General features: G+C 55.5%; 106 protein-coding genes, 1 tRNA gene, 2 pseudogenes, 2 CRISPR repeat arrays and 1 riboswitch (2 of these 112 only partly in view). Of the genes and pseudogenes, 45 read left to right on the top strand and 64 right to left on the bottom strand.

Annotated features, from left to right (window positions below):
• From xylB (ACPT9Q_RS05700) to ACPT9Q_RS05650, 11 genes are all read right to left on the bottom strand, one after another.
• Positions 1-1,477: the 5' portion of a xylulokinase gene (xylB, locus tag ACPT9Q_RS05700; protein WP_427366683.1), read on the bottom strand. Its footprint begins 74 nt before the window's first position; 1,477 of the gene's 1,551 nt are visible here — the first part of the coding sequence; its start codon is at positions 1,475-1,477; its stop codon lies beyond the left edge, outside the window.
• An 8-nt stretch (positions 1,478-1,485) separates the two neighbouring features.
• Positions 1,486-2,937, bottom strand: coding sequence for an NAD-dependent succinate-semialdehyde dehydrogenase (locus ACPT9Q_RS05695; RefSeq protein WP_427366681.1), 1,452 nt, complete (start codon positions 2,935-2,937; stop codon positions 1,486-1,488).
• Positions 2,938-2,941: 4 nt separating this feature from the next.
• Complete coding sequence (locus tag ACPT9Q_RS05690; protein ID WP_427366679.1) at positions 2,942-3,331, bottom strand: dimethylsulfonioproprionate lyase family protein; 390 nt, start codon at positions 3,329-3,331, stop codon at positions 2,942-2,944.
• Between the two features lie 23 nt (positions 3,332-3,354).
• Entirely contained in the window at positions 3,355-4,449 is a 1,095-nt protein-coding gene (locus tag ACPT9Q_RS05685; RefSeq protein ID WP_427366678.1) for an ABC transporter ATP-binding protein, read from the bottom strand.
• Positions 4,446-5,585, bottom strand: coding sequence for an ABC transporter ATP-binding protein (locus ACPT9Q_RS05680; protein WP_427366677.1), 1,140 nt, complete (start codon positions 5,583-5,585; stop codon positions 4,446-4,448). Before ACPT9Q_RS05680 ends, ACPT9Q_RS05685 begins: the two co-directional genes overlap by 4 nt.
• Before the next feature lie 3 nt (positions 5,586-5,588).
• Positions 5,589-5,813, bottom strand: a complete 225-nt coding sequence (locus ACPT9Q_RS05675; RefSeq protein ID WP_427366675.1) for a hypothetical protein — start codon at positions 5,811-5,813, stop codon at positions 5,589-5,591.
• Positions 5,814-5,819: 6 nt separating this feature from the next.
• Positions 5,820-6,641, bottom strand: a complete 822-nt coding sequence (locus tag ACPT9Q_RS05670; RefSeq protein WP_427366674.1) for a carbohydrate ABC transporter permease — start codon at positions 6,639-6,641, stop codon at positions 5,820-5,822.
• A gap of 18 nt (positions 6,642-6,659) precedes the next feature.
• Complete coding sequence (locus ACPT9Q_RS05665; RefSeq protein WP_017873461.1) at positions 6,660-7,592, bottom strand: ABC transporter permease subunit; 933 nt, start codon at positions 7,590-7,592, stop codon at positions 6,660-6,662.
• A 48-nt stretch (positions 7,593-7,640) separates the two neighbouring features.
• On the bottom strand, positions 7,641-9,092 hold the full coding sequence (locus tag ACPT9Q_RS05660; protein WP_017873462.1) for an extracellular solute-binding protein: 1,452 nt from the start codon (positions 9,090-9,092) through the stop codon (positions 7,641-7,643).
• Between the two features lie 137 nt (positions 9,093-9,229).
• Positions 9,230-10,393: a transaldolase family protein gene (locus ACPT9Q_RS05655; protein ID WP_427366671.1), complete on the bottom strand. Its 1,164-nt coding sequence runs from the start codon at positions 10,391-10,393 to the stop codon at positions 9,230-9,232.
• 296 nt (positions 10,394-10,689) lie between these two features.
• On the bottom strand, positions 10,690-11,568 hold the full coding sequence (locus tag ACPT9Q_RS05650; protein ID WP_427366669.1) for a GGDEF domain-containing protein: 879 nt from the start codon (positions 11,566-11,568) through the stop codon (positions 10,690-10,692).
• A 151-nt stretch (positions 11,569-11,719) separates the two neighbouring features.
• Between ACPT9Q_RS05650 and ACPT9Q_RS05645 the strand changes: the two genes are divergently transcribed.
• Positions 11,720-12,685, top strand: coding sequence for an ATP-binding protein (locus tag ACPT9Q_RS05645; RefSeq protein ID WP_017874271.1), 966 nt, complete (start codon positions 11,720-11,722; stop codon positions 12,683-12,685).
• On the opposite strand, the gene ACPT9Q_RS05640 is transcribed toward ACPT9Q_RS05645, so the two are convergent.
• The gene (locus tag ACPT9Q_RS05640; protein WP_427366725.1) at positions 12,606-13,643 is read right to left on the bottom strand and encodes an ABC transporter permease; all 1,038 of its coding nucleotides are present in this window, start codon (positions 13,641-13,643) and stop codon (positions 12,606-12,608) included. The genes ACPT9Q_RS05645 and ACPT9Q_RS05640 overlap by 80 nt on opposite strands.
• Before the next feature lie 2 nt (positions 13,644-13,645).
• Complete coding sequence (locus ACPT9Q_RS05635) at positions 13,646-14,560, bottom strand: ATP-binding cassette domain-containing protein (RefSeq protein WP_427366667.1); 915 nt, start codon at positions 14,558-14,560, stop codon at positions 13,646-13,648.
• Positions 14,561-14,710: 150 nt separating this feature from the next.
• Between ACPT9Q_RS05635 and ACPT9Q_RS05630 the strand changes: the two genes are divergently transcribed.
• Positions 14,711-15,295 carry an ECF transporter S component gene (locus tag ACPT9Q_RS05630; protein WP_427366666.1) on the top strand — a complete coding sequence of 195 codons (585 nt, stop codon included), beginning with the start codon at positions 14,711-14,713 and terminating at the stop codon, positions 15,293-15,295.
• Here ACPT9Q_RS05630 and ACPT9Q_RS05625 read toward each other — a convergent pair.
• From ACPT9Q_RS05625 to ACPT9Q_RS05610, 4 genes are read right to left on the bottom strand one after another with little or no spacing between them, the layout of a single operon-like run.
• Positions 15,212-16,162, bottom strand: a complete 951-nt coding sequence (locus tag ACPT9Q_RS05625) for an ABC transporter permease subunit (protein ID WP_017874047.1) — start codon at positions 16,160-16,162, stop codon at positions 15,212-15,214. The two genes, ACPT9Q_RS05630 and ACPT9Q_RS05625, sit on opposite strands and share 84 nt — an antisense overlap.
• A complete protein-coding gene (locus ACPT9Q_RS05620; RefSeq protein WP_427366665.1) occupies positions 16,159-17,151 on the bottom strand; it encodes an ABC transporter permease in 993 nt (330 codons plus the stop codon). The genes ACPT9Q_RS05625 and ACPT9Q_RS05620 overlap by 4 nt, the downstream gene beginning before the upstream one ends.
• Before the next feature lie 11 nt (positions 17,152-17,162).
• Positions 17,163-18,659 (bottom strand): sugar ABC transporter ATP-binding protein, encoded by a 1,497-nt coding sequence (locus ACPT9Q_RS05615; protein ID WP_427366664.1) that lies wholly within the window; start codon positions 18,657-18,659, stop codon positions 17,163-17,165.
• 51 nt (positions 18,660-18,710) lie between these two features.
• The gene (locus tag ACPT9Q_RS05610; protein WP_427366663.1) at positions 18,711-19,727 is read right to left on the bottom strand and encodes a substrate-binding domain-containing protein; all 1,017 of its coding nucleotides are present in this window, start codon (positions 19,725-19,727) and stop codon (positions 18,711-18,713) included.
• Between the two features lie 532 nt (positions 19,728-20,259).
• Positions 20,260-21,224: a CRISPR direct-repeat array (repeat unit 30 nt; unit sequence GTTTCAATCCCTCATAGGTAGGCTACAAAC).
• A 377-nt stretch (positions 21,225-21,601) separates the two neighbouring features.
• Here ACPT9Q_RS05610 and ACPT9Q_RS05605 point away from each other — a divergent pair.
• Entirely contained in the window at positions 21,602-22,993 is a 1,392-nt protein-coding gene (locus tag ACPT9Q_RS05605) for an MATE family efflux transporter (RefSeq protein ID WP_427366662.1), read from the top strand.
• Here ACPT9Q_RS05605 and ACPT9Q_RS05600 read toward each other — a convergent pair.
• Genes ACPT9Q_RS05600 through udp form a run of 5 tightly spaced genes read right to left on the bottom strand, consistent with a single transcriptional unit; the run spans position 22,947 to position 29,297 of the window.
• A complete protein-coding gene (locus ACPT9Q_RS05600; protein ID WP_427366661.1) occupies positions 22,947-24,425 on the bottom strand; it encodes a cobyric acid synthase in 1,479 nt (492 codons plus the stop codon). The two genes, ACPT9Q_RS05605 and ACPT9Q_RS05600, sit on opposite strands and share 47 nt — an antisense overlap.
• A gap of 6 nt (positions 24,426-24,431) precedes the next feature.
• A complete protein-coding gene (locus ACPT9Q_RS05595; RefSeq protein WP_427366660.1) occupies positions 24,432-25,670 on the bottom strand; it encodes an MFS transporter in 1,239 nt (412 codons plus the stop codon).
• Positions 25,670-27,628 carry an ATP-dependent helicase gene (locus ACPT9Q_RS05590; RefSeq protein WP_427366659.1) on the bottom strand — a complete coding sequence of 653 codons (1,959 nt, stop codon included), beginning with the start codon at positions 27,626-27,628 and terminating at the stop codon, positions 25,670-25,672. The genes ACPT9Q_RS05595 and ACPT9Q_RS05590 overlap by 1 nt, the downstream gene beginning before the upstream one ends.
• A gap of 12 nt (positions 27,629-27,640) precedes the next feature.
• Complete coding sequence (hslO, locus tag ACPT9Q_RS05585) at positions 27,641-28,513, bottom strand: Hsp33 family molecular chaperone HslO (protein WP_427366658.1); 873 nt, start codon at positions 28,511-28,513, stop codon at positions 27,641-27,643.
• A 13-nt stretch (positions 28,514-28,526) separates the two neighbouring features.
• Positions 28,527-29,297, bottom strand: coding sequence for a uridine phosphorylase (gene udp / locus ACPT9Q_RS05580; protein WP_427366657.1), 771 nt, complete (start codon positions 29,295-29,297; stop codon positions 28,527-28,529).
• A gap of 53 nt (positions 29,298-29,350) precedes the next feature.
• Between udp and ACPT9Q_RS05575 the strand changes: the two genes are divergently transcribed.
• Complete coding sequence (locus ACPT9Q_RS05575) at positions 29,351-30,976, top strand: hypothetical protein (protein ID WP_017873290.1); 1,626 nt, start codon at positions 29,351-29,353, stop codon at positions 30,974-30,976.
• Here the strand turns inward: ACPT9Q_RS05575 and ACPT9Q_RS05570 are convergent.
• The 9 genes from ACPT9Q_RS05570 to xylB (ACPT9Q_RS05530) all read right to left on the bottom strand — a co-directional run bounded on the left by ACPT9Q_RS05570 (position 30,944) and on the right by xylB (ACPT9Q_RS05530) (position 40,030).
• On the bottom strand, positions 30,944-32,500 hold the full coding sequence (locus tag ACPT9Q_RS05570; protein ID WP_427366656.1) for an MBL fold metallo-hydrolase RNA specificity domain-containing protein: 1,557 nt from the start codon (positions 32,498-32,500) through the stop codon (positions 30,944-30,946). The genes ACPT9Q_RS05575 and ACPT9Q_RS05570 overlap by 33 nt on opposite strands.
• Positions 32,500-33,381: a UTP--glucose-1-phosphate uridylyltransferase GalU gene (gene galU / locus ACPT9Q_RS05565; RefSeq protein WP_427366655.1), complete on the bottom strand. Its 882-nt coding sequence runs from the start codon at positions 33,379-33,381 to the stop codon at positions 32,500-32,502. The genes ACPT9Q_RS05570 and galU overlap by 1 nt, the downstream gene beginning before the upstream one ends.
• The gene (locus tag ACPT9Q_RS05560; protein ID WP_427366654.1) at positions 33,365-33,916 is read right to left on the bottom strand and encodes a DUF5317 domain-containing protein; all 552 of its coding nucleotides are present in this window, start codon (positions 33,914-33,916) and stop codon (positions 33,365-33,367) included. Before ACPT9Q_RS05560 ends, galU begins: the two co-directional genes overlap by 17 nt.
• Positions 33,903-35,147: an HD-GYP domain-containing protein gene (locus ACPT9Q_RS05555; protein WP_427366653.1), complete on the bottom strand. Its 1,245-nt coding sequence runs from the start codon at positions 35,145-35,147 to the stop codon at positions 33,903-33,905. Before ACPT9Q_RS05555 ends, ACPT9Q_RS05560 begins: the two co-directional genes overlap by 14 nt.
• Positions 35,148-35,331: 184 nt before the next feature.
• Positions 35,332-36,015, bottom strand: coding sequence for a hypothetical protein (locus tag ACPT9Q_RS05550; RefSeq protein ID WP_427366651.1), 684 nt, complete (start codon positions 36,013-36,015; stop codon positions 35,332-35,334).
• A gap of 3 nt (positions 36,016-36,018) precedes the next feature.
• Positions 36,019-36,555: a ribosome hibernation-promoting factor, HPF/YfiA family gene (gene hpf, locus ACPT9Q_RS05545; protein WP_017873673.1), complete on the bottom strand. Its 537-nt coding sequence runs from the start codon at positions 36,553-36,555 to the stop codon at positions 36,019-36,021.
• An 18-nt stretch (positions 36,556-36,573) separates the two neighbouring features.
• Entirely contained in the window at positions 36,574-37,509 is a 936-nt protein-coding gene (locus tag ACPT9Q_RS05540; protein WP_427366649.1) for a 1-phosphofructokinase family hexose kinase, read from the bottom strand.
• Entirely contained in the window at positions 37,506-38,495 is a 990-nt protein-coding gene (locus ACPT9Q_RS05535) for a carbohydrate kinase family protein (RefSeq protein WP_427366723.1), read from the bottom strand. The genes ACPT9Q_RS05540 and ACPT9Q_RS05535 overlap by 4 nt, the downstream gene beginning before the upstream one ends.
• Positions 38,496-38,509: 14 nt before the next feature.
• Positions 38,510-40,030 carry a xylulokinase gene (gene xylB, locus ACPT9Q_RS05530; RefSeq protein WP_427366648.1) on the bottom strand — a complete coding sequence of 507 codons (1,521 nt, stop codon included), beginning with the start codon at positions 40,028-40,030 and terminating at the stop codon, positions 38,510-38,512.
• A 140-nt stretch (positions 40,031-40,170) separates the two neighbouring features.
• Here xylB (ACPT9Q_RS05530) and ACPT9Q_RS05525 point away from each other — a divergent pair, with 140 nt between their 5' ends.
• Both ACPT9Q_RS05525 and ACPT9Q_RS05520 read left to right on the top strand, forming a co-directional pair.
• Positions 40,171-41,301, top strand: coding sequence for a M28 family metallopeptidase (locus ACPT9Q_RS05525; protein WP_427366647.1), 1,131 nt, complete (start codon positions 40,171-40,173; stop codon positions 41,299-41,301).
• Positions 41,279-42,124 (top strand): phosphatase PAP2 family protein, encoded by an 846-nt coding sequence (locus ACPT9Q_RS05520; protein ID WP_427366646.1) that lies wholly within the window; start codon positions 41,279-41,281, stop codon positions 42,122-42,124. Before ACPT9Q_RS05525 ends, ACPT9Q_RS05520 begins: the two co-directional genes overlap by 23 nt.
• A gap of 674 nt (positions 42,125-42,798) precedes the next feature.
• Here the strand turns inward: ACPT9Q_RS05520 and ACPT9Q_RS05515 are convergent.
• The 4 genes from ACPT9Q_RS05515 to ACPT9Q_RS05500 form a co-directional block, all read right to left on the bottom strand.
• Entirely contained in the window at positions 42,799-43,593 is a 795-nt protein-coding gene (locus tag ACPT9Q_RS05515; protein ID WP_427366644.1) for an ATP-binding cassette domain-containing protein, read from the bottom strand.
• Between the two features lie 12 nt (positions 43,594-43,605).
• The gene (locus ACPT9Q_RS05510) at positions 43,606-44,613 is read right to left on the bottom strand and encodes an ABC transporter permease (protein WP_427366643.1); all 1,008 of its coding nucleotides are present in this window, start codon (positions 44,611-44,613) and stop codon (positions 43,606-43,608) included.
• An 81-nt stretch (positions 44,614-44,694) separates the two neighbouring features.
• On the bottom strand, positions 44,695-45,720 hold the full coding sequence (locus ACPT9Q_RS05505) for a substrate-binding domain-containing protein (RefSeq protein ID WP_038305345.1): 1,026 nt from the start codon (positions 45,718-45,720) through the stop codon (positions 44,695-44,697).
• A 476-nt stretch (positions 45,721-46,196) separates the two neighbouring features.
• Positions 46,197-47,777 carry a calcineurin-like phosphoesterase C-terminal domain-containing protein gene (locus ACPT9Q_RS05500; protein ID WP_427366642.1) on the bottom strand — a complete coding sequence of 527 codons (1,581 nt, stop codon included), beginning with the start codon at positions 47,775-47,777 and terminating at the stop codon, positions 46,197-46,199.
• A 128-nt stretch (positions 47,778-47,905) separates the two neighbouring features.
• On the opposite strand from ACPT9Q_RS05500, the gene ACPT9Q_RS05495 reads away from it, so the two are divergent.
• Together ACPT9Q_RS05495 and ACPT9Q_RS05490 are read left to right on the top strand one after the other, a co-directional pair.
• Positions 47,906-49,036, top strand: coding sequence for an aldo/keto reductase (locus ACPT9Q_RS05495; RefSeq protein ID WP_017873475.1), 1,131 nt, complete (start codon positions 47,906-47,908; stop codon positions 49,034-49,036).
• 15 nt (positions 49,037-49,051) lie between these two features.
• Positions 49,052-49,942, top strand: coding sequence for a hypothetical protein (locus tag ACPT9Q_RS05490; RefSeq protein WP_427366641.1), 891 nt, complete (start codon positions 49,052-49,054; stop codon positions 49,940-49,942).
• Here the strand turns inward: ACPT9Q_RS05490 and ACPT9Q_RS05485 are convergent.
• Positions 49,915-51,069 carry an aldo/keto reductase gene (locus ACPT9Q_RS05485; protein WP_017873473.1) on the bottom strand — a complete coding sequence of 385 codons (1,155 nt, stop codon included), beginning with the start codon at positions 51,067-51,069 and terminating at the stop codon, positions 49,915-49,917. The genes ACPT9Q_RS05490 and ACPT9Q_RS05485 overlap by 28 nt on opposite strands.
• Before the next feature lie 202 nt (positions 51,070-51,271).
• Here ACPT9Q_RS05485 and ACPT9Q_RS05480 point away from each other — a divergent pair, with 202 nt between their 5' ends.
• Positions 51,272-52,681 (top strand): L-fucose/L-arabinose isomerase family protein, encoded by a 1,410-nt coding sequence (locus ACPT9Q_RS05480; protein WP_427366640.1) that lies wholly within the window; start codon positions 51,272-51,274, stop codon positions 52,679-52,681.
• Positions 52,682-52,715: 34 nt separating this feature from the next.
• On the opposite strand, the gene ACPT9Q_RS05475 is transcribed toward ACPT9Q_RS05480, so the two are convergent.
• The 6 genes and pseudogenes from ACPT9Q_RS05475 to ACPT9Q_RS05450 all read right to left on the bottom strand — a co-directional run bounded on the left by ACPT9Q_RS05475 (position 52,716) and on the right by ACPT9Q_RS05450 (position 57,001).
• Positions 52,716-52,886, bottom strand: a complete 171-nt coding sequence (locus ACPT9Q_RS05475) for a hypothetical protein (protein WP_017873470.1) — start codon at positions 52,884-52,886, stop codon at positions 52,716-52,718.
• An 11-nt stretch (positions 52,887-52,897) separates the two neighbouring features.
• The gene (locus ACPT9Q_RS05470) at positions 52,898-53,722 is read right to left on the bottom strand and encodes an ABC transporter permease subunit (RefSeq protein WP_017873469.1); all 825 of its coding nucleotides are present in this window, start codon (positions 53,720-53,722) and stop codon (positions 52,898-52,900) included.
• Between the two features lies 1 nt (position 53,723).
• Positions 53,724-54,592, bottom strand: a pseudogene (locus ACPT9Q_RS05465) (carbohydrate ABC transporter permease).
• Positions 54,593-54,605: 13 nt separating this feature from the next.
• Complete coding sequence (locus tag ACPT9Q_RS05460) at positions 54,606-56,030, bottom strand: extracellular solute-binding protein (RefSeq protein WP_017873467.1); 1,425 nt, start codon at positions 56,028-56,030, stop codon at positions 54,606-54,608.
• Positions 56,031-56,121: 91 nt separating this feature from the next.
• Positions 56,122-56,898 (bottom strand): SDR family NAD(P)-dependent oxidoreductase, encoded by a 777-nt coding sequence (locus ACPT9Q_RS05455; protein ID WP_427366639.1) that lies wholly within the window; start codon positions 56,896-56,898, stop codon positions 56,122-56,124.
• Positions 56,899-56,923: 25 nt separating this feature from the next.
• A tRNA-Pro gene (locus ACPT9Q_RS05450) sits at positions 56,924-57,001 on the bottom strand.
• 605 nt (positions 57,002-57,606) lie between these two features.
• On the opposite strand from ACPT9Q_RS05450, the gene ACPT9Q_RS05445 reads away from it, so the two are divergent.
• Together ACPT9Q_RS05445 and ACPT9Q_RS05440 are read left to right on the top strand one after the other, a co-directional pair.
• Positions 57,607-58,053, top strand: a complete 447-nt coding sequence (locus tag ACPT9Q_RS05445) for a LexA family protein (RefSeq protein ID WP_427366638.1) — start codon at positions 57,607-57,609, stop codon at positions 58,051-58,053.
• Positions 58,054-58,257: 204 nt separating this feature from the next.
• Complete coding sequence (locus ACPT9Q_RS05440) at positions 58,258-59,091, top strand: DUF3800 domain-containing protein (RefSeq protein WP_427366637.1); 834 nt, start codon at positions 58,258-58,260, stop codon at positions 59,089-59,091.
• Between the two features lie 123 nt (positions 59,092-59,214).
• On the opposite strand, the pseudogene ACPT9Q_RS05435 reads toward ACPT9Q_RS05440, so the two are convergent.
• Positions 59,215-59,988 (bottom strand): annotated as a pseudogene (locus ACPT9Q_RS05435) (helix-turn-helix domain-containing protein); the annotation flags it as partial.
• Between the two features lie 312 nt (positions 59,989-60,300).
• Here ACPT9Q_RS05435 and ACPT9Q_RS05430 point away from each other — a divergent pair.
• The 11 genes from ACPT9Q_RS05430 to ACPT9Q_RS05380 all read left to right on the top strand — a co-directional run bounded on the left by ACPT9Q_RS05430 (position 60,301) and on the right by ACPT9Q_RS05380 (position 73,744).
• Positions 60,301-61,335 (top strand): LacI family DNA-binding transcriptional regulator, encoded by a 1,035-nt coding sequence (locus ACPT9Q_RS05430; RefSeq protein ID WP_427366636.1) that lies wholly within the window; start codon positions 60,301-60,303, stop codon positions 61,333-61,335.
• Positions 61,336-61,377: 42 nt separating this feature from the next.
• Positions 61,378-62,466, top strand: coding sequence for a uroporphyrinogen decarboxylase family protein (locus ACPT9Q_RS05425; RefSeq protein WP_427366635.1), 1,089 nt, complete (start codon positions 61,378-61,380; stop codon positions 62,464-62,466).
• The gene (locus ACPT9Q_RS05420; protein ID WP_427366634.1) at positions 62,466-63,749 is read left to right on the top strand and encodes an ABC transporter substrate-binding protein; all 1,284 of its coding nucleotides are present in this window, start codon (positions 62,466-62,468) and stop codon (positions 63,747-63,749) included. The genes ACPT9Q_RS05425 and ACPT9Q_RS05420 overlap by 1 nt, the downstream gene beginning before the upstream one ends.
• A gap of 51 nt (positions 63,750-63,800) precedes the next feature.
• Complete coding sequence (locus ACPT9Q_RS05415; RefSeq protein WP_427366633.1) at positions 63,801-64,709, top strand: carbohydrate ABC transporter permease; 909 nt, start codon at positions 63,801-63,803, stop codon at positions 64,707-64,709.
• Between the two features lie 21 nt (positions 64,710-64,730).
• The gene (locus ACPT9Q_RS05410; RefSeq protein ID WP_427366632.1) at positions 64,731-65,570 is read left to right on the top strand and encodes a carbohydrate ABC transporter permease; all 840 of its coding nucleotides are present in this window, start codon (positions 64,731-64,733) and stop codon (positions 65,568-65,570) included.
• Between the two features lie 21 nt (positions 65,571-65,591).
• Positions 65,592-66,932, top strand: coding sequence for a GH1 family beta-glucosidase (locus tag ACPT9Q_RS05405; protein WP_427366631.1), 1,341 nt, complete (start codon positions 65,592-65,594; stop codon positions 66,930-66,932).
• A 221-nt stretch (positions 66,933-67,153) separates the two neighbouring features.
• Positions 67,154-69,745, top strand: a complete 2,592-nt coding sequence (locus tag ACPT9Q_RS05400) for a HAMP domain-containing methyl-accepting chemotaxis protein (protein ID WP_427366630.1) — start codon at positions 67,154-67,156, stop codon at positions 69,743-69,745.
• Complete coding sequence (locus ACPT9Q_RS05395) at positions 69,726-71,345, top strand: HD-GYP domain-containing protein (protein WP_427366628.1); 1,620 nt, start codon at positions 69,726-69,728, stop codon at positions 71,343-71,345. The genes ACPT9Q_RS05400 and ACPT9Q_RS05395 overlap by 20 nt, the downstream gene beginning before the upstream one ends.
• A 46-nt stretch (positions 71,346-71,391) precedes the next feature.
• Positions 71,392-72,327, top strand: coding sequence for an AEC family transporter (locus ACPT9Q_RS05390; RefSeq protein ID WP_427366626.1), 936 nt, complete (start codon positions 71,392-71,394; stop codon positions 72,325-72,327).
• Between the two features lie 25 nt (positions 72,328-72,352).
• A complete protein-coding gene (locus tag ACPT9Q_RS05385) occupies positions 72,353-72,910 on the top strand; it encodes a manganese efflux pump MntP family protein (protein ID WP_427366625.1) in 558 nt (185 codons plus the stop codon).
• Between the two features lie 15 nt (positions 72,911-72,925).
• Complete coding sequence (locus ACPT9Q_RS05380) at positions 72,926-73,744, top strand: radical SAM protein (RefSeq protein WP_427366624.1); 819 nt, start codon at positions 72,926-72,928, stop codon at positions 73,742-73,744.
• Here the strand turns inward: ACPT9Q_RS05380 and ACPT9Q_RS05375 are convergent.
• A complete protein-coding gene (locus ACPT9Q_RS05375; RefSeq protein WP_427366623.1) occupies positions 73,638-74,543 on the bottom strand; it encodes a homocysteine S-methyltransferase family protein in 906 nt (301 codons plus the stop codon). The genes ACPT9Q_RS05380 and ACPT9Q_RS05375 overlap by 107 nt on opposite strands.
• 98 nt (positions 74,544-74,641) lie before the next feature.
• Here ACPT9Q_RS05375 and ACPT9Q_RS05370 point away from each other — a divergent pair, with 98 nt between their 5' ends.
• Positions 74,642-75,658: a Gfo/Idh/MocA family protein gene (locus ACPT9Q_RS05370; protein ID WP_427366622.1), complete on the top strand. Its 1,017-nt coding sequence runs from the start codon at positions 74,642-74,644 to the stop codon at positions 75,656-75,658.
• On the opposite strand, the gene ACPT9Q_RS05365 is transcribed toward ACPT9Q_RS05370, so the two are convergent.
• Positions 75,655-76,422 carry a tRNA (adenine-N1)-methyltransferase gene (locus ACPT9Q_RS05365; RefSeq protein ID WP_427366621.1) on the bottom strand — a complete coding sequence of 256 codons (768 nt, stop codon included), beginning with the start codon at positions 76,420-76,422 and terminating at the stop codon, positions 75,655-75,657. The two genes, ACPT9Q_RS05370 and ACPT9Q_RS05365, sit on opposite strands and share 4 nt — an antisense overlap.
• 229 nt (positions 76,423-76,651) lie before the next feature.
• Between ACPT9Q_RS05365 and rsmG the strand changes: the two genes are divergently transcribed.
• Together rsmG and ACPT9Q_RS05355 are read left to right on the top strand one after the other, a co-directional pair.
• A complete protein-coding gene (gene rsmG / locus ACPT9Q_RS05360) occupies positions 76,652-77,374 on the top strand; it encodes a 16S rRNA (guanine(527)-N(7))-methyltransferase RsmG (protein WP_427366620.1) in 723 nt (240 codons plus the stop codon).
• 56 nt (positions 77,375-77,430) lie between these two features.
• Positions 77,431-78,243: a hypothetical protein gene (locus tag ACPT9Q_RS05355; RefSeq protein WP_427366619.1), complete on the top strand. Its 813-nt coding sequence runs from the start codon at positions 77,431-77,433 to the stop codon at positions 78,241-78,243.
• An 18-nt stretch (positions 78,244-78,261) separates the two neighbouring features.
• On the opposite strand, the gene ACPT9Q_RS05350 is transcribed toward ACPT9Q_RS05355, so the two are convergent.
• From ACPT9Q_RS05350 to ACPT9Q_RS05290, 13 genes are all read right to left on the bottom strand, one after another.
• Entirely contained in the window at positions 78,262-78,915 is a 654-nt protein-coding gene (locus ACPT9Q_RS05350; RefSeq protein ID WP_427366618.1) for a GTP-binding protein, read from the bottom strand.
• Positions 78,857-79,639: a hypothetical protein gene (locus tag ACPT9Q_RS05345; RefSeq protein ID WP_427366617.1), complete on the bottom strand. Its 783-nt coding sequence runs from the start codon at positions 79,637-79,639 to the stop codon at positions 78,857-78,859. The genes ACPT9Q_RS05350 and ACPT9Q_RS05345 overlap by 59 nt, the downstream gene beginning before the upstream one ends.
• Complete coding sequence (gene jag / locus ACPT9Q_RS05340) at positions 79,629-80,414, bottom strand: RNA-binding cell elongation regulator Jag/EloR (protein WP_427366616.1); 786 nt, start codon at positions 80,412-80,414, stop codon at positions 79,629-79,631. The genes ACPT9Q_RS05345 and jag overlap by 11 nt, the downstream gene beginning before the upstream one ends.
• Entirely contained in the window at positions 80,398-81,132 is a 735-nt protein-coding gene (locus ACPT9Q_RS05335) for a membrane protein insertase YidC (protein WP_017873944.1), read from the bottom strand. The genes jag and ACPT9Q_RS05335 overlap by 17 nt, the downstream gene beginning before the upstream one ends.
• A gap of 18 nt (positions 81,133-81,150) precedes the next feature.
• Positions 81,151-81,378: a membrane protein insertion efficiency factor YidD gene (yidD, locus tag ACPT9Q_RS05330; RefSeq protein WP_017873336.1), complete on the bottom strand. Its 228-nt coding sequence runs from the start codon at positions 81,376-81,378 to the stop codon at positions 81,151-81,153.
• On the bottom strand, positions 81,375-81,704 hold the full coding sequence (gene rnpA / locus ACPT9Q_RS05325; protein WP_017873337.1) for a ribonuclease P protein component: 330 nt from the start codon (positions 81,702-81,704) through the stop codon (positions 81,375-81,377). Before rnpA ends, yidD begins: the two co-directional genes overlap by 4 nt.
• On the bottom strand, positions 81,701-81,835 hold the full coding sequence (gene rpmH / locus ACPT9Q_RS05320) for a 50S ribosomal protein L34 (RefSeq protein ID WP_427366615.1): 135 nt from the start codon (positions 81,833-81,835) through the stop codon (positions 81,701-81,703). Before rpmH ends, rnpA begins: the two co-directional genes overlap by 4 nt.
• 152 nt (positions 81,836-81,987) lie before the next feature.
• Complete coding sequence (locus ACPT9Q_RS05315) at positions 81,988-83,697, bottom strand: hypothetical protein (protein WP_427366614.1); 1,710 nt, start codon at positions 83,695-83,697, stop codon at positions 81,988-81,990.
• Positions 83,679-84,368 (bottom strand): hypothetical protein, encoded by a 690-nt coding sequence (locus tag ACPT9Q_RS05310; RefSeq protein ID WP_427366613.1) that lies wholly within the window; start codon positions 84,366-84,368, stop codon positions 83,679-83,681. The genes ACPT9Q_RS05315 and ACPT9Q_RS05310 overlap by 19 nt, the downstream gene beginning before the upstream one ends.
• 194 nt (positions 84,369-84,562) lie before the next feature.
• A complete protein-coding gene (locus ACPT9Q_RS05305; protein WP_427366612.1) occupies positions 84,563-85,354 on the bottom strand; it encodes a hypothetical protein in 792 nt (263 codons plus the stop codon).
• A complete protein-coding gene (locus tag ACPT9Q_RS05300; RefSeq protein WP_427366611.1) occupies positions 85,329-85,871 on the bottom strand; it encodes a hypothetical protein in 543 nt (180 codons plus the stop codon). Before ACPT9Q_RS05300 ends, ACPT9Q_RS05305 begins: the two co-directional genes overlap by 26 nt.
• Before the next feature lie 114 nt (positions 85,872-85,985).
• Positions 85,986-86,690 (bottom strand): response regulator, encoded by a 705-nt coding sequence (locus ACPT9Q_RS05295; protein WP_427366610.1) that lies wholly within the window; start codon positions 86,688-86,690, stop codon positions 85,986-85,988.
• On the bottom strand, positions 86,662-88,242 hold the full coding sequence (locus tag ACPT9Q_RS05290) for a GAF domain-containing protein (protein ID WP_427366609.1): 1,581 nt from the start codon (positions 88,240-88,242) through the stop codon (positions 86,662-86,664). The genes ACPT9Q_RS05295 and ACPT9Q_RS05290 overlap by 29 nt, the downstream gene beginning before the upstream one ends.
• A gap of 208 nt (positions 88,243-88,450) precedes the next feature.
• On the opposite strand from ACPT9Q_RS05290, the gene ACPT9Q_RS05285 reads away from it, so the two are divergent.
• The 20 genes from ACPT9Q_RS05285 to ACPT9Q_RS05190 all read left to right on the top strand — a co-directional run bounded on the left by ACPT9Q_RS05285 (position 88,451) and on the right by ACPT9Q_RS05190 (position 110,068).
• Positions 88,451-88,858 carry a response regulator gene (locus tag ACPT9Q_RS05285; RefSeq protein ID WP_427366607.1) on the top strand — a complete coding sequence of 136 codons (408 nt, stop codon included), beginning with the start codon at positions 88,451-88,453 and terminating at the stop codon, positions 88,856-88,858.
• Positions 88,855-89,739 carry a hypothetical protein gene (locus ACPT9Q_RS05280; RefSeq protein WP_017873345.1) on the top strand — a complete coding sequence of 295 codons (885 nt, stop codon included), beginning with the start codon at positions 88,855-88,857 and terminating at the stop codon, positions 89,737-89,739. Before ACPT9Q_RS05285 ends, ACPT9Q_RS05280 begins: the two co-directional genes overlap by 4 nt.
• On the top strand, positions 89,736-90,905 hold the full coding sequence (locus tag ACPT9Q_RS05275; RefSeq protein WP_017873346.1) for a hypothetical protein: 1,170 nt from the start codon (positions 89,736-89,738) through the stop codon (positions 90,903-90,905). Before ACPT9Q_RS05280 ends, ACPT9Q_RS05275 begins: the two co-directional genes overlap by 4 nt.
• A 10-nt stretch (positions 90,906-90,915) precedes the next feature.
• On the top strand, positions 90,916-92,592 hold the full coding sequence (locus ACPT9Q_RS05270) for a hypothetical protein (protein WP_427366606.1): 1,677 nt from the start codon (positions 90,916-90,918) through the stop codon (positions 92,590-92,592).
• Positions 92,593-92,604: 12 nt separating this feature from the next.
• Entirely contained in the window at positions 92,605-93,417 is an 813-nt protein-coding gene (locus tag ACPT9Q_RS05265) for a PKD domain-containing protein (protein WP_427366605.1), read from the top strand.
• A gap of 22 nt (positions 93,418-93,439) precedes the next feature.
• Positions 93,440-94,255, top strand: a complete 816-nt coding sequence (gene mutM / locus ACPT9Q_RS05260; protein ID WP_427366604.1) for a bifunctional DNA-formamidopyrimidine glycosylase/DNA-(apurinic or apyrimidinic site) lyase — start codon at positions 93,440-93,442, stop codon at positions 94,253-94,255.
• Positions 94,256-94,303: 48 nt separating this feature from the next.
• Positions 94,304-95,293, top strand: coding sequence for a substrate-binding domain-containing protein (locus ACPT9Q_RS05255; RefSeq protein ID WP_017874100.1), 990 nt, complete (start codon positions 94,304-94,306; stop codon positions 95,291-95,293).
• A 386-nt stretch (positions 95,294-95,679) separates the two neighbouring features.
• Positions 95,680-96,051: a Nif3-like dinuclear metal center hexameric protein gene (locus ACPT9Q_RS05250; RefSeq protein WP_427366603.1), complete on the top strand. Its 372-nt coding sequence runs from the start codon at positions 95,680-95,682 to the stop codon at positions 96,049-96,051.
• 33 nt (positions 96,052-96,084) lie between these two features.
• Positions 96,085-97,713, top strand: coding sequence for a carboxylesterase/lipase family protein (locus ACPT9Q_RS05245; protein ID WP_427366602.1), 1,629 nt, complete (start codon positions 96,085-96,087; stop codon positions 97,711-97,713).
• A gap of 27 nt (positions 97,714-97,740) precedes the next feature.
• The gene (gtfA, locus tag ACPT9Q_RS05240; RefSeq protein WP_427366601.1) at positions 97,741-99,189 is read left to right on the top strand and encodes a sucrose phosphorylase; all 1,449 of its coding nucleotides are present in this window, start codon (positions 97,741-97,743) and stop codon (positions 99,187-99,189) included.
• Between the two features lie 90 nt (positions 99,190-99,279).
• Positions 99,280-100,551 carry an extracellular solute-binding protein gene (locus tag ACPT9Q_RS05235; RefSeq protein ID WP_017873407.1) on the top strand — a complete coding sequence of 424 codons (1,272 nt, stop codon included), beginning with the start codon at positions 99,280-99,282 and terminating at the stop codon, positions 100,549-100,551.
• A 63-nt stretch (positions 100,552-100,614) separates the two neighbouring features.
• Entirely contained in the window at positions 100,615-101,499 is an 885-nt protein-coding gene (locus tag ACPT9Q_RS05230; RefSeq protein WP_427366600.1) for a carbohydrate ABC transporter permease, read from the top strand.
• Positions 101,499-102,338 carry a carbohydrate ABC transporter permease gene (locus tag ACPT9Q_RS05225; RefSeq protein ID WP_427366599.1) on the top strand — a complete coding sequence of 280 codons (840 nt, stop codon included), beginning with the start codon at positions 101,499-101,501 and terminating at the stop codon, positions 102,336-102,338. Before ACPT9Q_RS05230 ends, ACPT9Q_RS05225 begins: the two co-directional genes overlap by 1 nt.
• 219 nt (positions 102,339-102,557) lie before the next feature.
• Positions 102,558-102,959, top strand: a complete 402-nt coding sequence (locus tag ACPT9Q_RS05220; RefSeq protein ID WP_017873404.1) for an Rrf2 family transcriptional regulator — start codon at positions 102,558-102,560, stop codon at positions 102,957-102,959.
• An 11-nt stretch (positions 102,960-102,970) separates the two neighbouring features.
• Complete coding sequence (locus ACPT9Q_RS05215) at positions 102,971-103,951, top strand: hypothetical protein (protein ID WP_427366598.1); 981 nt, start codon at positions 102,971-102,973, stop codon at positions 103,949-103,951.
• A gap of 140 nt (positions 103,952-104,091) precedes the next feature.
• The gene (gene cysK, locus ACPT9Q_RS05210; RefSeq protein ID WP_427366597.1) at positions 104,092-105,003 is read left to right on the top strand and encodes a cysteine synthase A; all 912 of its coding nucleotides are present in this window, start codon (positions 104,092-104,094) and stop codon (positions 105,001-105,003) included.
• Complete coding sequence (gene larE / locus ACPT9Q_RS05205) at positions 104,997-105,797, top strand: ATP-dependent sacrificial sulfur transferase LarE (RefSeq protein ID WP_427366596.1); 801 nt, start codon at positions 104,997-104,999, stop codon at positions 105,795-105,797. The genes cysK and larE overlap by 7 nt, the downstream gene beginning before the upstream one ends.
• Positions 105,794-106,924 (top strand): tRNA 2-thiouridine(34) synthase MnmA, encoded by a 1,131-nt coding sequence (mnmA, locus tag ACPT9Q_RS05200; protein ID WP_427366594.1) that lies wholly within the window; start codon positions 105,794-105,796, stop codon positions 106,922-106,924. Before larE ends, mnmA begins: the two co-directional genes overlap by 4 nt.
• Positions 106,842-107,753, top strand: coding sequence for a quinolinate synthase NadA (gene nadA, locus ACPT9Q_RS05195; protein WP_427366593.1), 912 nt, complete (start codon positions 106,842-106,844; stop codon positions 107,751-107,753). The genes mnmA and nadA overlap by 83 nt, the downstream gene beginning before the upstream one ends.
• Positions 107,754-108,174: 421 nt before the next feature.
• Positions 108,175-108,868: direct repeats of the CRISPR family, unit length 30 nt; unit sequence GTTTGTAGCCTACCTATGAGGGATTGAAAC.
• A gap of 411 nt (positions 108,869-109,279) precedes the next feature.
• Positions 109,280-109,366, top strand: a riboswitch (cyclic di-GMP riboswitch).
• Positions 109,367-109,417: 51 nt separating this feature from the next.
• Entirely contained in the window at positions 109,418-110,068 is a 651-nt protein-coding gene (locus ACPT9Q_RS05190) for a C39 family peptidase (RefSeq protein WP_427366592.1), read from the top strand.
• A gap of 1 nt (position 110,069) precedes the next feature.
• Here ACPT9Q_RS05190 and ACPT9Q_RS05185 read toward each other — a convergent pair whose 3' ends face one another.
• From ACPT9Q_RS05185 to ACPT9Q_RS05160, 6 genes are all read right to left on the bottom strand, one after another.
• On the bottom strand, positions 110,070-110,582 hold the full coding sequence (locus ACPT9Q_RS05185) for a peroxiredoxin family protein (RefSeq protein ID WP_427366591.1): 513 nt from the start codon (positions 110,580-110,582) through the stop codon (positions 110,070-110,072).
• Positions 110,579-110,872: an ArsR/SmtB family transcription factor gene (locus tag ACPT9Q_RS05180; protein ID WP_427366590.1), complete on the bottom strand. Its 294-nt coding sequence runs from the start codon at positions 110,870-110,872 to the stop codon at positions 110,579-110,581. Before ACPT9Q_RS05180 ends, ACPT9Q_RS05185 begins: the two co-directional genes overlap by 4 nt.
• 84 nt (positions 110,873-110,956) lie before the next feature.
• Entirely contained in the window at positions 110,957-111,307 is a 351-nt protein-coding gene (locus ACPT9Q_RS05175) for a hypothetical protein (protein WP_017874123.1), read from the bottom strand.
• 14 nt (positions 111,308-111,321) lie between these two features.
• Complete coding sequence (locus ACPT9Q_RS05170; protein ID WP_427366589.1) at positions 111,322-111,525, bottom strand: 4Fe-4S dicluster domain-containing protein; 204 nt, start codon at positions 111,523-111,525, stop codon at positions 111,322-111,324.
• A gap of 83 nt (positions 111,526-111,608) precedes the next feature.
• Positions 111,609-113,423: a glutamine--fructose-6-phosphate transaminase (isomerizing) gene (gene glmS, locus ACPT9Q_RS05165; RefSeq protein ID WP_017874125.1), complete on the bottom strand. Its 1,815-nt coding sequence runs from the start codon at positions 113,421-113,423 to the stop codon at positions 111,609-111,611.
• Between the two features lie 24 nt (positions 113,424-113,447).
• A protein-coding gene (locus ACPT9Q_RS05160; RefSeq protein ID WP_427366588.1) for a putative CRISPR-associated protein crosses the window boundary here: on the bottom strand, positions 113,448-114,261 show its 3' portion. It continues 218 nt past the right edge of the window; only the last 814 of its 1,032 coding nucleotides appear in the window; the start codon falls outside the window, past its right edge; the stop codon is at positions 113,448-113,450.

Here is a 114,261-nt window from a genome sequence, read left to right as displayed (position 1 = left end):
ACTCCCCGTAGAGCCTGGCCTGTTCCGGGTCGGGGAGGGTTCGTTCCGTAATCTCGAGCTTCCCCACTGCCTCCTCCATCGAAGACCAGAGGCCAATCCCGACTCCCGCAAGGAGGGCCGCACCGTAACTCCCTCCCTCCTCTCCGTAGGCAACGGCAACAACCTCGGAATTGAAGATATCGGCATGGAGCTTTTGGAAGAGCTTACTTTTTGCTCCACCCCCTGAGATTCGTACCTGGGAGACGGAAAGCCCCAGGCCCTCCATAAGGGCGAAGACATCCCGAAGGCTGAAAACAATCCCTTCAAAGACGCTGCGGACAATGTCGTTCCGGGTATGGTGGAGACCAAAGCCGATGAGAACACCCCGGGCAAAGGGGTCCGCATGGGGGCAGCGTTCCCCAATGAGGTAGGGTAAAAAGAGGATGCCCCTGGCCAGAGGAGCACTGAGCTCAGCCTCCCGGCTCAGGAGGTCATAGGAGGATTCACCAATGAGGCGAGCAAGTTCCCGCTCTAACCCTCCAAAGGTGTTTCTGAACCAGCTCAGGGACCCTCCTGCGGCAAGCGTTGTTCCGTAAACAATCCAGCTCCCAGGAATGGCGTTGCAGAAAAACTGCAGAGTATTCCCCGGATTCTCGTAGAACCGATCCAGAGACATGCCCACAATACCTGCTGTCCCCAGGGTGATGCTGATAGTTCCAGGACGAACGGCACCAACTCCCACCGTCTGAACGACGGCATCTCCTCCTCCACCTACAACGGGCACCCCCGGACGCACACCCACTTCCTGAGCCACCGCAGGAAGCACCGAGCCTGTAATCTCCGGGGATTCGAAGACTTCAGGGAAAAGGTCAAAGGCAACCCCAAGTTCCCTGATGAGATCTTTCGCCCAGGCCCTCTCTCGCACAGAGAAGAGTCCAGTTCCAGAGGCATCGCTCACATCTGTAGCGTATTTTCCTGTAAGTCTCAAGCGGATGTAGTCTTTGGGGCAGAGGAATTTCTCCGCCTTTTTAAAGACTTCGGGCTCGTTCTCCTGAACCCAGAGGATTTTCCCTCCCGTGTATCCCGGAAGCATGGGGTTATTCGTGATTTTGATGAACTCCCGTTCCCCACCCACCATTTCGTGGATTTTTGCACAATACGGGGCACTCCTCTGGTCGTTCCACATGATGCAGGGACGGAGGACATTCCCCGCTTCATCAAGGAGCACAAGCCCATGCATCTGCCCGGTAAGGCCGATACCCTCAACGGTGTAGCCCTTTCCTTCAACATCCCGGGAGACTTCCAAAAGCGTCGCTTTTGCCGCTTCCCACCAGTCTGAAGGATCCTGCTCTGACCAGCCCGGGAAGGGGTTGTACACCGGGTACTCCCGAGTGGCCCTCGAGAGCACCCGCCCCTCTTCGTCAACCGCAAGGGTCTTGCAGCTTGACGTCCCGATGTCGATCCCCACCACACAGGGCTTTTTTTCTGCCAAGCTCATTCCTCCCCTCAGTCGGCAAACTCCACCTTGATGTGCTTCATCTCAAGGTACGAAAGGATACCCTCCGGACCAAGATCAGTGCCAAAGCCGCTCTCCTTCCACCCAGTGTACGGGGCGTAAATGGTGGCAACATCGACGTTGTTGAGGCCAATGTTCCCACACTCAAGGCCAAGGCAGATACGGCGTGCTCTCTCAAGGCTTGAGGTGTACACGTATGCGGCAAGGCCATAGCGGGTCGCATTCGACCAGGCAATGGCCTCTTCAAGGCTCTCAAAGGGCATAATGCCCACCGCCGGGCCAAAGGTTTCCTCCCTCATGATGAGCATATCGTGGGTAACATCAACAACCACCGTGGGTTCGAAGAAGTATCCCTTTGCGTACTGCTCTCCTTCCGGTTTCTTCCCGCCGCAGAGGACCTTTGCGCCTTTGCGCACCGCGTCCTCAATGTGCTCCTTAACTTTCTCCAGAGCTTCAAGGCTCACCATCGGACCAAGGTCAACATCAGGATCCGTGAGGCCGTTGCCAATACGGAGCTTCCTGGTTTCGGCAACGAACTTCTCCACGAAGGTCTCATAGATTGGTTTTTCCACGTAAATGCGGTTCACAGAGTTGCAGACCTGCCCCATGTTCCGGAAGGACCGCCGTACCCCGCCTTTCACAGCCTTTTCAAGGTCGGCATCGGCGCAGACGATAAGCGGGGACTGTCCTCCAAGCTCAAGGGACACCCGTTTCACTCCAAAAGCGCAGTACTCCATGACCTTCTTCCCTGCTTCAGTAGACCCGGTAAAGCTCACCTTCCGGACAAGGGGGTGGAGGATGAGGCTTTTGCCAACGACCGACCCTGCTCCGGTGACACCATTCACCGCACCCTCAGGAAGACCGGCATCAAGGAAACAGGCCAGAAACTTGAGCGGTGAGAGCGGGGTTTCTGAGGGGGGTTTAGCCACCACCGTACATCCTGCCGCCAGCGCTGCAGCAACCTTCCAGGCAAGGAGCTGTACCGGGTAATTCCAGGGGGTAATGGCAGCCACAACGCCAATGGGCTGGCGAATGACGATGCTCTGGAGGTTCGCCTTATCAAGAGGAATGATCTCCCCAAAAACCCGCTTCCCTGCTTCGGCAAAGTACCGCAGAACTTCGGCAGAGCCTTTAACCTCGCTGACTGCTTCCTTCAGGGGCTTTCCCTCTTCAGCAGTGAGGATACGACCGATCTCCTCTGCCCGTTCCTCAACAAGCTGAGCAGCTTTGTGGAGGAAACGAGCCCGTTCAAAGGGGCTGAATCGGGACCACCGTTCGAAAGCCTTCCAGGCTGCCTGGACTGCTTCATCGACCTGTTCCTCTGAAGCCGCCGGGACCCGGGCAATGACTTCTTCTGTTGCCGGGTTGATGACGTCAATGTACTTCCCTGTACCGCTTTCGGTCACGAACTTCCCGCCGATAATCATGCCCTGAACTTCCATCGGTTCACGCTCCTTCCTGCTTGACCTTTCCGGTAACCCAGAGAATGACAAGAGGAAGAATCCCGGTATTGTACGTCACGTGGTACTTCCCAGGCTCCACGTAGAAGGCGTCTCCCTCTTGAATGGGGAACCGCTCATCCCCAATGACCATTTCCCCCCGACCGCTGAGGACAAAGTACACCTCCTCCTCATCCGGGTGGGCGTGTCCTGTGGTTTTGCCATCGGGGTACACAATGGTGTACCCGAGCTTCAGGACCTTCGAGGGCGAGGTTTCCGGGTCAATAAGCCAGTAGGTATCCCGAAGCGTTTCGCCCTTCCTGGCTTTCGCAAAGTACCGGAACGACCGTTCACAGGTGTCCGGGGCTACTTCGTTGATGTTGACGATGTAGGCCATGTGGAACGTCACCTCCCAAGTTCTCAGAGAATCAGATGCTCTTCCTCAAAAACCCGAATGACCGCAGGGGCAAAATAGAGCCACACGGTATCCCCCTCAGCGTACCGCTCTCTGGCAGGAACCACTGCCTTAGCATCAGTTTGCATACTGTCCTCAAGGCGAACCGTAAGCACCGTTTTGTCTCCCTGGAACTCAATGACCTTGACCACTCCGGCAATGGCATTCTCCCTTTGCCGTTCGCGGAAGACCTCAACGTGCTGAGGTCGAACTCCAAGCGTCACTTCCACTCCGATGTACTTTGAGTCCAGGCTACCCCCAAGGGTAAAAACCCTCTTTCCTTCGTCGGTCAAGATAGCCACAGCGCGTTCGTTCTCCACCACCGCCGGAATGAAGTTCATGGTGGGCTCCCCGATGAAATAGGCCACGAATTTGTTGGCCGGGCGGTTCCAGACCTCCTCCACCGTGCCAATTTGCTGGAGTTTTCCCTCGTTGATGATGAGCAACCGGTCACACAGGGCAATGGCCTCCGCCTGGTCGTGGGTAACGTAAATCGTTGTCAGACCAAGCTCGTCATGGAGATGGCGGATGCGGGCCCGAAGTTCGTGACGAACTCGCTGGTCCATGTGCGAGAGCGGCTCATCAAGAAGCGTCACATTGGGTTTCCGCACCAGGGCCCTCGCCAGGGACACCCGCTGCTGAACACCGCCGGCCAGAGATCCGGGGTACTTTTTGAGGTACGGGGTGAGCTCGAGGAGTTCGGCGATGAACTTCACCCGCTTATCCACCTCAGGACCTTTCATGCCCCGAGCCCTCAAGGGAAAGGCAATGTTCTCGTAAACGTTGAGGCGATAGTACAGAGCATAGGATTCAAAAGCCAGGGCAACGTTGCGCTCGGCTGGTCCAAGGTGGTTCACTACTTTTCCGTCGAAGAGAATCTCCCCCCTGGTGATATCTTCAAGCCCTGCGAGCATCCTCAAGGTTGAGCTCTTCCCACCACCTGAGGGACCAAGAATGGCCAGGAATTCCTTATCATGGCAGGTAAACGTGAGATCCTGCACTGCGACAACGTTCCCCCGAGGGTATATTTTCCACACATGGTTGACATCAATCCTGCTCATTGCTCCGAGCTCCCTTCCTTTGCAACTTCCACCGTCTTCCCGTAGAAGAACACCCACTGGGGGTCAAAGTCGAGCCAGACCTCTTCTCCTCTCCCGTACTTACAAAAACCAACCGTTCGGACGTACAGGAAGGTATTGTCTTTGAGCCTGAAAGTGACCACGCTGCTCTCGCTTTCGTGAATGACAGCATAAACAGGAAACCGGAGGGCATTATCCGATGGTTTTTCTCCGCTGAGACGAATATGCTCTGGTCGGATTCCCAGACGGACAACTCGTTTCCCATTTTCCTCCCGGGCCACACTCTCTGCCCTCTCTGCCAGGGTCCCTTCAAGACGCAGCATGAAATCTTCTCCCTTGCAGAAGAAGAGAACACCATTGCGGCTGAGAAGTTCTCCATCAACAAGGTTCATGGGAGGGTCTCCGACGAGTCTTCCAACGAAATCCGTCCTGGGGTAGTAGTAAATTTCTTCAGGCGTGCCTTCCTGCTCCACTTTGCCCCGGCGAAGAACGACCATACGGTCAGAAAGCGCCAGGGCCTCCCGGAAATCATGTGTGACGTAGATAATGGTGCTCCCGTACCGCCGGGCAAACTCCTTAAGAAGCGTCTGCGTTGAAAACTTGAGTTTGGCATCAAGATGGGCAATCGGCTCATCAAGGAGGTATACTTCGGCTCTCCGCACGAGGGCCCTCGCCAGAGAAACCCGCTGTTTTTGCCCTCCACTCAGGTTCTGAGGAAGGCGGTCGAGGAGCCTGTCAATTCCAAGGAATGCAGCAATCTCCTCCACCCGCTTTTTTTCCTCCTCGGGAGTGAGTTTCAACCGCCACCTTGGAGCTCTCAGGGGAAAGGCGATATTTTCATAAACCGTCATGTGAGGGTAGAGGTTGTAGGTTTCAAAAGCCATGGAGACGTTGCGCTCTTGCGGGGGAAGGTCGTTGACCACCCGGTCGTTGAAATAAATTTTCCCTGCAGTCACCGGTTCTATTCCGGCAATCATTTTAAGAATGGTAGTCTTTCCCGCACCGGTGGGACCCAGAATCGAGAAAAACTCCCCTTCCCGACAGGTGAAACTCACCCCTCGAACGGCCATTTTCTTTCCGTACATCTTCACAACGTTTTCCAGCCGGACCTCTGCCATGGGTCATTCCTCTCCTTCCTCTTCCTCCTCTTCCCTGGGGCGTGGACCGTACTTGAGGAGGATGAGCGCAAAGATTGTGGCGACAATTGTTCCCACCCAGAGGGGTATAAACCTCTCCACAAATTTGATCCACAGGAGGTTCACAAAAATCCAGGAAAGGATAGACCAGAAAATCCAGTCGCCAGTACTCATTCGGGGAAGCATTGTCGTCAACCAGCCTTTCTCCATTGGTCTTCAACCCTTCACTGCACCAAAGGTCAGGCCACGAATGATGTACCGTTGCATGAACCATGCCGCAACAAGGGTTGGGAGGATCACAATAGCCGCTCCTGCAGCCATGGGACCATATTGCACCTCAATAGAACCCCAGAATGAGGAAATGAGCACCGTAACCGGTCGAGCGGCAACACGGGTGAAAAGGAAACTGAAGAGGAACTCATTCCAGGACCACACAAGGCAAAAGACCGCAGTCACAGCAAGCCCAGGACGCACGAGGGGAAGAACAATCTTCCGGAAAATATCCACCCGGCTGTACCCGTCCACCATGGCTGCTTGTTCCAGCTCCTCGGGGATTTCCTTAAAGAACCCATAGAGGAGGAAGGTTGCGAAAGAGGTATTGAAATAGATATGAAGAAGAGCCAGGCCAAAACGGGTATCCAGAAACCCGAGATTCCGGTACATGACGAAGAAAGGAATGGCCGCCACCACTCCGGGGAACATTCTCGTGGAAATGGTAGTGAAGAGGAGGTGGCCCTTCCCCGTGTTCCAGCGAGCAAAACTGTAAGCCGCCAGAGAAGAAATCACCATCACCACCACAGTACTTGAGACACTGATGATGACTGTGTTCAGGAAATTGTCCCAGAAGGGGAATTCCCGGAAGAGCCGGTTGAAATTCTCCATGGTAGGCTTGAAAAAAATGAGCTTCCTCGCCTCAGTGGTGAAGATGTCGTTTGGCGACTTAAAAGCCGTGAGGTATATCCAGGCAAGGGGTGCCACGATGACAAAGAGGACGAAAGCCGTAACCAGCCAGAACATCACTTTCCCAAGCGTACTCATGTGACACTCCACCTTCCTTCAGCGTGTGCCCCCAAGGGCTTTCATAAGCATCTTGAACATAATGGCGCACACCGCAATGGTGAGAACCAGCGAAAAGATGGCCATTGTTGAACCGTACCCGATGTCGAAGTACACGAAAGCCGTGCGATACACAATCCAATCAAGGAGCTCGGTCTGTACCCCTCCCCGGGTCGTCCCATAGAGAGGGTCGAAAAGCCGAATCAGCCACATGGTCCGCAGAACAACGATAATCATGATCAGAGGACTCAGCATCGGCAGGGTCAGGCGGCGGAAAGTGTACCAGGGTGAAGCTCCATCCACTTTTGCCGCCTCGAAAACATCCTTGGGAAGACTGCGCAACCCGGCTACCAGGACGAAGGTCGAAAAGGGGAACCACTGCCAGATGGTGATAAAACAAATCGTGTATAAGGCCCGCTGCGGAGACCACCAGTACACCTTGCTCAACCCCAGGGCCTGCAGGATGAGATTCACGGCCCCAAAATCGTACTCAAACATAAAGTTCCAGAGAAGCGAAAGAATCAAGGGAGCAACAAGAAGGGGCAGAAGGGCAAGACCACGGACAATATTTTCACCAGGGAATTCTCGGCTCCACAAAAGAGCAAGACCAAGACCGATGAGAAGTTCACACGATACGCAGATCACAAGAACCTTCAGGGTCCTGTACAGAGCCTCGAGAAACGCCTTGTCATTGAGAAGCTGCCGGTAGTTCTGGGCTCCAACATATATCGCCTCTCCCCGCATCCCCCACTGGTGAAACGAGTAGTACGCACAGTAGAGCAGAGGATAGAGCATGAAGATTGCCAGCACTACAAGGAGGGGAATGAGCAAGGTCCACTTGAAGTACTTTTCGCTGGTGAGCACTTCCCAGATGGTGGGTTTTCTCGCCACCGCATATCCTGCCTGGGCTTCAGAAAAGGTCTCTGTCCTCATCCGTCTCCCTCCACAGAGCCCCAGGGCACGTGCCCTGGGGCTTGAATGTCACTCCTCCCGAATAGGCACAGTATCGAACTTCGAGGTAAGCTCAATGGTCTTGGCCACAAGTTCTTCCACACATTCGTCAATGGTCACTTCTTCTGCCATGGGTTTGTGGAGTACGTTCATCTGCATCTCATACACCTTTCCACCGGCTCTTGTGTTGAAGTACCAGTAGTTGTCCACGTAGGGCGCCTGCTGCTTCCAGATATCCACAAGGTAACTGCACACAAGACCAAGCGGGTATTCAGTCTCAGGAGAGTGGAACTCGGGATCAAGCAGGAGGTCCATACGGGCTGAGAACTGGCCGCCTTCCTTCATAAGAACCTTCTGACAGTCGTAGGAGGCAATGTAGCGGACAAGCCAGTACGCTGCTTCGGGGTTCTTGCTCGCTCTTGCCACGCCCAGAGACCAGGCGCCGGTGTAAGGTTGCCCACCAATGGTGGGGTAGATGCCAAGTTTCCCATCGGGAACTTTCTCCTTAAGGAGATCTGCTGTCCAGGTGAAGAGGCTGGCAAACTGGTGCGGCTGAATAATGGCGAAGCCCTCTCCTTGCTGGGCACAAGCAAAGTCGAAGTTGGCCGTGAGGCACCCGGCAGGGGCAAACTTTAGAAGGTCTTTGTACTGGGCCAAAGCCTGCTTCAGGATGTCTTTGTCCTTCTTAGTGATAACGAATTCCTTGATGGTCCCGTCAGGGTTCCTCACGACTGTTGCATAGTCGCCACCCATGCCCCAGATCCAGCAGCTGATTTCGTCGTTGATCTGGTAGGCACCCGCCATCATGGCCACACCGTAGAGGTCGTGGTCCAGGGTTTTTCCTTTGAGCGTGTCACCCTTCTTGCGGGTGAAGAATTCCGCCTGGTCATAAAGCTCCTTGTAGGTTGTCGGAGGTTTCAGGTCGTATCCATACTTGGCCTTGAAAGCTGCCTGTTCTGTGGGGTCATCGTACACATCCTGGCGGAGGAACATCCCCATATGGTAGGTGTAGAAAGGCAGGACCATCTGTTTCCCATAGGCCTGACCGCACCGCAAAAGGACAGGAGAAATGTTCTGAATATCCTCCCGGAACCCCTCAACGCCCCTGGGGTCGTACTTTGCGGCAAGCTCTTCAAGGTCAAAGAGGTAATCCGACCATTCACAGGTCCACGAGGTCTCGACGTAGACCACATCATAGTACCCTGTTCCAGCCATGAGCTCGACGTTCTCCTTCGAGTACACCACCGGAGAGGCCACGCGCTCAATGTTCACCTTGACCCCTGTTACAGTCTCGAACTGCTTGATGTACTCAATCACTTTGTCCCACGCTGCACCGGTCTCAACAATCATGTTAATGGGTTTTTTGTTCTTAATCTCCGGGATGTCCTTGAGTCCAAACTTTTCCTGTGCCAGAAGGGCAAAAGCACATCCCACAACGAGCATCACCACAAGACTCCCGACTACCAACCCACGGTACCTCATGCTACTCCTCCTTTCCTCCCGGCATTTCCTCAAGTGGCGTCACACGATTAGCAGGACGACCGGAAAATCCATGTTTTGCGCTCCATGACGTCCCTTTTGTGTTTTCCACCTCACCTCCTTTTGTGTTTTCCATCCCCTCAGCATCCTGAGAGGATGCCTTCAATTCTCTCCATCGCCTGAGAGAACTCCTTGAGGTTGTGGGTCTGCGCACTTGAGGCGGCAATGTCCTCCATGGTGAAACCATCAACCTCAAGGCTTCTTCGGGCAAAGTCGAGTTTGTGGAGCTTCTCCTCTGTGGTTTTGGGAACTGCAAAGGGCGCTCTGGCCCGCTCTTTCCGGAGGAGGGTCATGCCCCACTCTAAAGCCTCAGGGTTCATGGTGATGACAAGGGGGAGTTTGGCAAGCTCCTCAAGGTGGAGGTAGGTATTGCCTGGACCTTTTCGGGTGGAGCAGACGAGGACTTTGGCCGGAGCCCCAAGGGCCTCGACTGCATCAACGGCTCTTTTGGCCATGAGGATACCGAAGAAGCGGAGGTCTGCCTCTTCAAGGGTAACACCTCTGGCTTTGGCTTCTTCGGTGAGCTCCGTTGAGGCCTCCCAGCGACCGAGCATCATGGTGATGACCGCCCGCCAGCCGCTGTAGTCAATACCCCGGGCCTTCCCCTTCTCGTACCCCCGCTTCATGGCCTGGGCGACCTGGACCACCTGGGGGACGCAGAAGCAGGAGGTGGCGTTCACCGGAACGCCAAAGCTTACGATTTCCTCCATCACCGCAAGGCCAGCCCTTGTGGCGGGAATTTTCACCATGAGGTTGGGGCTTGTCCGGGAAATCTCCAGGGCCTGGAGGACCATCGTCGCTTCATCGGTGCTCTTCCTTGGGTCAACCTGGAGGCAGACAAAGCCGTATCGGCGGCCTCTGCGGTAGAAGTTGGAGAGGAACTTGTCGGCACCGAGCTTCCCCACCATCAGGTAGAGGTCAAACCACCCAGGATGCGTGTCGGAAAAGAAGACCCGGCCAAGCTCCTGCACTCTGGCAACCACCTGAGGCCGGGACTCAAGGAGCCGAAGGACCAGGGGAGGGTTGGTGGTCACTCCATCGAAGAAGAACACTCCTCCCTCGTTGTGGGACATGAAGCGGCGAAGGACTGAGAGCGTGGCGTCATCGACACCCCTTTCCCTGAGGCTGGCAAGGAAAACCTGGTAGTACCCTGGATGGGCATCCCACCACAGTTCCAGGTCGGGGTTACGTTCTTTGAGCCCTTCAAGGAGTTCTGGCCTTGGGGCGAGTGGTTCCTGGCTCATGGGAAAACCTCCTGAAAGTGTTGAAAATAACATGGAATTTATGAACCGATTAAAGTGTAACCAGTACCCTGATTTTTGTCAAGACTCTGTAGGGAGGACTTTCAAAAAGCCCATGTCGTTGCTCCCCGATTTTACCACCCTCCGCATCTCGCGCAGGGAAGTCCTGGAAAGGTTTGAGGGCTTCACAGCAATGCTACTGATAGCAGACAGGGGTTTTTACCCTCGACATAAAATGTCCAAAAAGCAGGCCCTCCGGAACCATCGACGCCAGAGGAAACGAAGCGATAAGCGGAGCTCTACTCCAGCGAGGGTTTCCTCTCGCGCTTGGCTGCATACATTGCGGCATCGGCCTGCGCGAAAAGGGCCGCAAGGTCAAGAGGTTCCTCCCCGGGCGTCCAGGAAATCACCCCGGCGCTGAAACCAAAAGGACAGGGCAGAAATTTCGTCTTTTCGTCGAGAATCTTCTGAATCCGGGCTATGACCTTTTCGGCTTCCTCACAGCTTGCCCCGGGGAGCAAAAGGAGAAACTCGTCACCTCCGTAGCGGATGAGGATGTCGCTTTTTCGGGACCCTTCACGAAGCGATTCCCCAAGAAGACAGAGCGCCAGATCCCCAAAGCCATGGGAATAGCAATCGTTGATTGCTTTCAGCCCGTCGCAATCAAGGAGAGCAAGAGTAAAAGGTGTACCCTCCCGGTACACCCGCTCAAGGAGGCGAGGAACTTCCCGCTCAAAATATGCCCGGTTGTAGAGGCCGGTCAGAGGATCCCGAAACGACTGCTCCCTGGCAAGACGAAAGCTCCGGTGAATCGCCCAGGCAAGAAGCGACCACCCTAAAATGGCGCACGCGGCGGGAAGAACGGCGCCGAAAAGGACCGGTTCCTCCGTAAACTGGTCGAAGGATTCCGTCGCCACTCCTGACACAAGGAGCCACCACCCCAGTTCCCCAGGCCAGTGTTTGAGAAGCGAAACCAGGGGGAAGGAGAAAAAGACGGGGATGAAAAGCCCAAGAGTCACGACAACGTACACAGGATCCCACCGAACAGGAGGCAGTACCGGAAAGGCCAGAAACCAGAGGAGTGCCTCCCCCAGGATGATGAAAAGCGAAAACATTCCCGGATTTCTGTGCCTCAGGGCCAAAAAGGCGGAAATGGCTTTCCGTAGCCTGTTCGCCATTGTGTCGGCCTTCTTCAAGCACTTTTTCAAAGCTCTATTATACCGCAATTGCTTCTTCAGGGAACTGGAGCGGCTCCAGACCGTTGACTTCCCTGGGCAAGGTCCTATAAACTACTATAACGATAGAAATAATTGCTTTAGGGAGGATATCATGCAGTGTGTCCTGTGCGGGAAGACTGCAGCAGTGAACATCACGAAAGCCCTCTGCAGGGAATGTTTTCTCAAAGACTATGAATCCCGGATCCGGCGTCTCATACAAAGGGAAAAGCTCATCACCTCCCAGGACCGGATTCTTGTGGCCGTTTCAGGAGGAAAGGACAGCTTAAGCTGTGCCCAGGTCCTCCACACCCTGGGGTATTCCATTGCCGTGCTCCATGTGGACGTGGGAGTCGCAGCGTGCACGAACCCTCGAACAAGAAACGTTGTGGAACGCTTCTGTGAAGAACGGGACATCCCCTTCTATTTCCTGTCCTTTTCTGAGTACCTGGGTGTGGACATGGACGAGTTCTTCCGCAAGGCCCGCCGTCCCCGATGTGCGACCTGCGGGATGCTCAAGCGATACGTTTTCAATCGCTTTGCCCGGGAAAATGGGTTCACGAAGCTTGCCACCGGCCACTGTGCGGATGACGTTGCCCGGTATTTCCTGAAAGCCTGGGTTTCGGGAAACAGGGAAAGTTTCCTCTGGCTTGAGAAACTCAAGCCCCTCACGCCCTCGCTGCACCCCAGGGTTGTGGCGCGCATCCGCCCGCTCTTTTTCTCTTTAGAACAGGAGAACTACGCCTACACGAAGTTCAGGGAAATCGTCGTTGCCGGCTGCACCATGTGCTCCTTTTTCCTCCGGAAGGACTCCTGGACGGAAATGCTCCACCGGATTGAGGAAGTGCGTAGAGACTTCGCCCTGGCCATTGCCCGAACTCTTGCAAGGCAACCCGAAAAAGGAGAGGCCAACGACACTTTCCAGGAGTGCCGGATCTGCGGAGAACCGACAAGCAGGGAGATCTGTGCGGTGTGCCGGGTAAGGGAACGGTGTTCCCCTCTTACTCCCACCGGAAGAAGCGGACGGCAAGGAGGAACGACCCAAGAAGCCAGGCAAAAAGAACGAGGAAGTCCACCCTGAGGCCAAACTGGGTGGGAACACCAACAGTGACGTACCGCAGGGCATCGCCAAAATAGCTCAGAGGGAAAAGGCGGACCACAAAGCGCAGCGACTGGGGCATCATCTCCGGAGGGAAGAAAATTCCCGAAAGGAACATCATGGGGAACTGCACCATTTGCACAAGGCCTGAGGCGCTCTCCACTGTTCTCGCAAAAGAGGTGAGGAGATACCCCAGGCTCACAAACGTTGCCGAGCCAAAGAGTACCCAGGAAAGCAGGGGCAGGAGTGCCCCCACATAGCGAACCTGGAAAAATGCCCATCCTGCGGCAAGAATCACCACTGTCTGCAGCAGGGCAATTCCCACCCGCATGGTAACCTCGCTCAAAAGGAGTACGCTCCTTTGAACTGGCAAAGCAGCAAGATACCGCGTGACCTTTTTCTCCCGGAGCTCCACAAAGTCTAAAGACCCAAAAAGCCCAAGCTGCATCAGAGCCATGGCCAGAACCCCCGGAAGGAAGTACTCGATCTGGCGAAACCGCGGAAAAGCCAGCGTTCGTACCGTAACATCGGCAGGAGAAAGCAGACCGTGGCGTTTCAGCTCCTCTTCAAGGAGCACACCCCGCAGCACTCCCGAAAGGAACTGGGCTTTCTCGGCATGCTGCGGTGGAGCCAGAAGGACAATATTCCCTTCCTCGAACGCAACAACGACGTCACGCTGTCCCTTTCTCAAAGCCTCGAGTTCCTCCTCCTGGGAACCCCGGGAAAGCTCCACGCCTTTCACATTCCCAAAAACCGAGAGCACAAAGGACAGACGGGTGTCCTCCACCACTCCAAGCCGCACATCCCAGGAACTCCCGGCATTGCCGAAAATGAGGCCAAAAAGAAACACAAAAAGAACCGGGAAACCAAAAAACCAAAAGAGCGTCATCCGGTCACGGAACGTATTCTTGCTGTGTGCCACAAGGAAAAACCAGAACACCTTCAATCCCGAATCCTCCTCCCCGTAAGGCGCAGGAAGACATCCTCAAGGGTTGCCTCCCGAACGACCACGTTCCGCAGGGAAATCCCCCGAGCCTCTGAGAGCCGGCTGAGGGCCAGAAAGGTCTGCGCAAGGTCCTGGGTGTAGAGGGTAACCACGTCTTCATCCTTCTGTATCCGCGTCACCCCGGGGAGATCCTTAAAAAACGTGGCATCATCCAGCCCAGCAAGGGGGATTTCCAGGGCTTTCTCCCGGAAGTGCTCGGCGATGAGGTCTTTTGGTCTTCCAAGGGCGATGATCCGTCCCTCGTCCATAATGGCCACCCGGTCACAGAGGCGCTCCGCCTCATCGAGATAGTGCGTGGTGAGAAAAACGGTCTTCCCCTCCTCTCGCAGCCGCTCGATAACCTCCCAGAGCCCACGCCGGGATTGAGGATCAAGCCCTGACGTCGGTTCATCAAGGAAGAGCGCCTCCCCATCCCCCACGAGGGCCAGGGCAACGCTCAGGCGCTTGAGCTGCCCACCGCTGAGTTTCTCCACCGGGGATCGGGCCTTATCGGTCAACCCCAAAAGTGCAAGGAGCTCTTCAGGAGACCTGCTTTTCGGGTAGAAGGAACCAAAGAGCCTGAGGGTTTCAAAAACCGTCAGGCGGGGGAAAAGGTGAATACTCTGGAGCTGAACACCAATGCGGGATTTGATGGATAAAGGGTCTTTCTCGGGGTCAAGACCAAAGAGTAAAACCTTTCCCCGGTCACGCCGCAAAAGCCCGATAACCGTCTCAACCGTTGTGGTCTTCCCCGCGCCATTGGGACCAAGAAGGCCGAAAACCTCCCCTGCTGCAACGGTGAAACTCACGCCCCGAACCGCCTGAACCGGACCATAGGATTTGTGGAGGTCCTCAACAAGAAGGACGGCCACTGGATACCCCCTTCGAGGTTGTGTCCTATTCTACCACAACCCCGGGTATTTCGGTTATAATGGAAAATGAAAAGAGGCCGGAAGGTTTCCGGACCTTTGGGTTTGTATTCTGTGCTTCGTCTGGTATCCCAAAAGGGAACTGGAACGGAGGTGAAGACATTGAAGACAAAGGACGTCGTTGTTTCCGCCCTTCTTGCTGCCATTGCTATCGTCCTTGGCGCCACGGGGCTGGGTTTTGTTCCTGTCCCCACTCCTGCTGGTCGGGCTACCATCATGCACATCCCCGCTATCCTTGCCGGGGTTCTTGAGGGGCCCCTTGTAGGGGCGTTCGTGGGGGGTATTTTCGGGCTTTACAGCTTTTTCACCACGGCAGTCCCCTTTCTCCGCGACCCCCTCATCGCCATCGTCCCGAGAATACTCATCGGGGTATGCGCCGCTTTTGCCTTCAAAGCGACAAGAAGTAGCGGTATTGCAGCTATTGTCGGAACACTCACCAACACCGGAGGGGTTCTCGGTCTTGCCGTCTTGCGGGGATACCTCCCCCCGAAAGTTGCCCTGGGGATTGCCGTAACGCACGGGCTGCCGGAAGTTGTGGTCGCCTTTCTCCTTGTGGTGCTCATCACGCGGGGGCTTGTGAAACATTTCCCCCAGCTACGTCTCCACACCCCCGATCATCCGGTTGATGGCAATAACCCCAAGGAGAATCAGTCCCCACAGGGCGCTGGCAAGGTGTGAGCTGAGGCCCAGGAGGTTGAAGCCGGTGGCCACAACCTGGAGGACGGCAATGGACACCACAACCCCGGGGATACGGCCAAAGCCTCCTGCAGGGTCCACACCACCGAGAACACAGGCCAAAACGGTGAGGAGGAGATAGTACTCGCCGTAATCGGCCTGGGCGGCGTTGAAGCGGGCAATCATCACAAGCCCTGCCACACCGGCGAGAAAGCTCGAAAGGAGATAGGTAGCAAAAAGAACCAGGCCATTGTTCACCCCGGCAAAGAGCGTGGCCACAGGGTTTGACCCAAGGAGGTACACATAGGTCCCAAAACGGGTTCGAGCCAAAAGCACAAAGAGGAACACCGCGCAGAGGAAAAAGACCACAAAGGGCATGGGAATCCCAAAAAGTGTCCCGTTCCCAAGGAAGAGGAAGCTCCCGGGAAATCCGGCAATGACATAGCCCTTTGTGAGGACCAGAGAAACCCCGCGGATGAAAATCATGAAACCCAGGGTGGCGATGATAGCCGGGACGGAAACCCAGGCAATGAGGAGGCCCTTGAAAACCCCAAAAGAAAGCGCCATGGCTAAACCAAAAACCATAGCTCCCAGAGGGGGAACGTTCCCCCGGGTCATGGCAATTGCCGCCACAACCCCACAGAGGTTTGCCGTGGCGATAATGGAAAGGTCAATACCCCCTGTGAGCATGGGCGTCATCTGCGCAAGGGTGAGGATACCAAGAAGAGGGAGCTGGAAGGCAATGGACTGGAGGCTATCGGGAGCAAGGAGTCTTCCTTTTGTGAGTATCCCAAGAAGGACAAGGAGGAACACCACCACTACGGCGAGAATCAGAGACTGCGTTTCCCGTCTTCCTCGTGGACGTTTCATACGCCTTTTCTCCGCTTCCGCTCAAGATTCTGCTGATAGGCGCTGAGGGTCGCCGCAAGGACGATGATGAACCCCATGATGACCTGGTGCCAGTAAGCCGAAGCCTTCATGAGGATGAGGCCGTTTTTAATGAAGGCGATGAAGAGCACCCCGAGAACCACTCCAAGGGGTGACCCAGCGCCTCCAAAGACGCTGGCACCACCAAGGATTGCCGCTGCCAAAACGTCAAGCTCCCTCCCCACGATGGCATTGGGCTGAATCATCTGGTTGAGCTCGGCATGGACAAAACCGGCAAGCCCAGAGAGAAAGCCGATATAGCAGTACACAAAAAGCTGGATGCGGAAGATGTCAAAACCGGCCCTTCGGGCGGCCTCGCTGTTTCCCCCCAGGGCGTAGACCTTGCGGCCGATGGGGAGGTATCGCAGCACAAGCCAGGTGACAACGGCAATGAGGAACCACACCACCGTGAAAATCGAGAGCCCGTAATCCACGCCCTTTTCCGAAACAAGCGTCAGCACCTTCAAGCGGGCGAAATCCCGGAAAGGTGCAGGAAAACCGTAAATCCATTTCCCTTTACTTATCACCATCAAAAGACCATAGAAAACGTTGAGGTTCGAGATGGTAATGATGACTGGGTGCACCCGTGTCCGGTTCACCAGAAAGGCGTTGAAGGCTCCCAGGGCAATGCCGATGGGAATGGGGATGAGGAAAGCCAGGAACACGCTCTCTATAGCGTACCGGGTGATGAGCACCCCCATGACGTACTGGGCCACCGTGGCAATGGCGGTGAAGGAAACATCAATACCCCCGGAAATCAAAACGACGAGCTCCCCCAGGGCCACAATGCCCAGAAAGGAGTTATTCCGCAGCACGTCGAAGATATTCTCGAGGGTTGCGAACTTCGGGTTGAGGAGAAAGAGTACAACTGAAAGGACAAGAAGAACACCAACAAGGTATACCTCGGTGCTCCGTACAATTCGCCCAAGCAAGGCCATCGCTCCTATCCTACGATTTCCTGCCGGAGGGCTTCCTCCGTAACTTCAGAGGGCCGGTATTCCCGAACAATTCTTCCCTCCCGCATGACGAGAATCCGGTGGCACACCTTGAGAACCTCGTGCTCCTCATCGGAAATGAAAAGGATGCCGATACCCCGGTCCCGGGCAAGGCCAAGGGCCATCTCGTAGATGCTCTCCTTTGCCGCCACATCCACTCCATGAGTAGGTGTATCGAGAATGAGAATCTTAGGAGCCGTGAGAATCCAGCGAGAAAGAACGACTTTCTGCTGGTTTCCCCCTGACAGCGACCGGACCGGCGCGTCTGCTGCCGGGGCTTTAATGCCGAAGTCCCGAATGGCCCGCTCCGCAACGGCAATTTTCCTTGCGGGGTGGAGAAAGCCAGAGCGGCTCACAAGCTCATTGAGAATCGTTACCGCGATGTTATCAGCGACGGGCTGATCGAGCACCAGCCCCTGGAGGAGGCGATTCTCAGGAACATAACCAATACCGTGGCGAATGGCATCCCGGTTAGAGCGGAAAACGACCTCTCTTCCCTCGAGGAAGATTTTCCCGGAATCCGGAGGACGAAGACCAAAAATGGTCAGAGCTACCTCAGTCCGTCCTGATCCCCGGGGGCCAATGAGGCCGAGGATTTCCCCCTGGTGCAGGGTAAAGCTCACGTCAGCGTACTCCCCTCGCCGGGTCAGGCGTTCCACCCGGAGAATTTCCCGGGTTTCGGGGAGATCAGCCACCAGGGATTCCGTGGTGATTTCCTTTCCCGTCATGAGGAAAGAGAGCTTTGCTTTGGTGAGCTCCCCCTTAGGGAAGGTTCCGACTTTTACACCGTCCCGGAGCACCGTCACCACGTCGCTTATTTCAAGAACCTCATCAAGACGATGGCTAATGAAGACGAAGGCAATGCCTTGAGCCTTGAGTTCCCAAATGAAGCCGAAAAGCCGCTGAACTTCCCGAAAGGTCAAAGAGGAAGTGGGCTCATCGAGAATGATGAGCTTGGCGCTGCTGGCAATTGCCCGGCAGATGGCCACAAGCTGCTGGTCGGCAAAGGGAAGGCGACCCACAATCTCCCGGGGATCGAGCTCCACCCCAAGGCGTCCAAGAACCTCCAGAGCCCGCCGCTCTATGTCCTGCCAGGCCACAAAGGGCCGGTTCCGCTCAATGTACTCATGAGCGAAGATATTCTCCGCTACCGAGAGGTTAGGGAAAAGCGAAAGGTCCTGATGTACCACGTGAATCCCGCGCTTGAAGGCAAGGTACGGCGTGAGGCGGGAGATTTTCTGTCCTTCGATGAAAATCTCGCCCTCCTCCGGCTGCACCACCCCTGTGGCAATCTTCACAAGCGTGCTTTTTCCCGAACCGTTTTCCCCCACAAGACCGTGGACCTCTCCGGGGAGAACGGAAAACTCCACATCCCGCAGTGCCACAACGCCACCGTAGCGTTTGGTGATATGGGCAAGTCGGAGTACAGGGGTTTCCCCGGACATATCCTCACCTCAAAAGAAAGCGCCGGGGTTTTGCCCCGGCGCTTTTCCCTCTCAGAATCCCAGGGCCTCTGCAGCTTCAGCGTTCGGCATGAGCTTAATTTGATTCACACTGATGACTTTGCCCTCAACCTTGATGGGGCCAAGACCCGGGATCTCCATGCCTTCCTTGATCTCCACACCGTCAAGGATTTGCTTGGCAATGTAGACCATGGCGTATCCAGCATCTTTCGGGTCCCAGAGTTGCGCCCAGTCCACAGCCCCGGTCTTGAGGTAGGGCGCAACGGTGGAAGGAATGGCGCTCCCCACAACGATAATCTTGTCTTCCATACCCTTCTCTGCCACGGCCTGCGCAGCACCAATCGGCCCAAGGCTTCCCCACCCGATGACGGCCTTCAGCTGGTCGCCGTAGGTGGTGATGAGGTCAAGGACTGCTGCTCGCGAGTCCTCAACAGACTCAGCGGTGGGAAGGCGTGAGGTGAGTTCCTTCAGGAAAGGATATTTCTCCTTGGCGTAGGCAAGGGCTGTGTCTGCCCAGAAGTTGTGGAGCGGAACGGTAAGGCTCCCCACGAGCATCACAAAACCTGCAGGATTCTCAGGGGTGTATTTTTCGAGTTCCCCGGCCTCCTTGAGCTTTTCCACGATGACATCGATGGGGTTCTTCCCGTACTGGACGCTGTCAATGGTCTCCACGTCCCAATCGATGGCCTCGGTCTCAAAAGGCGATTCATGCGTGATCACCACAATACCTTTCTCCCGTGCCTTCTGGAAGACCGGAGCCAGAGCCTTGGCGTCGTTAGGGACAACACAGACGGCGTTCACACCACGGGTTACAAGGTCCTCCACCATCTGGACCTGGGGAGCAGGATCAGCAGTGGCAGGCCCCACAAGGTACGCATTCACCCCAAGTTCCTTGGCCGCCTGTTCCACACCCTCGGCCATGCGGTTGAACCAGGGGATGCCGGCGATTTTGACGACCACCGCAATCTCATAGGGCTTCTGCGCCCAGGCCACCGAAAAGAGCAACACGGAAAGAAGGAACACCACACTGACCAGCACCGCTCGCCTCATAGTGTCTCACCTCCGCCCGTATTGTAGCAAAAGGAGAGAGAAAAGAGAATGGCCACCTCAAGGTTGTTCTATATCCGGAGCAGAAATAGGGAAACGGCAAAGACGGGTAGAATGTTCACAGAAACCTGCAACAGGCAGGGTAAGCACAAAAAGACGCAGGCCCTTCAACCCCGGAAACTTCAAATTAGGATAGGTTTGGAAGACCCCGTGGGCTCCGGAGTTTGTGGAAAGGATTCGGAAACTCTGGAAGGAATTTTCCTCCCTGGAGGAAGAAAGGCTTTCCGTCTTCCTCGATTTCCCTTACGAGCCCGGCAGATTTTACTGTAATGCGGTACCACATGTCTTCTTTAGACGCACACTCTTGCCCTCTTTGTCCACCATACTAAACCCCCGAAGGAAAGAGACCCCATACACTGCGAGAAAAGCAGGAACTCAGAGAGGAATGAGACAAAGAGCCGAGAAGGAAAACGTGTTTACTCATAGGTAGGCTACAAACTACGGAGGGATAAAGAGTGTTGTCTCTATTACTGTCGTTTCAATCCCTCATAGGTAGGCTACAAACAGGATGTCATCGCGGGAGTAGCGCAAGAGAAGCCTCTGTTTCAATCCCTCATAGGTAGGCTACAAACCCACACGGAATGTTTTAAGGGTTTTCCGTGACTTCGTTTCAATCCCTCATAGGTAGGCTACAAACGCAGCAGGTCGCTTTTTACGAGAAGCTCACCGAGAGTTTCAATCCCTCATAGGTAGGCTACAAACCCCTTTTCCCACTGTGTCAACTCATGCATGCGTCACTGTTTCAATCCCTCATAGGTAGGCTACAAACCAACAGCTTCACGGCGAACGTGTACTACGTTTTCCAGTTTCAATCCCTCATAGGTAGGCTACAAACGCCACAGTCAGAGCGCATTTTCCCCGCAGAGATGAGGTTTCAATCCCTCATAGGTAGGCTACAAACTCCCAAACGGCATCTACACCATGAAAGCACCTGACGCGTTTCAATCCCTCATAGGTAGGCTACAAACTTCTTTTTCGTTTATTACTATGTTTTTCATTTTATTAGTTTCAATCCCTCATAGGTAGGCTACAAACGATGATGCAAGAGCTCAGATAATCCCTGGTTTGTGTTGTTTCAATCCCTCATAGGTAGGCTACAAACCCTCTCCGCCACTTTCTCGGTCCACTTTCCTTTATCGGTTTCAATCCCTCATAGGTAGGCTACAAACCTTCCCATCGTCCCTCTTGTGTACAAGGTGTACTGCATAGTTTCAATCCCTCATAGGTAGGCTACAAACAAATCACGTCTGCAATAAGCCCACCGGCTTCAGCAATAGGTTTCAATCCCTCATAGGTAGGCTACAAACACTGCACGAGACCCCTCAAGGGGCACGGACACAACCGTTTCAATCCCTCATAGGTAGGCTACAAACGCATAGCTCGCACAGAATCGAGCTATGCCTGGAATTAGTTTCAATCCCTCATAGGTAGGCTACAAACCCGTTTTATGGGCTTAAAATAAGGATTTCTAAAAAGACCATCTTCACCTGTCAAGGTACGCCTTATGTCAAGGAAACCACAACTCTTCCTCTCTGTCAAGAGGTTCGGGGAAATTTCGTAAAGTGTCGTCGATCTCCAGGGGTTTTTGCACTACCGGAGGTCGACGACACTCTCTCTTCTGCGCCCTGCTCAGAACGAACGCAATCCCTGGTGGAACAAAGGATTGGGAAATGCGAAACAGAGAGTCTGGGGGAGAAAAACGCAGTGTGTTCATGCACCACCGACGGAAGAACGAAAAGGAGCGCAACAGCAGGTTGATTTCGACCGGCCGGTCGACTACAATGGTAGCAACGTACCAGAAAGGAAGAGCACGAACCATGAAAGCCGGACGTGTCACAGATTTCACCCGGGGGAGCATCCCCCGTCACCTCATCGTTTTCTCCATTCCCATGCTCCTTGGGAACCTCCTGCAGACCCTTTACAACACCGTGGACAGCATCTGGGTCGGGAGGTTCCTCGGGCCCGAAGCTCTGGCAGCAGTCTCGGTGAGTTTCCCCATTGTCTTTCTCCTTGTGGCTTTCACCACAGGCTTGAGCATGGCAGCAGGCGTCATGGTTGCCCAGTACTTTGGAGCCGGAAAAGAAGAGGAGGTGCGACGAACCGCTACAGCCTCCACAGTCCTCCTTACCCTTCTTGGCACTGGTGCCATGGTGGCTGGGCTCGTGCTGCACCGGGCATTGCTTTCCCTCATCCGCACACCCTCAGGTATTTTTGAACTTGCTACATCCTACCTCTTCTTTTTCCTCCTCGGCCTTCCTTTCATGTTCCTCTACAACAACATCGGGAGCGTCCTCCGGGGTGTTGGGGATTCGAAAACACCGCTTCTGCTTCTTGTGTACGCCACACTCCTCAATATCGTCCTTGACCCCCTCCTCATCCTTGGGATTCCTCCCTTCCCGCGCCTTGGCGTGGCCGGGGCGGCTATTGCCACCACCGTAAGCCAGGGGTTTTCAGCAATCCTGGGAACAGTCATTCTGAAGCGAGGAGGGTTTTTCGTCTTCAGGCGGTCCCACCTCATCCCCTGTCCTCCGTTTGTGCGGACAATTTTTCGGCTCGGACTCCCTGCGGGTCTCCAGCAAACTATCGTCTCTTTGGGGCATCTTGCCATGATGTCCATTGTGAACGGCTTCGGCAAAACCGTTGTGGCTGCTTTTGGCGCCGCCACCCGGGTGGACCAGTTCTCTTTTCTCCCCGCCCTGAGTTTCAGCCTTGCCATATCGTCGCTTGCTGGGCAGAACGTAGGAGCCCAGAACTTCACAAGGGCACGGGAGGTCGCCCGCTGGGGAGCCATTGTGGCCGCCTCATTCGCCCTTCCCGTTTCCTTCCTCGTCTTTTTCCTCGCCCCTCAGCTCATCCGGATTTTCACCACCGACCCCGAGGTCATCCGCATTGGCATCGAGTATCTCCGCATTGTGAGCTTCTCGTACGTCCCCTTCGCCCTGATGTTTGCCTACAACGGTTTTCTCCGGGGCGCAGGCGATACCTTCCAGACCATGGTAAACACTCTGCTCACGCTCTGGCTTGTGCGCATCCCGGTGGCAAAGCTTCTGTCCCTGACCTCCCTTGCCGAGCGGGGCATCTGGGTAAGCTTTGTTGCTGGGCCTGTGGCGGGATACCTCATCGCCTACCTGTACTACGCAAGCGGCAGGTGGGAGAGTAAGGCTATCGTTCGGAAAGACCGAGAATCCTTTCAAGAAGCGGCATGTTGAGGTGCGCGGCGCAGCAATCCGCAAGGCGATCGAGCTCTGCCTCTATGAAATCTCTCCAGGAAGGGCCCTGTGCCTTCCCAGGCGGAAGGCCCCGGAGTTTCCGAACGTGGTTGAGGAAGGCCCGCCGGAATGCTCCCTCGTCGAAAAGCCCGTGGAGGTAAGTGCCAAAGACCTGGTCCTTTTGCACGACGCCTTCAGGGAACACTGTGCCTTCCCGCTGGAGGAGGAAAAACGGTTCGCGGGAAGAGGTGAGGAAGCTTCGTCCATGGTGAATCTCATACCCTGTGACCTGTACCCCAAAGCGAGGAGCATACCCCAAAGCCCAGCCCAGGACTTTCTCCCGCTCAAGAACGGTCTCAAGGGGGAGAAGCCCAAGGCCCTGGATCTCTCCTTTTTCCTCAATTCCATGAGGATCCCGCACTACTTCACCGAGCATCTGGAATCCCCCGCACACCCCAAGCACCACACCCCCCTGCGCCAAAAACCCCGCAAGCCTTTCCCCGAAAGAAGCTTCCTGAAGCAGGCGGAGATCGTAACAGGTGTTCTTCGTCCCCGGAAGAATGAGAAGGTCGAAAGTTCCAAGGTCTTCGTGGGGAAAGACGAAACGAATGTACACGTCGTCCTCGAGCTCTAAAGGCCTAAAATCCGTGAGATTTGCAGCGTGAGGAAGCTGCACCACGCCAACCCGAAGCATTCCCGGCCGGTACGGCCTGGTTCTAAAGGTGAAATTCAGGCCGTCTTCGTCATCAAGCCTCAGGGAGAGATACGGCAAAACCCCAAGGACCGGGACCCCCGTAAGGCGCTCGAGCTCCCGAATCCCAGGCTCAAGAACCTCCCGGTTCCCCCGGAATTTGTTGATTATAAATCCCTGGAAGTACCCCCGGTCTTCCTGAGTAAGTGCCCAGGTTCCGTACAAAGCAGCGAATACCCCACCCCCCTCAATGTCCCCCACAAGGAGCACAGGGATGTGGAAATGGCGGGCAAGGCTCATGTTGGCAAGATCTCGTTCCCTGAGATTGAGCTCTGCGGGGCTCCCCATACCCTCAACGCAGACGAGGTCATATTCGGCAAGGAGAGAGGAAAGGCTCTCCACGATGGCATCCCAGAACACCTCTTTGGGGAGAGGAGCAAAGGGCGTGGCCTTCCCCCAGACTTTCCCCAGAAGGACGACCTGGATTGACCCCCCTTCCGGTTTGAGGAGCACCGGGTTCATACGGGCATCTGGAGGGATTCTTGCCGCCTGGGCCTGGAGTATCTGCGCACGGGCGATTTCTTCTCCTTTCGGGGTCACTCCGGAATGCAACGACATGTTCTGAGCCTTGAAGGGGGCACACCGCAGGCCCTTCCGGGTGAAATACCGCAAAAGCCCTGTCACAAGAAGGCTTTTGCCCACGCCCGAGGCTGTTCCCTGAACCATGAGAAGGTGAGGCATTCTCTTTCACTCCACAAAATTCTCAAAAGCCCGGGGTTCCCTGACGCCAAAAAGGAGCCAGAAAAACCCAAAAGCATTCAGCACAAGGGAAACCCAGAACACCATTCCGTATCCGAAAAGATCAGCGAGTTTTCCCCCAAGAATTGGAGCAAAGAATGCCGGGAACCCGGAGAAGAAACTCCCCCATCCCAGGTACAGCCACCGCCGGTCTCTGGGGGCAAAGTCGAGGAGAATCGCCATCCCACCCACCGAGATGGCGCTGTAGTTCAGTCCCAGGAATCCAAAGGCGAGGAAGAAGTACCAGGGAGAAGGGGCAAAAAGCGCCCAGAAATTGCTCAAGAGGATCGCGAGGGCCCCGAAAAGGACCACAAGCTTGTGCCCCTTTTTATCCCCCAGGGGTCCCCAGAAGAAGTTCGAGAGGGCCTGGGACACAAGAAGGGTGGCGTTGTACTGGGCGACGAAGGTATCGGGAATGGCAAAGCGCTGCAGAACCGAAACCGTGTAGAATGCTGCCCCCATGACCCCCAGGGCCAGGAAGACTCTGGCGATGAGGAAGTGCAGGAAATTGGGGTCTTCCTGGACGATGCGGGAGAAGGAATGAAGGTACCCCCCGCGCTCATCCACAACCTCCCCATCCTCTTCCCGGGTAAGGGAGAGGAAAATGTACGATACCCCCATGGCGAGAGAAGCCAGGAAGAAGCACAGAGCGAAATTCCAGGCAAAGGGGTACGTGGCGATGAAGTGCTCGGCCAGCCTCGACCCCCAGATACCCATGAGCGCACCAATCCCGTTCCCGCAGGCAAAGTACAGCCCAAAACGGGAGGGATGGATGACCTTCCCGATCATTTCCGTCCAGATGGGGCCGAGAAACCCCATGGCCGAACACGCTATCCCGAGGAGGAAAAGAATCAGAAAGAGCGCCAGACGAGGGAAGGGGACAGCGAGAAATGTTGCCACCAGGGCGATGCCGAAAAAGGGCAAACGCTCAAGAAGCGTCACCCGGAGCAGGAAAGGGAGCTTCCGCCGGAGCCTCCGGGAAACCTTTGCTCCGGGAAGGGCAGGAAGCGACCACCCAAGGTACGCCAGAGCCGGGATGAGCCCGATTTCAATGTTGCTGGCGCCGAGGCGCCTGGCAAAAAGGGGGAGGAACGTCGTCACTGACCCAAAAGCGAGGGCCAGAGAAAAAAAGGCATAGTCCAGAGAATCCACGAAAAAGTTGAAGATGTAGTCTCGCCGCGAAAGCATCAGTATCCCCGCCCCAGAAGCCGGTATCGGTCATAAAGGGAAGGAGAGATTTCCTCGAGGAAACGGGAGGGCTTGCGCAGTATTGCCCTTCCCCGTCCCCGCTCCGCCATGATAGGGTAGCAGAGAAAGAGGTGATCCTTTGCCCTGGTGCAGGCAACGTAGAAGAGCCGCCGCTCTTCCTCAAGGTCCTCCTCCTCATTGAGGGATTGGGGTGAGGGGAAGGCCCCCTCACAGAGCCACACCACAAACACGCAGGCCCACTCGAGTCCCTTGGCCTGGTGAATGGTGGAGAGGATGACCCGCTCATCCTGAGGTGCCCCTGCCACCACTGTTTCGGCCTCCATTTCCCCAAGGAGGGCGAGTTCACTCAGGAACGATTCTAAGGAAGCGTACCTTGAAGCGAAGCGGGCGAGTTCTTCAAGGTCCTCAAGGCGTTCCCGGGCGTCGGGGTATCGGCTTGCAAGGTACTCCCGGTAGCCACCCTCAAGAACGGCTTCAATGGCCAGAGCCGGGTCCTTCTCAAGGTCCTCAAGGCGCACGAGGAGCCGGCGAACACCCTCCACGCTCCCCCGACCCGAAGCAGGCAGAGCAAGGAGCACATCGGGACGCTCCAGGGCAAAGATTGGGTCCTCTGCCTCCCGAACCACCTGCCAGACGATTTCTGCGGTTTTTTGCCCAATGCCAGGGTAAAGCCGCAGCACCCGTTTCCAGGAGATTTCGTCGTAAGGGTTCACGATGATGCGAAGGTGCGCAATGACATCCTTGATGTGGGCACGCTCGAAAAACCGGAGCCCCGACCGAACCTCAAAGGGGATGCCCCGACGGGTGAGCTCCATCTGGATTTCCATGCTCTGGTAGTGGGCCCGGTAGAGCACCGCTATGTCGTTTAGGGCATACCCCCGCTCCCGCAGCTCCAGGATTTTCGTGGCCACAAAGTCCGCCTGTTCCAAAACGTCCCGGAGGGCGACAACTCGGGGCTTTTCTCCTGAGGTCCGCACCGGACGCAGCACTTTGTGGAACTGACGGGTGTTGAAGGTGATGACCTCGTTCGCTAACCGCAGAATCTCCGGGGTACTCCGGTAGTTTGTCTCGAGTTTGTAGATTTTGCAGTCCGGGTACCTCTTCGGAAAGTCGAGGATATTGGCAAAGTGCGCCCCTCGAAAGGCGTAAATACTCTGGGCGTCATCCCCCACCACGAGGAGATTTCGATGAACCTCAGCAAGAAGGTCCACAATTTCTGCCTGGAGGAGATTAGTGTCCTGGTACTCGTCAACGAGAATGTGCCGGAAGAGCTCGCCATACTTCCTCCGGGTTCTTTCATCGTTTCGCAAAAGTTCGAAAAAGTACACGAGGAGATCATCGTAATCCATCACGTTGAGACGCCTTTTCCGCTCCTGGTAGAGGACGAAGAGATGGGTGACATGACTTGCCCATTCCAGAAACTGCGGGTAGTACCTGTCGAGAATATCCTCAAGGGATTTGAAGGTATTCCGGCTTAAGGTGATGATGTTAAGCAAAACCTCGGGTTGAGGGAAACGGCGCCGGGTAAGATCGATACCGAGCTCCTCCACGCAGACCGCAAGGAGGTCCTTCTGGTCCTCCCGGTCGAGGATGGTGTAGTTGGGCTCGTACCCGATTTTCTTCGCTTCCCGGCGCAGGATGAGGTTCCCGATGTGATGGAACGTTCCCCCAAAAAGACGGGACATGTCCACTCCAAGGAGGCACTCCACCCGGTGGAGCATCTCCCGGGCCGCCTTGTTCGTGAAGGTGGCAAGGAGAATGGACTCCGGAGGCACTCCCTGTTCGATGAGATAGGCCACCCGGTAGGTGACGGTGCGGGTCTTGCCGCTTCCTGCCCCGGCAATGACGAGCATGGGGCCCTCCCCGGCAAAGACCACCTGTTTCTGCTCCTCGTTGAGCTCCCGTTCGTAATCCACCCGGAAATTCGAGAGTCGCATAGTACTCTCCTGTTACTGCTTTCTCTGGGTGAAATCTTCAGGGGAAAAGAGATAGGTCCGGTTGCAGAACGCGCAGTGCACCTCTGCTTTCCCCTGGGTCTCGAAAAGTTCCCGCCGCTCTTCCTCACCAAGGAGAAGCAGGACATTCTTCGCCCTCCGGCGGGAACATCGGCAGCGGTACCGGAGGGGATCCTTCCCCACAATCCGGTACGGAAGACCGGAAAAGATGAACGCCGCGATGTCCTCAGGGGTTTTCCCCTGGAAAAGCTCGTGGCTCACCGGCCCGAGACGGGAAATATTCTCTTCCAAAGTAGCGATGACGTCAAGCGGGGTACCCGAAGGCGTGTGGATGATGAACCCTCCCGCCGAGAGTACTCTCCCCCGCCTCCCCACATAGACCCCGGCACTACAGGCCGAGGGCAATTGCTCTGAAGAGGCGAAGTAGTACGCCAGGTCGTAGGCGATGCCACCCCGGGGCATGGTGATGCTCCCCATGTATGGTTCCCCAAACCCCAGGTCCTTCACGACAAGGAGCTTCGACCCTGCTCCCACGGCATCCTCCACATTGAGCTTTCCCTGTTCCTTTGAGGGGAGAATCACCCAGGGCTGCGACACGTACCCCCGGACCTCACCTTTTGCGTTCCCCTGAACGAGTATCCCCTCTAAAGGTCCCTGACATTCAATCTGGAGGGAAATTCGCTGGTTCTCCTTCATGGTGAGGCCGAGAATTCCGACAAGTGTCAGCGCCCGCCCCAGGGCAGCCGTGGCCACAGGGGTGGTCCGGTGGAGCCTCCTCGCCCGCTCCACAAGGCGAGTGGAACTCGCCACGTACCCGAGAACCTGCGTACCCTCCACCACTACCCGAACAACGTAGTCTTCGTGCATGGGTATGCCTCCTTCACGACTTCAGAAAGCGGAGAATCCGTCGCGCCGCCAGTGCCGAAACCCGAGCAAGACGCGCCTCCACATCCGCCACAACCTCCTCCGCCACCCGCTCGTCCTTCGTCCGGTTCACCAGAACCCCACAGATGGCTCCAGCCCTCAGCCCGAACACCCGGGCGAGCACGAAAAGCGTCGCCACTTCCATCTCGTAGTTCAGCACTCTGAGTGCCTGCCACTCCCTGAGGCTTCCCTGGAAACTCCGGAGAACATACCGGGAGAATGTGTCGTACCGTTCCTGTCCCGGGTAAAACGTTGCCGAGGAACAGGTGACGCCCAGATGGTACGGAACCCCCGCTTCCTCACAGGCCTCCTGAAGGAACACCACCGTCCTCCAATCCGAAACCGCAGGGTATTCCACGGGGGCGTAATGGAGGGAAGCCCCGTCAAGGCGCACCGCGCCTTCGCTCACGACAAGATCCCCCACCGCAATATCCGGCTGAATCGCCCCACAGGTTCCCACCCGGATAAACCACTGAATCCCCAGACGGGCCAGCTCCTCAACGGCAATGCTCAGAGAAGGTCCTCCAATACCCGTTGAGACCACAAGGATTTCCCCTTCCTCCCCTATGGCCAGAGCGCTCTTGAACTCCCGGTGAACGGCAAGAATCCTCACCTCCCCGAAGGCGCGGGCCAGGACCTCAACTCGCTCCGGAGCCCCGGGAAGGAGCGCAAGACGCACGCCCTCCACATCCTTCTCGGTAAGTGCCAGATGATACGCCCGGTACACTGCCTTCACCTCCTCTCTATTTTCGGATAAAATACACAAAAGGAGAAGAGGCCATGGAATGCCAGATCGCGCTTGAAGACGGAACGACTATTCTTGCGACGCCTGGGGAAACGCTTGAAGACATCATCAGGCGAGTGTACCCGGAAAAGTACCGTTTTTTCCTTGCAGCGCAGCTTGATGGGGAAATCGTTGACCTCAGTAGCCGGGTGGAAAAGGACCACACGGTGGTCTTCTTCCCCTTCGGGCACCCTGAAGGGCGGCGCACTTACGTCCGGAGTCTGCTTTTCCTTCTAAGTTATGCTGTATCCCAGGTCCTTCCCGGGAAGAGACTTCGTGTCCTCCACTCCATGAGCGATGGACTCTTCTGCGAGGTCGAGGATGCCGAACACAACCTCTCGGACCTCCTCGAGACCATCGAAAAGGTCATGCGGGAGACCATCGCCCAGGACCTCCCTATTGAGCGGGAAGTGGTTAACTGGGAAAAGGCCATCCACATCTACACCCGTAGAGGACGGGAAGACGTGATACGGCTTTTCCGTTACCTGAGAACCCCGGCCGTGCCCCTGTACCGCCTTGGCGATTTCTACGACCATTACTACGGTCCCCTCTGCCCCCGAACGGGATACCTCACCTCCTTCGGTTTCGTCGTTGTCCCTCCGGGGTTCATCGTCCAGTTCCCCAAAGACGACACAGGAAAGCTCCCACCATTTGTCTTTCGCCCCAAGCTCTTCAGCGCCTTCAAAGAAGCGGCGCAGTGGGGGAAGATCATGAACATCGAGAACGTGGGGGAACTGAATGAGGCCATTGCCCGAGGAGAGGGGAAGGAAATCATCGCCATCGCCGAGGCGCTCCATGAAAAAAAGATTGCCCAGATTGCGGACCTCATCACCCAGCGCAAGGGGAGCCTGAAGCTCGTGCTCATCGCCGGCCCTTCATCCTCAGGGAAAACGACCTTCACCCGGAGGCTCTATACGCAGCTTCGGGTCAACGGCTGGAGGCCCATCACCATCTCCCTTGACGACTACTTCCTCTCCCGCCACGAACTCCAGGGCTCTGTCCAGGACTACGAGAGCCCCGAAGCCCTGGACCTTGAACTCTTCAGAGAACAGCTGCTCCTCCTTGTCGCAGGAAAGGAAGTCGAAATCCCCCGCTACAACTTCATCACCGGAACGCGGGAACCCCGGGGGATTCGCAGCCGCCTCGAAAAGGACGGCATCATCCTCGTTGAGGGGCTCCATGCCCTGAACCCCCGGCTCTCCCAGGACATTCCGGAAGAGGAGAAGTTCAAAATCTACGTCAGCGCCCTCACCACCCTCAACATCGACGACCACAACCGCATCCCCACCACTGACTGCCGGCTCATCCGCCGGATCGTGCGAGACAGCCAGTTCCGCGGAAGTAAAGCCGAGGAGGTCTTTGCCACCTGGCCGAAGGTTCGGGCTGGCGAGGAAAAGTACATTTTCCCCTACCAGGAAGAGGCCGACATCATGTTCAACTCTTCGCTCATCTACGAGTTCTGTATCCTCCGCCAGTACGCCGAGGCGCTCCTGCGGGCCATCACCCCTGAGAGTCCGAGTTACCTCGAGGCCTACCGCCTGTACTCCTTCCTCAACCACTTCATGCTCCTCAACCCGTCCTTTGTCCCCTCAAACTCCATCCTTCGGGAGTTCATCGGCTGAGGTACTCCGCCGTCCGGCCTCCTCAAGAAGGATCAGAGCCGACTGCAGGAGGACTTCGCTTTCCTGGGTGAGGGTTCTCCCACGGAGTTTCTGAATCTCCCTCTCAAGCCTCTCAACGATGTCTTCCTTTTCGGGCATTCGGGGAACGGCCACAACGGTCCTGCGAGGGAGGTCCAGGGTGTCCCCAAAGGCGGGGACTATAGCCTCAAAACCCTTCTCGCGCAGAGCCTGGGCAAAGGCCTCCGCAATCTCCTCTTCTCCATGGGTGACGAGGAAAACGGGACGGCTCCTGAAATACCCCACCCAACGGAGGAGGTCCTCCTGGTCCCCATGGGCGGAAAAGCCGTTGATGGTGGCGATGCGGGCTCGAACGGCGATGTCCTCATCGAAGATGTGGACGAGCTTTGCCCCATCAACCAGTGCCCGTCCCAGCGTCCCCCGGGACTGGAAGCCCACAAAGACCACGATGGTCGTTGCTTTAAAGAGGTTGTGCTTCAGGTGGTGGAGAATGCGCCCACCCGTGCACATACCGCTTCCCGCGAGGATAATGGCGTGGTCAAGGTCATTGAGAGCTTTTGACTCCTCAGGGGTGGTGACGTAGGTCAAACCCGGAAACCCGAAGGGATCGTCGTCCTGAAGATGGAGTCTCTCCAGCTCCCCTGAGAGGAGGTGCCGGTACTTGAGGTAGATGTCGGTCGTCTGCTTCCCCAGGGGGCTATCAAAGTACACCGGGCAATGCAATCCCACAGAGTCCCGGAGCAGGCGAATCTCGTAAAGGACCCGCTGGGCCCGGTCCACCACAAAGGTAGGGATGAGGACCTTGCCGCAGGTCCCCATGGCGTCCTGCATGACCTGGGCGAACTCTCTCCGGGTCTCCTCAAGAGTTTTGTGGCGGCGATTCCCATAGGTTGACTCTATAACCACAAAGTCGGCCTCCTCGATCACCGGGGGAGATCCCTCCATGACGTTCCCGAACTGCCCAATGTCCCCCGAAAAGACAACCTTCGTCCCCTCACCCCAGACCTCAAGCACCGCGGCCCCAAGGATATGGGCGGCATCCCGGAAGACAAACTCCACGCCTTTTTCCTCGGCAATTTCGTCGTACCCCACTGGCTCAAAAAGCTCCAGGGCTTTTTCCACTTCCTCTTCCCCGAAAAGCGGAGCAATCTCCGGCTTTCCCGAGCGTCTCCGGCGACGGTTCTCCCGCTCCACTTCTTCTCTCATGAGCTTTACAGTGTCGTAGAAGAGAATTCGGCAGAGCTCTATGGTGGGGAGGGTGGCGTAGATTTTCCCCTGGAAACCTTCCCGGACAAGGAGAGGAATTCTCCCCGAGTGGTCCAGGTGGGCATGGGTGAGGAGGACAAAGTCGATGTCCCGGGGAGCAAAGGGGAAGGGTGGTGCATTCCGGTTTCTTTCCCCTCCCTGGAACATGCCACAGTCAACGAGGAAGGTGACGTCTTTCCCCCGAACAAGGTAACAGGAGCCAGTCACTTCACGGGTGGCACCAAAGAAGGTGATTTCCACTACACAAGCCCCCTCTCCACAAGGCCTCGAAGGAAAGCCCGAAACTCCGGTGCCAGGTCTTCTCGGCGCAGGGCAAAGGCCACGTTGGCCTTGAGGTAGCCGATTTTACTCCCCACTCCGAAGTACTCCCCCGCAAAGCGATACCCGTATACCGGTTCTTTCTCAAGAAGCCTCCGGATGGCATCGGTGAGCTGAATCTCTCCGCCTTTCCCAGGAGGGGTCTGTGCCAGAGCATCGAAAATCGAGGGGGACAGGATGTACCGCCCCACTACCGCAAGGGTTGAGGGCGCTTCTTCGGGTTCTGGCTTTTCCACAAGATCCTCAATAACGTACAGCCGGGGAGCAATCTCTCTCCCCTTCACAATCCCCCACTGGGTAACCTCCTCTCTTGGGACCTCGATGAGAGCCACGTAGATTCCAGGACGGTCCGTGAAAAGACGAAGCATCTGGGCAAGACAGGGGGTGTCACTCACGATGATGTCATCAGGGAGAAGGACGGCAAAGGGTTCCTCTCCTACGAAGGCTTTCGCCTGCCACACGGCATCGCCAAGGCCCCGGGGGGATTTCTGCCGGACGTAGAAGATGTGGGCGGAGTTCCCCACCCCTCGGATTTCCTCAAGGAGGTGTTCCTTCCCCCGGTTTCTGAGCTCCTGTTCAAGTTCCACCGCAAAGTCAAAGTAGTCCTCAATCGCCCGTTTCCCCCGCCCGGTCACAAAGAGCAGGTTCTCGATACCCGATGCTACAGCCTCCTCCACCACGTACTGAACCGCCGGCCGATCCACGATGGGGAGCATTTCCTTGGGCTGGGTTTTGGTCGCCGGCAAAAGCCGTACTCCAAGCCCCGCCACCGGAAGCACCGCTTTGCTAATCTTTCGTTCCATCCTCTCCCCCCTTTCGGAGGTAATGGAAGAGCACCAGGAAAATCCCGACTCCCAGGAGGTAATCTCCGATACTCGCTACGAAGGCCCGGCGAAAAACGAAAGAGAAATACGGGATGATGTCCCCGAGGAAGTTCAAGCGGGTCGAGGGGCCCATGAGGACGTACTCCGGGTAACGACCTGCCCTGAGGTGCCCGGCAATGGTTGCAAGACCAAGACGCTCGGCAACTTCAGCCGAGGCAGGCATCCGTCCCCCGTTGGCGAGGACCACAAGGAAGTTCAAAAAAGCTCCCAGGCTCACAAGGGGCATTCCGAAAAGCCGAATCCCAAGGAGCGTTCCCACAAAAACGAGAGCCATGCCGAAAGTCTGCAAAAGAGGAACGAAGTTTGCCCGAAGACCAAAAGCGGCAAAGCGAACACCAAATCCTGCCACCACCACCCAGAAAAACGGTAGTGGCACCCGGGAAAGCCGTGTGAGCTTTCCCCCAAAAAGCAATCCCAGGAGGAGTCCGGCAAGGAAAAAATCAAGGAGAATCACGGCGCCACGCTCCCGAGGAAACGAGGTCTTTGAGAACTGCAAGGATTTTAGGGTCGAAGTGCCCCTCTTCCTCGTTCTCCATGATTTCCAGTGCCTCGTCCACCGTGTACGCCCTCCGGTAGGGCCGCTCTGAGGTTAAGGCATCGAAGACATCGGCAACAGCCACAATCCGGGCTTCAAGGGGAATCTCCTCCATCTTTCGGCCTTCCGGGTACCCATGACCGTTGCAGCGCTCATGGTGCGTGAGGATGATTTCCGCTACCCGCCGCAGAAAATCCACGTCCTTCACAATCCGGTACCCGATGAGGGGGTGTTCCTGGATAACCCGGTACTCTTCAGGGCTCAGTCTCCCGGGTTTACTCAAAATGGTGTCGGTGATGCCGATTTTCCCCACATCATGGAGAATGGCGGCGTACTCGATGACCTCCTTCTCCTTCCCCGAAAGGTTCAGGCAGTCGGCAATGCGAAGGGCAAGCTGAGCCACCCGGGCAGAGTGTCCCCGGGTGTAGGGGTCTTTGGCGTCCACCGCCGCGGTGAGGGCCCGCAGAAGTTCAAGGTGCATTCTTTTCGTATCCACGAAGAGCTTGAAGGAGTACCGGGCCACAAGAAGGGGCAGGAAGAAGAGGGCAATACCCACATAGCCCACGTAGTTATAGACAAAGTACAGGAGAAGGGAGAAAGGGAAGAGGGCGAAGTACTGGAGAAGGATACCGTTGATGCTCTGCCGCCAGATTGCTGTCAGGGGGACGTTACTGCTCAGAGAAACCACGGTCAGGACGAGCAATACGTTACACAGAAAAAAGATCCCAATGGAGGCGCCAACCGCAAGGTAAAAGAGGGGTTCATTCCAGTGGAAACCGTACCCCCCCAGGCGCTCAAAGACAAGACCCGAAAGAAAAGCCGAAATGGCATACTGGGCGCCGTTGAAAAGGCTCTTGTACCATCGGGACTTCAAAGTTCCGGAAAATGCCGCTACAAAGGCGATGAGAGTAGCCAAAAAGGGTGAGGAAAGAAGGATTGCGGCGTAAAGAGGAGCAAAGCTCACCGAAATGGCCGCCTCAGGCCGCAGATACACCGGGAGGAGTTCCGCCACAAGGGTCAGGGTGGTGAAGGTCGCAAAGAGCGAGAGAAGGTGAGGCGACCAGGAAAGACGAAGGAGAGAAAGCCCCAGAATTCCAAGACCCGTCCCAATGACACAGCCCAGATAGAGGAAAAATACCAAACGCTTCATTAACGCCACCCTTCAGGGCGGGCCAACAGGGAAGGTCAAAGGTCTACCTCCAGGTGAAACCAGCCCCGCTGGCGAGGATGATGGCCAGCAGGCCAAGGAGCACGCTCAGGACCTTCGCCATTGTGGACCCTCCTTCGTGTGTTTCTCATCCCCTTCCGCTTCCTGGGGATGGCAACCGCTCCGCTCATGGTGAAGACGCTGTTGGCCCACCCTCTTCCTCCTCGAAACGCTCTATATGGAATACCAGTTTCCGATTGACGGCATCAAGAGTTGCCCGGGCAACAGCCTCGTAGATATCCTCCCGCACCAGGGCCGTCCCCACAAGAAGGTCTTCTTCTCTCCTTGCCCCGGGCTGGGCGTAGTCCACAAAGGTCAGGACAACCTCGATGTCCCCGAGGTGGTGCGTGGAGACATTGTGGAGCACAAAAAGGGTATCCCCCACAATCTGATTGAGGCAGTTGAGTGTGGCTCTGGCAACCAGAAAAGCATGGCTTCGAACCCGGGAGGCGCTCTCTGTGGCCACCCCCTTGTAGGTTCGCTCCCCAAGCTTCACCTCAACCTCAACCTGGACGGTGTCGGGGGTCTTCTTCCACCCCAGGCCCCAGAGAACCAGGCGGGGAACAAACCACCGGGTTTCTCCCTCAAGATCGAAGGTGACGACGCTAACTTTCTTGTGGTCCACATCAAGGCCAAAGCGGGCTTTCAGCAGGGTCTCGATATCCCGGACAAGGAGCTTGGGAGACTTCGTCGGCCGGGCCAGGACGTGGATTTCCTCGATAGCCGTCTCCCCCACAACCCTGGCATTGAGGACACCCTCAAGGCACTCAATGGCCTTTTCTAAAGCCCGGGTATCGATGCCCTTTGCCATGGCTCAGTAGACAAGGTCGATGAGACCATAATTCCCGTCTTTCCTCTTATATACCACCTGGACCTTCTCCTTATCAAGGTCCTTAAAAACAAAAAAGGTATGCCCCAGGAGTTCCATCTGGAGAATCGCGTCCTCAAGGCTCATGGGTCGAAGGACGAACTCCTTGACTTTAACCACCCGGTCAGAAACCTTTATCTCCTCGGTTTCGCCGGGAACCTCCTCAAGCGCCACGAGCTCCTCTTTCCTCAAAAGGCCTTTGCGTTCGAGTTTTTCCTTGTGGCGCTTGACCTGACGCTCGAGTTTCTCCAGGACTTCATCAAAGGCCGTTCTCCAGTCGGGTCCCTCGCCTTCCCCTCGGAGTACCACTCCGCTTGCGGTCATGGTGACCTCAACTTTTATCCGTCCACGTTCCGAGTAAAAATGCACCGTCGCGTCCAGGATACGCTTAAAGAAGCGCTCAAGCTTTGCGAGTTTCTTCGTCACGTGATCCCGGATAAAATCGGTGATTTCGACGTTTTTCCCTCGCACCACAATTTCCACCGCTTCAACCTCCCCGTTTCATGGAATTGGCTCCACCACAACGGCTTCCAGGCACCGTGGAACCACAGCAGGGTCAAAAACCCCGGCACCCCTTGAGAAGGTGTTGGCAAGACCACAGGCTGTAGCAAAGCGAAGGGCCTCTGCAAAGGGTACCCCCTGGGAAAGACGAAGAACGAGCACCCCAACAAGGGTATCCCCTGAACCGATGAAATACTCCCCGTGGACGGCCTCCTTGAGCCTCACAGACCACCGTTCCCCTTTCCAGGAAGCCACAATTCCCCGGGGACCATCGGAGAGCACCACGCATGCCACTCCCTTTTCCTCAAAGAGGGCCACAGCCCTGAGCTTATCCTCGAAAGAACGGATGGGAAAACCAAGGACCTCTTCAGCTTCTTTCACATTCGGTTTTACCATAAATAGCGGATTTTGCAAAGCCCTCCTCAGCGGTTCCCCCGAGGTATCCACAACCACCCGCACGCCTTTTCCTGAAACTCTTCTTGCGCATTCTGCGTAGAAATCGACCCGTAGTCCCCGGGGGAGCGATCCCGAAAGGATGAGATAATCCCCTTCTCCGAGGTACTCTTCAAGGAAGCGGAGGCATTGCACCGCCTGAGCAAGAGGCACTAAAGGTCCGGGCTCGTTAATGACCGTGTGCCGCCTGGTTTTCTCTTCATGAAGGACGGTGGTGATCCGCGTTTCCTCCCAAAGCGGCCAGAAGAGAAAATCAAGGTTCTCTCTGCGCAGGCTTTCAACCATTATCTCCCCCACTCTTCCTCCAAGGAAAAGGAGGAGTTTTGCCTTTCCACCGGCCCGGTGGATTGCCCGAGCCACGTTCACTCCCTTTCCCCCAGGAGTCACGGTGACATCCCTTGCCCGGTGAACCTCATCAAGGACAACCTCATCAAGGACAAGGAGACGATCCAGAGCCGGGTTAGCGCAGAGAACGAAAATCACAGGGAGTGCTCCTCCAGGAAAATCTCCACTTCTTCCTGGGTCGGCAGGGCCGGGATGGCACCCTTTCTGGTCGTGGTGAGCGCACCAACGGCGTTAGCCCGCCGCGCTGCGTGGTACAGTGCGTCTTCAGGAATGTTTTTCCCATCCCGGAGGTCCCTCCAGAACATGTACAGGGAACTCAGGAGCCCAGCGACGAATCCATCCCCTGCTCCTGTAGTGTCCACCGTGGCCACGGAAAACCCGGGAACCTCAAGCCGCTTTTTCCCGCTGACCACAAGGCACCCCTTCTTCCCCAGCGTCACCGCAATGAGGGCAAGGCGGTACCGCTCTTGCAAAAACTCCAGGGCCTCCTCAAGGTTTTCGCTTGCAGCGATGAATCTGGCCTCTTCCTCGTTCACTTTGAGGACATGAGCTTTCTCAAGCCCCTGGCGCATGCGGAACCGGGCCTCTTCAGGATCCTTCCAGAGCTGCAACCTGAGGTTGGGGTCAAAGGATATGAGGTACCCGTACTTTTCAGCAAGCCCCAGGGCTTTTAAGGTTGCACTGCAGGCAGGTTCATGGGTCATGGTGATGGAACCAAAGTGGAAGACCCCGCTCCCCTGAAAGCACTCCTCGGTGACGTCACTCTGGTCAAGAAGGGTATCCGCTCCCGGATCCCGGTAGAAGACGAAGTCCCGTTCACCCTCTTTCGTGAGGGAGACAAAGGCCAGAGTGGTTTTGGCCTTTTCTGTCATAGTGAGAAAGCGGGTATTGACGCCGTTTCGGGCCAGGGTCTCCCGCAGAAATTCCCCAAAGGCGTCCTTTCCCACCTTCCCGATAAAGTAGGTCTCGATCCCGAGTCTGGCCAGCCCCACCGCGACGTTGGCCGGGGCTCCTCCAGGAGCCTTCTCAAACCCCGGGGCGTCCTTCAGCGTCACACCGCTTGCGGTGGAAACGAAATCGATGAGGAGTTCCCCAAGGCACAGTGCCTTCTTGTCGAGAGACACCAAAGTCTATCACCTCACTCTGCAATTCTCCGGTAGAACGGAGCCAGTACCGGATAGAGGTCCCGCCAGATACGGTAGAGGTGCTCGTACCTTGCCATAAGGTGCTCATCGGGGAGGACCTTTTCAGTCACTGCCACAGCCCGGGCACAGGCTTCCTCGACGTTCCGGAAGACTCCTCGCCCCACAGCAGCAAGGAGTGCAGCGCCAAACGCTGGACCCTCGTCCACCTTCACGCCAAAGAGGGGCACCTGGTACACCGCAGCCTGGATTTTCCGCCAGAGCGGGCTCTTTGCTCCACCACCGATAGCCCGGACTTCCTCAATGGGGATGCCCATCTCCCGGATGATTTCGAAGGAGTCCCGCATACCGAAGGTCACCCCTTCCATCACTGCCCGGACGAGGTCGTTCTTGCGGTGCTTCAGGGTGAGACCGAAGAAGACACCCCGGGCAAAGGGGTCCGCATGAGGCGTTCGTTCCCCGGTGAGGTAAGGAAGAAAGAGCAGCCCTTCGGCTCCAGGAGCCGATTTTTCTGCCTCTTCACTCAGGAGTTCATATGCATCCTTTTCAAGGAGCATAGCCATGTTCTTCTCTTCAAGCCCTAAAACATCCCGGAACCACCGGAGAGAACCCCCCGCCGAAAGCATCACGCCCATGACATGCCATTTCCCGGGGACCGCATGGCAGAAGGTGTGCACCCGACCTTTTGGATCCACCCGAACCTCGTCGCTAAAAGCAAACACCACTCCCGAGGTACCGATGCTTGCCGAGACCAGCCCGGGCCTCACGATACCTGTACCGATGGCCCCTGCCGCATTATCCCCGCCACCGGCAACCACAAGGACGTCCTCCCGCATCCCCAGAAGCTCTGCGACCTCCCGTTTTATGCGTCCCGTCACTTCAGGCGACTCAAAGGAGGGCGGAAACCAGGAGGGGGAGAAATCCAAAGCCCTGATGAGTTCCTCCGACCACTGTCTTTTGGGAACATCAAAGAGGGAGGTTCCTGAAGCATCGGAGACATCGGTGGCAAATTCTCCTGAAAGCCGGAAACGAACGTAGTCCTTGGGGAGGAGCACCTTAGAAATTCTCCGGTAGACCTCCGGTTCGTTGTTCTTCACCCAGAGGATTTTCGGGGCGGTGAAGCCGGGAAGAACGGGGTTACAGTTAATGCTCATGATGCGCTCAAGACCAACTCTTTCTGTGATTTCCTGGCATTCCCGGGCCGTCCGCTGGTCGCACCAGAGAATCGCCGGGCGAAGAACCTCACCCCGGTCGTTCAGAAAGACCGAACCATGCATCTGGCCTGTGAGGCCGATACCGGAGACATCCCTGGGGTCAATCCCTGAAATCTCTAAAACCTTTTTGAGCGCCTGTACCGTCCCCTGCCACCAGTCTTCAGGATTCTGCTCGGCCCAGTTCGGGCGAGGGGTGTACAGAGGGTACTCGGCCACGCCCTTCCCCCGGAGTTCCCCTTTCTCGTCGATAAGGACAACCTTGCACCCTGTCGTTCCCACATCAATCCCCAGAAAGTACTCCATACCCTCCCTCACCTCCGAAGGTCCTTGAAGGAAAGCTCTCTTTTGAGGAATTGTACCATATTCTCCGTCGCATCTTTTCCCGAGAACTCAAGCCTTTACACTCTCTTGTTCGCAAGATACAATGGAGAAGGGCGAAGAACATGAGCCAGGAAAGTCTTTTGGACCATGTGCTGACGAGGCTCCAGAGCTTTGGACCCCGTCCCTCGGCTTCTCACAAGGAACGAGAATTCCTCCTTTTCGTCCAGGAAACCCTTGACCATCTTGGCCTTCAGACAGAACAGGAGGGCTTCCGGGCACCAGCCACCTACACCTGGGCGTACCTGGTGTTCTGGCTTGGGCTTGCCCAGGCAGGTCTTGTCCTCCCCCGCATTCCGCTTCTTTCGGCCATCTCAAGCCTGGTGCTCCTTGTTCTTGAGTACTTTGAACTCTCAACCTTTCCTCTTGTGAGCTGGCTCTTTCGCTTCCACACTTCAGGCAACGTCCTGGGGAAAAATGGCGAAGACCCGGAGGTTGTCCTCCTGGCCCACGCCGATTCCGCCACCACCTCGATCTTCTTCCATCCCCGCTTTGTCACCAGTCCCCGGGTATCCCTGCTTCTTTTCATCATTGCATCGCTTGCCATTACGGGAGTGAGCGTGCTCGCCGTATTCTTCCCCCTGAAACTCTGGTTCTGGATCGCCCTGCCCTTTGCGCTTTACCTCCTCTTTCTCGCCTTCGGGCACCTCCACCGGGAAGTGGCCATGCCACCCTCCCCCGGGGCAAACGACAACGGAAGCGGCGTGGCCGTGGCGTTAGAGCTTTCGCGAATCCTCAAAGACCAGGGAATCCCTTTCTGGGTTGTGGTTACGGGAGCCGAAGAATCAGGGAACTGGGGAGCTCTGCATTTCATTGCAAAGCATGGGCCGAAACTGCGGGGAAAGCCCATTATAAACCTTGATAACATAGGGAGCGGGAGGCTCACCCTGGCTACTCAGGAGGGTATGTGGAGGATTTACGAAGCTTCACCGGACCTCGTTGCGGAGTTCCGGAAGCTCTCCCTGCCCTTTCTGGCCTTTCGGCCTTACCTTGGGCTTTCTACCGATGCCACCCCCCTCCTTGCCCGGGGATTCACTGCCGCAACCATCATCGCTCTGGGAGAACAGGGATTGCCGGTGAACTGGCACTGGCACACCGACACCGTGGAGAACCTTGCAAGAGACAATCTGGAAAAGGCTGTACAGCTTGTGCTTTCGTGGATAGCGCGCCGCCATGAATCTCCTGCAAAGCGTTGAGCTGCTCCTTGCCATTCAGCGAGTTTCTTCGCCTTTCCTCGACCTCCTCATGCGGGGAATTTCCCTTCTGGGGAGTGAGTTTTTCTACTTCGGTGTCCTCGTCCTCCTTTACTGGAGGACACAGAGAGCCTTTGCCATACGCCTGGCCTTTGTGGTCCTCGTTTCGCTTTATGCGAACTTCCTCCTGAAAGCCCTCTTCGCCCTTCCCCGTCCTGCAGGAGCGGGCTTGCGCATCCTTGAAACCCCTGAGGATTTCTCCTTCCCAAGTGGCCATGCCCAGTCGGTTGCCTCCTTCTGGCTTTTCCTGGCGTTTTCCCTCCGGGAACCCCTCTACTTCTGGCTTTCAGGAATCTTGACGTTTTGTGTCGCTCTCTCTCGAATGTACCTTGGGGTCCATTATCTTGGGGATGTAGTCTTCGGTGCCTTTCTGGGCATGTTCTTCGCCTGGTTCCTCGCCCGGTTTTTCACCAGGGTCTCCCTTCCCACTCTGCGTCCCTGGGCAGCGGGAGCACTGCTTGTTCTGGGAAGCCTGATGCTCTTCCTCTTTGCCCCGACCCCTCCTGCTGTGAAAGTCGCGGGGTCTCTGAGCGGGGCACTCTCCGGGTACTTCCTCACGACACTTCTTGGGCTAAGGGAGAGGCCGCTTGAGCTGAGAGCATACCTCTGGGGAGCGGGAATGGTCCTTGCAGTGTACCTGGGAGGAAAAATGGTCCCGTGGAACGGTGCGCTCTGGCTTTTCGGACGGTACTTCCTAGTGAACTGCTGCGCCACTTTCTTCGTTCCGCTCCTTGTGGAAAGCATGAGGAAACGGAGGGATTGGTAGAGGCCCCGAAACCCTGGATGTTGATTTTTCCAAAAATTTCCTCTCCCGCGGAATAGAAAAAGGGGTGTCGACGGCAAGTACTGCTTTTGCGTTCTGGTGCTGGCGCGATCAACCCGGACGGTGGAGTGGTCTCCTGAAAAGGCGAGGGAAAAAGCTCCAGAAAGAACACAATAATGAGGTTATCCTTGGGAACGCTCAGGGAGAAATTGTCCCGTGGATGATGAGGTGTTGCGCTTCTTCGGATCGAACAGGAGGGTCAGGAGGTGCTCCAAACACTCTGTGAGGTACTTTTCAGGAAATGCGTGGGTCAAGTGTTCTGGAGGTCGTGGTTTCTCAAGGCGCTGAGGAAGAGTGGCTCAGCAGAATCGACCTCAACCTCAAACCCTGGAATTTGTCCGGAAGCATCGGAATGAAGATGAGGGGCTTTTGCAAATCGAACACGATGTCTCAGAAGGAAGCACCACAGGAACTGGAGCAAGAATCCCTGCTCTCCTGGTGACTCATGGAGGAGAACCTGCCTGGCAATGGAGGAAGACCCTTCAGGACGAAAACCCGCGCTAACCAATACCACGGAGGATTATTCTTCTCGTGAACAAGAGTCCCCCACCAGCGCTACCTCCACCTGCTCAACATGGATTGACCCGAGTGCACCTTTGTAAGAGCGTACTATTTGCTCAGGAAGCGCCCTCTGGCGAGAGCATCTCTGCTCCCACAATGAGCTTGACGATCTCATCTGGGGTTGTTTCGGTCTTTTTCTTATCGCCTACCTTGCGCCCTCCACGCAGGACGACAATGCGGTCAGCAACACTGAACACATGGCGCATATTGTGGCTGACGACGATGATCGAACACCCCTTTTCCTTAAGCCGGAGAATGAGATCCAGAACCCGGCGGGATTCTTTCACCCCAAGGGCTGCGGTCGGCTCGTCCATGATGATGATTTTTCCTCCCCAGGGCATTACGCGGCCTATAGCCAGGGCCTGTCTTTGCCCCCCTGAGAGGTACCGCACCGGAGTTCTAAGAGAGGGAATGTCGATACCAAGCTCTCTGAGAGTTCGAACGGTATCGTCCACCATCTTTTTCCGGTCGACGAAGATACCCAGCCGGTCTTTCGTGGGTTCCCGGCCAAGGAAGAAATTCGCCGGAACATCACGAGTTTCAACCAGTGCCAGCTCCTGATAGACCGTTTCGATACCCAGCATCTGTGCATCCCGTGGGCTTCGGATCTGTACCGGGCGGTTGAAAAAGAAAATTTCTCCCCGAGTAGGTTGGTGTACCCCAGCAATGATTTTGATCAGGGTAGATTTCCCAGCACCGTTGTCACCTACTAAGGCCACAACCTCCTGAGGGTAAACGTCGAAATCCACGTCTTCCAGGGCATGCACACCGCCGAAGTACTTGCAGATACCCCGGAGAGAGAGGATGGGCTGGGACACCAAAACGTTGCTGTCCTGACCCTCTGTGCCCATGGAATTCACCCCTCACGCTTTCTTTTTCCTGTACATGTCGATCATAACCGCACCGATGATGACCGCTCCGATTGCCGCTGGTTGCCAGTACGCAGGAAATCCTAAAAGCACCAGGGCATTGCGCAGGATTTGCATGATGGCGGCTCCAATGAGGGCTCCCCAGACATTACCCTCCCCTCCACTCAGGCTAATACCTCCAATAACTGCTGCGGCGATGATGTCGAGCTCATACCCTTGAGCAGCAGTCGGAGCAGCTACACCCAGTCGAGCGGTCATGAGGATGCCCCCGATGCCAGCAAACAATCCCGAGAGTGTGAAGGCAATGATTTTGACCCGATCGACGTTAATTCCAGAAAGTTCCGCAGCATATTCGTTACCGCCCACGGCATAGATATGGTAGCCCAGTTTCGTTCGACCAAGGAGGATTGAACAGAGTATTGCGAAAAGCACCATGAGGATGGCCGGAAGGGGAATTTGCCATATGAGGACACTCACATCGGTTTGCCCCAGGGCAAGAAAGGGCCGGGGGAGATTTCGTATTGGCCACCCTTCGGTCATTCCGTAACAGAATCCCCGGACAATGCTCATCGTCCCCAGGGTTGCGATAAAAGGAGGGAGTTTTGTCTTGCTCACCATGGCTCCGTTTGCAAGGCCAACAAGAAGGGTAATCAGAAGGCCAAGGGTGACCGATAACGCCACGCCGTACTCCCGGACTAAGAACATGCCGGCCACGATGCCAGAAAGCGCCATATTCGAACCGGCAGAAAGGTCAATGCCCCCACCTATGATGACGATGGATTGCCCGAAGGAGGCAATGGCAATCCAGGAAAAGGCCCGCAGAACATTGAAAATATTGGTAGCAGTAAGAAAAGTGCGGGTCAGCAGACTCAAGGTCACCATCATACCGAGGAGGATGATTGAGAGAGCAGCCAGTTGGTTCCGGATAAAGCGGCGTCCAAGACTCAATTCAACGTACCGGGAGACCTCTCCATCAGTGGGCAACAGGCTTGTCTTCTTCATACGAACATCCCCTGGGCAAACACGCAGGATTGCTTAAAAACACCCCTCCCGGGGATCCCCGGGAGGGGTGTTCGTTGCTGGTCACTCCCCCTCAGGGAATGGTGGTGGCAGAGGTTTTGTGAAATCACCCGTCTTCCAGGCCTCGATCATGGCATCAACGTTATGGATAGTGACAATGTCCATGCCGGAGTCGGTCCAGGACTCGAAGCGTTTTCCGTTCACTATGTAGTCGAAGAGCATCTGAATGGTGTCGTATCCCCAGCCCCAGTATTTCTGACCTACAAGGCCCACGAGAAGTCCTTCTTTCAGGTACTCAAGCTCCACCGGCAAGGTATCAAAGGCAACGGTCTTCACTCGGCCAGACTTTGCGGCTTCCTCCCAGAGTGGCATAGAACCCCGCTCTGCAAAGAGTGGCCAAAGGCCCACGAAGAACCATCCGGTCAAGTCAGGGTAAGCCTGCATGACTTCTTCCACAACTTCGACCCCTTTGGAAATGTCATCATAGCACGCTACGGTGGTCACTATTTCGATTTCGGGATAGTTCTTGATCACGTCCTTGAATCCCCGAATGCGTTCCTCAAGGTTCAAAGCTCCCGGAACCCCGGTGAGAAGCGCTACCTTACCCTTTGTACCCATGTAGCGGATAAGGAGTTCTGCAGCGGCCTTGCCACCCTCATAGTTGCTCACACCGAGATAGGTAAAACGCTTGCTCTTGGGTGCATCGGCGTCCCAGGTCATCACCGGGATACCGGCGTCTACAGCCTTGTTAATAACGTCCACAAGAGCATCCGGGTCATTGCAGGAGATACCAATGCCGTCCACACCTTTTGTGATGACATCCTCAACAACCCTGACCTGTTCAGTGGCGTCTGAAGCTACCGACCCCACATAGAGTACTTCTACCTCGTAGTCCGTGGTAGCAGAGAGTTCCTTTGCCTTGGCAAAGGCTCCATCTCGACCCAATTCAAACACGGGATTGTTCAGAGCTTTAGGGATCCAGGCAAAGACGAGTTTCTTCTTCTCCTGGGCAGAAGCAGAGGCAAAAACAACCCCAACCACCAAAAGACACATTAAACACACAAGAACCACAAATTTTGCTTTTCTCATGACTCTCCCTCCTTCTTCAACATCTCGCCCAAACACTTTACCCTACTGTCTGTTCCTTCCTCTCAGCCTCCCTCCTTCAGATTTTTAACCTCTACAGGAAGCTACCACCTTGGACACCAAAAGTCAAGTTGTCAACGGGGCTGGGATATTTACTGCAGGGGTACTTTCCCAATATCTTCGGCCCCTGCTCTTCCGTTATGGGCGCACTCCTACCAGCAGAGGGATGCGACCGTTTCTTCGCGAAGAAACCCCAGACACACCCTCGATCCAGGAACTTAACCTTCACCCTCTGCAGCGGGAATTTCCGGAAGAACTCCTGCCCACTGCAAAGAGTGAGCAGAGAACCTGTTTTTAAAGATACTTTGTTTGTCGGGATTCCCGGGAAATCAAATAGTAGTACTTCCTTGTGAAGCTGGACACGGCAAAAAGCAAAAGTGCGGGTGAAGAAGAAAGTATTCTTCCCCACCCGCGATCACCTATAGCACTTCGAAGAACCTGGTCTCCTCGAACACCCGACCGTACGCGTCCTCAAAGATCACGGTGACCCTGTGGAGGCCTCGTTCCAGATTCTCCGGAAGAGGAGCGATGTACGTGTGGGTGGACCCCTTCATCTGCATCCAGTCAGGAAGCCCTGCGTGCAACCTTGCGGCAAAGGGGTCAACAAGGGACCGGTACTCCATGGGCTGCGGTGGAAGGTCATCAATGGCGCAGAGGACTTTCGAGCGGCTATCGGCGTTGAAGACGTTGGCAAGGACGAAAATCCCGCCAAGCTCTTCTCTGACGAAGACTCCGTCGGGAAATCCGGCAAGGCCCTTCCGGGGGGAGAAAAAGGAGACGTTCATCTGACGGGAAATCCCAAAGGGGTAGAACGTGTCCTTCCAGGTATTCCCGCTGAATTCAAAGACAAAGTACCCTTTGGGAACACCATCGCGGGTATAGGAAAGGGGGATACCCAGATCATCTTTGGGGCCACTCCACCACGAACCACAGGCTGCTCCGGCGATGATCTGGGGGAAGGGGAGATTGGGGCTCCAGTCACTGAAAGCATCGCCGGGGAAGAACCGCTCAATGGTGTGGGTGTGACCGGCAAGGAAGATTGCCTTTCGTCCCTCAAGAAGGGCGAAGAGCTTCTCCCGGTTCTTCACCTGGTGCTTTTCAGCCGCCCGGTCGATGTAGGAAACAAGGGGGATGTGCATGGCAAAGACGATAAGGGCATCTTGAGGAACAAGGGCAAGATCCTTCTCAAGCCAGAGGAGCTCGTCTTCCGAAATCTCACCGTGGTACTCCTTCCCATCCCACATGACGGAGTCGAGGACCACAAAGTGGACCTCCCCGATGTTGAAGGAGTAATAGGTGGGCCCGAGGTAGCGGGAGAATGTTTCGTGCTTTGTAGCATTGTCAGGGGCATCGAAGTTCATATCGTGGTTGCCAAAAACGTACCAGGCTGGAATCCCCATTCCTGCCATGACCTGGAGGTACCGAGGGTAGAGATTCAGGGGGTCGTTAATGTTGTCCCCGAGGACGATAGCGCACCGTGCGCTGGATTGTCGTTTGGCAATGTCGGCAACGATGCTATCCCTGAGGTACTGGATTTCCTGGTGATTCGTCACCTGGGTGTCCCCAAGAACGACGACTGAGAAGTCCTTGCTTTCCTCAACGCGATAGAGAGGGAAGTTCACCTCCTGGGGCAGGGATCCCGTGGGGGCAATGCCGGGGTACTCTCGAATCGCCTCAGGAGACCCACTGGGACGATGGAGGTAGAAGAAAAGCGGGGTATTGTACTCGCTGAGGGGAAAGGTATACCCAGAGGGCTTGGTAACGAAAACAATCATGTTCTCCCGAACAGGGAGCTCATACCGTCCTGCAGCGTCGGTGACGACAACCTCAAGGCCATTTGAGACGGGAACACCGGGAATACCCTGCTCTCCGGGATCCAGAGCACGGTTGCCGTTTGCGTCCTCAAAGACCACACCGCGCACCACGCTCTCCTGGGCCAAAACCACACTCCCAAGGAGTACCACCAGAAGCACAAGGACCACACCTACATACCGCCTCATCGCTTCAACCTCCTTTCGTAAGTTCTACCAGGAGCATAGAACGGCGATGTTCAGGGAGTATAAAGGGGGAGTAAAAAGAGTGAAAGTTCGGTGAAAAAGGTATAATAGGAGCAGAGAGGAGGGTGAAAATGGAGCGGCGAAGACTTGGAAAAACGGACCTCCTGCTTTCGCTTTTTGGCCTTGGGGGGTTCCACCTTGTGGAACTCTTTAAAGACGATGCGGTTCGGCTTGTGCACCTTTACCTCGATCTTGGGGGGAACTACATTGAAACCGCCGAAAGCTACGGCCACGGAGACTCGGAGGCGAAAATTGGTGAGGTCCTCAAAACCCGTCGCCATGAATGCTTTGTGGCCACGAAATCCCAGAAAAGAACGAAAACCGAAGTCCTCCAGTCCCTTGAGGGAAGCCTGAGAAGGCTCAACACCGACTACGTGGACCTCTTCTTCATCCACGAACTCAACCGTTTCGAGACCCTCGAAGCCATCACCGCCCCAGGTGGAGCCTTAGAAGGCCTTGAGAGAGCAAAGCAAGAAGGGAAAGTACGCTACGTGGCATTTTCGAGTCACGTGACTCCTGAGGTCGCGGTGAAAGCCCTTGAGGTCTATCCTTTCGATGCCTTCATGATTCCTCTCAATTACTTTGATCGTTTCAACTTCCCAGGCTGGGAAGTAGAGGTCCTCCCCCTTGCCAGAGCGAAGAATGTGGGGGTTTTGGCCATGAAGGTCTTCGCCGATGGATTCCTCTGGCGTCATCCTGAGGAGGCCCTGCGGTACGTTCTGTCCCTGCCAGTGTCCTGTCTTGTCCTTGGAGCCAACACCGAAGAGTACCTCCGGAAGGATTTCGCCCTCCTTGAGCGCCTCACCCCGATGAGCGAAAGCGAAAAGGAGGAGTGGTTTGCGAAAGCACCGGAACTCGGCCGATACGTCTGTCGCCAGTGCGGAAAGTGCCTTCCCTGTCCCGAGGGCATCGATATCCCCCGGATTTTCCTCCTTGAGGGTCAGTACGACCGGCAGATGAAAGACGACCTCATCCGGGACCCCGCCGAATACGCTCTCCGGGACCGGCTGCGTTTCTGGTTTGGGAACCAGGACTACGCCCAGAGAGAGTACGCGCAACTCTCCCCAGACGCCTCAGCCTGCACGCGCTGCGGGATATGTGAAGAGCGCTGCCCCTATGGCCTTCCAGTGGTGAAGAAACTGGCCATTGCCCACGGCAAACTCACCGACCAGCGCCCACCGGGGTACACCAGAATCTTCTGAGAAGGAGCGAGAGCGATGAAATGGCTCGGTGTGGGTCTTATGATCCTTGGGATGCTTTTCGGAGTGGCCTCGAGCGGAGAAACCGGAAATCCCGGGCAATACGCCCGTACCCCAGAGGAAACGGGAATTCTTGTGCTCCGAGGACTCCGGATTGAAGGAGGAACCGTCCACCTTACTGTTGCGACGAGAGGCTGTACCACCAAAGAGGATGTGGTCGTTCAGGTGGTGGAGAAGGAACTGGAGAGCGACTGCACGCCCTATTACGAGCTCACGTTTTTGCGGGAAACCCCTGATACCTGTGAGGGGGAGCTGCGGGAAGAGTCCCTTGTGTACGACCTTGAGGATGACCTGCACCTTGAGCTTCCCTGCATGCTTTCGGTGACCAATCCCGTGGTGTGCTCTCCTGCGAAAGATGAGTTCCCCGAAGAAACACCCCGGGAGGAAGACCTGACACTACGTGAGGATTTGCGGGATGCTGCCATCTGGGCCGTGAAGGCGGAAATCCAGCGATACCAGGAGAGCGAACACCCCGACAAAGATGCGAAAATCTCTGCTTTAAGGGAAACGCTTGCGCGCCTGCAGAATATGCCTCCTGAGGACTACCCCTTGCCCTCCGAAGAACAACCCCCAGAAAAACCCCCGACAAACTTTGGAGTGCTCCTCCCACCGGAAATCCGCGAGGTCGACGTGGTGTCCCCACCCCAGAGGCCTGGGGACCTCCTTGAGGTGGTGGGGATGACCCGCTCGGGTCCTTTCTACCACGTGGCCGGCATCCGGGGAAGAGACTTCTCGGTCTTTGCGCCGTCCTCGCAGTACCGGCTGAAGCTCTATCTCGTGTACCGGCGGGAGTACTTCCTGGGTATTCCCAACTACTACGTTTACATCGCCTCCTGGGAGGAGCGCTGAAAGAAGTCCTGGACCTTCTTGAGTTCTTCCCGAATGGGGATTTTCTGGGGGCAGCGTTCTTCACACACACCGCATTCAACGCAGTTTTCCGGACGCTCCTCAGGTCTCAGAAAGTGGAAGTACGTTCTCCTTGCCCCCTCAAGATCCCGGAACTGGAAGACCCGGTTGTAGAGGCCAAATACGAAGGGGATGTTCACTCCCTGGGGACAGGGGAGGCAGTAATGGCAGGTGGTGCAGGGGATGGGAGCAATACCCCGGAGGATTCGCCGCGCCTCCTCAAGGGCCACAAGGTCTTCAGGGCGCAGGATACCTTCGTGCGCAAAGGAAGCCGTCTCGATGTTCTCCTCGAGTTCTCTCATGGTGCTTGCACCGCTGAGCACCGTCGTCACTTCTTTCTGGTTCCAGAGCCACAGAAGCCCCCAGGCTGCAGGAGTCCAGTTTCGCCCAGTTGCGGCAAGACGCCTCCGGACCTCTTCCGGAAGCCGGACGAGCTGTCCCCCTTTGAGGGGTTCCATGACAACAACGGCAAGGCCCTTTGAAGCGGCGTAGCGAAGGCCTTCCTGTCCTGCCTGGAAGTCTACATCGAGGTAGTTGTACTGAATCTGGCAGAAAGTAAAGGGGTAGGTGTCGATGATGCGTTTGAACGTCGCCAGGTCGTCGTGGAAGGAAAAACCCAGGTATCCGATGTCCCCACGAGCTTTGGCTTGCTCTGCCCACTCAAGCACCCGGCACTTCAGCACCGTCTCCCACCGGTTCCGGTCAAGGGCGTGGAGGAGGTAGAAGTCCACGTGGTCTCGTCTGAGGCGCTTCAGCTGTTCCCGGAGGTACTTCTCCGGATGTTCGCAGGCCTCTAAAAGCCAGGTGGGGAGTTTCGTGGCGACTTTTGCCCGTTCACGATACGTCCCCTGGAGGGCCTTCCCAACCACAACCTCACTCATCCCCTTGTGGTAGGGATAGGCGGTATCGATGTAGTTCACCCCGTGGTCGATGGCGTAGTGGATCATCGCCGTGGCCTGGGCTTCGTCGATGCTGCCTTCGTCGTGAGGGTCCTGAAGGGGAAGGCGCATGGCGCCAAGACCGAGAATCGACACCTGAAAATCCAGGGGGCCAAACTTCCGGTACTGCATCGCTACACACCTCCCGGGAACGAGAAAGGTCGATGCCCATTATACTCTTTTGAGGTGGAGAAGGGAATCACTGCCAGAACCCCCACTGTGGTGAGAGTGTTTCCGAAAAGGTGGTAGAGGAAGACTCCCTGTGGTAATATAGTCTTACACGGAAAAGCAGAAGGAAACATTGATTCACTCATACCGAAGGGAGGAAAAAACCATGGCCCAGACTCTGGGAGTCATCGTCGGCAATCGGGGGTTCTTCCCGGATGAGCTTGCCAGAGAAGGTCGGGAAAAGGTGCTCGCTGTCCTCGAAGACATGGGGTTTGACGTCGTCACTCTAAGCCCTGGGGACACAAAATTCGGAACGGTGGAGACTTTCGAAGATGCAGAAAAATGTGCCCGTCTCTTTGACCAGTACCGAAAAGACATAAGCGGTATTATCGTGACCCTCCCGAACTTTGGCGACGAAAAGGGTGTGGCCTATGCCATTCGTCTTTCGGGGCTCAACGTTCCGGTGCTCGTCCACGCTTTTCCGGACAGAACCGACTTGCTTGATGTGAAACACCGACGAGACAGTTTCTGCGGTAAACTCTCGGTGTGTAACAACCTGAAGCAGTTCGGTATCCCCTTTTCCCTGACGACGTACCATACGGAGGACCCGGACTCTGAGGTCTTCCGTAAGGACATCGAGTGGTTTGCCGGAGTCTGCCGGGTGGTTCAGGGCTTTAAGAACCTCAAAGCTGGAGCAATTGGTGCCCGTCCGAATGCTTTCAACACTGTGCGGTTCTCGGAGAAAATCCTCGAGCGCCATGGAATCTCCGTTGAGGTTGCCGACCTTTCGGAAATCATCGGTGCCTGCGAACGCCTCCAGGACGGTGACCAGAAGGTTCAGGAGAAACTCGCCGAAATCAAGGGGTACCTGGATACCTCCGGAGTCCCAGAACAGGCTCTGGTGAAAATCGCCAAACTCGCCGTGGTCCTTGACGAGTGGATTGCCCGGACAGGAGTTCGTCTTGTGGCCATCCAGTGCTGGACGTCCATCGAAGAGAACTTCGGGATTATGCCCTGTACAGCGATGAGCATGCTGAGTGAGCGGCTCATCCCTGCAGCGTGCGAGGTGGACCTCACTGGAGCCTTAGGCATGTATGCACTGCAGCTTGCTTCCGGGAAACCCTCCGCCCTTGTGGACTGGAACAACAACTTCAACGATGACCCGGATAAGGCCATCCTCTTCCACTGCAGCAACTTCCCGAAGTCGCTCCTTCGAGGTATCCGCATGGGGTACGGTGACATCATCTCTTCCACCCTCCCCAAAGAACAGACCTACGGGACCTGCTATGGCACCATTCCTGAGGGACCCGTGACGCTCTCGCGCCTTGCCACCGACGATACCACAGGAAGCATTGTCGCCTACGTCGCCGAGGGAGAGATCACTCAGGATGAGGTGAAAACCTTCGGTGGCATTGGTGTCGTGAAGGTTGAAGGGCTGCAGGAGCTTCTCGCCTTCCTCTGCGAGAACGGTTTCGAGCACCACGTGGCCATCAACCTCGCCCACGTGGGAGAAATCCTCGTTGAGGCCTTCGACAAGTACCTCGGATTCGACACCTACTGGCACAACGAAGCATAAAAAAACACCCCGGGCGAAAGCCCGGGGTGTTTTTTTATCCGGTGATGATGAGGAGAACGAGGAAAAAGAGGGTCCCCACCGTTGCCACCGTAAGGGGGAGGAATTTCTCCACAAAGCGCACCCAGAGAAGGTGCACCGCAAACATGATGACCACACCGATGAAAATCCGGTCCCAGAGATTGCTCCGAAACGGGAGTATCCGCACTGGAATCCCTCCTAATCCTTCACCGCACCAAAGGTCAGTCCGGCGATGATGTGCCGCTGGGCAATGCCGATGAAGACCACCGCTGGAATGAGGCACACCACCGATACGGCGGCCATCTCTCCCCAGTTGGTGCCGATGACCGTCACAAACTCAGCAAGACCGGTGGTGATGGTCCGGGCATTGACGCTCGTGAGAATGGCGGCAAAAAGGTACTCATTCCAGGCAAAAATCCAGGTGAGAATGGCAGTGGTCATGATGCCGGGTTTGGCAAGGGGCAGGATAACGTTCCAGAGCACCCCCAAGAGGGAACACCCATCGATGTAGGCAGCTTCATCGAGTTCTTTCGGAATCGAATCAATCATTCCTTTGAGAAGCCATATGGCAAAGGGCAGGTTGAAGATGCAGTAGAGGAGAATCATCCCGATTCGGGTGTCCCGAAGACCTAAACGGGTGAAGATGAGGAAGAACGGCACGATGAACACCGCCGGAGGGGCCATACGGTTTGTGATGGTCCAGAAAAAGAGGTTACTTGAGCCCGGAACTCTGAAGCGAGAGAAGGCATAGGTGGCAAGGATAGCTAAGGATACCACAAGGAGGGTGTTCCCGGAAGCAATGATGAGGGAGTTCACAAGATACCGTCCGTAGATATCCCGGAAGAACGGACGGTAGTAGTTGAAGGCGTAGAAGCTCGTTTGAATTAGCTTTGGTCCAGAGAACACTTCAAGTTTCGTCCGGGCCGAGACCACGAACATCCAGTAGATGGGAAAGAGTGTGAATGCAGCGATAAGGATGCACACAAGGTACACCAGGACAAGTCGCAGGGTCTTCCGCTGCATCCTACGTCGCCTCCTGGGAAGAAGAAATAAAGGTCATCAAAAGCCAGCACATGACGATGGTAAGGTAGAGCAGAAAGAGGGACATGGCAGAACTGTAACCGTACTCCATGGACTGCAGGACAAGCCGCACCAGGTGGATGCTCACGTAACGTGTCGCCGTTCCAGGACCACCGCTTGTCAGCATCCAGACCTCGTCAAACACCCGGAAGGTGTCCATGATACGGATGAAAAGCGTGGTGAGGATAACAGGCTTTAAGAGGGGTATCGTAATGTACCGGAAGACCTGCCAGCGGTTTGCTCCATCGACAAGGGCTGCTTCGTAGGGTTGCTTGGGCAGAGCCGAGAGACCGGCCATAAAGGTCAGCACCACAAAGGGCGTCCAGTGCCAGATATCCACAAGGACGGTGGTGAAAAAGGCCTGGGTGGGATTCACCCGATGTTGTACTCGATACCGAGTTTACGAAGGTAAAAGGGAATGGGGCCAATGTCGGGGTTCATGAGAAGCACCCACATGCTCCCGATGGTAATGGGAGCCATGGCCAAAGGCAAGGTCATGATGGTCCGGAAAAGCCCCTTCCCCCGGAACTCGAGCGTAAGAAGATTGGCAATAAGAAGCCCAAGGGGTAATTCAATCCCACAGCAGAGGACGACAAAGGTCAACCCCAGGCGAAGGGACTTCAGGAAATCCGCATCAAAAACGAGTTTCCGGAAATTGTTGAACCCGGTATACACCATCCCCACACGGGAGAACACGTTGTACTTGAAGGCACTCAAGTACAGGATGTAGATGACCGGAACGACACCTATGGCGAACATCAAAAAGAGTGTGGGGGCCAAAAGCCCCCACACCTGTGCTTTTCTCTCCCTCACCGCTTAACCTCCATCAATACCCGAGTTCCTGCATGAGTTCGTCGACTTCCTTGGCCAGGTTGTCGAGCGCCTCTTCAGGCGAAACTTCTCCAGCAACAGCCTTCGAGATCCACTTGAGGTAGAGCTCGTTCAGCGGACGGTGCATGGGCAGAGCGGGAGCACCGGCAAAGAGGTAGCCATAATCCTTGAGGAGAGTGAAGTAGCCACCCATCTTGGCATCGAGTTCCTTGATGAGCGGGTCTTCAAAGGTGGACTTGCGGACGACTCTTGTGGCAAGGCGGGCAAATTCAGGCTGCCACTCTTTCCGGGCACACCACTGGATGAAGAGCCAGGCTGCCTCTTTGTTCTTGGAGCTGTGCGGAATACCCAGGGCACCACCGTCGTAGTAGCCGATGTACCCTTTCCCGGCCTTTGCCTCGTCCATCACCCCAGGAGCTGTCGGCGGCAGGGCGACACCGATCTTCCCGATGACGGCCGAGCGGGTTTCGTCCTGGGCCAGCCACCCGAGATTCTCAAGGTAGATGAGACCCTGGGCAACCTTTCCGGCACCAAACACTGCTGCGGTTTCATCCCAGGTGTAGGTGCGAACTCCCGGAGGTGCATACTGGAGCATGTCCACGTACCAGCGGAGAGCCTTCTTCGCCTGGTCGCTGTTGAGGGTACCACCGTTCTCAACGCTTGCTCTCATCTTCTCAAGGTTAATACCCCAGTTGTAGATACCCCAGGCCGGCCAGATGCTCTCGCACATCTCATAGGCCACACAGGGATGGGTCTTGGCCTGAGCGATGTGGCCATAGAGCTCAATGCCCTTTTCCTTTCCGTACTCGGTGAAGAACTTGGCGATATCCGTGTACTGCTCCCAGGTGGTGGGCACGGCAAGGTCGTATCCGTACTTTGCTTTGAAGGCTGCCTGGATTTCGGGATCCTCAAAGAGGTCCTTCCGGTAGATGTACGACTTCAGGAAGGCTTCAAAGGGAATGGCGTAGATGTTACCCTTTTCGTCCTTGAAGTAGTTGATGAAGCTTGTGAAATCATCGACATCGAAGTTCGGCTCGGTAATGGCGGAATTCTGGATGAAAGGCGTGAGATCGGTCAACCAGTTCTGGGCAAGGTAGGCGTAGATAATGTCCTGCTCGACGTAGATGAAATCGTAGATACCTGCACCGGTCTGGAGGTCCTGGATGGACTTGTTGTACATCTCGTCCCAGGAGGTTACCTCAAACTGCACCTTGATGCCGGTGAGCTTCTCAAACTCCGGAGCTGCCACCTCGACCATGGCCTTTGAAGGCGGTGTGCTCTCGGAAATTCCCTTGATGACCACACCCTTGTAGGGCTCAGCAGCCTTCTGCCACCACTCAGGATTCGCCACTTCCGCAAACACCGCTGCACTCCCAAGAACAAGGAGCGCCACAACCAAAAGACCAACGAGCTTCTTCATACGAACACATCCCCCCATGCTCTGATTTCAACTGTCAGAAAATCGATGGGAATCGGCAAAGACAGGAACTTTTGCTCTCCTCTCACCCCCCTCACCATATCGTGTATCCACCGTCCATAACGAGCACGCTTCCTGTAAGGTACGAGGAAGCGGGAGAAGCCAGAAAAACACAGGGACCTTTGATTTCCTCGGGACGGCCCAGACGCCCCATGGGCGTGAGCTTTTTCCAGAGCTCCCCATACTCAGGACGCTCTTTTAAGAGGTCAGCCACAAGCTGGGTCTCCATGTACCCGGGGGCAATGGTGTTCACCCGGACGTTGTACGGGGCCCACTCTGCAGCAAGGGATTTCGTGAGCATGATGACTGCAGCCTTTGAGGCGTTGTAATGCGCCTGAGCCTGGGGGGTGTTCACGATGATTCCCGACATGGAGGAGATGGTGATGATACTCCCTTTGCGGCGTTTGATCATTTCCCTTCCTGCCGCCTGGCAGGCAAAGAACACCCCATTGAGGTTGATGTCGAGAACCCTCTTCCAGTCCTCTTCGGGCATGTCCTCGGCCTTCATCCACTGCCCGACTCCGGCGCAGGCCACAAGGACATCCACCTTTCCGAAATGCTCCACAGTCTTTTGCACCATCGCTTCCACTTCGGCCTTTTTCGTCACATCCACCTTCACGGCTAAAGCGGAAACGCCAAGGGTACGAAGGTGCTCGACGACTTTCTGGGCTTTCTCCAAGTTGAGGTCAGCTACCACCACAGAGGCTCCGGCTTCGGCAAGGCCGATGCACATCTGCTCCCCAAGACCCTGTGCTCCACCGGTGACGACGGCAACTTCTCCATCGAGGCGAAAGAGGTCGAGGACAGACACCACATCTCCCCCTTAAACCGCAAAATGGTCGGGGCGAGCCGATTTGAACGGCCGACCACTCGCACCCCAAACGAGTGCGCTTGCCAGGCTGCGCCACGCCCCGACGCATTTTTATTGTAGCACAAACATCTCCACTGTCAACGGAACCAGAAGAGCCTCTGTAAGTTTATTCTCAGAGCCTGGCAGGCTTAACCTGAAAAGAGCGCCTTGGAGAAAGACGATGGCGGTTATCTCTTCCCTGCCCTCTCCTAACTCGCCCGGGGTCCGTCACCAGGACCTATCACACTGCCGCCTCGAGGCAACCGACCTCCCCTCCCCAGAGGGATGTTGACGAAAAACGTTGAGGCCTATTCATCCCTGAGGAACGGCTCAACCTTACCTGGACTCCCCCAATACATCCCGCCCGAGAATACGCCGTAACTTCCTGGACCCCCTCAAGAAAGGTGGTCTCTCAGGAATAGCCTTGCCGGCACCAGGTTATATACCGGAAAAATACCGGGAGGACTGAACAGTGTACGGGGTGAAGGCCAGAATCTGGCTCCTTACAGGACTCATTCTTTGTACTTTCGCAATCCCGGTCGAGTCTCTGGAAGTGGGGAGTAGAGCCCCCCTTTCACGGTTACCCCGATGGAGAGCCCTTCAGCCAGGAACAGCTTTTGGGGAGGCTGAGCATGATTTTTCAAGTATGCACTTGCAGACCTCCACAGCGTGCATCACTTGCTCCTTGAGGACCTCCAGGTTTTCCAGATCATTGACGCTTCAGGCGCCAACCTCTTTACCCGGAGCATCTGGAAAAGGAAGCTCTGGGAGAACGCTCGAAGGTATGGTGTTACGCTTTACGCTGACTGGAGCGGAAAAATGCGCCGTGACTTCGGTCCTCATCCTAAGCTGAGTAACATCCTCGTTGTTGATGCTGAAATACCCCCGACCAGATTTCCAAGGCATTCATATTTCCTCAGAGCAGAAGGAAACTCGATGGTGGAGGCGGGGATCACCCTGGGGAGCTTCGTGCTCTTTTCTCCGAACCTTGAGGTGCAGTCGGGGGACATCGCCGTGGTGGAGGTGGGAGAGGTATTCCAGGAAGCCGATAACAATTTGCGTCAAGGTAGGTTCCGGGTTTTTCGTGACATGAGAGACTGCAAGCCGGATGAGTAAAGGAAATGAGTATTAGGAAATGGGAAAATGGAGAAGATTTTCAAAATATCCCGGTGATAAGTTGACACTATCATTCCTCTTTTTGCCGTTCTGCACTTGTGCTACACTAACCGGCGAGCGGAAGCTTCGGGCAGCACTTTGGGGAGAATGCTGTAACTCGCTGGGGAAACCGCGAGGGAACTAGCAGGGAAGAAGTGACCCAGAATGGAAGAAGACCTTGCAAGATACGTAACCCCTGAAAAAGAAGGCAGGTTACAATACTTACTCTTTATCGACGAGAGTGGTACGGAGTGCTGGAACCCAAGGATGTCCCACGACATCAATGAGCGCCTTTTGTGCTTAATAGGCGTGATCGTACGGAGCGATTACTATCACAACGTTTTCGAAGGAGAACTGCTGAACCTGAAAAAAGACGTTTTTGGCAATCCGAATATCATTCTCCACACAAACGAGATCGTGAGGAGAAAAGGACCGTTTTCGACTCTCAAGGATGATAAGACAGATGACAAGTTTCAAGATCAACTTAAACGTTTGCTCTCAAATAGCGACTTTACAGTGATTGCCATCGGCATTGATAAAGATAACCATCACGTCCGGTACCAAGAAAGAGCATTAAACGCTTATTACTACTGTTTCCTAATGCTACTTGAAAGGTTTGTGTTCTTCCTGGAAAAGAGAAACGCTGTGGGCAGGGTATTCGCAGAGGCTCGCAACAAAGAAGCAGACAAGAGACTGAACAACCGCTACAGGCAACTATTCGTCGAGGGTACCTATTATGTCACAGCATCCCAATTTCGAGGGAGAATTCAGAACAAGGATAAAATTCTCTTTAGAACCAAGACTCACAAGGTGGCCGGTTTAGAAGTGGCGGATATATTGAGTCGATTCGCTAAGAAAGACGTTTTTAGAGGGTATTACTCCATCAACACTAAATGGGGCACTCGCCTTGAAGAGGACATAATCCAAATTATCCAGAAAAAATACGACAAATCTCCGAATGGAGCAATAGACGGATATGGAAGGAAACTGATTCTCTAAAAAAGAAGCGGCACGCCAAAGCGTGCCCTTCACCAGCCTTTGGCCGGTAACCCTCCGGATACCCGGATTGCTCTTACAATACCATGAAAGCGATAGGATGTCAATACCCTGTACGGGTTCATATCATGTGGGACACTCAACAAATCCAGTATCCCTCAGGTACTCCCAGGGCTCCTCTCCCCAAGCTCCAGTGTGGTCTTTTCCTATTCTCCACCTCTTCCGTCCGCTTTTCGCGGTGGAACCTCGTGTTCCAAGGTCCACCTCATCCTCATAGTGCGGGGAGAACCCTCCCGGAAGGTTCGGTTGCACCGTTCCACCACTCCACGGATATGGGAGACCTTGGAGGAAGGACGAAGAGTTTAATGCCGTATTCCTTACAGGCCTTCTCAAACTCCCCATAGAATTCACTCCCTCCAGTACCTCCTGGCCCGCACTGGAAAGGGGTACCTTTCGGAGTTCCTCGAGGAATACCCTGGAAAGATTCTCGTGGCTTGAGCATGGAGGGAGGAATAGGCCCACCGCAAGACGAGGTCTCCGGCAGGAATTCCCTATACACCTTTCCAGGAAGGGGACGGATGTCCAGAGTGTCGATGGCGGCAAGATCCCGGGGGATACCACCTCGGAGTCTTGGGGCTTTCTCTGAGCATGGGGTCTTTGATTCCCCCGTGGGCTTTTTGTGGCAGAAACCCTCCTCGGTTTTTCTCCCTCTTTGAGGAGACCCCGGGTCTTGAGATACCTGAGGATCCTCCCCACGGTGGAGGAAGAAGCGGTGAAACCCTCTCTCCTGAGGAGGACGGTGAGCTTCCCTTTCCCCAGGAAGGGGAATTCCTCCCGGAGTCTTTGAATCCTCTCCACAAGCTCCGGTGTCCACTGGGGCTTCCGGATCTTTTTGGGTCTTCTGGACCTGCTTTCCGGGCTTTTGAGGTTTCTGGGGTTGAACTTTTTCTTCCACCGGTATCACCCTCCAAAATCCCAAAAGCGGATGATTCCTTTCCTGTGAACCTGACCACATCCCGATGGCAAGGCAACCATATCCCCGGACGGGCGAGGTCAGGGAGAAAAACTTCATGATCGGGGAGCCCGGGGATGGAGAATTGAAAAATACCCCGTGGGAGGCTGACACCATCGAACGAGAGGACAGGGATTGACGAAAGAGGAGGAATAGAGTATTCTTGGTATGTAAACGTTTACTTCACAGGAGCAAGAACGATGGACAAAAAACGGACAGGAAAGGTCACTATAAAAGAAGTGGCGCAGCGCGCTGGCGTCTCCACGGCGACGGTCTCCCGGGTTGTGAACCGAAGTGGTTTTGTCAGTGAGGAACTCACCCGGCGCGTTTTCGAAGCTATGCGGGAACTCAATTACTTCCCAAACCGCTTGGCCCGGAGCCTGAAGAAACAGCGAAGTTTCGCTGTAGCGTATCTTGTTCCAGACATTGACAACCCCATCTTTGCCAAGGTTGTCCGGGGCATACAGGACGTGATGGAAGGGTTTTCCTATGACGTTTTCATTTACAATACCCGCTTTTCCGACAGCGCACTCCTCAAGCAGCTTGGCAACCTCCTTGAAAACCATCCCCAGGGAATCATCCTGAGCGCCTGGCACAGCGAAAAGGTCAGGGAGGCTGTGGCCCTCATCCAGAGAGTTGGCCTTCCCCTTGTGATTGTCCATTCCCCCCGGGATATTTCCGGAGTCGATGCTATTCTCCCTGATGATGTCCAGGGAGGGTATGAAGGAACGAAATACCTCCTCTCTCTGGGGCACAGGCACATCCTCTCCCTGGGAGTTCAGGGAAGTGTCACAAGCACCCTGCGGGGTGAGGGATACAGAAAGGCTATGGTTGAGGTTCTGGGTGCCTGCGACGAATGTCTCGTGGTTGTCGCTCAGAGCTTCTCTCCCCAAGATGGCTACCAGGCGGTATCGAAAGCCCTGAACAGAGGACTTCAGCCCACAGCTATCTTTGCCCACAGCGATTCCCTGGCTCTTGGCGCCTTTGAGGCAGTGTACGAGAGAGGATTGAGAGTCCCCGAAAACATCTCGATTATGGGTTTTGACGGGGCTTACGCTTTCTGTACTGTTCCCAAATTGACCACTATGGTCATCCCAAACTACGAAATGGGGAGGAGAGCAGCAGAAAAGCTTTTGCAGAGAATCCAGGGGATAAACCATCCTCCTTCCCAGGAACTCCTCGCACCTACGCTCTCTCCTCAGGGATCCACAAAAGCGAGAGAAGGAGAGCCGTGAGTAAGGAATAAGTGTGTCAGCATGGAAAAGGAGAGATGAACGATGAACAACAATGGCATGACTCCAAAGGAACGATTCTTCGCCTGCCTTAAGAAGGATAAGTATGACCGGATACCTGTCCTCGCCTATCACTTCCTGCTTCCTCGAGGGGAACTCGAACGCAAATTCCGCGAGGCAGGCTGTGGCCTACTTACGGGGGTACCTATATACGATCTGGTGTTCCCCTCTAACATCGTTGTAGAGGAGAAACGCTTCTGGGAGGGTAACGAGCGAGTTATCGTAAGAACGTATACTACCCCTGTTGGATCACTCCGCGAGTTAGCTACAATAGGGCCTTACGAAAGCGAATGGAAGCGAGAACATTTCATCAAGAAGCCCGAAGATTACAAAGTTGTAGCATATCTTCTTGAAAAAGTTACTTTCAAAGAAAAAATAGAGGATTTTCTCCGTGCTGATTATGAAATGGGTGGAGATGGAGTAGTTGTGCCCATGTTGCCACTTTTCGAACGCTCTCCATTCCAAAAGATATTGATCGATCTTGCCGGTCCAGAGAGAACACTCATTGACCTCTACGATCAGCCGCAGGAATTGGAAACACTAATGGAGTGCTTTCTCTGGAAACTCGAGGAAGCCATAGACATCTATCAACAGTTACCAGAAAAGCACATTTTCTGGTGGGTAGACAACGTAACCGCAGATCTTACCACTCCCCAGTTATTTAAGAACTTTTGCCTGCCCGTGTATCAACGGTACTTAGCTCCTCTCCGAAAAGAAGGGATCTTTTGCATGATCCATCTTGACGGAAAACTGAGGGCTCTTAAAGAACTCATTAAAGAAGCCCCGATAGATGTTGTGGAATCCTTTACTTTCCCTGAACAAGGAGGTGATCTAACGGCAGAAGAAGCACACGCGATGTGGTGTGATAAAGTAATCGCGGCCAATATCCCGGCAAACTTAGCGTACGCAAACACAGAAGGAATTAAGGAATTCTTTAGGAGTATTTTTGAAAGGAGGTGGTCCCAAGAGAGGTTCATTTTAGAGCTCAGTGAAGATCTGCCAAGAGAACACCTGGGCAAGGTCATATCAGCGCTTTTCAGAGTTCTTCAAAACTCGAAGAAGGAGGGATATTGATGCGGAAGGCCATCCTTTTTGTCACCGTTCTTACCCTTTTAGCAGGGATCTCAAGTAGTGTCGTAGGTGCAGGTGCAAAAGAAGAGATCACTATCTCCATGTGGACACATGACAATCTCTACGTGGAGTTTTTCACAAGACGAGGCGAGGAATGGGCCGCTATACACCCAGAGTACAAGGTTAATTTTGATTTTGTCCAGATTCCCTATGACCAGCTCTGGCCCAAAATTTTGACCGCCCTTGCAGCAGGAAAAGGCGTTCCGGATCTAATTGGAATAGAAATCAACGCCTTCTCACGCTTTATGAAAGGAGATATCGCCGAAAAAACCTTGGTTGATCTTACCCCTCTCATTGGCGCAGAAAGAGAGAAATTCCTGCGCTGGGAACCATACATGTACAAAGGAAAAATCTACGGTATTGAAAGTGCTCTCTGTCCAGTGGTCTTCTACTACCGGAAAACAGTTTTTGACGAAGCAGGTATCACCACTCCCCTCGAGACCTGGGAGGAGTTTGTCCAAGCGGGTCGCAAGCTAAAGGAAAAAGGTTATTACATTGCAGCTGTCGAGAGTAGTGGAGATGCTCCACATCATTTTCTCGCTCTCTACTATCAGCAGGATGGAGCGATTTTCGATAGCGAGGGCAATCTAATGGCCGAGGATGACCCCCGGGCAATACAAGCACTTCGCTTGCTGCAGGAAGGGGTTCAGGAAGGCATCTTATGGCCCACCTCGTCATACTATGGTGCTCCCCATTTTGCTGCTCTCAAGGAGGGCAAGGTCGTAGGAAACTACATGCCTGATTGGTGGTCAGTGTACTACCAGAAACCCCAGGTTCCTGAACAAGCAGGGGAGTGGAGAATTCAGCTTTTGCCAGCCTGGCGAACAGGAGGACGTCGCAGCAGCACCGCAGGAGGGACAGGATTTGCAATTACGAAATACTCAAAGAACCCGGAGTTAGTCTTTGACTTCCTGCATTACACCTACATGACCAAAGAGAACCAAATTAAGCGTTTCCTAGAACTCCAGTATTTCCCAACAATGATCGAAGCCATAACCGACCCACGAGTAACAGAATTTTCTGATCCCTACTATGGTGGACAGAACGTAGGAAAAGTTTTCTCAGAAGCTGCACTCCAGGTCCCAACCCAGTGGCAAAGCCCATACTGGTCCGAAGCCATGCAAACCCTCTACAAGGAGGCGGTAACTCCGGCTCTGGCCGGCAAAAAAATGCCGGAACAAGCCATAAAGGACGCGGTCTCCAAGATCCGAGAGCTTATGAAATAAATCAAAATCAAAAAGCCCCCTCTGGAAGCTTCCAGAGGGGGACAGGATGGGGTGAAAGACTTGCGGAACCCAGGTCGCTGGTGGAGCAGAAATCAGCAGAGAGTCATTCCCTATCTTTTTATACTACCTTTCTATATACTGTTTGCCATCTTTATGGTTTATCCAATCTGTTTTGGTCTTTACCTCAGTCTCCACGAATGGTCAGGTATTGGTGATATGCTCTTCGTGGGCTCAGGGAACTACTTAAATCTGTTCAGAGACCAGGATTTTCGCCTGGCACTCCTTAATACCTTCTGGTATATGGGAGCCAGTCTTGTCATTAACCTCGTGTTTTCGCTGTTACTGGCAACAATGCTCAATTCTACCCTGGTGAGAGGAAGGAAAATCCTTCGTACAATTTACTTTATTCCGATAGTCACTTCCATAGTGGCGGCTGCAATCGTTTTTACACTTTTCTATGACCGCGATTACGGACTTTTTAATCTGCCTCTCATTCTTTCCGGCAGAGCTCCTCTTGATTGGTTGGGAGATGTCTCTCTTTCCAAGCTCGCAGTTATCGGGCTCATTGCTTGGAGATGGACTGGCTTCAACATGGTTTACTTCCTAGCAGGATTGCAATCTATCCCCCCGTTGCTTTACGAAGCTGCTCTGATTGACGGAGCCAATGCGCTACAGCGCTTCTTTAGAATCACCCTTCCTCTACTAAAGCCGATTATCCTGTTTGTGACGGTCATTACCCTCACCGGATCCATTCAGGTTTTCGAAGAACCTTATGTACTAACCGGAGGAGGTCCGGCCGATTCGAGTATGAGCGTCGTCATGTACCTCTTTCGAACCGGCATGGAATATCTCAGATTGGGCTACGCAGCAGCCATAGGATTTTTCCTCTTCGGAACGGTGTTCATCTTTTCCTGGATACAAATGAACCTTATGGGTATCTTTGGAGAAAGGGAGCTATAAAGCTCTGGGAGGAACGAAAAAGTGAAAAGAGAAAAGGGCACATTAATCTTACGTATTGTAATACACCTCTTCTTGATTGTGGGGGCGGGATTCATGCTACTTCCCCTTATCTGGTGCTTATCTTCTTCCTTCAAAACCTCGGGAGAAATTTTTACCTATCCTCCAACACTCCTTCCCAAGGACCCTACTCTCAGCAATTACACAGAGCTCTTTTCAAGATTTCCCTACGGAAAATGGTACCTGAACAGCATCGTGTACACCGTATTGCTCACCACGCTTTCGGTTTTCTTCTGTTCCTTAGCCGGCTTTGCTTTCGCGAAATACCGCTTTGCACTGCAAAAACCTCTTTTTGCCATTGTTCTTGCCGCACTCATCGTCCCCTTCCAAGTGGTACTTATACCACTTTACGTCACTATTACGAAATTGGGGTGGATGAACACCTACTATGCCCTAGTAGTTCCCTTTATGGCTTCACCCTTTGGCATATTCCTCATGCGCCAGTTTATGGTAACGAGTATCCCAACCGAAATAATAGAAAGCGCCCGCATTGATGGATGCAGTGAGCTTGGAATCTTCCTAAAGATCGTTCTGCCCCTTAGCCAACCAGCCCTCGGTGCATTCGCCATTTACCAGTTTGTATTCTCCTGGAATAGCTTCCTTTGGCCACTAATTGTTCTCAACGAAACATCAAAATACACACTTCCAATAGGTCTGCAAAGCCTTTTTGGGATATTTTACCTCAAAGAGTTTGGGATACTCATGGCGGGATCGGCTTTAATGATTGTTCCTGTAGTGACCGTGTTTGTGTTCATGCAACGCTATTTCGTGTCCGGACTTACTGTAGGTGCCGTAAAAGAATAAAAGCTCAAGGGGGTTGAGGAAATGCGTGCATTCCCGGAAGACTTCCTTTTCGGTGTGGCTACGGCTTCGTACCAGATTGAGGGGGCCTGGAATGAGGACGGAAAGGGGGAGAGCATCTGGGACCGCTTCGCCCACACCCCGGGGAACATCCTCGACGGCACCACAGGAGATGTGGCCTGTGACCACTACCACTGCTTTGCAGAGGATGTGGCCCTCATGCAGGAACTCGGCGTTAGTGCCTACCGTTTCTCCATCTCCTGGCCCAGGGTTTTGCCCTCAGGGAAAGGAGCGGTGAACGAGAAGGGTCTTGCCTTCTACCGCAGGCTCATCGAGAAGCTCAAGGAGGCGGGGATCAAACCCGTTGTCACCCTCTACCACTGGGACCTCCCCCAGGCCCTCCAGGACCGGGGAGGATGGGAGAGCGAGGAGACCGTCGAGGCCTTTGCAGAGTACGCCCGGTTGCTTTTTGCGACCTTCGGGGACGATGTACACCTCTGGATCACCCACAACGAACCCTGGGTGGTGGCCTTTCCCGGGCACTACGAAGGGAGAGTTGCCCCGGGGAAACGCGATTTCCAGGCGGCTCTTCGTGTGGCCCGGAATCTCCTCCTTGCCCACGGGCACGCGGTCCGGGTCTTCCGGGAGGTGAACCCGAAAGGGGCCATCGGTATTGCTCTGAATCTTTCTCCTGCACATCCGGCTACAGAAAAAGAAGAAGACCAGGAAGCCGCCTGGCGCTTCGATGGCTACCTCAACCGCTTCTTCTTAGACCCCCTCTTTCGGGGACAGTTCCCCGAAGACATGCTCACCTTCTACCGGAAAAAGGGCTTTATCCTCGAGCCCTTCACAAAGGAAGAGCGTGCCCTTGTGGCCCAGCCCCTGGATTTTCTGGGCATCAACTACTACTCCCGCCACGTCGTGAGAAAGGGAGAGGAACCCGTTCTTGAGACCGAGGCCGTTCGCCTTCCTGGGAAAAAGTACAGTGACATGGGCTGGGAAGTGTACCCTGAAGGCCTGTATGAACTCATCCACCGGGTGACCGAAGATTACGCCCCAAGGGCCATCCACATCACCGAAAATGGGTACTGCTCTCCAGACGTTCCTTCCTGCGACGGCTCCATCGACGACGAGGAGAGGATTGCCTATCTTGAGGCTCACCTTGAAGCTCTCCACAGGGCTATAAGCGAGGGATGCCCAGTTCGAGGGTATTTCGTGTGGAGCATCATGGACAATTTCGAGTGGACCTTTGGGTTCTCCAAGCGCTTCGGCCTTGTGTACGTTGATTACGCCACTCAGCAACGCATCCCGAAAAAGAGCTTCTTCTTCTACCAGAGAGTCATCCGCGAGAGGGCCCTTGCGTAGGGAGCACTGGTCTCGGCAGAGTCACGCTGCCTTCTGTGTGAAAGTGACATCAGACCCCGTCGCGGGCAGCGTTCACCTTCCTTCCTCTGCAACGTTCCGGACCATCCGGAGAAGAGGGTGTCTTTGCCACCGAATCCTCAGGAAAAATTTTCCCTCCCCCGTAAAGTCCTGAAGCTCTCTGCCGATATTCTTGAGAGAGGAAAAGAAAGGAGGTTTTGGTCTTGCGGATTCGCACGAAGATTTCCCTGGGGTTCCTCGTCCTTGCGGTTCTGGCCGGTGTCACCGGAGTCGTGGCGCTTTATGCTTTCCGGCAGGTGAATGTGTCTTTCCAGGAAGTGGAGGAGGCCTTTCCTCTCCTTTTAGCCACTTCAAGACTCAAGGATATCCTTGCAAGTTCCAACGCCCTGGTCTCCTCATACCTCGCTGAAGAGGACCTTGAGAAACTCAAGGCCTACGATGCCTCTTTCGATACCCTCAATGCTCGTTTTACCATGTACCTTGAAGCCCTGAGGCTGGGAAGTACCTCCGAGGATTTCACCTCCCGTTACGGGGAGCTCTGGCAGGCTGAAAATTTCCCCTACACCCTCACCCCTCTCCCCGAAGGAAGTACCCTCAGCGCGAAACTCCAGGAACTCCGCACCCTCCAGGCCACCTATGCCATGAAGGTTTCAGCCCTCCGGAAGTCCTGGCAGGAACGGATAACGGCCATCAATACCCGGAACGAGAAAGCCGTGGCCATGGATGAGCCGGCGAACACCATCGTGAACTTCGTTCGCATTGTCGGCGACATCGTCGCCAAACAGGGGGATCCACTCAACGAGATTTACTTCTGGCTTTTCCGCTCTTTCTACGGGGGAGAGGAGGAGAACCGTGCCCGGGCAAACATCGGTTCGTACTTCGATAGCTTCCGCAAGGACCTGGAGCAGGCCGAGTTCTCAGAAGAAACTAAGAAAACCCTCCTTGAGCGCCTGGAAACCCTCAGGGGAAAAACCGAGGTTCTCCTGAACTCCATGTACAGTCCCCAGGCAACCCGAACCGATGAGGAGTTCATGGAATTCTACCGGGCTTACCGGTCTCTGCAAAGCAGCCTGAACGCCCTGCGCTTAGACAAATGGGTGGACCGTCTCTACACCCTCAACCAGGACCGGAAAAACTACTTGCTCCTTTCAGGAGAAGCCAAGGAAAAAGCCCGGGAAGCGGTGGACAAGAACTTCGAGATTCTCGCCAAGTTCTTCGAGGGTGATTTCCTCAATATCTATGCCGCTGTTGCTGCCCAGACCATCGTGAACGAGCGCTTCAAACCCTTCCGCGCCCTCTGGCAGGAAGTGGTGCAGCTTGATAAGAACCTCACTCTTCTTGAGGGACAAATCAGTCGTGCCATTGAGGAAATGCGTGGGATTGAAGAAAACCTCAAAAGCGCCATGGAGGCCATCAACGAGGAGGTCCGTAACCACCTCGCCCATGGGCTTGAGCTTGTGAACCGTACCCAGAAGACCCTCACCAGGCTCCTCTACCTCATCGTGGTTTTGGTGGTCGTGGTGGCACTTGTCCTGAGCCTCACCCTCTCCCGGAGCATCACAAGCCCCATTCGCCAGAGCGTGGCCTTTGCGAAAGTCTTAGAGTGCGGTGACCTCACCCAGCGGATGGACACGAACCGCCGCGACGAAATCGGAGAACTCCTCGCCTCCCTCACCCAGGCTTCAACTTCACTGTGCCATTTCCTGAGTGAGGTAGCTTCCTCCTCCCGGGAAATCCTCAAAGCCATGGAGAACCTGAAACACACCTCCCGAGAGATTGCCGAAACCGGTGACCAGATTGCCCAGACCATCGCCCAGGTGGCCAGGGGCTCAGAGGAACAGAGCCAGAACCTCATCACGGTCTCCCAGAAGATGGAGGGGCTCTTAGCGGAGATGCGGACCATAGGGGAGAACCTCATCCTCCAGGTGGAGAAGGCGGCCAAGACCTTAGAAGAGGTGGAGCGCATTGAGGCCCAGATTCAAGAGGTGGGGGAGAACCTCAGGGAGGTAGAGCAAGCAGCCGCCCAGGCCTTCTCGGCCACCGAGAACGGGGAGAGGACCCTCGCTGAGGTGGTGCAGGCCATCGGGCACATCGAGGCCTCGGTGCTCTCGGTGGGGAACGTGGTGGAGAAGCTTGGGGAGAGCTCCCGGGAAATCGGGAGCATCACCGACCTCATCACCGGGATTGCTGAGGAAACGAACCTCCTCGCTTTGAATGCGGCGATTGAAGCGGCTCGAGCTGGAGAGGCAGGAAGGGGCTTTGCCGTGGTGGCAGAGGAAGTCCGAAAACTCGCCGAAGAATCGGCTCAGGCTGCCCAGAAGATTGCCACCCTCATCCAGGAGGTGCAGAGAGAGGCCGAGCAGGCCGTGCGCTCCATGGGAGAGAGCAGAGAGCAGGTAAAGGAAGGCAACAAGGCCGTGGAGAGAGCCCGGATGGCCTTTGCAGCAATCCACAGAGCCAACGAGGTGGTGACGGAGGAGGCAAAGCGCATCACCAGTTCCTTCCAGAAGGTGGAAGAGGCTACCCGGAGCATCGCCCAGCTCTCTGAGGAGGTCACGGTCATCTCCCGGGAGAACGAGGAGCGGACAAGAAACGTCATCCGCATGGCCGAAGAGGTCCATGAGAGCCTGAGCCACGTGGCCTCCATTTCTGAGGAGAATGCCGCTAGTGCAGAGGAGGTTGCCGCTTCCTCCGAGGAGCAGAATGCGGCGCTCCAGGAAATGGACTCCACCATCACCGAAACGGCAAAGCTTGCCCAAAAGCTCGAGGAAGACCTTGCCCAGTTCAAAATCTGAACCCCGGTCGTTTCAGGCCTACGCCCGGTGGGCGGAAAGGAGGGGTGCACTTGCAGCGGCCCTGGTGCTTTCCATGGCCCTGGGTGCCTCCCTCCTTTTCCTCTTTCTCTTCTCCTTCTCCACTACAGAAGCAGTGACCAGCATCGTCACCGAGAACGCCAGAAACGTTCGGGAAACGGTCGAGAGAATCTTCCACAAGTACGCCCCGGCCTTCCAGGAGTTCATGCTCTCCCTGAGGAGCAACCCCACAAACCTCGAGGGGAAAATCGCGGCACTCTCCGTGCTTCCCGAAATTGCAGCCGTACACTACTACCTGGTGAGTTCCGAAGGCATCATCTACCGTACGAACTATCCCGATGACCTGGGCCTCAACCTCGGGGCTTTCCCGAAATTCTGGAACGCCCTCAACGAGGAACTTGCGAAAAAGGGCGTCGCCCTTCACCCCTTTGCCTTAGAGACCCGCACAGGACGCATCCGGATGTACCTCTACACCCGTCTCCCGGAAGGGGATATTCTGGAACTTGGCTTCACGCTTCGCCCCGAAATCCTCGAACCCTTCGTTACAGGCCTTCTGGCCTTTCAACGGTTACCTTTTGTGGAATCCGTGGGGCTGTACTCTCCCCATTTCCACCCCGTGGCTTCCGCCTTTCCCGCCCTCCCCGAGTACCTCAAAAACCGCATCGCCACCGCATCGCAAAGGCAGGCTTTTGGTCTTTTCAGAAGAACCACAGTTCGTCGCCTTGCTGTGCCGCTTCTGAGCGGGGCCAGCACAACACTCCTTGTCACCGTTACCTTCAACTTCCTCCCCTTAGCTCTTTTCCTTGGTCCTCTTTCCCTCGGAGGTGTAAGCTTTCTCATCTACCTCAAAAAACAGCACCACCGGTGCTTTGCTGCACTCGCAAAAGACCTGGAGACCACAATGCTCTACCTCGAGGAGGAAAGGGGAGAAAGTTTACCCGCTCTGCGGTTTTCCGAAACCCAGGCTATCGCCTCAGCCCTCAGGACGTTCCGGAAGGAAACAGAAGAAGCCTTCGCCACCTTTGCCAGAAAACTCGCCTTGATCGCCGAAGGGCATGACCCCCAGACCGCGCGACACATGCAGCGGGTGGCAGAGGTTGTGAGAATCCTCGTCGAGGAACTCGGCCTCCGCAATCCTGACATCGTCCGATACGCCGGGCTCCATGATATTGGCAAACTCTTCATCCCCCGGGAGATTCTCGAAAAAGAGGGACCACTCACCGACACAGAGTGGGAAGTGGTGAAACTCCATACCCTCCTTGCCAGGGAACTCTTCGACCATCCCCGTCTTGTCGTGGCCCGGAACATTGCCCTGTACCACCACGAGAATTTCGACGGTACTGGATACCCCGAAGGCCTCAGGGGAGAAGAGATTCCCCTTGAAGCGCAAATCCTCAAAATTGCCGACGTCTACGATGCCCTGCGGGATGAGCGTCCATACCGGAGGGCTTTCTCCCACGAGGAGGCGCTGCGCATTATCACGAAAGGGGATGGACGGGTGAAGCCGGAACACTTCCACCCTCGGGTACTCTCGGCCTTCCTCAGGCGGGCGGAGGACATTCGCAGGCTCTACGAAGAGTAGTCCCCGAAAAGTATAATAGGAGGAAAACGAAAAGGGAGAAGAGACGATGCAGGAGTTCCTCCAGGCCGCACGGGGCATTCTCACCATTCTTATCCTTCTCGGTGTAGGGTACGCTCTAGCCCGTTTCCAGTGGGTCAGAAAAGAGGAATCGGAATTCCTGGCCCGTTTCGTGGTTTACATTACCCTTCCACCGTACATGGTCGTGAACATTACCACAAGCTTCACCAGGACAAGCCTCCTGCACCTTGGGAAAGGTCTTCCCGTACCGTTCTTCTCCATGCTTTCCTCGTACCTCTGTGCCGTCCTTTTAGGATACCTCCTTCGCCTTCCCGCGAAACGTCGGGGAATTTTCGTTGTGGCCTTCTCCCTCTCAAACACCATCTTCGTCGGGCTCCCGGTGTGCCAGGCCCTCTTTGGCGAGCGCGCCACACCCTTTGTCCTCCTCTACTACATGGTGAACACCACGCTCTTCTGGACCTTAGGAGCCTTTGGCATCGCGTCCTCGGAAAACCCGAGGCAGGGGTTTTCTTTCGCCGAAACCCTCCGGAGAATTCTGAACCCGCCCTTTCTGGCCTTCTTCCTCGGGGTAGCACTGGTGCTTCTTGGACTCTCCCTTCCCCCGCTTCTTGCCGAAACGGCAAGGCTTTTAGGAAATCTCACCACGCCTCTTTCGTTGCTTTGCGTGGGAACCACCATCGACACGAAACACCTGCGGCTCACGAGGGACCTTGTGCTTGTACTCCTTGGTCGATTCCTCATCTCTCCCCTCCTTGTCCTTGCTGTTGCCACCCTTTTTCCTCTCCCCGAGCTTATGAAAGAGGTCTTCGTCGTTATGTCAGCCATGCCGGTGATGATGCAGTCCTCGCTCCTTGCCCGGGTGTACAGCGCCGACTACGAATACGCCACGGGAATGATTGCCGCAACCACCGCACTGAGCATTCTGGTGATTCCCCTCCTCAAAGTGGGTATCCAGTACCTGTAGAACCTGTGGTATAATCGCAGGGACTATGAAAAGCATTGAACTTCTGCTCCTTGCCTTCGGACTGGGGCTTGATGCGTTCTCCGTTGCCGTGGCCTTCGGGATGTGCCAGAAAACATGCCCTGTGGGGGCGAGGCTGAGGCTTTCGCTCTCTTTTGGCGCCTTCCAGTTCCTTATGCCTCTCCTGGGATTCATGGCAGGAGCAAAGGTAGCGAACATCGTGGCTTCTTTCGACCACTTCGTGGTCCTTGGAATCCTCTCCTTTGTGGGAGCGAAGATGGTGGCGGAAGGTCTCAGGAGGGACGAGACCAGACCCTTCCCCGACCTGAGCCGGGGCTGGCCGCTTCTCTTCGCTTCTTTAGCCACAAGCATCGATGCCTTGGCTGTGGGATTTTCCTTTGCCCTGCTCCAGAAAGGGGTGCTCCTTGAGGCCCTGGTCATCGGCATTTTTGCCTTCTCTATGACGTACCTTGGGGTGTCCTTCGGACACAGAGTGCAGGAAAAGGCTATATTCTCTCGGCCCGAGGCTTTTGGGGGAATAGTGCTCATCCTCATCGGGTTGAAGATTTTCCTTGAACACCTGTAGAGAGAAGGGGGAACCTTGCGGAAACAGTGCGTTTTTGGGCCGATTCTCTCCCGGAGGCTTGGGAGTTCTCTTGGGGTGAACCTTGTCCCCTACAAAACCTGCAACCTCGATTGCGTGTACTGCGAGTGCGGAGCTACGCTCAATCTCTCTATAGAACGAAGAGAGTACCTCCCCACCACGGCAGTGATTGATGCGCTTCAGGAAGCAGCTTTACGGCTTCGAGGGTATCCTCCGTTCTGCGTGACCTTCGCCGGGTGGGGAGAACCAACACTCCACGCTCAGTTTGGCCGTATCGCTGAAGCGGCACGGCGGATTTTCCCAAAAGAACGCCTGGTTCTCATTACTAACGGGGCGCTTTTTGCCCGCTTTCGGGAACTCCTTGAGGAAATCCAGGTATTCGACCTCATCATCCCATCCCTTGATGCCGGAACCGAAGCGGTTTTCCAGCGCATCAACCGCCCCCATCCCTCCCTGAGCTTTGCCGAGCACCTGGAAAGCCTGGCGCTTCTGCGGCAACGTTTTGCGAAAGACATCTGGCTTGAGGTGTTCATCGTTGAGGGCCTCAATGACGCCCCCGAAGAGCTTTTGGCCCTCAGGACACACCTTGCCCACCTTCGCCCAAACCGGATTCACCTCAATACCCTCGACCGGCGACCGACATGTACCTGGGTTCAGGCCCCGTCACGGGAACGTCTTGAAGCCATCGCTCACTTTCTCGGGGGAGAAGTCATTCCCTCTTTCCATGTGGCGAGGATTTCTCCGCAAGCCACAGGTCACGGGCTCTCCGGAGAGCAGCAATGTGCCCCTCGTGAGTGCCACAGCACCCCCCGATGAGCCGCACGTTGAGCTCGAAGAACCGGGGGGCAAGGGTGAAAAAATCCTCGGGGGTTTCGTTGTACACAACAGTTCCCTGGTCCACCCGGGGAACACCGGCGTTGGGCTTGGCAGAAAAAGGACCGGGATGCTCTCTGGCGTATGCCTCAAAAATCCTCAGCACTTCCCGAATACCGGTGCCGCAGTTTGCCCCCAGGATGACGTGAGGTTTTTCCCGGAAAGCCTGTGCCACTCTGGCAGGAGTTTCCCCCATAAGAGTTACCATGCCTTCTCCCCGGGGCTCGAAGGTAAAGCTCACGATGGCCTCGCCACCCACCTCTTCCACTGCTTCAAGGGCGAGCAGCGCCTCGCGAAGAGAGCTGAAAGTCTCCAGATGGAAAAGGCGTACCCCAATCCCAGCAAAAACCCGCACCACCTCCCGGAAGGCCTCGAGGGCGTCTTCTTCCTTGAGGTCACCGAAGGGCTCGAGGAATTCTCCCAGAGGACCAATGGAGGCAGCAAGAAGGGTTCCAGAGTGACACGCCTGCCAGGCAATGGCTACCGCGCTCTCGAGAATTTCCCCAAGGCGTTCTGCAAGGCCATGACGCCCAAGGCGGAAACGATTCCCCCCGAAGGTGTTGGTCTGAATGACGTCAGACCCACTGTCCACGTAGCTTCTGTGCACCAGAAGAACCTCCTCAGGGTGTGACAGATTCCATTCCTCAGGGGGGTGCCCCGGAGGAAGCCCAAGTTGCTGGAGTCTTGTGCCCATGGCACCGTCAAACACGAGAACCCGCTCCTTAAGAAGGTCGCAGAGCATTGCCTCTCCTCCTTTCTGGGGGATTATATCAGAAATGTTCCACGTGGAACATTGTTTCCTGTGGTATTATCCTGAGGAAGGAGAAAGGAGGAAAGCTTATGGAACGTCTTGGGTTCATTCAGGCCGGATTTGGGCTTTTCGGGGAAGGATGGGCGGATCTGCTCCTCCGAAGCGAAGGTGTGGAGCTTCGAGCTGTCGTTGACCCCTCAGAGGAGGCCCGAGAACGCTTTGCAAAACGCTTCGGAGACCGGGGGATTCCCTGTTTCCCCACCCTTTCGGAAGCCCTGAAAAACATCCAGGCCCAGGCAGTGCTCATCGTAGCACCTAACAGAGCACATCGGGAGATTGCCGAGGAAGCCTTAGAAGCAGGACTGCATGTCCTTTCGGAAAAGCCCCTGGCCGATACCTGGAAAAACGCCCTGGGAATTTACAACGCCTGGAAACGGTCGAAGAAGCTGGTATACGCAGTGAGCCAGAACTACCGTTTCCGCCCCGAGATTCAGGCACTCAAGAAAGCCGTTGCCGAGGGTGCGTGTGGGAACATCGAATACGGGACGTATGAATTCCACGAAGAATGGCGGCTTGGAGGATGGAGGACTTCCATGGATTATCCCCTTCTTGAGGATATGAGTATTCACCACTTTGACATCCTCCGCTTCGTTCTGGGGAAAGAGGCCCTTGCCGTTCGCATGACGAGCTCTAACCCTTCCTGGAGTCCCTTTAAAAGCGGCGCGGTGGCTTCAGGAGAACTGCACTTTGCCCAGGAGGTACTCGTGCAGTACTTCGGAAGCTGGGTGAGCCGGGGCCACAGAACGAGCTGGAACGGCACCATTCGCCTTTTTGGAGAACATGGAACCCTCTCTCTCGAGGATGACCGGCTCTTTGTGACCGGAAAGGACGGCAAACGTGAGGAAATTATCTTCCCCCGCTACGAGACCGACGGGCGGGTTTTTGTGCTCCGGGAGTTCGTGAAAGCCGTTCTCGAGGGTGAGGAACCTTCCACCTCCTTGAGCGACAACATCAAAACCTTTGCCCTGACCTGTGCCGCGGTGGAATCGGCACAGAGGAGAGAAGAGGTTGCCCTTCGGTACTACCTTGGAGAACTTGAGCCTTAAGGGAACACCTTTCGGGCGAAAATCATGTAGGTGGTGTGAGCCACCATCCGGTCAAGGGGTCGAAAGGTCAGGGGGTTCGTCTTGTACTCCCGGAAGAGGCTCTCCCACACGCTGATGCCGACAAAGGGAAGCGAGCGCAACCCCCGTAGCACCTCCATCACCTGCGAGGCCGTGGGAGAAACAATGGCAATTCTCCCCCCGCCTCGCAGAGCTTCCCAGCATTGTCTGAGGTACTTCCAGGGTTCAGGAACATCAAGGAAAAGGGCATCCACCTCGTGCTCTTCAAAGCCCTCCTCGATATCCTGGAGGCGAATCACCACACGGTCCAGAAGCCCCCACTCCTCGAGGTTTCGCTTAGCCACCACGATGAACTCTTCCCGCCGCTCATAAGCATAGACCTTCCCCTCCTCTCCCACAAGCCGGGCCAGCGCCCCACACATGGCGCCACTGCCAAGCCCCACATCAATCACCCGATCCTTTTCTTTTACGTCGAGCATGAGGAGAATATACCCGAGGTCTTTGGGGTACACAATCTGGGTCTTCCGGCGCATGTGGAAAATGTTCTCCACCACTCCGGGCTGGAGGAGAAAGGCCCTTTTTCCACCTGTTGTGAGGATGTACTCCCCAAACTCTCGCCCAGGGAGCTCTCCAAGGTCGATATTTCCAAGGTGGGTTCCCAGGGACTTCCCTTGCTCCACCCGCACGAGGTAATCCCGACCATCCTCAAGGAGGATATAGACACGATCGCCTTCGCGAATGGGCATATTTTGCCTCCTTTTTGTGACATCTATTATAAACCATGCACCGTGTGTTCTTTCTGTGGATAACTTGTGGATTTCTCCGCTCTTTGGAGTATACTCTTTTCTGAAAAATGCCCGATCACCACTTTATCCACAAGGAAAAGCAATGGAAATGTGCGTTTCCCAAGCGTATACAGCAAAAATGTTTGAGCGATGTTTTAGAAAAATGAGCGGATGGAGTTGTGGATAACCTGTGGACAAGTTGAAAAATGTCCTCCGTGAGGGGAGAGCACTCCTCGGTGTTTCGCTTTCTGAAGAACAGGAAGAACGGATGCTTCTTTTCGTCCATCTCCTCAACGAAGCCAATCACTTCCTCAACCTCACCGGTTTCAGAACCGAGGAGGATATCCTCGTTGAGGGGGTTCTCGATAGCCTCACAGCTTTTACTTTAGAGGACCTGGTTTTTGTGGGGAAGAGTCTCCTTGATGTAGGGACAGGAGGTGGCATTCCGGGGATTCCCCTGAAAATCGCCTGTCCTTCGCTCAAACTCACCCTGGTTGAGGCCACGGCGAAGAAGTGCCACTTTCTTGAAACCACTCTCCGTGCGCTTGGCCTTGAAGACGTGGACGTTCTCTGTGAGCGAGCCGAAACCCTGGCGCATCACCCATCCCTCCGCGAACGGTTCGACCTTGTCACTGCCCGGGCCCTGGGTGGTCTTCGGGAAATCCTGGAGCTCACCGTTCCTTTCCTCCGCTGCGGGGGCTTGGCCTTCTACTACAAGGGCAGAGAGGCCAAAAAAGAGGTCGAAGAAGCCCAAAGAGCCCTGGAGGTACTCCGCTGTAGCATCAGAACACTACGGGAGGTGGCCATCCCCTTCCGGCCCCGCAAGACTACCCTCGTCCTTATCGAAAAGAAAGCCCCCACACCCCTGCCTTACCCTCGTCGGCCAGGAATACCCAAGAAACGCCCTCTGTGAGAGGAGAGTGGACCCCTGGAGTAAAATCCGGTACAATACCTGCTGAGGTGATACCTGTGGCCGTACTGAAAGAGCGAGTCGACAGACTCGAGGAAGCCCTCATGCGCCTTGTGTACGTTCAGCAGAAGACAGAAATCGAAATCCAGAGCCTTAAAGAGGAGATGAAAGCGTTCAAAGAAGAAATGAGGATGTTCAAGGACGAGATGCTGGCCTTCAAGGATGAGATGAAAGCATTCAAGGATGAGATGTTGGCCTTCAAGGATGAGATGAGGGCGTTCAAAGACGAAATGAGGGTTTTCAAAGATGAGATGCTGGCGTTCAAAGATGAAATGAGGGTCTTTAAAGACGAGATGAAGGCCTTTAAAGACGAGATGCTGGATTTCAAGGAATGGTCGAAGAGGAACATCGAAAACCTCAACCGGCAGTGGGGGAACCTGGCGAACAAGCTCGGTACCCTCGTAGAGGACATTTTTGCTCCCTCCATCGATATGGCCTTAGAGAAGTACTTCGGACGCCGTCCCTCTATTGTGGATGTGAAAAAGCTTGTGCGCAAAGATGGGAAAAGCCTGGAGCTCGACATCCTTGCCCTCTGCCCCGAGGAACGAAGGGCCTTCGTCGTTGAGGTGAAAGCCGATCCTGACAGGACCGATTACATCGACCTTTTCCTGAAGAAGCTCGAGGAAATTCCTGTCTTTCTCCCTGAACTTGCGGCATACACCATGGTGGGTATCTACGCCGCGCTCAATATTCGCGAGGAAACCGTGCGCCTTCTGACCAGAAAGGGACTGTACGCCATGGTGGTCAGGGGAGACATTGTAGAAATCATCAACTTCAATCAGGTAGCAGAAAGGAAGAACTTTGGGAAGTGAATGTTCCACGTGGAACATTCACTTCCCAATGCAGAACTGAGAAAAAAGCGTCCGGAGCACCTCTTCGTCCACTGCTTCTCCGATGAGACGTTTCATCCCCAAGAGCGCCTCGTCCACAAGAACCCCCACCACATCGAGGGATACTTCACCCTCGAGAGCCTTCAGTGCCTCCTCAAGAGACCCAAGAATTCCCGTCAGCTCTTCTTTCTGACGAGCGGTAAGGAGAGCAAGGTCTTCCTCGGGCCCCACGGAATGCTGCACATACTCCACAAGTGCCTGAAGCAGTGCTTCTTTTCCTTCTCCGGTCAGTGCCGAAACTTCAAGAATGGTTTCCCCCGGATAGAGCCTTTCAAGCTCTTCCCGGGAGAGCTTTGGGGGGAGGTCACTTTTGTTGAGGACCACAAGATGGGGTCGACCCCGGATAGAGCGGGCAAGCTCCCAATCCTCAGCTTCCAGGGGCTGGCTCCGGTCGAAAACGGCAATGACGACATCTGCCTGCTTTAGGCACGCCCGTGCCCGCTCCACCCCAATCCTCTCTACAGGGTCATCACTTTCCCGGATCCCTGCAGTGTCCACAAAACGGAAGGGAAACCCTTCAAGGAACACCAGTTCCTCAATAGCATCCCGTGTCGTTCCAGGGAAAGGTGTGACAATGGCCCGGTCCCTCCCCACAAGGAGATTCAGAAGGCTCGATTTCCCAACGTTCGGCTTCCCCCACGATGACCACGAGCGTCCCCTCTTCCAGGGGCCTTAAGCGGCTGCTCTGGACGAGTTCTCTGCGGATTTCCTCAGAAAGCCACCGGAGGTTCTGGCGAACAAACCCCACCACGTCATCAATGGGGACATCGGGGAAGTCGCAGGACGCCACAAGGTACGCTCCCACAAGGACCAGACACTCTTTCCACCTGCGGACCTTTTCGCCAAAGGCTCCGGAAAGATGCCGCAGCGATAACTCGAGAACTTTTTCAGAACGGGCTCGAACCAGGGTGGCCACCGCCTCTGCCTGGAGAAGGTCGATGCGCCCGTTCAGGAAAGCCCGCTCAGTGAATTCTCCAGGGCGAGCCAGGCGAGCCCCTTCCTCAAGGCACAGGTCGAGCACCTTTCGTACCACCAGTGGTCCCCCGTGGAGGTGGAACTCCACAACGTCCTCCCGGGTGTAGCTCTTCGGTGCCCGCATCACCACACAGAGGGCTTCATCAAGGGATTTCCCAGTTTCTGGATCGTAAACCTCACCAAGGTACATCCGGAAACTCCGGAACTCTTCAACTCGCTTCCCGGAGCGGGCACGAAAAAGCCGGGACGCAATGCGTACTGCGTCCCGGCCACTCAAGCGGACAATGCCGATGGCTCCCACCCCAAGGGGGGTGGCAATGGCCACAATGGTATCATCCCTCATGACCTTCTTCAGGAAGAGACGAGCCCCCCTCGTTCCCCCGGGAACGAGCGTGCTTCTTCGCTGGTTTCTGCTTCCCCCCACTCTTTTTCTGGGTCTTGAGGTCAATGACCACTCTCCGGTGGGGCTCTTCACCAACGCTATAGGTAACAACCTGCGGGTGGTCTTTGAGGGCGGTGTGAATGATGCGTCGCTCCCGAGCGTTCATCGGAGCCAGGCGAACTTTCTTCTTCTCCCGCACGACCTTGCGAGCCATCCGCTCGGCAAGTTTTCGGAGGGTCTCTTCTCGACGTTTCCGGTACTCGGAGACATCCACTTCAAGGGGGAGTTCCCCATGACCCCGGCGAGCAAGGAAAGTCCGCACGAGGACTTCGAGGGCCTCGAGGGTTTCCCCCTTTCGCCCGATGAGCACTCCCGCATCCTTCCCATCAAGGGCACAACGCAGGACTCCGTTTTTCTGGGTCACGCTCACCGTGACCTCAAGGCCCATTCTTTCCACAAGCTCTCTCAGGAAACGGTCAAGGGACTCCTGAATCCCCGAAAAATCCCGGGCTGGGGTTTTCTGATCTTCGGGCGATTCAGCCTCCGGAGCAACCTCTTCCTCATCCTTCACCCACACCCGGACCTTCACCATCCGGGGGACGAAAACGCTCAGAAACCCTTTGGTCTCCGAGAGCACCTCGTATCCCAGCTGTTCCGGGGGAACGTCAAAATACCGCGCGGCCCGCTCAAGGACTTCCTCGAGGCTCTTTCCTGAAACCTCAACGCTTCTTTTCACGGCGCTTTCCCCCCTTTCCACCCTGCGAATTCACCACCTGTCCTCCCGGTGAGGACGAAACAGGTAGGACCGAAGAGGACCTTGTTCTCCGCAGCTGTATTTCCAGCATGTACTGCTGGAAGATGTAAAAGAGGTTGGAGACAAACCAGTACAGCAGTACCCCTGAAGGCAACCCCCAACTGATGAACACGAGAAACACCGGCATGACCACCATGAGGAGGAGATTCTGCTGCGCTACCTCACCACCTGAAGGAGGAGTGCTGATTTTCTGTTGCCAGAACGTTGTTGCCCCCATAGCCAGGGGGAGGATGTAGTAAGGGTCAGGTTGGGAGAGACTGGGGAGCCATAGAAACCCCGCCTGGCCGTAATCGTACGTCACAAGCACCCGGTAAAGGACAAAGAGGAAGGGAAGCTGAACGAGAAGAGGCAAACACCCTCCCAGGGGGCTCACTCCCTTTTCCCGGTAGAGCTTCATGATTTCCTGGTTGAGCCTCTGCGGGTCTTTCCCGTACTTTTCCTGGAGCTTCTTGATTTCCGGCTGTAGCTCCTGCATGGCCCTGGCTGAAAGGTTCTGCTTGTGGATAACAGGGTACAGTGCCAGCCGAATCACCACCGTGAGGAGGATAATGGAAATTCCGTAGTTCCCTGTGAGCTGGTAGAAGAATCGGAGAACGAACTCCATGAGTTTGGCCAGACCATCCCAGATCTGTGCGAACACGTTCCATCACCTTTCCCGTCATTTCACTGGATCGTACCCACCGCGAGAATACGGATGGCAGCGGAGCACTCTCCAGAGACTCAAAAGAAGGCCTTTCCAGAGCCCATGCTTTCGCAACGCCTCCCGCGCGTACTCAGAACAGGTGGGCTCGAATCGACAACTGGCAGGAAGAAGAGGGGAGAGGTATTTCTGGTACCACTCAAGCATCCGGTCAAGGCCCTGCACGAGGGCTCGTTCAGGTCTCACCCGTCTTGTTCCACCCTTCCCAGGAGTTCTCCCATCCACCGGACAAGAAGGGGAAACTCCACCAAAGCAATGCCTTCATCTCCTACAAAGACAAAATCAAAGGGCCGGTCCTTCCAGACGGGGTAGTAATAGACACGAAAGGCCTCTCTCAATCTTCTCCGGATACGGTTCCGGCGCACCGCCTTCTTGCTCCGCCCCACAAAACACACCCGAACAGGTCCTGTTTCCCGCCGGTAGAAAAAAAGACGCAAAGGACCACTACCAATCCTTTTTCCTTCCTCAAAGATCCGGGCAAAGTCCTTTTTTCTCGTGAGCGTTTCCATCATACAGTGAGGCGCTTCCGGCCCTTTCTCCGTCTTCGGCGGAGGACTTCCCGCCCTCCTTTGGTCTTCATACGAGCGCGGAATCCGTGTTTTCTCTTGGCACGCAGGCGATGTGGCTGATACGTCCTCTTCATGGATTCTGCTTCCCCTTTCCTGCATGTACTGTGGTATCATTATATTGCAAGGCGAAGCCCCGGTCAATGGAGAAGGAGTTCAAGTAGCGAAAAGCCCCAGATTGCTCTGGGGCTTTTGGGGGAAAGAAGATCGGGGGAGGAACCTGAATCTTTTACCCTCCTGGATGGAGCTTGAGGGTTTCTTCTCTGCGGAGGATTTCTTTCCCCTGGTGAGCTATGACAAGCGTAAGGGTGTACTTCCCGGGCTCCAGGGTATTCTGCGACTCAAGGACGAGCATCCCTTCCTCACCGGGAAGAACGAGATCCGGACTCCTTCTCAAGACCAGAGTGAGGCTTGAGCCCGGTTTCACCGCGATAGCTCCTTCCTCAGGCGTCTCCTCCTGAACCCGTACGAGGGTGATGGTACAGGAGGGCTGGAGGTGGGTGTTCCCCGTATTCCGGAAGCGTACCACGGCACGAGGGCGGAATACGGCCTTCTGGGGAGGTCCTTCAAGGACGAACTCAATCCCCGCAAGGTCTGCTTCAAGAATTCTCGTCCCCTTCACATTTTCAAGTACAAGGAGAGTGGATGCCCCAAAGGCTCTCTGGAGTTCCTCAGGAACAGGTTTTCCGTCGACACTTTCGGGGAGAAAATCAACCCGGACGTATTTGTCGCCTTCGGAGACACTGTCAGGACTCTTCACGGTAATCCGCACAGCCTTCGTTTTATAAGGGGCAATCTCCACCTCCTCCGGGGCAACCTCGACGAAGGAACTGAAGCGGCCGCTTTCGGTTTCCACCGGGTCCACGGCAACACCCCGGGCGACGACAGTATGAGAGGAGTCGTTGTAGAGTGCTACCGTAAAGGAGCGGTTCGCTCCCGGAGAAATCTTCCCCTCGAGGATTTCCTTGCTGACACTGAGAAACACCGGATTCACCGCAGCAATGCCCACGTCCTGGACTTCTCTTTTTCTTTCTGCCACCTCTTTCCCCTCAATGTGGAAAATCGTTTTTGCTTCTGCTCTGTGGACCCCTCCGTAGTCGATGACCGCCAAAGCCGCATAGTCCCCAGGTGGGAGGTTCCCCGTATAAAGGGTGACGAAATCGAGAGAAAACCCGGGGAGGACCCGGCCCCGTCCACTCCCCAGGGGAGACTCAATCACCCTTTTTCCCAGAGCATTGGTCACGATGAGCTTCCCCTTCCCCTCGATGATATCCCTGCCGCGGTTTGCGAGGGTGGCGGAAAACCGCAGTCCCTCTTCGGTCCCTTTCACCTCAAAGGCCTCGATAACCCCGAATTTCCCGCTCCAGCGTTGAGTAACGCCTCGCCGCCGCACCCGAACAAAGAGGACGTTGCCCAAAAGGACGTCGACTTTGGTCTTCAGTACCGCTGCCTGCCCCTGGAGGGCGGTTTTCTCCTCTTCGGCTGTAGCCTGAAAGACGATCATGGCGGTGTACAGACCAGGCTTAGCGCTGGGGGGAACGGTAAGGGTGGCCCGGATTTCCTTCCCTCCAAAGGGAGGTAACACCAGGGTTGCCTCTTCCAGGCGAACCCAGGCAACACAGGAATGCTGAGGATCCAGGGTATCCTCAGGGCCTGCGGGACGGTACGTACCGTCCCGTTCCTCCACAGTCCCGGCCACGAAGGCCCGAAGGTGGATTTCCTGAGCGCTTTCGTTGAAAAGCGTGCAGACGAGCTCTTCTTTGCTTCCGGGAAGAAGCTCAAGGTCAAACGAGAGGGGACTCATGGTGAGCCCCACACCCCAGGAACAGGAAGGCAAAAGGAGAAAGCCAAAAAGCAAAAGGCAAAACCCGAAAAGCAGGACCTCTCTGGTGCCCTTGGGGGCACCAGAGAGGGAGAAACTCAGCTTGACTTCACCCATGTTTTTTGCTCTTTCAGCGTAACGCAGATTGTCGCACCATTGGGGTCCTCATACTCACAGGCAGGAGTGAGGTGAGAAACCTCGATCTTGTTGTAAATCCTGAAGACATAGCCGAAAATCGGTTCTGTGATGGACCTGGTTCCGTTGAAGTTAGACGCCCGAACCCACTGAGGCCATGGGCCACCCCACTGCCAGTGCCAGTACTTGTAATAGGTGGGAATGGTCTTATCTTCGTCCGTCTTCTTCAGATCCTCAAACCCGGAAAACACAAGATCCACATCGCCGTTACTTGTGAGGCACCCAAAGAGCCATTTGGTGTCGTAGCAACCGGGCTTCAGCACATACCATTTGATCTCCGTGGCAGAAAGGCTCAGGGTGACCCACTGGGCGACGGAAGCTTTAACCTGCACCTCTGCGCAGGGATCCAGGTTGCAGGAGAAGAAATAGGGCTTTGTGATGACCGCCCAGGCCCCTTTCGGGTAAATGCACTGAGCCCCGGGGATGTCGACGTTGACAGTATTGGTGGAGTCATCCGGACCCATGCCGAGGATTCGGGCAAGCTCTGCCTGTTCCTCGGGGGTGAGTTCATTCGGGATCTCCTCCTCTGCCCAGGCCACTGCGCCCACAAAAAGTAAACACACCACAACACCCAGAATCACAAACCATTTCACGCGCTTTTCCTCCTTTCAGTAGAATTCTGGTCACTGCTTCCAGGCCTTCTCGTTTGCTCCCTCCCTGCCTCTCACCTCCTTCTGAGGGTATTATCGGGGGAAAAGAAGGGGGAGAAATCGACCGAAGGTCCCGAAAAAGCACCGGATAGTCTCAAAAAAGAAAAACACTCGTAAGACGAAAGTCCCAGGAAATACTACGGTAGGGCCAGGAAAACCCTTAAAGCGCCAAGGGGACGAAGTCGCCGGCGGTCCTCACCAAAGACCCGAACTTCAACCTCGTACTCCCCCGGAGGAAAAGGCCACTTCTCCCACTCCACCGTAATCTCTCGCACTCCTCCAGGAAGGATGAGGAGGTTTTTCTCGTTTTGGGGAAACACGGCGCGGTGGAGGAGTTTCCCCTCCCTGGTTCTCACGAGCACCTCACCCCGCACGCGTACGTGGACATTCCCGGCGTTCTCAAGGGAGAGCCGTAGGCTTCCCTCGTCGTCTCTCTTCACCGTCACAGAAATCCTCTCGGTCTTTCGGATGCGGGGAAGGAGAAAAAGGAGTGCCCCCGTGCGGATGCTCACAGCGACCTCCCCACTTCCCTCCGGGACCGTTTCGAAGACTACCGCCCCGTACCGCCCCTCACGAACGTCCGGGGGAATCTTCAGCCGGAGAAAGACTTTTCTCCTTTCCCCCGGTTCCAGCGTGAACACCCGCGCATCCTGCAGGACGACACAGGGAGAAAGAGAAAGGGGGCTACTTCCCTCGGGAAGCAGGAGAACCTCCCCCTGGGGAGAGAGGGTGAGGTCGGCAAGAAAACACCGAACGGTAACCGCTACCCCAGCAGCGTTGGTGACTTCTATGGCAACACGGCGGTTGACCCCACTGCCCATCTGTACCTCAAGGAAAGGCGGCGAAACCCCGAGGGCGATGCTTCCCAGAGCATACCCTGGCAAAAGCAGAAAAAACGTAACCTCAAGGACGATAAAACACTTCCACAACGATGGTCCCGGCATATTCCCCGGCCCTGTCTTCATGGGTGATCTCAAGCTGCAGGTCACACCTTGCGGTGTATGCTATTCCTCCCGCTGAGGTCTCAAAAAGGAGGAGCTTCTTCCCGTTGAGGAACCGTACGAAGTTCCCGGCTTCCTTCCCCTGTTCGGTGATGGCAATGGCAAGGCGCTCAGGGGGAATTACCGTGGCTTTTTCTTTCCCCTGGAGGGGTCTGGCCTCGGCAAAAACCTGCAGGGGAGTATTCGTCACTACCGAAAGCACAAGGGGGTTCTTTGCCCGATATGTACCCGGACCACGGTCACAGTCAAAGACGACCACCGGTTCACGGCCGGGAAGGGCCTGTCCTTTCTCATCGGCAAGGTTCACCGTAACGTTCACATAGGGATGAATGGTGGCTTCAACCCGGATGGTCGGTCCCTGAAGAACTTCCCAGGTTGTCTCTCCAAAGACCGGGAAAGGAAAAAGGAGAAGAACAGGAACGAGGAGAATCCCAAAACGCCGCACACGATCACCGCCCTTTCCAGGAGTTCTGGAGAAAGAGTAGAAAAATAAGCAGTACCTTCGCATCGGGCAGAAGGCCTATTCACGGGACAAAAAGTCCCAAAAGCCTCCAGGACCCTATTCCTCGAGGAATCCCTCTTTGAGGGCGAAGACGATGAGCTTCACCCGATTTTCGATGTTGAGCTTGGTGAGGATGTTGGTGAGGTGGTTCTTTACAGTTTTTTCGGCGATGCAGAGTTCCTCAGCAATCGCGGCGTTGTTCTTCCCCTCCACGATGGCGCGAAGGATTTCCCGCTCCCTGGGGGTCAGAACCTGAAACAGAAGAGAAGGCCTCCTCCCCTGGCGGACGTAAATTTTTTTGAGTTCACCGATGACCAGGGGTGCGACCTCTGAAGCGATGACGATGTCACCCTGAAGAGCAGCCCAGATACCCTGGAGAATCCTTGGGAAAGGAGCGCTTTTCACGAGATACCCCATGGCACCGGCCGTAATGGCCCGAAGCGCCGTCTCTAAGGTGTCATCCACGGCGAGCATAACCGCCTTAAGCTGTGGTACCTTTCCCTGGAGCCTGCGCACAAGTTCCACCCCATCCATATCCGGAAGGTGAACATCGACAAGGGCAAGATCCGGCCGTTCAAGAGGAATCTTCTGCAGGGCCTCGTAACCATTCCGGTACACCAGGCATCGTTTGACGTTCCCCCGGGCCTCCAGAAGCCCCTTCAGGCCCTCAGCAAAAAGCAGGTGATCATCCACAATAGCCAGAACCGGAAAGCTCGCAAATTCAAGGAGACGGTCACCAGCAGACAGGGAAAACCACCCCAATTCTTGTTCCCCGAAAGGACCGGGAACGAATGCGCACCATACCTCCGAGGGCGGCCACCCGTTCCCGAATCCCCCGAAGACCAAACACATGTTCCTTGAAAAAGGCCTGCTCCGGACAGAACCCCTTCCCGTTATCCCACACCACAAGGTACACGGCATTCTTGAAGCGGCCGATGGTCACCCGAAGCACCGTTGCCCCGGCGTGTTTCCAGACGTTCATGAGGCACTCCTCGAGGATGGCGAAAACCTCCTTCCGTACCGGGAAGGGCAGGTACCCCTCGGGAATTCTCATCCGAAGATCGTAGCGTACCCCCTGGAGGCCAAAGAGGTAGTCAAGCCTCTCAAGGAGTGCTTCCCGGAGGGCAAAGCTTCCGTCATCCTGGCCCCTTCCCCGCAGTTCCCGCAACACCTCCCGTATCCCCTGAGAAGAAGAGGACAGGAAACGCTCTAAGTGAAGCAGCACGGAAGCTTCCTCACCCTGGAGCATCTCCCTGAGGGCTCTGCAGTACATCTCAGCCCCCGCAAGACTCTGGGCGATCCCATCGTGCAGGTTCCGGGCAATACGGAGCCTCTCCTGTTCTACAATGCATGCTCGAGCTTTTTCATAAAACGCAAAGCTCTGGAGCATCCCCGCAGCAACATTGCTCAAGCAGGCAAGGAACGTCTCGAGGAGTCTCGAAAAAGGGGCATCCACGAGGGCCACAAAGGCCCCCATGAAACACCCCCGCCAGTACAGCGGGGAAACCAGGAGTTTCGAGGGGGTTTGCCCTGAGAGGGGGAGAAGCCTCAGGACGCTCCGGGCACTGCAAATCACGGGATGCCTTTTCCGGAAAAGGGGGAGGAAGATTTGACCGAGCTTCTCCCGGGTCTCGGGAGAAAGGACTCTCGCAAGTTCCCGGGGCATCACGACGGTGTACTCCCCCGTGGGGAGGAGAGCAAAGAGCGCCGCGTACTGTGCTCGCACCATCACCTGAAAGGCCTGCAGAACAGTGTGGGCCAATCCCTGAAACCCTGTGGTCCAGTCACAACCACTGAGCACTCGTGAAGCCTTCTGCACCATCCACACAAGATGTTCTTCCTCAAGGGTCTCCCTCAGCTCCCTTAAGAACTCCGAATGTCTTTGCACGAGGTCCTCAAGGAAGGGCAGGATGTCCGAAGAAAAACATCCTTCGCGCCTGTTGAGGGAGAGGACACCCAGAGCCGTCTCACCGTTCCCTCCCCAGAGAGGAACGCACACCGAGGAGGTATCCCTGCATCTCCTGTACGGCAGAGACAGGGGAGGGTCGTGCAAGGCATCGATGATGACCCCCTGCCCCTTTTGGAGTACGTGCGCCGCCACTCCCCAGGAAGGAAGATACGGAGAACGTCGCAGGCGCTGGGGGTAAAGACCGAAGGCAGCAACAACCCGAAGTTTCCTCTGAAAAGAGTCAAAGACGGCAAGGGTACCCGAAGAAGCACAGAATTTCCGAAGGATTTCCCGAAGTAAAAAAAGCGCCGTTCGACTCCATGGGAAATCGGCACACCAGGCCTCTTCCTCCAAGAGGCATGCCACTCTTCCCCCCTCCTTCCCCCTTTAGAGTGAAGTTGTGTTTTTGTTCACTTTTTAGAGTCTAAAAACACCCCACTCCTTAGTATACTATACTGCAAATTTCCTCCCCGAAAGGGACTTTCGACCTATGAAAAAGATAAAAGGTTAGGACCTTTGGTCAGACAAAAGGGGACCACAAGAGGATGCCGGAGCGCGGCCCCTCTGGTTAGCTATGGAAGGAAGGGGGGTATGCATCGTCATCCGGGTTTTTCTCCTTGACAACAACCGCCTCTTCCTCGAGGGGCTTGTGTTCCTTTTAGAGAAACGGGAAGACATCAAAGTCGTGGGTGTGGCCACAAAGGCGCGAAACGTCCTGCGTTCTATCGAGAGGACCTCCCCGGATGTGGTCATCATGGATTTCGTCCTCCCTGACGCAAACGGCGCACACCTTGTTCAGGAAATTCGCAGGCGATGGAAACACATCCGGGTTGTCATCCTCTCTCTCTACGACAACCAGGACTTCCAGGAAGAGGCGAAAAAAAGTGGAGCCTTCGCCTACCTCGTCAAGGGAGGCCCCATCGAGGAACTCCTCTCCACGCTCTACGCCGCCTATGAAAACGGAAGGAGGGACAGACTTTGATTGCGGGATGGAGGATGGCAAAAGCCCTGGCCATCCTGGTGATCCTGGGCGTTTTCTTCGGGGATACCCGGGGAACCCGGATGGGGGCTCAGGAAATCTCTGCCTTTGTTCCTTCCCCCCAGAAACTCGTATTCTTTGAAGTGAAACCGGGAGAAGAAAAGACCGCAGAGTTCTCCCTTGCCCTCCAAACCGGCGACACATCCTGGGCGCTTTTCGTCGCCCTCAAGAGTCAGGAAACCATCCCCCAGGGGGTGCTCCTCCTCAGGGCACCAGGAGAGAAGAACACCCTTCTCCTCTCTCGGACGCCTATCCTCATCCTCCAGGGAACCCATCCAGCGCCCCATGGGGTCACCGTGGGTGGCTTCACGCTTACCTTTGCACCCTCCTGGGCAATGGAGGCCGGGGATTACACGGCGAATCTTGTCTTTTTCTACCAGAGAGAAGGAGGACAACCCGTACCTTTGCCACAATCCCTTACCCTTGTCCTTGCCGTTCCACCGGCCTTCCAGGTTGAAGTGCAGGAAGCCCAAAGGGGCATCACCTTCGAGGTCTCCGGCCCCCCTGGACTCTATCCTCTCACCCCGGCCCTGTCACTGTCTGTCCGGGCCAACGTCACTCCATGGACGCTTCTTCTTTCCACCCGGGGTCTTGTGGGAGAACGGGGAGGACACATTCCTCCCGAGCGGGTGTTCGTCAAACTCGGGAAATCCCTAGTCTCTCTCCAGAATCCGGTGGCCGTCCATACTGCCCAGGCGGGGGAAACGGTGACTCTTACGAACCTCCTGCTCTTTGTGGAGACCAGGGTGGAGGATCTCCCTGGCCGGTACAGGGGAGAAATCGTTATGGCCTGTTCCTTCAGGCCGAAAGGAGGGGTTCGATGAAGTCGCCTTTTCTGCGGATGTCTTTCACGCTGTGCTGTCTGCTCCTTGCGTGCGTCACCTTTGTCCACGGCGAAGAAGCGGAGGAACCGCTTATCACCAATGTCTTCGTGGACACCGATATTCGGGAAGCCCTGCAGGATGTGGCGAGCCAGGCAGGGATCCCCATCCTCGCCGACGAGACCGTCTCAGGATACGTGACTCTGGAGCTTTCCGAGGTCCCCCTAAGCAGAGCCCTAGAAATGATGCTCATGCCCTTTGGTTTTGTGGCTGTCAAAATGGATGGGTACTACCTCGTAAGTTCCGGGTCCCCTGAGAGCCCTGCATTCCGGAATATTGCCAGAAGTGAACGCATCAACCTCAGAGACCTCAATGCCGAGGAAGCCCTGGCATTGCTTCCGGACTTCTACGCCCAGTACGCCAAAGCCGTTCCCGGAAAGCGTTTCATCACCGTGACCGCTCCTCAACCCATCATCGACGAAATTCGGCGGATTCTTGCGCTTGCAGATGTCCCAAGACAGCAGGTTGTCATCGATGCCGTGGTGACAGAGGTTTCGGGAGAAGCGGCCAAGAACCTGGGGATTGAGTGGGGCGGTGCAACCACGGGACCCTACGGACTCCAGTTTGGGGAACTTGCGAGCATCGGGGGGCTCTTCCAGCGCCTCGAGCGGGTGGTCGCCACCATCCATCTTCTTGAAAAGGAAGGAAAGGCCCGCATCCGTTCCAATCCCCGCCTGGTGGTCCTTGACGGGGAAGAAGGAGAAATCCGGGTCACCCGGGAGGAGTACTATGCCATCGTCACCGGAACCCCTGCTTTCCCCACAACGAGCCTTGAAACCATAAGCGCTGGGGTCATCCTGAAGGTCCGGCCCTATGTGGTGGATGGAGAGGAAATCGTTCTCACGCTGAGCCCTGAGGTGAGCAACGTCGTGGGCGCAGGGCTCCAGGACCTTCCGGTGGTGAGCCGTCGCATTGTGTCGACAACGGTCCGGGTGAAAACGGGAGAGACCCTGGTTCTTGGGGGGTTGCGCCAGCTCATCGAGGTCACCACCGAAGGAAAGGTCCCTCTTCTTGGAGACATCCCCATTATCGGGGCCCTTTTCCGCCATAAAAAGACAACGAGCGAGGACAAAGATGTGGTCATCCTCATCACCCCGAGCATCCTATGAGAAATGCCTTTTGCTTTTTGCGCTTTCTGTCCTCAGCGTGCTCTGCATTGCCTCAAAAAGCGAGGCAAAGACCGTCACGCTGTTTTGCCCCGACATTCCTCGAAAAGAGGCCATCCTCACCGTGGCCTTCCAGGCAGGGGTGGAAGTGGTCTTCTTTGAGGACATCCCTGGAAAGGTGAACGTGCGGCGGGAATCCATAGCCTTTGAGGACGCGCTGGACCTCATCCTCCAGGGAACCGGAATCGTGTGGCACGAGAAGAACGGGGTGTACTACATTGGCACACCAGAGGAGGGAACGCCCGAGTACCTCAAAATAAGCGACATCGAAACCTGTACCACCCGCTTCAGGACCTCCCGGGAAATCCTTGCGCTCCATCCGGAATTCGCAGGAAATCTCCTCCCCACCTCACCGTTTCGCTTTCTCGTCGTCGGTCCAAAGAGAGTGCGGGAGGCGATACAAAACGCCGTTGCCGCTCTTGACCGTCCCCGGGAACACATCCTTCTCAGGGTTGTCGTTTTTGAGGGTGAGGAAAAACTCCTCGAGGATTCGGGATTTTCCTTTCCCGACACTCAGAAGCTTTTCACCTTCCCCAGCTCCAAGCATAGAGAAAGGCTCCAGGGGCAGCTGACCCTCAGGGGGAAAGGAGAAGAGGCAATCCGGCGCCTGGAGCAGGAACTCCTCGTCCTTGAAGGAGAGTGGGGAGAAAGCCGGGTAGGGGAGAGAGTGTACTACAGGGTGGAGGAGGGGGGCCTGGGGGCTTTAGAGGTCGTGGAACTCGGCACGGGTCTCCGGGCGCAACCTTTGTATCGCGAGGATGGGCGCATCGCGACGAACCTGGAAGTCGAGGTGACGGACACCGCGAGAGAAGACTCTCTCATCGTGGTGCGAAGGACTTTCAAAACCTCGGCAATCCTTGAGGAAGGCGTGGTCACCCCTCTGGTCCTTGAGGCATACGAGGAAACCCAAAGTAAAGCCTGGAAGCTCTTTGAGAGCCGGTCTGCGAAAGGGCGTCCGGAGAGGGAAACAAGAAGCGAGAAGCTCATGCTCCTTGTGGAGGCGAAAAGGCAAAACCCCGGGGACGTTTCCTCCCTTGCCCGTCTTGAAGGACCACCCCTGAAATTCCAGGTCACCTCGCCAGAAAGAGACCTTTGGGATACCCAGGTCTTTTTGGAGTACCGATCTCCCGGACCTTTCCTGAGTGTGGGGTTTGAAACCAGGTGGGAGGAGACGGTGGAAATTCGTGGGAACCTTCTGGCTGGCCTTTCAGGAAAGCCACTCTGGGGAAGCCTTGAGCTTGCGTACCGTGTCGCGGGAGAATGCCTTGGCATTCGCTGGGAAGGAACCCCGGAAAAGCAGGGGTGGTCGGTGTTTTTCGAGAGCCGGAAGCAGGACTGGAACGACACCACGTACTTTTTCCGCCTCGGGACAGGATGGGTGGGAGAGGACGCGGTGGGTTTCGTGACCCTGGGTGGAGCGCACAGACGAGGGGATTTTTCCTTCGAGGGAAGACTCACCTACCAGATGGCCTCCGTCACGAACCTCCGGCTTGACCTTGAGGGCAGGTGGCGGGTGAGCAAAAACACTTCGCTGATTGCCGGCTACAGCGGTCTTCTGACCGGAGAGAAGACACCCCTTGACGACCTGCGTTTTGAGGGAGTTTTTGTAGGGTTGCGGATAACTTTCTGAGGAGGGGAAAGCATGCGAGGGTACCTGATACTGTTTTGCTGCCTCCTGGTGGTGCTGGTTCTTTCGGGGTGTAACTGGTTCGGTAAGGGGCTTTTGAACGTCATCAACCCCGAGGCCGAGGTACGGATGTACTACGTCTTCAACACACCCCCAGACATCGGAGGACCGGAAAAGTTTGAGCTCCTCCAGGGACTGACCTTCGACCTTGTCGTGTACCCCCTCAATGGAGTGGGGTTCACCATTGAGCGCCTGACCTACACCTACACCACGGAAAAGGGCGAGGTCGCCGAGCTCGCCAAGGACCTGGTGCTCTCCTACTACGTTCCCCCCAACGTCTCTCCTGAGCCCACCATTCCTCAACCTGGGGAGGCCAGCCCCTATGTCCTCTCGAACCTCCCGCTCTTTTTCCAGGACACCATCGATTACCTCTGGAAGAACTATGGAATGAAGAACCTCTTTCTTACCCTCAAAGCCTTCCTACGGGATGATGCCGGTCACACCATGACGAAGACCATCGTGGCGAATTTCCCGGTGCTCCAGCTTGGGGAGGACTTCTGGCCCCCCACCGAGGTTACGATTGAGCCGAATAACCCAAGCGTCTCTCCTGGAACCACACTCACCTTCCTTGCCCGGGCAAAGGACGAGTCCACGATCGTCTCCTATCAGTGGTTCGTGAACGGCCGACCCCAGGGATGCGCAGGGGGCACCCCCACCTTCACCTACACCTTTACGGAGGCGGGAACCTACACCGTTATGGTAAAGGTGTGTGACAGGGCGGGGAATTGTTCCTTTGGTCTTACCACCGTTACGGTCACCGCAGCATAGGGAGTTCTGGTAGAATAGGAGTATGCCGGAACTCCCTGAGGTTGAGGTCTTACGGAGAGAGCTTGAGCCGTTCCTTCGGGGAAAGCGCATCGTTCGGGTGGAGATTCGGGATCCTCGCTTCGGCTTCCCGAAAGAAGCAGCGGAAGGAAAGACCATCATTGGGGTCAGGCGCCTGGGGAAGTACCTCCTTTTTGGCCTTGCCGAAGGAGGATGCCTGGCGCTACACCTTGGGATGACCGGGAAGCTGCTTCTCGCAAAAGAGAACACTCCGCAAAAGCACGAGCGAATGGATATCCTTTTGTCCTCCGGAGAGCACCTCCTCTTCTGTGACACCCGGCGGCTTGGGAAGATTGCCTTTCTCCGGGAGGAAAAGGAACTCTCCGAAAAACTCGGCCTTGACCCCCTGTCCCCAGCGTATACCCTGGAGAACGTCCGGGCCCTCCTTGAGGGAGGGAGGCGTCTTAAGGACTTTCTCTTAGACCAAAGAGGCATCTGCGGCATCGGCAACATCTACGCAAGCGAAATTCTCTTCCGGGCCCGGCTGCATCCTGAACGCCCCCTTTCATCGCTTTCTGAAGCAGAAAAAGCCAGACTCTTCGTCGCCGTCCGGGAGGTTCTTGAGGAGGCGATCGAAGAGCGGGGAACCACCATCCGGGACTTCCGGCGTACCCTGGGGGAAGAGGGGAATTTCCAGCATCTCCTTGCAGTCTATGGAAAGAGCCACTGTCCCAGCTGCGGGACCCCAATCGTGCGGAAGGTCATTGCCTCCCGGAGTACGTACTTCTGCCCCCGCTGCCAGCCTCTGGAAGGCGAGGGAAACCCCCTGGTGCAGGAATGACGTTTTTCCTGTAAACTATACCTCCAGAGAAACAGAGCGAGAGGATGGATGGAAATGGCAGCGGTGACGATTAAGGACGTGGCGAAGAGAGCAGGGGTAACCGTCACCACCGTTTCCCGGGTGCTGAACAACAGAGGATACATCAGTGAAGCCACCCGGGAAAAGGTATACCGGGCGATGAAGGAGCTCAATTACCAGCCGAACGAAATTGCCCGGTCTCTCCTGCGGAGGCGAACTAACATCCTGGGCATCATCCTTCCCACGGTCGCCCATCCCTTCTTCAGCGAACTGGCCTTCTTCATCGAGTACTACGCGTACGAGTACGGCTACAAGGTCATGCTCTGCAATTCACAGCTTGACCAGAAAAAGGAAAAAGAATACGTTGAGATGCTTCGCGCAAACCAGGTCGATGGCATCATCATGGCTAGCCACACCTTAGAAGTGGACGAATACCTGAGCCTCAAACTCCCCCTGGTCACCTTTGACCGGCAGATTGCACCGGACATCCCCTTCGTGTCCTCCGACAACTACCTGGGGGGAACTTTAGCCACCAACCTCCTCATCGACAGGGGGTGCAGGAAAATCGCCCACATCTGCGGTAACCTCCGCCTGAATATGCTGGCAAACCAGAGGAACAGGGCGTTTGTTGCCACCGCACAGGCCAGAAAGGTGGAATACGTGACCGTGGAAACGGACCTTAACGTCTTTGACATGCGCCAGTACGATACACTGGTTCTCAGGCTTTTTGAGGAACATCCCGACGTGGAGGGCATCTTCGCCGGAAGCGACGTCATCGCCGCCAGTGTCATTAAAATCTGCCACCAGCGGAAAAAGAGAATACCTGAAGACATCAAGGTCGTCGGATACGACGACGTGAGCATTGCTTCCTTCCTCACGCCTCAACTCACGACCATCCGGCAACCCATTGAGGACATGGGGAGGCTGGCGGTGGAGCTCATCCACAAACAGATCAATAAAGAAGCGGTGACGGTTGAAAACGTCCTCCCGGTGACACTGGTGGAGCGAGAGACGACGTAACTTTTGTGTCAAACGGTTAGTATAACCACCGGAGATGTTCTGCCTCTTTTTTCCTGGTTGGACCTACAGAGATCCCCGTTTTGTGTCAAACGCTTGACATAAAGACCTCCCTTATGCTATGTTTGGACCAAAGTACGCTCAAGGGGGGCGAGACCGTGAAAAAAAAGCGGTACCTCTGGTACTTCTGGGTTGTCTTGTCCTCGGCATGGTGTTCCCAGGAATTGTAGGGGCCGAAGCCAGGCACCGAATGACCGTACAGGATGTTGTCAATGCTATTATCCGGTACTCTGTCGGCGATAGGGAACTTGCAGTGAGCGACAGGCTCATCACAGGAAGCTACGACGCTGAGGCAACGGGAATCGTCGTCACCTTCATGGCTACCGTCGATGTCATCCGTACCAAGGGGGAATGCCACGGACTGGCTCAAGAACACTCCGGTGTACCTCGAGAAGAAAAAGCTCATAGAATCCCACGGGATAGCCATCTGGAGGTATCACGATTCCATGCCCATGGTACAACCCGATGGTATCTATACAGGACTCTGGAAAGAAATCGACTGGGAAAGGTACCTGGTGAGCAAGGACAACCCCTGGATTTATGAAATTCCGGAGACCACCCTGGCCGACCTGGCGAGATTCTTCAAGGAGAAACTCTCCGTAGGGGTTGTGCGCATCGTGGGGAATCCCGACATGAAAGTCTCAAGAGTCGGTATTCTCGTCGGTGGAGGCAGTCTCGGTCTTGGGAGGGAAGAAATATAAGGGTATCCTGAAAGGAGGGCAGAATGCACATTGATGCCACACTGGAGTCCTCAGGGGGCTTCTGTCCCCGGGCGCGCACGGGGGAATTCGGTCATCGCTTCGCTTTCGAAAGCGGTGGTGGAAGTCTCGGAAGGGAAACTTTTAGGGTTCATCGACCGGGGTATCTACACCTTCCGTGGGATACCATATGCCCAGGCCAGGCGCTTCATGATGCCCAAGAAAGTCAATCCCTGGAGCGGCATCCGTGACGCCACAAGGTATGGTGAGATATGCTACCAGAGCCCGGTGCGGGATAGAGTCGCACGAGACGAGTTCTTCAATCCCCACGTATACCTTGAGCAGAACGAGCACTGCCAGTTCCTGAACATCTGGACACCGGGGCTTGCGGATGGGAAAAAGCGCCCCGTCATGGTCTACCTCCACGGTGGCGCTTTCAGTGCTGGATCGTCCCTTTCCCCCCTCACCGATGGCCGAAACCTCAGCGAAAAAGGGGATGTTGTGGTCGTCTCCCTCAACCACCGCCTGAACGTCCTGGGCTTTCTTGACCTTTCTCTTTGCGGTGAGGCATACAGGTATTCGGCAAACGTGGGCATTGCTGACATCGTGGCCGCCCTGGAGTGGATACGGGAGAACATCGAGCAGTTCGGGGGCAATCCCGAGAACGTCACGCTCTTTGGGAACTCCGGTGGTGGGGCAAAAATCCTCGCCCTGGCGGCAACCCCCGCAGCACGGGGGTTGTTCCACAAGGCCGTTATTCAAAGTGGCATCGCCTTTGGTTTTGGGATGACCCTCAACGAGAAAGAGGCTGCCGAGCGGGTAGCAGCCTTGACCCTCAAAAACCTCAACCTCTCCCCAAAAGAGGTCGATAAGCTCCAGGAAGTGCCGTACCATGTACTCCTTGAGGCAGCTAACAGCGCCAAAAGGCAAGCTTCACAGGAATTGAACATACGCTATATGTGGGGGCCGGTTCTCGATGGAACGTACATCCCCGTGCACCCGGTCGCCGAGGAATTCGCCCCTCAAGCCCGGGACATCCCCATGATCATGGGGACGGTCCTCAACGAATTCACCACCATCATCACCAGCGAGGCTGTTGACCTTCTCTGCGACAACAAAGACACCTGGAGCATGGAAAAGGTTCTGGCGAAACTCGCCGAAAAATACGGCCCCAGGGCTCAGGACGCCCTTCATGCGTTCATGAAGGCCTACCCAAATAAGAAACCTGCCGATGCCTATTTCGTGGACACCGCATTTCGTCCTGCAACCTTAGAGGCGGCACGGAAAAAGGCCGCACAAAAAGGTGCCCCCGTGTACACCTACGTCTTTGCTTACGAAGCTCCGGTTATGGACGGTGTGGGTATGGCCTGGCACTGTGCAGAACTCCCCTATGTCTTCGACAACACCGACCTCGTTCCCACCGCAACCGGTGGAGGGATAGCGGCAAAAATCTTAGCACACATGGTGAGTCTGGCGTGGATTCACTTTGCGTACACCGGGGACCCCACTCATGAGTGGATCCCAAAGTGGCCGCCCTTCACCCTCAACGAGGGCGCCACGATGGTCATCGACACTCTCTGGGAGGTACGATACCACCACGACAAAGACCTTATGGACCTTGCGGTAGAACTCGGGCTCACGGAACTCCCGGATTTCGATTTCTGAGTAGAAAGGCGAGGGTGAGTGTTAGCCATGCCGGTTCCCAATAAAATCATGCTCATCACGTACGCAGACAGCATGGGCAGGAATCTCAAAGAGCTGAAATACCTTCTAAAAAAGCACTTCCGCGATGCCATCGGGGGGCTCCACATCCTGCCGTTTTTTCCCTCTTCGGCAGACCGGGGCTTTGCCCCGATCACCTATGAGAAGGTCGATGAAGCCTTCGGTACGTGGGACGATATTGAAGCGTTGAGGGAAGATTTCTACCTGATGTTCGACTTCATGATCAACCATATCTCCCGTCAGTCCATCTTCTTCCAGGATTTCCTGGCCCGGAAGGACGAATCCCCTTACGCCACGATGTTCATTCGGTACAGAGACATCTGGCCCTGTGGGGAACCCACGGTGCAGGAACTCGACATGATTTACAAGAGGAAGCCCCGACCGCCTTACGTCACCGTGGAGTTTGCCGACGGTACCACGGAGAAAATCTGGTGCACCTTCAGCGATGAACAGATTGACCTCAACGTCACCTCCGAGGTTACCCGAGCTTTTATCAAAAAGACCCTTGAATACCTTGCAAAGAAAGGCGCCTCCCTCATAAGGCTTGACGCCGTCGCCTACACCATCAAAAAGCGCGGAACAAACTGTTTCTTTGTCGAACCGGAGATATGGGAACTCCTTGAGTTCTGCCGGGAGGTGCTCGCGCCCTACGGCGTGGAAATCCTCCCGGAGGTCCACGAACATTACTCGTTCCAGCTCAAGCTCGCGGAACGGGGATACTGGGTGTACGACTTCGCTCTGCCAATGCTCGTCCTCCACACCCTTTACAGCGGCTCAACGACGCGCCTCGTCGACTGGCTGCGGATATGCCCCAGGAAACAATTCACCACCCTCGATACCCACGACGGGATTGGAGTAGTTGATGTGAAGGACCTTTTAACCGATGAGGAGATCGAGAAGACCAAAGAGTACCTGTACTCCCGGGGGGCAAACGTCAAGAGAATCTACAGCACGACGGCGTACAACAACCTGGACATTTACCAGATCAACTGCACCTACTACTCAGCCCTCGGCAACAACGACGACGCATACCTTCTGGCACGCGCCATACAGTTCTTCGCCCCTGGCATCCCTCAGGTGTACTACGTGGGGTTACTTGCGGGAGAAAACGACATTGAGCTCGTGGAGAGGACAAAGCAGGGAAGGGACATCAACCGCCACTACTACACCGTGGAAGAGGTCGAGGAAAATCTGCGCCGGCCCGCGGTCCAGAAGCTCCTTCAACTCATGCGATTCCGCAACACCTATCCGGCGTTTTCGGGGGACTTCGCTATCCAGGAAACAAACAGCGAGCACCTTTTGGTCCTTCGGTGGAAGAAGGACGAGTACGAAGCCACGCTGGAGGCGAATGCGCAAACGTTTAACTTCACGGTCACCTATAGCGACCCCTCAAGGGGGACAAAAGAGAAGTTATTTTAAAAGGTTCCTGTATGTCAAACGGTTGACATACGGGGAAGAGAAAACTATAATACCACCAGAAAAACCCTTCTATAAAGGAGGAGGAGAAAGGTGAGGAAACTTGCGTTCTTTCTGATTGCCGCACTGGTGTTCTCCGCAGCCATATCAGTTACCGCCAGCGCCAAGGTGAACATCACATTCCTGAACTCCAAAGGAGAGATCCAGGCACAGCTTGAGGAAATCGCTGCCCTCTACAGCGAAATCGCCAAAGACGTGACGGTCGAAGTGATTCCCTGCCCGGTTGGCCAGTCGCCCTTTGAGAAGGTCGTCTCCATGTACGCTTCAGGAAACGCGCCGACCATCGCCATGGTGGATGCCGGTGATGTCAAGAAATTCCAGGACAAGGCCCTGAACCTCACCGGTGAACGATGGGTGCAGGACGCCATTCCTGGAAGCCTGGACATGGCAACCCTTGAAGATGGAACCGTCGTCGGCTTCCCCTTTGCCGTCGAGGGATACGGGCTCATCTACAACAAAAAGGTCCTGGACAAAGCGTTGGGAAAGAGCTTCGATCCTTCTTCAATACGCACAAGGAAAGACCTCCAAGCACTCTTTGAAGAGCTCAAGAACGCCGGTGTCGCACCGCTTGTCATATCCCCCCTTGACTGGTCCCTGGGAGCGCATTTCTTCGCGATAGCCTATGCCGCCCAGTCGCCGGATCCCAAACAGGTCGATGCATTCCTCAAGGACTTGCGGGCCGGAAAGGTGGATCTCCAGCAGAACAGCATCGTGAATGGTCTCCTTGATACCTTCGACGTTATGAGAGCGTACAACATCGACAAAGACGACCCGCTCTCCGGAACGTATGACCGAGGCTCGTATCTTCTGGGCACTGGAGAGGTTGCCATGTGGTTCATGGGCAACTGGGCCTGGCCACAGCTTAGCGAACTCGACCCTGAAGGCGAGTACGGCTTCCTGCCCGTTCCTATCAGCGACAATCCCGATGATTACGGGAACTCCCAGATCCCCGTGGGTGCCACCAAATTCCTGATTCTTGACAGAGAACAGAGCTCTGAAGCAGAACAACAGGCGGCCAAAGACTTCCTGAACTGGCTGGTGTACGACGCAAAGGGCCAGGACATGCTGGTCAACAAACTCAGCATCATCCCGGCTTTCAAGAACATTACCCTCGAGCCAAGGGACCCTCTGGCTAAGTCAATCCTCCAGTACGTCAGGGCAGGGAAAACGCTTCAGTTCGTCCTTGACCTCCCGGCGGACCACTGGCGTATGGTGGGTGCTTTCATGCAAAAGTACCTGGGCAATGCCATAAGCCGGGACGAACTCCTTGACGAGATTGAAAACTACTGGAAAAATGTGAAATAGCACCCTGGGAGAGCACCCGGAAGGAAAGCTTTCCTTCCGGGTGCCTCGGAGTGTGCCAAGAAAATGGTTTCAGAGAAAACCCCTTTCGGAAAGGTTGGAACGTATCTTCTGTTTGCTGGACCCACCACCTTTGCGTTCTTCACCGTGGTCATTCTCCCATTTCTCTTTGGCGTCTACCTCACCCTGACGAACTGGGATGGTCTGTCAGCAACGTACCTCTTTGTGGGCCTCAAGAACTACCGGATGGTCTTCGAGGACAGGGCGTTCTGGACATCTTTTGGCCTCACCCTCAGGTACGTGGCGTACACTGTCGTCCTCACGAACGTCATCGCCTTCACCCTTGCGTACCTTCTGACCAGCGGGATTCGAGGACAGAACTTCCTGCGGGCCGGCTTTTTCGTCCCGAATCTCATAGGAGGCATTGTTCTGGGCCTCATATGGCGTTTTGTCTTCTCCAACGTCCTGGTCTACGTTGGGAAACGATTCGGATGGGAGCTCTTCCTTCGCTCCTGGCTTGCCCATCCAGACAAGGCATTCTGGGCACTTGTCATCGTCAGCGTGTGGCAATCCTCCGGGTACATGATGGTCATCTATATCGCCGGGCTCATGGGCATCCCGAAAGACCTCGTTGAGGCAGCCACCATTGAGGGAGCCACAGGTCTCCAGAGACTGCGGTACGTCATCCTCCCCCTTTTAACCCCCTTCACCACCGTCTGCGTCTTCCTCTCCCTCCAGCGAGGCTTCATCGTTTATGACCTGAACAAGGCCCTGACCGAGGGAGGCCCTTACAAGAGCACAGAACTCGTGGCCATGCACGTCTATGAAAAGGCGTTCTTGGCGCAGCAGTATGAAATCGGCCAGTCTGAGGCGTTTTTCCTCTTTGCGATGATCGTCGGTGTCACCCTTGCCCAGGTGTACCTTGGGAAGCGATTAGAGGTCGAACAGTGATGGCGCAACGGCAAAGGTACCGGGAAGGGATTCTTGAGGCGCTCAGGCTCTCTTTCCTGTACTTTCTCCTTGTACTCTACCTCATTCCTTTCTTCCTCGTTTTCGTCAACGCCTTCAAAGACCGCAGCCAGATTATCGCCAACCCATTCCGCCTCCCTTCAGCTTTCCACCTGGCCAACTTCATCGAAGCCTTCAAGAAGATGAACTACCCCTATGCCTTCTGGAACTCTCTGGTCATCACCGTCCTGAGTACCGCCCTCATTGTCTTTTTCTCTTCCATGACTGCCTATCTCTTCGCGAGGCTTCCCTGGAAATTCAACAGGTTCATGTTCTTCCTCATGGTTGCCTCCATGCTCATCCCCTTCCAGGCCATCATGATTCCCCTGGTGAAGATATACGGGTCTTTTGGACTCCTCAACAACCGCTGGACCCTTATGTACATGTACCTTGGCTTTGGGTGCTCCTTTGCGGTCTTTCTGTACCACGGCGCCATCAAGAGCATTCCCCTCGAGTTAGAGGAGGCAGCCATGATCGACGGATGCTCGAGGTTCCAGGCATTTTTTAAAATCGTCTTCCCCCTTCTGAAACCTACAACCACAACAGTGGCCATCCTCGACGTTTTGTGGATCTGGAACGACTTTCTCCTGCCGTCTCTCGTCCTCATTTCCCCCAGAAACAGAACCCTCCCCCTCTCCACGTACTACTTCTACGGGACCTACACCTCAGAATACGGACTCCTCCTTGCATCGCTTATCCTGAGCATCACCCCGGTCATCATCTTCTACCTTTTCATGCAAAGGCACATCATCAGGGGAATACTCCAGGGCTCCATAAAGTAGCTTCCTGACCCTGCGCAGAGAAGGTTGGATGCCCGCTTGCTGGGGACGCCTTTCCCCGGCCAGGTCCTGGACCCATCCCACAACGTTCAATCCAGAGCCTGATGGCCCTTGACACCGGGAGAGCTTTCCCCTATAATGCTACTAAAGCGATAATATTTATAGATTTTGGGGGGATAGACGATTCGACTCTCAACCCGTTCCCGATATGGACTCCGGCTCATGATAGAGCTTGCCCTCTCTTACGACGAGGGGGGATTTGTGTTCCTTCGGGATATTGCGAAGAGAGAAGAAATCTCCGAAAAATACCTGGGGCAACTCATCATTCCTCTGCGCTCTGCAGGTCTCATCTCTTCCAAGCGAGGGGCAGAGGGAGGGTACCAGCTTGCCCGACCTCCAGAGGCCATCACAGTCCTCGAGATCGTGGAGGCCCTGGAGGGGAAGGTCGTCATTGTGGATTGCCTGCGAGACGAGGCCATCTGCCATCGGGCTTCGTCCTGCGCCGCCCGGGAGGTTTGGAAGAAGCTCCAGGAGACCATTGTCAGGACTCTTGGAGGGGTAACCCTTGCCGAAGTCGTGCGCATTGCCCGGGAGAAGTCGCAACTCCCTGACTACTCCATATGACAGGAGGCACTATGAAGGCCGTTGGTCTTGTTTCTGGAGGACTCGATAGCTCCATCGCGGTGGCCCTCATCCGATCCCAGGGGATTGAGGTCGTGGCGCTCCACTTCACAAGTCCTTTCTTCGGCAGAAAGGCTTTCCTCGAAGGGGTCATGAAGCGGCTGGGGGCAGAGCTCCGGGAAGTCCAGGTAGGTGAGGAATACCTTGAGATTGTCCGAAATCCTCGCTTTGGCTACGGGAAAAACCTTAACCCCTGCATTGACTGTAAAATCTTCATGCTCCGAAAGGCAAAGGCCATCATGGAGGAAGAAGGAGCGAAGTTCGTCTTCACCGGCGAGGTCGTCGGGCAACGTCCCAAATCCCAGATGCGAGATACCCTCAGGCTCATCGAGAAAGAAAGCGGGCTTTCGGGGCTTTTGCTCCGGCCGCTTTCAGCAAAGCTCCTCCCTCCGACCATCCCGGAACTCGAGGGGTGGGTCAGGCGAGAAGATCTCCTCGGCATTGCCGGAAGGGGGCGAAAGGCGCAGTTTGAGCTGGCAGAGCGCTTCGGAATTGAGGAGTACACGAGTCCTGCCGGAGGGTGCCTGCTCACCGACCCTATCTTCTCGAAGCGCCTGAAAGACCTCCTGGACCACGATGCGTTCACCCTCGAAAACGTCGAGCTTCTGAAGCTCGGGAGGCATTTCCGGTTCACCCCCTGGTACAAACTCGTCGTGGGGAGGAACGAAGGTGAGAACCGGGCGCTGCTTCGCCTTGCCCGGGAGGGAGACTTCCTTTTCTTCCCCCAGGGCGGGAAAGGACCCCTGGGCCTTGGAAGAGGAATGGCAGGACCCGAAGATATCGAACGCTCCGCCCAGGTCATTGCCTTCTACACGAAAAACGGTGCGGAGAAAACGGCAGTTATCGTCCGGGACTTCTCTGGAACCTCCAGGGTCCTCGAGGTCCCGAAGTGTCAGGAAAACGTCCTCGAGTCACTACGCATCCCAAAGGGGTGAGAACATGGTGGGAATGGGAACCTCGTGCGGTGTCCACAGTGTGGAGCAATCTCCTGGGACGGAGAGGACCTTCTTCTGCTCTGTCCTTTTTGTGGTGAAGTGTTCGTTGCCTCTTTGAACGACGAGAGGGGGGAGGACCCGTGCGCATTGCCCAGAACATCACCGAACTCATCGGCAACACTCCCCTTGTGTACCTGAGTAAACTCGCCCAGGGACTTCCGGGAAAGGTTGCGGCAAAGCTCGAATTCTTCAACCCCTGCGGGAGCGTCAAAGACCGGATTGCCGTCTCGATGATCGAGGAGGCTGAGCGGCAGGGGCTTCTTGGCCCAGACTCCACCATCATCGAGCCCACAAGCGGCAACACCGGTATTGGCCTTGCTTTCGTCTGCGCCCAGCGGGGGTACCGTCTCATCCTCACCATGCCCGAAAGCGTCTCCGTGGAACGGCGGAAGATTCTCACCCGGTTCGGCGCCGAAGTGGTTCTCACCCCCCAGGAAGAGGGCATGAGGGGTGCGGTGCGGAAGGCGGAAGAACTCCTTGCCCAGATCCCGAACTCCTTCATGCCCCAGCAGTTCAAAAATCCTGCAAACCCAAAAATCCACCGGGAAACCACAGCAGAGGAAATCTGGCGGGATACTGATGGGACCATCGATATCTTCGTCGCCGGAGTGGGGACCGGGGGAACCATCACCGGGGTAGCAGAGGTGCTCAAACCTCGCAAACCATCCCTCCGGGTGGTGGCCGTTGAACCGGCCCGCTCGCCAGTGCTTTCTGGGGGTCAGCCCGGACAGCACAAAATCCAGGGGATTGGAGCAGGATTCGTCCCCGATGTTCTGCGCCTTGAGCTTGTGGACGAAATCATCCGGGTTGAGGACGACGCTGCCTTTGCCACCGCCGAACGCCTGGCAAAAGAGGAGGGTATTCTCGCCGGGATTTCCTCAGGAGCCGCTGCCTGGGCGGCGCTTGAGGTAGCGAAAAGACCGGAGAACAGAGACAAACTCATCGTTGTGGTTCTCCCGGACACTGGAGAACGGTATCTCTCAATATGGTGAAGACGGCCGCCTTCACAAAGTTCGAGAGGCTGAAGGACATTCTGGCCCCCCTGCAGGAGGTCGTCGTGGCCTACTCAGGGGGTGTGGACTCGACGTTCCTCTTGTGGGCGAGCTTTCAGGTTCTTGGTCCGAAAGCACGGGGAGTCCTCATCGACACGCCCCTCGTCCCTCCCTACAAAAAAGAGGAGGCGCTGGAAACCTCCCGTACCCTGGGACTCCCCGTGGAGGTGCTCTCCGTAGATATCTGGCAGGAAGAGGGTATCCTCGCCAACGGTCAAAGACGCTGTTACTTCTGCAAGAAATTCCTCTTCTCAAAACTCAAAGCCGCTGCCGGGAAGATCCCGGTGTGCGATGGGACCAATGCTGACGAAACGCGGGAATTCCGCCCGGGCCTTCTGGCCAAAGAGGAACTCGGCGTTCGTTCACCCCTTTATGAGGCCGGGCTCACGAAAAGGGAAATCCGCGAGCTCTCTGCGGCCTTCAACCTCCCCACGGCCTGGAAACCCTCGTACTCGTGCCTGGCCACACGCATTCCCTCTGGAACGCGTCTTGTGCCGGAGCTCCTTGAGCGTGTCGGGGAACTCGAGAGGTCTCTTGAGGAGCTCGGGTTTTCGGGACTCCGGGCCCGCCACCACGGGGACATCGTCCGTCTGGAATTCGAGGAGCAGGATTTCCCCAGGGTCCTTGACCCCGGAATACGGAAGGCAATTCTTGCGCTCTGTAAAAAGGCGGGATACCGCTTTGCGACCCTTGACCTTGCCGGATACCAGAAAGGGAGTATGGATGGAGGATGAAGCAGCGTGTGCTTGTGGCGATGAGCGGAGGAGTGGACTCTTCCGTGGCCTGCTTGCTTTTGAAAGAGGCGGGCTTTGAGGTCATCGGGGTCACGATGTGCCTTGGGGAAGAGGGAGGAGAAGCTCGATGCTGTGGCGCCCGGGCTGTAGAGGACGCAAGGGCCGTGTGCCACCTGCTCGGTGTGCCCCACTTTGTCCTGGATTTTTCTCAGGATATGGAGGACATCATTATCGCAAACTTTATCGCCGAGTACCGCCGGGGCCGTACCCCCAATCCCTGTGTTCTCTGCAACCGCCACCTGAAGTTCGGTAGGCTTCTTGAGTATGCCAGAGCTCTGGGGTGCGATTTCCTCGCTACCGGCCACTACGCCCTTCTTGAGAAGAAGGACGGGAGGTACGTTATCCGCCGGCCCAAAGACCGCAAAAAGGACCAGACGTACTTTCTCTCCGCCATCCCCAAAGAGGCACTCCCTTTCCTCCTTTTCCCCCTCGGACACTACACCAAGGAAGAAGTCCGGGAAATTGCCCGGAAAGCGGCCCTCCCCGTCGCAGAGAAACCCCAGAGCCAGGACCTCTGTTTCATTCCTGGGGGGAACTACCGGGAGTTCCTTTTGCGCCACCTGGGGGAAGAACGGCCAGGGAATATCGTTACAAGAGACGGAAAGGTCCTCGGCCAGCACCGGGGAATCTTCCATTACACCATTGGGCAGCGAAGGGGCCTTGGGATTCGTGCCCCCTATCCCCTCTACGTCATCGCCATCAACCCGGAGCGGAATGAAATCGTCGTGGGTCGCCGGGAAGAGCTCTTGAGCTTCGGGCTTGTGGTAAAATCTTTCAACTGGCTGGTTGACGAACCCCCCAGAAAGGCCCTGGTCCAGGTCCGCTACCAGCAAAAGCCCCAGCCGTGTTTTGTAGAAACTGGTGAACACGGTGCCGTGACCATCGTCTTCGAGCAACCCCTGGAGATGGTGACGCCCGGACAGGTTGCTGTCCTCTACGAGGGAGATGTCCTCCTTGGGGGAGGTCCTATTGAGGAGGTCTGGCATGAAAAGCGTTCAGGAACGCATCAGGGAACTGAAAGAGAAGAAGAATGCCGTTATTCTCGCCCACAACTACCAGCTTCCTGAAGTGCAGGAAGTGGCAGACTTTGTGGGCGACTCTCTGGGTTTGAGCATTGCGGCTCAGAAAACCTCTGCCGACATCATCGTTTTCTGCGGGGTCTACTTCATGGCAGAAACAGCCAAAATCCTTTCGCCCCACAAAAAGGTGCTCATCCCCGACCCTGAGGCGGGATGCCCCATGGCCGATATGCTGCCCCTTGAGGAACTCCGGAAACTCAGGGCCAGGTACCCTCAGGCCAGGGTCCTCTGCTACGTCAACACCCACGCTGTGGTGAAGTCTGAATGCGACCTTGTGTGCACCTCGGCAAACGCCCCACAGGTGGTGGAGCGGGGGTTTGCCCCCGGCGAGGACATCATTTTTGTTCCTGACCAGTACCTGGCACAGTACGTGGCTGCAAAACTCCAGAGAACGTTCATTCTCTTTCCCGGCTACTGCCCGGTGCACGTGGCCATCACCGAAAACCACATCCTTGAGGCCAAAGCGCAGCACCCCGAGGCCCTGGTCCTTGCCCATCCTGAGTGCCGTCCGGAAGTCCTGCGCCACGCCGACCAGGTCCTCTCCACAGAAGGCATGTGCCGGTACGTCAAAACCTCACCCCATCGGGAGTTCATTGTCGCTACAGAAGTCGGCATCATCCCCCGCATGGAAAAAGAAAACCCTGGAAAACGATTCTTCCCCGCCTTTTCAGGTGCCATCTGCGAGAACATGAAAAGAACCACACTCGAGAAGGTTCTCGTCTCGCTTGAAGAGGAGATTCACGAGGTTACCCTCCCTCAAGAGGTCATCGAAAAGGCACGAAGAGCCATTGAGCGGATGCTTGAGCTCTCGCGATGAACCGCTCTCGTTTTCGGCATCCCTGCCTTTGGCACCACAGTGGCCGGCTTCTGGGGACGCCGTTTCCAGAACCTTCTGACTGCCAGGTTTCAAGGAAGCACAAGGGTCTGGCAGCAATAGACCAAAGAAGGGGCGCGTTCGGGTCCCCAGAGGATTAGATCGAGAGGAACCCGCGATGGTGCAGGGCAACGAGGTCGAACGAGCGATTGGGAAACGACGAGCACAAAGCAAAACGCCGGCGTTCCAGGAAAGTGTCGTCGACCTCCGGTAGTGCAAAAACCCCTGGAGGTCGACGACACTTTACGAAATCTCCCTGAACCTCTTGACAGAGAGGAAGAGTTGTGATTTCATTGACATAAGGCGTACCTTGACAGGTGAAGATGGTCTTTTCAGAAATCCTTATTTTAAGCCCACAAAACGGGTTTGTAGCCTACCTATGAGGGATTGAAACGATATTGAGCGCACACACAAAACGTTTGTCGCAAGGTTTGTAGCCTACCTATGAGGGATTGAAACCGGCAAAAGAGCGAGCCAAGTGGCAAGGACTGAAAGGTTTGTAGCCTACCTATGAGGGATTGAAACCAAAACTTGAGGGAGGTGGGAGAATGGAACTGAAGTTGTTTGTAGCCTACCTATGAGGGATTGAAACAGTACTACCAGACACCGGACGAGTTCTTCCACAATCGGTTTGTAGCCTACCTATGAGGGATTGAAACCTGGTACTCCTGGAGGACTCTGGCCAAGGCATCAGGGTTTGTAGCCTACCTATGAGGGATTGAAACGATTTTGACGGATAGACGATAAGTGTTCGCATCTTTTGTTTGTAGCCTACCTATGAGGGATTGAAACATCCCTCCCTTCTCGAAAAGCTTCCAGAGCTTGTCCGTTTGTAGCCTACCTATGAGGGATTGAAACCTGTAGTGTTCAATGAGGTAGCACTGGCCGAGCTTGTGTTTGTAGCCTACCTATGAGGGATTGAAACATTCTTCTAAAAGCTTCTTCTCTTCCTCGGTTTTCTCGTTTGTAGCCTACCTATGAGGGATTGAAACCATATCTTTCGGGATTCCTTCGATTGCCCTAACAACGTTTGTAGCCTACCTATGAGGGATTGAAACTCATCCAACATCCCTGTGGTAGTCAAGAGAAAACCCCGGGACGAATCCCGGGGTTTTCTCTCAAACAGGCCTGCAAAAGGTGAACTCACCCTGTTTTCCCCTCGCCAGGTCCAGCGGGCTTTCCCATCCCGCAGCGCTAAAACGCGACGTTCCCGGTGGATGTTTAGAACGACATCGGTAGGTGTTTCTATGCAGAAAGCCGTGAAATCTCAGTTGCCTGGAAGTTCGAACACAATGCATGTATTTCTGCCCGAAACGTTTCCAGGGATGTAGGAGCATTCTGAAAAGCGAGAAAAAAAGAGGGTAATAAAGCCCATTCCTTCTAAGGACATGGCACTCTCAAAGAAAAAGACCAAAAATTTCCACCACCCCCTAAAGTTTTCCTGACCCTTACCGATATAAAAGGACGAGGGAATGAAAGGGCAAACTCTCCGAAAGGGGAGGGCGCAAAGCCACAGGCCTACAGCGCGAAAGCGCTATGGCGGCTGGGCTGCCAAGTCCCTGGCGCGTCTTCCTCCCTCGGAGAGGAGTACAAGGGGGTGTGAGGACGTGCGGAAGAACACAGCGTTGCTCCTGCTTTCTGGAGTCCTTCTCCTTGCGCTTTTTATTGCGGGGTGTTCTACTGTCTCCTTTGAGGGGAAACTCCCCTCGTCGTTCTCCGCACAGACTGGGGGAAAATTCATTGAATACTCGTCAGAGCGAATCCTCCTTGACGTTCCTTTCCTACCTCAGGTTCCCCCTGGCAACTGGTCAAGCACCCGAAACTGCGGCGTGGCTTCAGCAGTGATGATTGCCGCCTATTACCTTGGCACCACACCCTCTCCCGAGGACATCAAGGAAGCAGACGACTGGCTCAATGCTCGCTTTGGTCTTCCCATCAACGGATATAACGGTGACTACACCAACGTCTTCCAGATTCGGGCATACCTCGAAAGCCGGGGAGTGCCGACCCGAATTGGCATGGGGAATCTGGAGGTGCTTCGAGGGCTTCTCCAGGCGGGAAAACCGGTGCTTGTTGCTGTCTTCGCCGACATGAACCCGCAGAGCTCAAGACATGCCATGGTGGCTGTAGGAATGGATAGCTTCTCCATCTACGTCCACGACCCCGGAAAACCGAGTGGGGCTTACAACAGTTACCCCATTGGGCAATTCCTCTCTGCCTGGGAGAAGCAGGGGAACTGGTACGTGACCATAGAGTAGCTCAGAGGATTTCCCGGAGGTATTCCTCGAGTTCCTCCGGGGAGAGCTCGCGCCGCTCTTCCCGGACGATGTTCCCCTGGCGATTGAAGAAGACGTTATGGGGAACCCAGGAGACGTTGTAGCGCTGTACTATCTTCGTCTCCGGAGTATCGATGGCCACAGGGTAGGTGAGGTTATGCTCTGCTACAAAGCTCCGGAGCGCTTCTTCGGTACTTCCTCCGATGTAACCCACCCCAAGGACCACAAGCCCCCGGTTTCTGTATTTCTCGTACGCCGCCTCAAGGCGGGGAGCCTCGCTGTGGCAGTGGCCGCAGGAGGGCGTGAAAAAGACAAGGAGCACTGGTTGCCCGAGGTACGATGAAAGCCGCACCGTTCCCCCGGAAAGGAGCGGCAGAGTGAAATCTTTCACCTGCATATCCACAGGTGTTCCCGAAAGGAGGTATCCGGCAAAGAGGGCGAAAACCACACATCCTGCACCAACCACAAGGATGAGCAAGAGCACAGGTTTCTTCATGGCGTTTCCTCCCTGGATACTGTAACGGTATCCCCCGCAATGGCCTCGGCAAGGGCGAGGAGCTCGAGAACCCGGGGGTCCTTGAGGGAGATGCGCTTTGCCGGACCCTGAATTTCCTCCTCAATAATCCCCGCCATTCGGAGCAACTTCACATGGCGCGAGAGGTTCGTCTTGTCAATAGGCAACATGCGCTCTATCTCACACTGGCAGAGCGGCTGTTCCGCAACCATCTTGACGATGGCTATACGCCATCGACAGGAGAGAACCTTGAAAAGCTCTTCGACCCGCATAACGCTCTAACCTTCTATACGAGGAGAAAGGAACGGGGTTTCACCTACAAATCGCCTATCCGGGGTTTTGCACCCCGGACAGGCTTACAGGACCGACTTTATGGCTTCCACCGCCTGCTCTGTGGTCATATTCCTGATGTCAACACCGACGTGCTTCTCTTTCGCAAAACCGGTTTTTTCAAAGGCGTCCCGGAACATCTTCCTCTGCATGTCCGCGTGACACCCGGCAACAACGAGCTTCTCGACATCGTCTGCTCCCTTCAGGAAGACTTCCCAGAAAACATCCCCGTCAGAGGCACACAGCTGCGGATGGATGCCGACGAAATCGACAAGCTTTTCCCGCCGCAGGGCGTTGAGCACCTCGAAGACATTCATCTGATGGAACGACGGGCAGGTTCCCTGACAGACACAGAGAATAACACCCTTCCTGGCCATGGTGCACACCTCCTCTACCTGGTATCTCCAAAGTACCTTATGGCCTCAGCCGGACAGAGCTTCTGGCATCCCCGGCAGAACTCCACACACTCCAGAGGGTTGACCACCTCGGGTTTCCCTCCGTTCTCCCTGTACACCCCATGGGGGCAGAAGTTCACGCAGGTCATACAGCCTGTGCATTTCTCATAGTCGATGATAGGGTACCACGTCTTTGCCATCACCCTCACCTCTTGTCGTCCTTGTTTACTTGTTGTACAAGTGTACAACAAATCAACAAAAAAACAAGAGGGGGGATCCCCCCTCACTCCACCGTCACGCTCTTTGCGAGGTTCCTCGGCTGGTCCACGTCACACCCCTTTTCGAGCGCCACGTAGTAGGCGAAAAGCTGGAGGGGGACGATGGCCAGAAGCGGCGAGAAAACCTCTAAGGTTTTTGGGATTTCCACAACGTAATCTGCCTTTCCCCGGACCTCTCCGTCACCCTCGTCGCACAGGGCGATGACCTTCCCCCGTCGGGCTTTGATTTCCTCGATGTTCCCGAGGACCTTGAGCCTCCGCTCTCCCTGGCCCACCAGGACAAAGCTCGCCACATCGGGCTCAATGAGGGCGATGGGACCGTGTTTCATTTCTCCTGCCGCCAGTCCCTCAGCGTGGATATAGGAAATCTCCTTGAGTTTCAGGGCTCCCTCCAGGGCGAGGGGATAGTACAGCCCCCGACCGAGGTAGAGGAAATCCTTGAAGAGGTAGAATTCCCTTGCCAGAACGTGGATGTCCTCTTCCCGGGAAAGAAGTGTGCGCATTTTCCGGGGGAGCGTGGGCATCTCCTCAAGAAGCGATTCCATCGTCCCAGGAGGAAGCGTTCCCTTCCTCTTCCCCCAGAAAAGGCCAAAGAGCAAAAGCACCGTCATCTGGGCAAGAAAGGCTTTCGTCGAGGCCACACCAATCTCGATTCCCGCCCGGGTGTACACGGTCCAGTCGGCAAGGCGAGTCAGAGAACTCCCCAGGACGTTGCACACCGCAAGGATTCTAGCGCCTTTTTGCTTTGCGAGTTCCACCGCCCGCAGGGTATCCGCCGTCTCTCCCGACTGGGAAATGGCCAGAACCAGAGTCTTCTCATCAAGCAGGGGGTCCCGGTAGCGGAACTCCGAGGCATACTCCACATCGACCGGTACATGCACGAAGTCTTCCAGATAGAGCTTCCCGAGCATCCCTGCGTGACAGGCCGTTCCGCAGGCAACGGCCACCACCCGAGAGAAATCGAGAGGGAAATCCTCGAGTTCCTCAAACTCTACCTCTCCCCGCGCCAGGTTCACCCTCCCGGCGATGGTGTCCTCGAACACCCGGGGCTGCTCGTGAATCTCTTTAAGCATGAAATGCTTGAAGCCCCCGCGCTCGGCGCTCACCGGGTCCCAGGGAACGGTAAAGACCGTCTTCGAGCATTTCTCCCCTGTCCTGTGAAAGACCTCCCATCCGTCTTTGCTCACCCGGACAATCTCCCCATCTTCAAGGAACACCGCTTTGCGGGTGTACTCCAAAAACGCCGGAACGTCAGAAGCCAGAAAGTACTCACCATCCCCAATCCCCAGAATCAGAGGGCTGAACTGCCGAACGCCATAGAGCACCCCGGGTTCCTCGGCAAAGAGGATGCACAGGGCATAGGACCCCTCAAGGAGGGGAAGAGTCCGGAGAATCCGCTCCAGGGGCGAACCGTCTCCTTCGAGGAGATGGGCCACCACTTCGCTATCCGTTTCTGAGAGAAAGCGATGCCCCTCGGCAAGAAGCCTTTCCCGGAGCGCCCGGTAATTCTCGATGATGCCGTTGTGGACAAGGGCAAGGGTTTTTCGGCAGTCGGTGTGAGGATGGGCATTGTGGTCGGCAGGGACCCCGTGGGTTGCCCAGCGAGTGTGGCCGATACCACACCGGGAGGTGAAGGTTTTCCCCGCAAGCTCCTGCTCCAGTACCCCGATTTTCCCCACCTTTCGCACCACCACAATCCGCCCTTTTTCCTGAAGGGCTACTCCTGCCGAGTCATAGCCCCGGTACTCAAGCCGCCTCAACCCTCCAAGGAGAACACAAAGGGCTTCCCTTTCCCCAACGTATCCGATGATGCCACACATTTCCCTCACGCTCCCTCAAACCATCTAAAAGTCCTCTTCAAAAGGCACCAGCTTGCCTCTTTTCTCGCAGGACAGACCCTCGTCAAAGAGCCGGTCGTAGCTCCTGTCGCTGTGCTGGGCCAGGGCGCAGACGATGAGGCCTTCGTCCTTCTCGCAGAAGAGCACCCGTTCGTTCTGGTGGCCCTGGGGGTAGACGAAACATCGGGAGTTCTTCAGCTTCTTCGCCCCACTTCGCCGGACCTCCGGAAGGCAGAGCCGGCGGAGAATTCTCCGGATGCGTTCCTGGGTCGTCGCATTGGCCTTCTGGTACCACTCTAAGGCCCGCTTCCCAAAGTACACCGGAATTTTCGGAGTGCGCCGCACCTTCTCAAGGTATGCCTCGAAAACCGCCACTCCGGCAGGGGAGAGGAAAATCCGGTTCTCCCGCTCTTCAAGAAGCGAGGAAATTTCTTTCGGCAGCGTGGACCGGACAAGCTCAAACCTTGAGCGACCCTCTCCAGAGAGCGAATGGAGCAGGTCCTCGTGTTCGGCGATGACCGAGTAATCCCAGTCTATAGGGAGAGGAGGCATCTGCACGACCCTCTGAAAGGCCTCATAGATGTAGTACACGGGGACGTTGAAGAGCAACCCCACCAAAGTTGCGTAGGCTCCTTCTGCCTTGAATCCTCCCGTGGCATTGATGAGCACCTCCCGGCCCCGGGCCTGCTCTTCCTTGATACAGGCCACCAGAGTCCCCACAAGCGCACGCAGGCCCAGGCGGAAGTCCGCCTCCCGGTATGAGAGGTCCCTGACGCACACCATCCTCGTCTCGTGTCCCCGGTTTTTGAAAAATTCGGCA

The sequence above is a fragment of the Candidatus Caldatribacterium saccharofermentans genome (genome assembly GCF_050267035.1).
In the GTDB taxonomy this organism is placed as follows: Bacteria; Atribacterota; Atribacteria; order Atribacterales; family Caldatribacteriaceae; genus Caldatribacterium; species Caldatribacterium saccharofermentans.
Note: the sequence above shows the minus strand (reverse complement) of the source record. Positions and strands in the feature narration are given on the sequence as shown.

Excerpts from the sequence above, each read along its gene's own strand:
- ACPT9Q_RS05515 (WP_427366644.1), bottom strand. The coding sequence starts at position 43,593 with ATGGGCACAGAGGGTCAGGACAGCAACGTTTTGGTGTCCCAGCCCATC.
- ACPT9Q_RS05610 (WP_427366663.1), bottom strand. The coding sequence starts at position 19,727 with ATGAGGCGAGCGGTGCTGGTCAGTGTGGTGTTCCTTCTTTCCGTGTTG.
- ACPT9Q_RS05225 (WP_427366599.1), top strand. The coding sequence starts at position 101,499 with ATGGCGCAACGGCAAAGGTACCGGGAAGGGATTCTTGAGGCGCTCAGG.
- xylB (WP_427366648.1), bottom strand. The coding sequence starts at position 40,030 with ATGGAGTACTTTCTGGGGATTGATGTGGGAACGACAGGGTGCAAGGTT.
- ACPT9Q_RS05385 (WP_427366625.1), top strand. The coding sequence starts at position 72,353 with ATGAAAAGCATTGAACTTCTGCTCCTTGCCTTCGGACTGGGGCTTGAT.
- ACPT9Q_RS05485 (WP_017873473.1), bottom strand. The coding sequence starts at position 51,069 with ATGCAGTACCGGAAGTTTGGCCCCCTGGATTTTCAGGTGTCGATTCTC.
- ACPT9Q_RS05170 (WP_427366589.1), bottom strand. The coding sequence starts at position 111,525 with ATGGCAAAGACGTGGTACCCTATCATCGACTATGAGAAATGCACAGGC.
- gtfA (WP_427366601.1), top strand. The coding sequence starts at position 97,741 with ATGCCGGTTCCCAATAAAATCATGCTCATCACGTACGCAGACAGCATG.
- ACPT9Q_RS05650 (WP_427366669.1), bottom strand. The coding sequence starts at position 11,568 with ATGGCGAACAGGCTACGGAAAGCCATTTCCGCCTTTTTGGCCCTGAGG.
- rnpA (WP_017873337.1), bottom strand. The coding sequence starts at position 81,704 with ATGATGGAAACGCTCACGAGAAAAAAGGACTTTGCCCGGATCTTTGAG.
- ACPT9Q_RS05595 (WP_427366660.1), bottom strand. The coding sequence starts at position 25,670 with ATGCTTTCGCGGCGAGACTACATCTTCAACTTTTTCGTGGATTCTCTG.
- ACPT9Q_RS05265 (WP_427366605.1), top strand. The coding sequence starts at position 92,605 with ATGCGAGGGTACCTGATACTGTTTTGCTGCCTCCTGGTGGTGCTGGTT.
- ACPT9Q_RS05285 (WP_427366607.1), top strand. The coding sequence starts at position 88,451 with ATGGAAGGAAGGGGGGTATGCATCGTCATCCGGGTTTTTCTCCTTGAC.
- ACPT9Q_RS05425 (WP_427366635.1), top strand. The coding sequence starts at position 61,378 with ATGAACAACAATGGCATGACTCCAAAGGAACGATTCTTCGCCTGCCTT.
- ACPT9Q_RS05375 (WP_427366623.1), bottom strand. The coding sequence starts at position 74,543 with ATGCTCTGCGACCTTCTTAAGGAGCGGGTTCTCGTGTTTGACGGTGCC.
- ACPT9Q_RS05365 (WP_427366621.1), bottom strand. The coding sequence starts at position 76,422 with ATGCCCATTCGCGAAGGCGATCGTGTCTATATCCTCCTTGAGGATGGT.
- ACPT9Q_RS05175 (WP_017874123.1), bottom strand. The coding sequence starts at position 111,307 with ATGGCCAGGAAGGGTGTTATTCTCTGTGTCTGTCAGGGAACCTGCCCG.
- ACPT9Q_RS05430 (WP_427366636.1), top strand. The coding sequence starts at position 60,301 with ATGGACAAAAAACGGACAGGAAAGGTCACTATAAAAGAAGTGGCGCAG.
- ACPT9Q_RS05655 (WP_427366671.1), bottom strand. The coding sequence starts at position 10,393 with ATGAGCCAGGAACCACTCGCCCCAAGGCCAGAACTCCTTGAAGGGCTC.
- ACPT9Q_RS05345 (WP_427366617.1), bottom strand. The coding sequence starts at position 79,639 with ATGAGGGATGATACCATTGTGGCCATTGCCACCCCCCTTGGGGTGGGA.
- ACPT9Q_RS05510 (WP_427366643.1), bottom strand. The coding sequence starts at position 44,613 with ATGAAGAAGACAAGCCTGTTGCCCACTGATGGAGAGGTCTCCCGGTAC.
- ACPT9Q_RS05405 (WP_427366631.1), top strand. The coding sequence starts at position 65,592 with ATGCGTGCATTCCCGGAAGACTTCCTTTTCGGTGTGGCTACGGCTTCG.
- ACPT9Q_RS05370 (WP_427366622.1), top strand. The coding sequence starts at position 74,642 with ATGGAACGTCTTGGGTTCATTCAGGCCGGATTTGGGCTTTTCGGGGAA.
- ACPT9Q_RS05470 (WP_017873469.1), bottom strand. The coding sequence starts at position 53,722 with ATGCAGCGGAAGACCCTGCGACTTGTCCTGGTGTACCTTGTGTGCATC.
- ACPT9Q_RS05625 (WP_017874047.1), bottom strand. The coding sequence starts at position 16,162 with ATGAAACGTCCACGAGGAAGACGGGAAACGCAGTCTCTGATTCTCGCC.
- ACPT9Q_RS05520 (WP_427366646.1), top strand. The coding sequence starts at position 41,279 with ATGAATCTCCTGCAAAGCGTTGAGCTGCTCCTTGCCATTCAGCGAGTT.
- ACPT9Q_RS05460 (WP_017873467.1), bottom strand. The coding sequence starts at position 56,030 with ATGAAGAAGCTCGTTGGTCTTTTGGTTGTGGCGCTCCTTGTTCTTGGG.
- ACPT9Q_RS05215 (WP_427366598.1), top strand. The coding sequence starts at position 102,971 with ATGAAGGCCGTTGGTCTTGTTTCTGGAGGACTCGATAGCTCCATCGCG.
- ACPT9Q_RS05420 (WP_427366634.1), top strand. The coding sequence starts at position 62,466 with ATGCGGAAGGCCATCCTTTTTGTCACCGTTCTTACCCTTTTAGCAGGG.
- ACPT9Q_RS05525 (WP_427366647.1), top strand. The coding sequence starts at position 40,171 with ATGAGCCAGGAAAGTCTTTTGGACCATGTGCTGACGAGGCTCCAGAGC.
- mnmA (WP_427366594.1), top strand. The coding sequence starts at position 105,794 with ATGAAGCAGCGTGTGCTTGTGGCGATGAGCGGAGGAGTGGACTCTTCC.
- ACPT9Q_RS05250 (WP_427366603.1), top strand. The coding sequence starts at position 95,680 with ATGTCATCCGTACCAAGGGGGAATGCCACGGACTGGCTCAAGAACACT.
- ACPT9Q_RS05245 (WP_427366602.1), top strand. The coding sequence starts at position 96,085 with ATGCCACACTGGAGTCCTCAGGGGGCTTCTGTCCCCGGGCGCGCACGG.
- galU (WP_427366655.1), bottom strand. The coding sequence starts at position 33,381 with ATGGAACGAAAGATTAGCAAAGCGGTGCTTCCGGTGGCGGGGCTTGGA.
- ACPT9Q_RS05695 (WP_427366681.1), bottom strand. The coding sequence starts at position 2,937 with ATGGAAGTTCAGGGCATGATTATCGGCGGGAAGTTCGTGACCGAAAGC.
- ACPT9Q_RS05645 (WP_017874271.1), top strand. The coding sequence starts at position 11,720 with ATGCAGTGTGTCCTGTGCGGGAAGACTGCAGCAGTGAACATCACGAAA.
- ACPT9Q_RS05180 (WP_427366590.1), bottom strand. The coding sequence starts at position 110,872 with ATGCGGGTCGAAGAGCTTTTCAAGGTTCTCTCCTGTCGATGGCGTATA.
- ACPT9Q_RS05660 (WP_017873462.1), bottom strand. The coding sequence starts at position 9,092 with ATGAGGTACCGTGGGTTGGTAGTCGGGAGTCTTGTGGTGATGCTCGTT.
- ACPT9Q_RS05315 (WP_427366614.1), bottom strand. The coding sequence starts at position 83,697 with ATGGGTGAAGTCAAGCTGAGTTTCTCCCTCTCTGGTGCCCCCAAGGGC.
- ACPT9Q_RS05490 (WP_427366641.1), top strand. The coding sequence starts at position 49,052 with ATGAAATGGCTCGGTGTGGGTCTTATGATCCTTGGGATGCTTTTCGGA.
- hslO (WP_427366658.1), bottom strand. The coding sequence starts at position 28,513 with ATGCACGAAGACTACGTTGTTCGGGTAGTGGTGGAGGGTACGCAGGTT.
- ACPT9Q_RS05590 (WP_427366659.1), bottom strand. The coding sequence starts at position 27,628 with ATGCGACTCTCGAATTTCCGGGTGGATTACGAACGGGAGCTCAACGAG.
- ACPT9Q_RS05505 (WP_038305345.1), bottom strand. The coding sequence starts at position 45,720 with ATGAGAAAAGCAAAATTTGTGGTTCTTGTGTGTTTAATGTGTCTTTTG.
- ACPT9Q_RS05255 (WP_017874100.1), top strand. The coding sequence starts at position 94,304 with ATGGAAATGGCAGCGGTGACGATTAAGGACGTGGCGAAGAGAGCAGGG.
- nadA (WP_427366593.1), top strand. The coding sequence starts at position 106,842 with ATGAAAAGCGTTCAGGAACGCATCAGGGAACTGAAAGAGAAGAAGAAT.
- ACPT9Q_RS05690 (WP_427366679.1), bottom strand. The coding sequence starts at position 3,331 with ATGGCCTACATCGTCAACATCAACGAAGTAGCCCCGGACACCTGTGAA.
- ACPT9Q_RS05500 (WP_427366642.1), bottom strand. The coding sequence starts at position 47,777 with ATGAGGCGGTATGTAGGTGTGGTCCTTGTGCTTCTGGTGGTACTCCTT.
- ACPT9Q_RS05555 (WP_427366653.1), bottom strand. The coding sequence starts at position 35,147 with ATGAAGCGTTTGGTATTTTTCCTCTATCTGGGCTGTGTCATTGGGACG.
- ACPT9Q_RS05275 (WP_017873346.1), top strand. The coding sequence starts at position 89,736 with ATGAAGTCGCCTTTTCTGCGGATGTCTTTCACGCTGTGCTGTCTGCTC.
- ACPT9Q_RS05440 (WP_427366637.1), top strand. The coding sequence starts at position 58,258 with ATGGAAGAAGACCTTGCAAGATACGTAACCCCTGAAAAAGAAGGCAGG.
- ACPT9Q_RS05685 (WP_427366678.1), bottom strand. The coding sequence starts at position 4,449 with ATGAGCAGGATTGATGTCAACCATGTGTGGAAAATATACCCTCGGGGG.
- ACPT9Q_RS05390 (WP_427366626.1), top strand. The coding sequence starts at position 71,392 with ATGCAGGAGTTCCTCCAGGCCGCACGGGGCATTCTCACCATTCTTATC.
- ACPT9Q_RS05575 (WP_017873290.1), top strand. The coding sequence starts at position 29,351 with ATGGAATGCCAGATCGCGCTTGAAGACGGAACGACTATTCTTGCGACG.
- larE (WP_427366596.1), top strand. The coding sequence starts at position 104,997 with ATGGTGAAGACGGCCGCCTTCACAAAGTTCGAGAGGCTGAAGGACATT.
- ACPT9Q_RS05615 (WP_427366664.1), bottom strand. The coding sequence starts at position 18,659 with ATGTCCGGGGAAACCCCTGTACTCCGACTTGCCCATATCACCAAACGC.
- ACPT9Q_RS05665 (WP_017873461.1), bottom strand. The coding sequence starts at position 7,592 with ATGAGGACAGAGACCTTTTCTGAAGCCCAGGCAGGATATGCGGTGGCG.
- ACPT9Q_RS05185 (WP_427366591.1), bottom strand. The coding sequence starts at position 110,582 with ATGAAGAAACCTGTGCTCTTGCTCATCCTTGTGGTTGGTGCAGGATGT.
- ACPT9Q_RS05675 (WP_427366675.1), bottom strand. The coding sequence starts at position 5,813 with ATGGAGAAAGGCTGGTTGACGACAATGCTTCCCCGAATGAGTACTGGC.
- ACPT9Q_RS05670 (WP_427366674.1), bottom strand. The coding sequence starts at position 6,641 with ATGAGTACGCTTGGGAAAGTGATGTTCTGGCTGGTTACGGCTTTCGTC.
- ACPT9Q_RS05480 (WP_427366640.1), top strand. The coding sequence starts at position 51,272 with ATGGCCCAGACTCTGGGAGTCATCGTCGGCAATCGGGGGTTCTTCCCG.
- rpmH (WP_427366615.1), bottom strand. The coding sequence starts at position 81,835 with ATGAAGAGGACGTATCAGCCACATCGCCTGCGTGCCAAGAGAAAACAC.
- ACPT9Q_RS05230 (WP_427366600.1), top strand. The coding sequence starts at position 100,615 with ATGGTTTCAGAGAAAACCCCTTTCGGAAAGGTTGGAACGTATCTTCTG.
- ACPT9Q_RS05600 (WP_427366661.1), bottom strand. The coding sequence starts at position 24,425 with ATGCCTCACCTTCTCATGGTTCAGGGAACAGCCTCGGGCGTGGGCAAA.
- mutM (WP_427366604.1), top strand. The coding sequence starts at position 93,440 with ATGCCGGAACTCCCTGAGGTTGAGGTCTTACGGAGAGAGCTTGAGCCG.
- ACPT9Q_RS05605 (WP_427366662.1), top strand. The coding sequence starts at position 21,602 with ATGAAAGCCGGACGTGTCACAGATTTCACCCGGGGGAGCATCCCCCGT.
- ACPT9Q_RS05550 (WP_427366651.1), bottom strand. The coding sequence starts at position 36,015 with ATGGCAAAGGGCATCGATACCCGGGCTTTAGAAAAGGCCATTGAGTGC.
- ACPT9Q_RS05680 (WP_427366677.1), bottom strand. The coding sequence starts at position 5,585 with ATGGCAGAGGTCCGGCTGGAAAACGTTGTGAAGATGTACGGAAAGAAA.
- ACPT9Q_RS05220 (WP_017873404.1), top strand. The coding sequence starts at position 102,558 with ATGATAGAGCTTGCCCTCTCTTACGACGAGGGGGGATTTGTGTTCCTT.
- ACPT9Q_RS05495 (WP_017873475.1), top strand. The coding sequence starts at position 47,906 with ATGGAGCGGCGAAGACTTGGAAAAACGGACCTCCTGCTTTCGCTTTTT.
- glmS (WP_017874125.1), bottom strand. The coding sequence starts at position 113,423 with ATGTGTGGCATCATCGGATACGTTGGGGAAAGGGAAGCCCTTTGTGTT.